General features: G+C 57.8%; 115 protein-coding genes, 1 tRNA gene and 1 riboswitch (1 of these 117 cut by a window edge). Of the genes, 74 read left to right on the plus strand and 42 right to left on the minus strand.

Annotation, left to right across the window (positions count from 1 at the left end; all coding sequences use genetic code 11):
• The first annotated feature begins 272 nt into the window (after positions 1–272).
• Complete coding sequence (locus AC2TEL_RS17820; RefSeq protein WP_480905829.1) at positions 273–737, plus strand: hypothetical protein; 465 nt, start codon at positions 273–275, stop codon at positions 735–737.
• Between the two features lie 380 nt (positions 738–1,117).
• Here AC2TEL_RS17820 and AC2TEL_RS17825 read toward each other — a convergent pair.
• Positions 1,118–1,193, minus strand: a tRNA-Lys gene (locus AC2TEL_RS17825).
• Between the two features lie 209 nt (positions 1,194–1,402).
• Here AC2TEL_RS17825 and dapF point away from each other — a divergent pair.
• Positions 1,403–2,245, plus strand: a complete 843-nt coding sequence (dapF, locus tag AC2TEL_RS17830) for a diaminopimelate epimerase (RefSeq protein ID WP_480905832.1) — start codon at positions 1,403–1,405, stop codon at positions 2,243–2,245.
• On the plus strand, positions 2,242–3,498 hold the full coding sequence (gene mtaB / locus AC2TEL_RS17835; protein ID WP_480905836.1) for a tRNA (N(6)-L-threonylcarbamoyladenosine(37)-C(2))-methylthiotransferase MtaB: 1,257 nt from the start codon (positions 2,242–2,244) through the stop codon (positions 3,496–3,498). Before dapF ends, mtaB begins: the two co-directional genes overlap by 4 nt.
• Before the next feature lie 150 nt (positions 3,499–3,648).
• Here the strand turns inward: mtaB and AC2TEL_RS17840 are convergent, their stop codons facing one another.
• The 3 genes from AC2TEL_RS17840 to petA are packed head-to-tail and all read right to left on the minus strand — an operon-like array spanning position 3,649 to position 6,376.
• Positions 3,649–4,431, minus strand: coding sequence for a cytochrome c1 (locus tag AC2TEL_RS17840; RefSeq protein WP_480838838.1), 783 nt, complete (start codon positions 4,429–4,431; stop codon positions 3,649–3,651).
• A 17-nt stretch (positions 4,432–4,448) separates the two neighbouring features.
• Positions 4,449–5,780, minus strand: a complete 1,332-nt coding sequence (petB, locus tag AC2TEL_RS17845; protein ID WP_480838840.1) for a cytochrome b — start codon at positions 5,778–5,780, stop codon at positions 4,449–4,451.
• A gap of 11 nt (positions 5,781–5,791) precedes the next feature.
• The gene (gene petA / locus AC2TEL_RS17850) at positions 5,792–6,376 is read right to left on the minus strand and encodes a ubiquinol-cytochrome c reductase iron-sulfur subunit (protein ID WP_480838842.1); all 585 of its coding nucleotides are present in this window, start codon (positions 6,374–6,376) and stop codon (positions 5,792–5,794) included.
• A 485-nt stretch (positions 6,377–6,861) separates the two neighbouring features.
• Between petA and AC2TEL_RS17855 the strand changes: the two genes are divergently transcribed.
• Positions 6,862–7,308, plus strand: coding sequence for a c-type cytochrome (locus AC2TEL_RS17855; RefSeq protein ID WP_480838844.1), 447 nt, complete (start codon positions 6,862–6,864; stop codon positions 7,306–7,308).
• A gap of 13 nt (positions 7,309–7,321) precedes the next feature.
• Here AC2TEL_RS17855 and AC2TEL_RS17860 read toward each other — a convergent pair whose 3' ends face one another.
• Positions 7,322–7,936: an FMN-binding negative transcriptional regulator gene (locus AC2TEL_RS17860; protein WP_480905838.1), complete on the minus strand. Its 615-nt coding sequence runs from the start codon at positions 7,934–7,936 to the stop codon at positions 7,322–7,324.
• A 54-nt stretch (positions 7,937–7,990) separates the two neighbouring features.
• A riboswitch (FMN riboswitch) is annotated at positions 7,991–8,137 on the plus strand.
• Between the two features lie 72 nt (positions 8,138–8,209).
• Here AC2TEL_RS17860 and AC2TEL_RS17865 point away from each other — a divergent pair.
• From AC2TEL_RS17865 to cobO, 5 genes are all read left to right on the plus strand, one after another.
• Complete coding sequence (locus tag AC2TEL_RS17865; RefSeq protein ID WP_480838848.1) at positions 8,210–8,650, plus strand: 6,7-dimethyl-8-ribityllumazine synthase; 441 nt, start codon at positions 8,210–8,212, stop codon at positions 8,648–8,650.
• Positions 8,651–8,777: 127 nt separating this feature from the next.
• A complete protein-coding gene (gene aroC, locus AC2TEL_RS17870) occupies positions 8,778–9,878 on the plus strand; it encodes a chorismate synthase (protein ID WP_480838850.1) in 1,101 nt (366 codons plus the stop codon).
• Entirely contained in the window at positions 9,862–10,524 is a 663-nt protein-coding gene (locus tag AC2TEL_RS17875) for an HD domain-containing protein (protein ID WP_480905840.1), read from the plus strand. Before aroC ends, AC2TEL_RS17875 begins: the two co-directional genes overlap by 17 nt.
• Positions 10,525–10,569: 45 nt before the next feature.
• Positions 10,570–11,505 (plus strand): DMT family transporter, encoded by a 936-nt coding sequence (locus AC2TEL_RS17880; protein ID WP_480838854.1) that lies wholly within the window; start codon positions 10,570–10,572, stop codon positions 11,503–11,505.
• A 57-nt stretch (positions 11,506–11,562) separates the two neighbouring features.
• Entirely contained in the window at positions 11,563–12,162 is a 600-nt protein-coding gene (cobO, locus tag AC2TEL_RS17885; RefSeq protein ID WP_480905843.1) for a cob(I)yrinic acid a,c-diamide adenosyltransferase, read from the plus strand.
• 35 nt (positions 12,163–12,197) lie between these two features.
• Here cobO and AC2TEL_RS17890 read toward each other — a convergent pair whose 3' ends face one another.
• The 3 genes from AC2TEL_RS17890 to AC2TEL_RS17900 form a co-directional block, all read right to left on the minus strand.
• On the minus strand, positions 12,198–12,428 hold the full coding sequence (locus AC2TEL_RS17890; RefSeq protein WP_480838858.1) for a hypothetical protein: 231 nt from the start codon (positions 12,426–12,428) through the stop codon (positions 12,198–12,200).
• 210 nt (positions 12,429–12,638) lie between these two features.
• Complete coding sequence (locus AC2TEL_RS17895) at positions 12,639–14,207, minus strand: alkaline phosphatase D family protein (RefSeq protein ID WP_480838860.1); 1,569 nt, start codon at positions 14,205–14,207, stop codon at positions 12,639–12,641.
• 147 nt (positions 14,208–14,354) lie between these two features.
• Positions 14,355–15,221 (minus strand): branched-chain amino acid aminotransferase, encoded by an 867-nt coding sequence (locus AC2TEL_RS17900; RefSeq protein WP_480838862.1) that lies wholly within the window; start codon positions 15,219–15,221, stop codon positions 14,355–14,357.
• A 158-nt stretch (positions 15,222–15,379) separates the two neighbouring features.
• On the opposite strand from AC2TEL_RS17900, the gene AC2TEL_RS17905 reads away from it, so the two are divergent.
• The 14 genes from AC2TEL_RS17905 (at position 15,380) to AC2TEL_RS17970 (ending at position 27,317) form a co-directional block, all read left to right on the plus strand.
• Positions 15,380–15,889: a MarR family winged helix-turn-helix transcriptional regulator gene (locus tag AC2TEL_RS17905; RefSeq protein ID WP_480838864.1), complete on the plus strand. Its 510-nt coding sequence runs from the start codon at positions 15,380–15,382 to the stop codon at positions 15,887–15,889.
• Positions 15,886–16,587 (plus strand): response regulator, encoded by a 702-nt coding sequence (locus AC2TEL_RS17910; RefSeq protein ID WP_480838866.1) that lies wholly within the window; start codon positions 15,886–15,888, stop codon positions 16,585–16,587. The genes AC2TEL_RS17905 and AC2TEL_RS17910 overlap by 4 nt, the downstream gene beginning before the upstream one ends.
• A 68-nt stretch (positions 16,588–16,655) precedes the next feature.
• Positions 16,656–17,582, plus strand: a complete 927-nt coding sequence (locus AC2TEL_RS17915; RefSeq protein ID WP_480905846.1) for a histone deacetylase family protein — start codon at positions 16,656–16,658, stop codon at positions 17,580–17,582.
• Positions 17,579–17,821, plus strand: coding sequence for an exodeoxyribonuclease VII small subunit (locus AC2TEL_RS17920; protein WP_480905848.1), 243 nt, complete (start codon positions 17,579–17,581; stop codon positions 17,819–17,821). Before AC2TEL_RS17915 ends, AC2TEL_RS17920 begins: the two co-directional genes overlap by 4 nt.
• Positions 17,822–18,688 (plus strand): polyprenyl synthetase family protein, encoded by an 867-nt coding sequence (locus tag AC2TEL_RS17925; protein ID WP_480905851.1) that lies wholly within the window; start codon positions 17,822–17,824, stop codon positions 18,686–18,688. It abuts the gene before it with no gap.
• 21 nt (positions 18,689–18,709) lie between these two features.
• Positions 18,710–20,641 (plus strand): 1-deoxy-D-xylulose-5-phosphate synthase, encoded by a 1,932-nt coding sequence (gene dxs, locus AC2TEL_RS17930; RefSeq protein ID WP_480905854.1) that lies wholly within the window; start codon positions 18,710–18,712, stop codon positions 20,639–20,641.
• A 177-nt stretch (positions 20,642–20,818) separates the two neighbouring features.
• Entirely contained in the window at positions 20,819–21,331 is a 513-nt protein-coding gene (gene napF, locus AC2TEL_RS17935; RefSeq protein WP_480905857.1) for a ferredoxin-type protein NapF, read from the plus strand.
• Positions 21,332–21,357: 26 nt separating this feature from the next.
• Positions 21,358–21,600 carry a chaperone NapD gene (locus AC2TEL_RS17940; RefSeq protein ID WP_480838876.1) on the plus strand — a complete coding sequence of 81 codons (243 nt, stop codon included), beginning with the start codon at positions 21,358–21,360 and terminating at the stop codon, positions 21,598–21,600.
• 17 nt (positions 21,601–21,617) lie between these two features.
• On the plus strand, positions 21,618–24,110 hold the full coding sequence (gene napA, locus AC2TEL_RS17945) for a nitrate reductase catalytic subunit NapA (protein ID WP_480838878.1): 2,493 nt from the start codon (positions 21,618–21,620) through the stop codon (positions 24,108–24,110).
• A 27-nt stretch (positions 24,111–24,137) separates the two neighbouring features.
• Positions 24,138–24,956, plus strand: coding sequence for a ferredoxin-type protein NapG (gene napG / locus AC2TEL_RS17950; protein ID WP_480838879.1), 819 nt, complete (start codon positions 24,138–24,140; stop codon positions 24,954–24,956).
• Complete coding sequence (napH, locus tag AC2TEL_RS17955; RefSeq protein WP_480905859.1) at positions 24,953–25,885, plus strand: quinol dehydrogenase ferredoxin subunit NapH; 933 nt, start codon at positions 24,953–24,955, stop codon at positions 25,883–25,885. The genes napG and napH overlap by 4 nt, the downstream gene beginning before the upstream one ends.
• The gene (locus AC2TEL_RS17960; protein ID WP_480838883.1) at positions 25,882–26,316 is read left to right on the plus strand and encodes a nitrate reductase cytochrome c-type subunit; all 435 of its coding nucleotides are present in this window, start codon (positions 25,882–25,884) and stop codon (positions 26,314–26,316) included. Before napH ends, AC2TEL_RS17960 begins: the two co-directional genes overlap by 4 nt.
• Before the next feature lie 27 nt (positions 26,317–26,343).
• The gene (locus AC2TEL_RS17965) at positions 26,344–27,045 is read left to right on the plus strand and encodes a NapC/NirT family cytochrome c (protein WP_480905862.1); all 702 of its coding nucleotides are present in this window, start codon (positions 26,344–26,346) and stop codon (positions 27,043–27,045) included.
• 14 nt (positions 27,046–27,059) lie between these two features.
• Positions 27,060–27,317: a hypothetical protein gene (locus AC2TEL_RS17970; RefSeq protein ID WP_480905865.1), complete on the plus strand. Its 258-nt coding sequence runs from the start codon at positions 27,060–27,062 to the stop codon at positions 27,315–27,317.
• Between the two features lie 360 nt (positions 27,318–27,677).
• Here the strand turns inward: AC2TEL_RS17970 and AC2TEL_RS17975 are convergent, their stop codons facing one another.
• A complete protein-coding gene (locus AC2TEL_RS17975) occupies positions 27,678–29,462 on the minus strand; it encodes an ABC transporter ATP-binding protein (protein ID WP_480905868.1) in 1,785 nt (594 codons plus the stop codon).
• Between the two features lie 474 nt (positions 29,463–29,936).
• Here AC2TEL_RS17975 and glf point away from each other — a divergent pair, with 474 nt between their 5' ends.
• The 8 genes from glf (at position 29,937) to AC2TEL_RS18015 (ending at position 38,745) form a co-directional block, all read left to right on the plus strand.
• Entirely contained in the window at positions 29,937–31,094 is a 1,158-nt protein-coding gene (gene glf, locus AC2TEL_RS17980; protein ID WP_480905871.1) for a UDP-galactopyranose mutase, read from the plus strand.
• Between the two features lie 261 nt (positions 31,095–31,355).
• Positions 31,356–32,435 (plus strand): hypothetical protein, encoded by a 1,080-nt coding sequence (locus AC2TEL_RS17985; protein WP_480905873.1) that lies wholly within the window; start codon positions 31,356–31,358, stop codon positions 32,433–32,435.
• Positions 32,436–32,752: 317 nt separating this feature from the next.
• Positions 32,753–33,877, plus strand: coding sequence for a hypothetical protein (locus AC2TEL_RS17990; RefSeq protein ID WP_480905876.1), 1,125 nt, complete (start codon positions 32,753–32,755; stop codon positions 33,875–33,877).
• 92 nt (positions 33,878–33,969) lie between these two features.
• Positions 33,970–35,901 (plus strand): AAA family ATPase, encoded by a 1,932-nt coding sequence (locus tag AC2TEL_RS17995; RefSeq protein ID WP_480905879.1) that lies wholly within the window; start codon positions 33,970–33,972, stop codon positions 35,899–35,901.
• Positions 35,898–36,485: a hypothetical protein gene (locus AC2TEL_RS18000; protein ID WP_480905882.1), complete on the plus strand. Its 588-nt coding sequence runs from the start codon at positions 35,898–35,900 to the stop codon at positions 36,483–36,485. The genes AC2TEL_RS17995 and AC2TEL_RS18000 overlap by 4 nt, the downstream gene beginning before the upstream one ends.
• Positions 36,482–37,819, plus strand: a complete 1,338-nt coding sequence (locus AC2TEL_RS18005; RefSeq protein WP_480905885.1) for a DUF6638 family protein — start codon at positions 36,482–36,484, stop codon at positions 37,817–37,819. Before AC2TEL_RS18000 ends, AC2TEL_RS18005 begins: the two co-directional genes overlap by 4 nt.
• Positions 37,820–38,086, plus strand: coding sequence for a hypothetical protein (locus tag AC2TEL_RS18010; protein ID WP_480905887.1), 267 nt, complete (start codon positions 37,820–37,822; stop codon positions 38,084–38,086). It begins immediately after the preceding gene.
• Positions 38,087–38,097: 11 nt separating this feature from the next.
• On the plus strand, positions 38,098–38,745 hold the full coding sequence (locus AC2TEL_RS18015) for a DUF1523 family protein (protein WP_480838905.1): 648 nt from the start codon (positions 38,098–38,100) through the stop codon (positions 38,743–38,745).
• A gap of 53 nt (positions 38,746–38,798) precedes the next feature.
• Here AC2TEL_RS18015 and AC2TEL_RS18020 read toward each other — a convergent pair whose 3' ends face one another.
• From AC2TEL_RS18020 to AC2TEL_RS18045, 6 genes are all read right to left on the minus strand, one after another.
• The gene (locus AC2TEL_RS18020; protein ID WP_480838907.1) at positions 38,799–39,893 is read right to left on the minus strand and encodes a flagellar basal body P-ring protein FlgI; all 1,095 of its coding nucleotides are present in this window, start codon (positions 39,891–39,893) and stop codon (positions 38,799–38,801) included.
• Positions 39,890–40,897, minus strand: a complete 1,008-nt coding sequence (locus tag AC2TEL_RS18025; protein WP_480905890.1) for a flagellin — start codon at positions 40,895–40,897, stop codon at positions 39,890–39,892. Before AC2TEL_RS18025 ends, AC2TEL_RS18020 begins: the two co-directional genes overlap by 4 nt.
• Positions 40,898–40,899: 2 nt before the next feature.
• Positions 40,900–42,351: a flagellar hook-associated protein FlgK gene (flgK, locus tag AC2TEL_RS18030; protein ID WP_480905893.1), complete on the minus strand. Its 1,452-nt coding sequence runs from the start codon at positions 42,349–42,351 to the stop codon at positions 40,900–40,902.
• A 32-nt stretch (positions 42,352–42,383) separates the two neighbouring features.
• On the minus strand, positions 42,384–43,679 hold the full coding sequence (locus AC2TEL_RS18035) for a flagellar hook protein FlgE (RefSeq protein WP_480905895.1): 1,296 nt from the start codon (positions 43,677–43,679) through the stop codon (positions 42,384–42,386).
• Between the two features lie 97 nt (positions 43,680–43,776).
• Complete coding sequence (locus AC2TEL_RS18040) at positions 43,777–44,616, minus strand: flagellar motor protein MotB (protein ID WP_480905898.1); 840 nt, start codon at positions 44,614–44,616, stop codon at positions 43,777–43,779.
• An 88-nt stretch (positions 44,617–44,704) separates the two neighbouring features.
• A complete protein-coding gene (locus AC2TEL_RS18045) occupies positions 44,705–46,024 on the minus strand; it encodes a FliI/YscN family ATPase (protein ID WP_480906053.1) in 1,320 nt (439 codons plus the stop codon).
• 106 nt (positions 46,025–46,130) lie between these two features.
• On the opposite strand from AC2TEL_RS18045, the gene AC2TEL_RS18050 reads away from it, so the two are divergent.
• Genes AC2TEL_RS18050 through AC2TEL_RS18090 form a run of 9 tightly spaced genes read left to right on the plus strand, consistent with a single transcriptional unit; the run spans position 46,131 to position 50,664 of the window.
• On the plus strand, positions 46,131–46,517 hold the full coding sequence (locus tag AC2TEL_RS18050; RefSeq protein WP_480906056.1) for a FlgB family protein: 387 nt from the start codon (positions 46,131–46,133) through the stop codon (positions 46,515–46,517).
• Between the two features lie 11 nt (positions 46,518–46,528).
• The gene (gene flgC, locus AC2TEL_RS18055) at positions 46,529–46,915 is read left to right on the plus strand and encodes a flagellar basal body rod protein FlgC (RefSeq protein ID WP_480905901.1); all 387 of its coding nucleotides are present in this window, start codon (positions 46,529–46,531) and stop codon (positions 46,913–46,915) included.
• Positions 46,916–46,927: 12 nt separating this feature from the next.
• Positions 46,928–47,218, plus strand: coding sequence for a flagellar hook-basal body complex protein FliE (gene fliE / locus AC2TEL_RS18060; RefSeq protein ID WP_480905903.1), 291 nt, complete (start codon positions 46,928–46,930; stop codon positions 47,216–47,218).
• Positions 47,219–47,221: 3 nt separating this feature from the next.
• Entirely contained in the window at positions 47,222–47,494 is a 273-nt protein-coding gene (locus AC2TEL_RS18065) for a flagellar biosynthetic protein FliQ (protein ID WP_480838923.1), read from the plus strand.
• A complete protein-coding gene (locus AC2TEL_RS18070; RefSeq protein ID WP_480838925.1) occupies positions 47,494–48,204 on the plus strand; it encodes a flagellar hook-basal body complex protein in 711 nt (236 codons plus the stop codon). The genes AC2TEL_RS18065 and AC2TEL_RS18070 overlap by 1 nt, the downstream gene beginning before the upstream one ends.
• Positions 48,205–48,224: 20 nt before the next feature.
• The gene (gene flgG / locus AC2TEL_RS18075; RefSeq protein ID WP_480838927.1) at positions 48,225–49,010 is read left to right on the plus strand and encodes a flagellar basal-body rod protein FlgG; all 786 of its coding nucleotides are present in this window, start codon (positions 48,225–48,227) and stop codon (positions 49,008–49,010) included.
• A complete protein-coding gene (gene flgA, locus AC2TEL_RS18080) occupies positions 49,010–49,423 on the plus strand; it encodes a flagellar basal body P-ring formation chaperone FlgA (RefSeq protein ID WP_480905906.1) in 414 nt (137 codons plus the stop codon). Before flgG ends, flgA begins: the two co-directional genes overlap by 1 nt.
• The gene (gene flgH / locus AC2TEL_RS18085) at positions 49,423–50,154 is read left to right on the plus strand and encodes a flagellar basal body L-ring protein FlgH (RefSeq protein WP_480838930.1); all 732 of its coding nucleotides are present in this window, start codon (positions 49,423–49,425) and stop codon (positions 50,152–50,154) included. The genes flgA and flgH overlap by 1 nt, the downstream gene beginning before the upstream one ends.
• A gap of 9 nt (positions 50,155–50,163) precedes the next feature.
• Positions 50,164–50,664 carry a flagellar basal body-associated protein FliL gene (locus AC2TEL_RS18090; protein WP_480905909.1) on the plus strand — a complete coding sequence of 167 codons (501 nt, stop codon included), beginning with the start codon at positions 50,164–50,166 and terminating at the stop codon, positions 50,662–50,664.
• Between the two features lie 37 nt (positions 50,665–50,701).
• Here AC2TEL_RS18090 and AC2TEL_RS18095 read toward each other — a convergent pair whose 3' ends face one another.
• From AC2TEL_RS18095 to AC2TEL_RS18130, 8 genes are all read right to left on the minus strand, one after another.
• Complete coding sequence (locus AC2TEL_RS18095; protein ID WP_480905911.1) at positions 50,702–51,097, minus strand: hypothetical protein; 396 nt, start codon at positions 51,095–51,097, stop codon at positions 50,702–50,704.
• A complete protein-coding gene (flhB, locus tag AC2TEL_RS18100; protein WP_480905913.1) occupies positions 51,094–52,182 on the minus strand; it encodes a flagellar type III secretion system protein FlhB in 1,089 nt (362 codons plus the stop codon). Before flhB ends, AC2TEL_RS18095 begins: the two co-directional genes overlap by 4 nt.
• Complete coding sequence (locus AC2TEL_RS18105; protein ID WP_480905915.1) at positions 52,179–52,952, minus strand: flagellar biosynthetic protein FliR; 774 nt, start codon at positions 52,950–52,952, stop codon at positions 52,179–52,181. The genes flhB and AC2TEL_RS18105 overlap by 4 nt, the downstream gene beginning before the upstream one ends.
• Entirely contained in the window at positions 52,949–54,976 is a 2,028-nt protein-coding gene (gene flhA, locus AC2TEL_RS18110; RefSeq protein WP_480906059.1) for a flagellar biosynthesis protein FlhA, read from the minus strand. Before flhA ends, AC2TEL_RS18105 begins: the two co-directional genes overlap by 4 nt.
• Positions 54,977–55,045: 69 nt before the next feature.
• Positions 55,046–55,744, minus strand: coding sequence for a lytic transglycosylase domain-containing protein (locus tag AC2TEL_RS18115; protein WP_480905918.1), 699 nt, complete (start codon positions 55,742–55,744; stop codon positions 55,046–55,048).
• Positions 55,745–55,817: 73 nt separating this feature from the next.
• Positions 55,818–56,246 carry an Lrp/AsnC family transcriptional regulator gene (locus AC2TEL_RS18120; RefSeq protein ID WP_480838942.1) on the minus strand — a complete coding sequence of 143 codons (429 nt, stop codon included), beginning with the start codon at positions 56,244–56,246 and terminating at the stop codon, positions 55,818–55,820.
• Positions 56,247–56,301: 55 nt separating this feature from the next.
• The gene (locus tag AC2TEL_RS18125) at positions 56,302–57,621 is read right to left on the minus strand and encodes an MFS transporter (RefSeq protein ID WP_480838944.1); all 1,320 of its coding nucleotides are present in this window, start codon (positions 57,619–57,621) and stop codon (positions 56,302–56,304) included.
• 3 nt (positions 57,622–57,624) lie between these two features.
• On the minus strand, positions 57,625–57,882 hold the full coding sequence (locus AC2TEL_RS18130; RefSeq protein ID WP_480838946.1) for a metal-sensing transcriptional repressor: 258 nt from the start codon (positions 57,880–57,882) through the stop codon (positions 57,625–57,627).
• A gap of 130 nt (positions 57,883–58,012) precedes the next feature.
• Between AC2TEL_RS18130 and AC2TEL_RS18135 the strand changes: the two genes are divergently transcribed.
• From AC2TEL_RS18135 to AC2TEL_RS18165, 7 genes are all read left to right on the plus strand, one after another.
• The gene (locus tag AC2TEL_RS18135; protein WP_480838948.1) at positions 58,013–58,627 is read left to right on the plus strand and encodes a ribonuclease D; all 615 of its coding nucleotides are present in this window, start codon (positions 58,013–58,015) and stop codon (positions 58,625–58,627) included.
• A complete protein-coding gene (locus AC2TEL_RS18140) occupies positions 58,624–59,592 on the plus strand; it encodes a KpsF/GutQ family sugar-phosphate isomerase (RefSeq protein ID WP_480838950.1) in 969 nt (322 codons plus the stop codon). Before AC2TEL_RS18135 ends, AC2TEL_RS18140 begins: the two co-directional genes overlap by 4 nt.
• 11 nt (positions 59,593–59,603) lie before the next feature.
• Positions 59,604–60,203, plus strand: coding sequence for an LPS export ABC transporter periplasmic protein LptC (locus tag AC2TEL_RS18145; RefSeq protein ID WP_480838952.1), 600 nt, complete (start codon positions 59,604–59,606; stop codon positions 60,201–60,203).
• A 3-nt stretch (positions 60,204–60,206) separates the two neighbouring features.
• On the plus strand, positions 60,207–60,698 hold the full coding sequence (locus AC2TEL_RS18150) for an LptA/OstA family protein (RefSeq protein ID WP_480905921.1): 492 nt from the start codon (positions 60,207–60,209) through the stop codon (positions 60,696–60,698).
• On the plus strand, positions 60,698–61,456 hold the full coding sequence (gene lptB, locus AC2TEL_RS18155) for an LPS export ABC transporter ATP-binding protein (protein WP_480838956.1): 759 nt from the start codon (positions 60,698–60,700) through the stop codon (positions 61,454–61,456). Before AC2TEL_RS18150 ends, lptB begins: the two co-directional genes overlap by 1 nt.
• Before the next feature lie 252 nt (positions 61,457–61,708).
• Entirely contained in the window at positions 61,709–62,272 is a 564-nt protein-coding gene (gene hpf / locus AC2TEL_RS18160; RefSeq protein ID WP_480862037.1) for a ribosome hibernation-promoting factor, HPF/YfiA family, read from the plus strand.
• Between the two features lie 60 nt (positions 62,273–62,332).
• On the plus strand, positions 62,333–62,797 hold the full coding sequence (locus AC2TEL_RS18165) for a PTS sugar transporter subunit IIA (protein WP_480838960.1): 465 nt from the start codon (positions 62,333–62,335) through the stop codon (positions 62,795–62,797).
• 71 nt (positions 62,798–62,868) lie between these two features.
• Here the strand turns inward: AC2TEL_RS18165 and dalA are convergent, their stop codons facing one another.
• Positions 62,869–63,384, minus strand: coding sequence for a divisome-associated lipoprotein DalA (gene dalA, locus AC2TEL_RS18170; protein WP_480838962.1), 516 nt, complete (start codon positions 63,382–63,384; stop codon positions 62,869–62,871).
• A 168-nt stretch (positions 63,385–63,552) separates the two neighbouring features.
• On the opposite strand from dalA, the gene AC2TEL_RS18175 reads away from it, so the two are divergent.
• Together AC2TEL_RS18175 and AC2TEL_RS18180 are read left to right on the plus strand one after the other, a co-directional pair.
• Positions 63,553–64,152 (plus strand): L,D-transpeptidase, encoded by a 600-nt coding sequence (locus AC2TEL_RS18175; RefSeq protein ID WP_480838964.1) that lies wholly within the window; start codon positions 63,553–63,555, stop codon positions 64,150–64,152.
• Between the two features lie 139 nt (positions 64,153–64,291).
• On the plus strand, positions 64,292–64,474 hold the full coding sequence (locus tag AC2TEL_RS18180) for a hypothetical protein (protein ID WP_480838965.1): 183 nt from the start codon (positions 64,292–64,294) through the stop codon (positions 64,472–64,474).
• 73 nt (positions 64,475–64,547) lie between these two features.
• Here the strand turns inward: AC2TEL_RS18180 and hemH are convergent, their stop codons facing one another.
• Both hemH and AC2TEL_RS18190 read right to left on the minus strand, forming a co-directional pair.
• A complete protein-coding gene (gene hemH, locus AC2TEL_RS18185; RefSeq protein ID WP_480838967.1) occupies positions 64,548–65,597 on the minus strand; it encodes a ferrochelatase in 1,050 nt (349 codons plus the stop codon).
• A 56-nt stretch (positions 65,598–65,653) separates the two neighbouring features.
• The gene (locus AC2TEL_RS18190) at positions 65,654–66,484 is read right to left on the minus strand and encodes a class I SAM-dependent methyltransferase (protein WP_480862038.1); all 831 of its coding nucleotides are present in this window, start codon (positions 66,482–66,484) and stop codon (positions 65,654–65,656) included.
• On the opposite strand from AC2TEL_RS18190, the gene AC2TEL_RS18195 reads away from it, so the two are divergent.
• The 4 genes from AC2TEL_RS18195 to AC2TEL_RS18210 are packed head-to-tail and all read left to right on the plus strand — an operon-like array spanning position 66,435 to position 68,809.
• Complete coding sequence (locus tag AC2TEL_RS18195) at positions 66,435–67,229, plus strand: double zinc ribbon domain-containing protein (protein WP_480838971.1); 795 nt, start codon at positions 66,435–66,437, stop codon at positions 67,227–67,229. The two genes, AC2TEL_RS18190 and AC2TEL_RS18195, sit on opposite strands and share 50 nt — an antisense overlap.
• A 37-nt stretch (positions 67,230–67,266) precedes the next feature.
• Complete coding sequence (grxC, locus tag AC2TEL_RS18200) at positions 67,267–67,524, plus strand: glutaredoxin 3 (RefSeq protein WP_480838973.1); 258 nt, start codon at positions 67,267–67,269, stop codon at positions 67,522–67,524.
• Positions 67,524–68,354: a carbon-nitrogen hydrolase family protein gene (locus AC2TEL_RS18205; protein WP_480905924.1), complete on the plus strand. Its 831-nt coding sequence runs from the start codon at positions 67,524–67,526 to the stop codon at positions 68,352–68,354. Before grxC ends, AC2TEL_RS18205 begins: the two co-directional genes overlap by 1 nt.
• A 14-nt stretch (positions 68,355–68,368) precedes the next feature.
• Positions 68,369–68,809, plus strand: coding sequence for a MarR family winged helix-turn-helix transcriptional regulator (locus tag AC2TEL_RS18210; protein ID WP_480838977.1), 441 nt, complete (start codon positions 68,369–68,371; stop codon positions 68,807–68,809).
• Here the strand turns inward: AC2TEL_RS18210 and ubiG are convergent.
• Complete coding sequence (ubiG, locus tag AC2TEL_RS18215; RefSeq protein WP_480838979.1) at positions 68,806–69,552, minus strand: bifunctional 2-polyprenyl-6-hydroxyphenol methylase/3-demethylubiquinol 3-O-methyltransferase UbiG; 747 nt, start codon at positions 69,550–69,552, stop codon at positions 68,806–68,808. The genes AC2TEL_RS18210 and ubiG overlap by 4 nt on opposite strands.
• 48 nt (positions 69,553–69,600) lie before the next feature.
• Here ubiG and pip point away from each other — a divergent pair, with 48 nt between their 5' ends.
• The 7 genes from pip (at position 69,601) to infB (ending at position 77,580) form a co-directional block, all read left to right on the plus strand.
• Positions 69,601–70,578 (plus strand): prolyl aminopeptidase, encoded by a 978-nt coding sequence (gene pip, locus AC2TEL_RS18220; protein ID WP_480838981.1) that lies wholly within the window; start codon positions 69,601–69,603, stop codon positions 70,576–70,578.
• Positions 70,575–71,396, plus strand: coding sequence for an ABC transporter substrate-binding protein (locus tag AC2TEL_RS18225; protein ID WP_480905927.1), 822 nt, complete (start codon positions 70,575–70,577; stop codon positions 71,394–71,396). The genes pip and AC2TEL_RS18225 overlap by 4 nt, the downstream gene beginning before the upstream one ends.
• A gap of 70 nt (positions 71,397–71,466) precedes the next feature.
• The gene (locus AC2TEL_RS18230; protein WP_480905930.1) at positions 71,467–72,093 is read left to right on the plus strand and encodes a CDGSH iron-sulfur domain-containing protein; all 627 of its coding nucleotides are present in this window, start codon (positions 71,467–71,469) and stop codon (positions 72,091–72,093) included.
• Positions 72,094–72,247: 154 nt separating this feature from the next.
• A complete protein-coding gene (gene rimP, locus AC2TEL_RS18235; RefSeq protein WP_480905933.1) occupies positions 72,248–72,838 on the plus strand; it encodes a ribosome maturation factor RimP in 591 nt (196 codons plus the stop codon).
• Positions 72,838–74,451 carry a transcription termination factor NusA gene (gene nusA / locus AC2TEL_RS18240; RefSeq protein WP_480905935.1) on the plus strand — a complete coding sequence of 538 codons (1,614 nt, stop codon included), beginning with the start codon at positions 72,838–72,840 and terminating at the stop codon, positions 74,449–74,451. The genes rimP and nusA overlap by 1 nt, the downstream gene beginning before the upstream one ends.
• Positions 74,452–74,473: 22 nt before the next feature.
• Positions 74,474–75,097, plus strand: coding sequence for an RNA-binding protein (locus tag AC2TEL_RS18245; RefSeq protein WP_480840200.1), 624 nt, complete (start codon positions 74,474–74,476; stop codon positions 75,095–75,097).
• Between the two features lie 8 nt (positions 75,098–75,105).
• Complete coding sequence (gene infB, locus AC2TEL_RS18250; protein WP_480838989.1) at positions 75,106–77,580, plus strand: translation initiation factor IF-2; 2,475 nt, start codon at positions 75,106–75,108, stop codon at positions 77,578–77,580.
• A 192-nt stretch (positions 77,581–77,772) separates the two neighbouring features.
• Here the strand turns inward: infB and AC2TEL_RS18255 are convergent, their stop codons facing one another.
• From AC2TEL_RS18255 to AC2TEL_RS18285, 7 genes are all read right to left on the minus strand, one after another.
• Entirely contained in the window at positions 77,773–78,666 is an 894-nt protein-coding gene (locus AC2TEL_RS18255) for an ankyrin repeat domain-containing protein (protein ID WP_480905938.1), read from the minus strand.
• A 205-nt stretch (positions 78,667–78,871) separates the two neighbouring features.
• Positions 78,872–79,699, minus strand: coding sequence for an alpha/beta hydrolase (locus tag AC2TEL_RS18260; protein ID WP_480905941.1), 828 nt, complete (start codon positions 79,697–79,699; stop codon positions 78,872–78,874).
• 3 nt (positions 79,700–79,702) lie between these two features.
• Positions 79,703–80,590, minus strand: coding sequence for a tryptophan 2,3-dioxygenase (locus tag AC2TEL_RS18265; protein WP_480905943.1), 888 nt, complete (start codon positions 80,588–80,590; stop codon positions 79,703–79,705).
• Positions 80,591–80,653: 63 nt separating this feature from the next.
• Positions 80,654–81,682, minus strand: coding sequence for an L-threonine 3-dehydrogenase (gene tdh, locus AC2TEL_RS18270; protein WP_480906060.1), 1,029 nt, complete (start codon positions 81,680–81,682; stop codon positions 80,654–80,656).
• A 19-nt stretch (positions 81,683–81,701) separates the two neighbouring features.
• Positions 81,702–82,652: a PLP-dependent cysteine synthase family protein gene (locus tag AC2TEL_RS18275; RefSeq protein WP_480905946.1), complete on the minus strand. Its 951-nt coding sequence runs from the start codon at positions 82,650–82,652 to the stop codon at positions 81,702–81,704.
• Positions 82,649–83,836, minus strand: a complete 1,188-nt coding sequence (locus AC2TEL_RS18280) for a glycine C-acetyltransferase (RefSeq protein ID WP_480905949.1) — start codon at positions 83,834–83,836, stop codon at positions 82,649–82,651. Before AC2TEL_RS18280 ends, AC2TEL_RS18275 begins: the two co-directional genes overlap by 4 nt.
• Before the next feature lie 108 nt (positions 83,837–83,944).
• Complete coding sequence (locus tag AC2TEL_RS18285; protein WP_480905951.1) at positions 83,945–84,511, minus strand: helix-turn-helix domain-containing protein; 567 nt, start codon at positions 84,509–84,511, stop codon at positions 83,945–83,947.
• A 117-nt stretch (positions 84,512–84,628) separates the two neighbouring features.
• On the opposite strand from AC2TEL_RS18285, the gene AC2TEL_RS18290 reads away from it, so the two are divergent.
• Positions 84,629–85,804: an acetyl-CoA C-acyltransferase family protein gene (locus AC2TEL_RS18290; protein ID WP_480905954.1), complete on the plus strand. Its 1,176-nt coding sequence runs from the start codon at positions 84,629–84,631 to the stop codon at positions 85,802–85,804.
• Positions 85,805–85,901: 97 nt separating this feature from the next.
• On the opposite strand, the gene ubiB is transcribed toward AC2TEL_RS18290, so the two are convergent.
• Both ubiB and ubiE read right to left on the minus strand, forming a co-directional pair.
• Entirely contained in the window at positions 85,902–87,431 is a 1,530-nt protein-coding gene (gene ubiB, locus AC2TEL_RS18295) for a 2-polyprenylphenol 6-hydroxylase (protein ID WP_480839005.1), read from the minus strand.
• A gap of 3 nt (positions 87,432–87,434) precedes the next feature.
• Positions 87,435–88,187 (minus strand): bifunctional demethylmenaquinone methyltransferase/2-methoxy-6-polyprenyl-1,4-benzoquinol methylase UbiE, encoded by a 753-nt coding sequence (gene ubiE / locus AC2TEL_RS18300; protein ID WP_480905957.1) that lies wholly within the window; start codon positions 88,185–88,187, stop codon positions 87,435–87,437.
• An 86-nt stretch (positions 88,188–88,273) separates the two neighbouring features.
• Here ubiE and mutM point away from each other — a divergent pair, with 86 nt between their 5' ends.
• The 6 genes from mutM to recF all read left to right on the plus strand — a co-directional run bounded on the left by mutM (position 88,274) and on the right by recF (position 94,887).
• Positions 88,274–89,125: a bifunctional DNA-formamidopyrimidine glycosylase/DNA-(apurinic or apyrimidinic site) lyase gene (mutM, locus tag AC2TEL_RS18305; RefSeq protein ID WP_480905960.1), complete on the plus strand. Its 852-nt coding sequence runs from the start codon at positions 88,274–88,276 to the stop codon at positions 89,123–89,125.
• 65 nt (positions 89,126–89,190) lie between these two features.
• Positions 89,191–89,967 (plus strand): enoyl-CoA hydratase, encoded by a 777-nt coding sequence (locus tag AC2TEL_RS18310; protein WP_480905963.1) that lies wholly within the window; start codon positions 89,191–89,193, stop codon positions 89,965–89,967.
• Positions 89,968–90,198: 231 nt separating this feature from the next.
• Positions 90,199–90,462: a 30S ribosomal protein S20 gene (rpsT, locus tag AC2TEL_RS18315; RefSeq protein ID WP_480839013.1), complete on the plus strand. Its 264-nt coding sequence runs from the start codon at positions 90,199–90,201 to the stop codon at positions 90,460–90,462.
• A gap of 534 nt (positions 90,463–90,996) precedes the next feature.
• Positions 90,997–92,382, plus strand: coding sequence for a chromosomal replication initiator protein DnaA (gene dnaA, locus AC2TEL_RS18320; RefSeq protein WP_480839015.1), 1,386 nt, complete (start codon positions 90,997–90,999; stop codon positions 92,380–92,382).
• Between the two features lie 226 nt (positions 92,383–92,608).
• On the plus strand, positions 92,609–93,730 hold the full coding sequence (gene dnaN, locus AC2TEL_RS18325) for a DNA polymerase III subunit beta (protein WP_480905966.1): 1,122 nt from the start codon (positions 92,609–92,611) through the stop codon (positions 93,728–93,730).
• Between the two features lie 59 nt (positions 93,731–93,789).
• Positions 93,790–94,887, plus strand: a complete 1,098-nt coding sequence (recF, locus tag AC2TEL_RS18330; RefSeq protein ID WP_480905969.1) for a DNA replication/repair protein RecF — start codon at positions 93,790–93,792, stop codon at positions 94,885–94,887.
• On the opposite strand, the gene AC2TEL_RS18335 is transcribed toward recF, so the two are convergent.
• Complete coding sequence (locus AC2TEL_RS18335; protein ID WP_480905971.1) at positions 94,884–95,450, minus strand: carboxymuconolactone decarboxylase family protein; 567 nt, start codon at positions 95,448–95,450, stop codon at positions 94,884–94,886. The two genes, recF and AC2TEL_RS18335, sit on opposite strands and share 4 nt — an antisense overlap.
• 98 nt (positions 95,451–95,548) lie before the next feature.
• Here AC2TEL_RS18335 and AC2TEL_RS18340 point away from each other — a divergent pair, with 98 nt between their 5' ends.
• The 4 genes from AC2TEL_RS18340 (at position 95,549) to AC2TEL_RS18355 (ending at position 101,587) form a co-directional block, all read left to right on the plus strand.
• Positions 95,549–96,121: a TetR/AcrR family transcriptional regulator gene (locus tag AC2TEL_RS18340; protein ID WP_480906063.1), complete on the plus strand. Its 573-nt coding sequence runs from the start codon at positions 95,549–95,551 to the stop codon at positions 96,119–96,121.
• A 125-nt stretch (positions 96,122–96,246) separates the two neighbouring features.
• Positions 96,247–98,664: a DNA topoisomerase (ATP-hydrolyzing) subunit B gene (gene gyrB / locus AC2TEL_RS18345; protein ID WP_480839023.1), complete on the plus strand. Its 2,418-nt coding sequence runs from the start codon at positions 96,247–96,249 to the stop codon at positions 98,662–98,664.
• Positions 98,665–99,262: 598 nt separating this feature from the next.
• Positions 99,263–100,612, plus strand: a complete 1,350-nt coding sequence (locus AC2TEL_RS18350) for a winged helix-turn-helix domain-containing tetratricopeptide repeat protein (protein WP_480905974.1) — start codon at positions 99,263–99,265, stop codon at positions 100,610–100,612.
• Positions 100,613–101,080: 468 nt separating this feature from the next.
• The gene (locus AC2TEL_RS18355; protein WP_480905976.1) at positions 101,081–101,587 is read left to right on the plus strand and encodes a DUF6647 family protein; all 507 of its coding nucleotides are present in this window, start codon (positions 101,081–101,083) and stop codon (positions 101,585–101,587) included.
• A 151-nt stretch (positions 101,588–101,738) separates the two neighbouring features.
• On the opposite strand, the gene AC2TEL_RS18360 is transcribed toward AC2TEL_RS18355, so the two are convergent.
• Positions 101,739–103,496, minus strand: a complete 1,758-nt coding sequence (locus AC2TEL_RS18360; protein ID WP_480905979.1) for an adenylate/guanylate cyclase domain-containing protein — start codon at positions 103,494–103,496, stop codon at positions 101,739–101,741.
• Between the two features lie 313 nt (positions 103,497–103,809).
• Here AC2TEL_RS18360 and AC2TEL_RS18365 point away from each other — a divergent pair, with 313 nt between their 5' ends.
• Positions 103,810–104,628 (plus strand): class I SAM-dependent methyltransferase, encoded by an 819-nt coding sequence (locus tag AC2TEL_RS18365; RefSeq protein WP_480905982.1) that lies wholly within the window; start codon positions 103,810–103,812, stop codon positions 104,626–104,628.
• A 124-nt stretch (positions 104,629–104,752) separates the two neighbouring features.
• Here AC2TEL_RS18365 and AC2TEL_RS18370 read toward each other — a convergent pair whose 3' ends face one another.
• From AC2TEL_RS18370 to AC2TEL_RS18380, 3 genes are all read right to left on the minus strand, one after another.
• On the minus strand, positions 104,753–105,208 hold the full coding sequence (locus AC2TEL_RS18370) for a hypothetical protein (RefSeq protein ID WP_480905985.1): 456 nt from the start codon (positions 105,206–105,208) through the stop codon (positions 104,753–104,755).
• A 96-nt stretch (positions 105,209–105,304) separates the two neighbouring features.
• Complete coding sequence (locus AC2TEL_RS18375; RefSeq protein ID WP_480905987.1) at positions 105,305–106,387, minus strand: class I SAM-dependent methyltransferase; 1,083 nt, start codon at positions 106,385–106,387, stop codon at positions 105,305–105,307.
• 494 nt (positions 106,388–106,881) lie between these two features.
• Complete coding sequence (locus AC2TEL_RS18380) at positions 106,882–107,730, minus strand: phosphotransferase family protein (RefSeq protein WP_480905991.1); 849 nt, start codon at positions 107,728–107,730, stop codon at positions 106,882–106,884.
• Positions 107,731–108,307: 577 nt separating this feature from the next.
• Here AC2TEL_RS18380 and AC2TEL_RS18385 point away from each other — a divergent pair.
• Both AC2TEL_RS18385 and AC2TEL_RS18390 read left to right on the plus strand, forming a co-directional pair.
• Entirely contained in the window at positions 108,308–109,153 is an 846-nt protein-coding gene (locus tag AC2TEL_RS18385; RefSeq protein ID WP_480905994.1) for an alpha/beta fold hydrolase, read from the plus strand.
• On the plus strand, positions 109,150–110,082 hold the full coding sequence (locus AC2TEL_RS18390) for a DMT family transporter (RefSeq protein WP_480844526.1): 933 nt from the start codon (positions 109,150–109,152) through the stop codon (positions 110,080–110,082). Before AC2TEL_RS18385 ends, AC2TEL_RS18390 begins: the two co-directional genes overlap by 4 nt.
• 240 nt (positions 110,083–110,322) lie before the next feature.
• Here the strand turns inward: AC2TEL_RS18390 and AC2TEL_RS18395 are convergent, their stop codons facing one another.
• Positions 110,323–111,910: the 3' portion of an adenylate/guanylate cyclase domain-containing protein gene (locus AC2TEL_RS18395; RefSeq protein WP_480844525.1), read on the minus strand. 290 nt of this gene lie beyond the right edge of the window; 1,588 of the gene's 1,878 nt are visible here — the last part of the coding sequence; its start codon lies beyond the right edge, outside the window; its stop codon occupies positions 110,323–110,325.

Below are 111,910 nucleotides of genomic sequence, written 5' to 3' on the forward strand. Positions count from 1 at the left end.
ATGCGGATCTATCCAGCGATTCCCAAACAGAATGGCGAAAGGAAAGTTGGATTAGCAGCTTTGTCCGCACTGTGGTCGTTAACGCCGCATGACCCGCCATGAAGCCCGGCCAAATGCGTCAGATGACCGGTATGAGTCCACTTTGACCGATGCTGTAGTTAACCCGATATCAATCTATGGGGTAGGGAATACGAGACTAGGATCGTGTTTTGATTTGTCTCTAAGGTGATCCCAACCTGTTCACCCACCTTTAAATTGTGCGAGTGAGAACAATGAAGTTTCTGTCGGCTGAACATTTGATTTCTGCAACGCTTTTAATCATTCTTTACGGATGGTCCTTCGCGTCGGCAGAACCCGCACCAAAGCACGAAATATGTGATGAAGTACCTCCCCCTAAAAAAAGCATCTTCAGCAAGAGAGGTCTTGAAGATTACCTAATTGATCAAATTAAAGAAAATTTCCTAACACAAGGCAGAGTAGACCGGGAGTGCCTTATTAATTGGTTTGAAGGTGAGAGGGAAAACAACACCGTTCTACAACTGGATGGATCTGCTTCCGACCTGGGGAGCATCGTTCGCTTCACAGTCGATAGGTCCGGGAATTTTCTTGCAGTTTTTTTGACGATGGGTCCAGGAAACTCGAATGGAGTTTTTACGGCTATATTTGAGTTTTCTGCGGACGAAAAGGTCGCAGTTATTAGAAGAGGGGGTGTTACAGAGTGGCTGAAATTAGAATAGAAGGTAACAGCGCAGGCAGCTTTGACCGCATAGCCGCTGTCCACGGCTCCAAATCACTGCATCTTTGATTTAAAATCCGCTTCCTGTGCCTTGCCGACGTCGCTGAGACCCAGTCTTGCACTAGCAGCGAAGGGCAGCTCAGTGGCCATATGACCTGTCCCAGATGTTGTGTCTCTGCGCCTCAAAGGTCGCGTCCGGCTCTAGCCACTGCCATTTATCGTGTCGCAGTCAGCCAATAACCGTGCCGCGCTATACCATTGTGATCCAATAGGCACACTTCAATCTTTGTCATAGTGCTTCCGTATTGCTTCCGGCAAGCCGCACGTCACCAAGCGCGCTCTACGCGAATCCGTGCAAGCATTTGTTATTATTGAAAAAAGTGGTGAGCCGTGCAGGATTCGAACCTGCGACCCACTGATTAAAAGTCAGTTGCTCTACCAACTGAGCTAACGGCCCACTCTTTGTTGGATCTGATAGATCCGTGGCGCTCTGTAAGGTATTTACCCGACCGGGTTCAAGACCTTATTTGCACCTCGTTTCGCCATCACTTGAAGTGGATCCGGCGTCCCGATAGGCGGCCTAATTAGGCAGGTGGCGCGGGGGGGTCAACCCCTTTTTTCAGGAATCTGCGCGACAGGGTGGATTCATTTCACAGCCATCGTTATATGCCCGCCATGCAACACTCACACGACACCGGATTGCCCTTCATGAAGATGCACGGGCTGGGCAATGATTTCGTCATTGTGGACGCGCGCAGGCACGATGCGGCGATCACGACCTCTTTGGCGAAGGGAATCGGACACCGGCAATTCGGTGTTGGTTTTGATCAGCTGGCGGTGATCGGGAACGGAGACGCGGACGCACATCTGGTGTTCTACAACGCTGATGGCTCGACGTCGGCGGCATGCGGAAATGCCACGCGTTGCATCGCTCGGTTTTTGATGGACGAGCAGGGTAAGGACGAACTGGTGCTGACCACGGAACGCGGCAAGCTGCTGGCGCGGGACGCGGGTGATGGCCTCACCTCGGTCAATATGGGGCAGCCGCAGTTGAAGTGGAACGAGATTCCGCTGGCCGAAGAAATGGACACGCTGGAACTGCCGATCGAAGGTGGCCCGACAGCTACCGGTATGGGTAATCCGCATTGCACGTTCTTTGTGGAAAACGCAGAAGCGATTCCTCTGGATGAGTTCGGTTCCCGTTACGAGTATCACCCGCTCTATCCCGAGCGCACCAATGTGCAGGTCGCACAGGTGATTGATCCGGGCCACATCCGAATGCGTGTCTGGGAGCGTGGCGTGGGAATCACGCTGGCCTCCGGGTCATCCTCGTGCGCGACGGCCGTGGCGGCGGCGCGGCGTGGTCTGACGGGGCGAAAGGTTCGGATTGATCTGGACGGCGGCACGATATGGATCGACTGGCGCAAGGACGGGGTATGGATGACCGGCCCGACCTGTCATGTCTTTTCGGGGACCCTGACCCCCGAATTTCTGGAGTCTCTGGGATGAACCCACCCAAGTTCGCCACCCTGGGCTGTCGCCTGAACGCCTATGAGACCGAGGCGATGAAAGAGCTGTCGCAGCAGGCCGGCCTACAGGACGCTGTAGTTGTCAACACCTGCGCCGTAACCGCCGAAGCTGTACGCAAGGCCCGGCAGGAAATTCGCAAGCTGCGTCGGGAGAACCCAGGTGCGCGCCTGATCGTCACCGGTTGTGCCGCGCAGACTGAACCCCAGACCTTTGCCGCGATGGATGAAGTCGACGCGGTCATCGGCAATACCGAGAAGATGCAGCCCGAAACCTGGAAAGGTATGGCGGCGGATTTCATCGGTGAATCCGAAGCCGTTCAGGTCGACGACATCATGTCTGTGACCGAAACCGCGGGTCACCTTATCGATGGCTTCGGCACCCGTTCTCGTGCCTATGTACAGGTCCAGAATGGCTGCGATCACCGCTGCACCTTTTGCATCATCCCGTACGGGCGCGGCAACTCACGCAGTGTCCCCGCGGGCGTTGTAGTGGATCAGATCAAACGGTTGGTGGACCGGGGCTACAACGAGGTCGTGCTGACCGGCGTTGACCTGACCTCATGGGGCGCGGATCTTCCGGCGCAACCGAAACTGGGCGATCTGGCCATGCGGATTCTCAAACTCGTGCCGGACCTTCCCCGCCTGCGCATCAGCTCGATCGACTCGATCGAAGTGGACGAAAACCTGATGCAGGCTATCGCCACCGAACCGCGCCTGATGCCGCATCTCCATCTGTCCCTGCAACATGGCGACGATCTGATCCTGAAACGCATGAAGCGCCGGCATTTGCGGGATGACGCCATTCGGTTCACCGAAGAGGCTCGCAAGCTGCGGCCCGACATGACATTTGGCGCCGATATCATCGCGGGCTTCCCAACCGAATCCGAGGCGCATTTCGAAAACTCGCTGAAGCTGGTTACCGATTGCGATCTGACCTGGCTGCACGTCTTCCCCTATTCCAAACGCGAAGGCACGCCAGCCGCACGCATCCCGCAACAGGTCAACGGCAAGGTGATCAAGAACCGCGCCGCCCGTCTGCGTACGGCCGGAGACGCCCAGATCACCAAACACCTCAACGCGCAGATCGGCAAATCCCACCGCATTCTGATGGAAAATCCCCATATGGGCCGGACCGAGCAATTCACCGAAGTGACGTTCGCTGCGCCGCAGCCTGAAGGGCGGATCGTTCCGGCTAGGATCACAGGATCAACCGCTACCCAACTTCTGGCCTGATACACCGCGCATCTTCACCTGGCTAAAAAATATCCCGGGGATGAATTGGCCGCAGGCCAAGAAGGGGCTGGCCCATTCCCGACCCGCCATAAAAAAATCCCCGGTGCCGTAGGGCGCCGGGGATTTCAATTGCAAGTAGGGGTGTAAGCCTTAGTGCTCTTTCCCTTTCACCGGTGCCCACAGGCGCTTGTTGACCAGATACAACAGCACCGACAGAACAGTCAGGAACAGAACACCGACAAAGCCAGCATTCTTGCGGTCCATCATTTTGGGTTCAGCCGCCCACATCAGGAACGCGGAAACATCTTCGGACATTGCCTCGACCGAGTTTGCGTGTCCGTCAGCGAATTCGACCTGTTCATCGAACAGCGGTGGTGCCATCGAGATCCAGCCACCGGGGAAGGCGGTGTTTTCGTACAGAACCGCGCCCGCTTCTTCCTTTTCCTCGCCAGTATAGCCATCCAGCAGAGAAGCGATGTATTCCGCACCGCCCATACCTTTGAACAACTGGTTGATACCCAGACCATAAGGTCCGTGGAAACCGGCGCGCGCCTTTGCCATCAGGCTCAGATCGGGCGCGCCTGCACTGGTGTTGGCCGGGAAATGGTCGGTCGGGATCGCCGGGCGGAAATCATCCAGTTCCGGATCGAACACTTCGAAGTTGCCAGCCGCATACGCGATGACCTCTTCTTCCGAGTACCCCAGCGCTTCGAGGTCACGCAAAGGCACGTATTGCAGGCCGTGGCAGGCCGCGCAAACCTCGGTGTAGACCTGAAGGCCACGCTGGAGCTGGTTTTGATCGTAGGTGCCGAAGGGGCCTTCGAACGAGAACGCGAAGTCCTCGATATGCTGCTCGCCGCCACCTGCTGCAAAGGATGCAGCAGGGGTCAGGGCCAGAGCAAACGCGGCGCCGATTGCAAGTTTCTTGAACATGATTCCGGTCCCTCTTCTTACTCGGCCGGCGTGGCTTCGGCGTCAGCCTTGCCATAATGCGCGTTGAAGTCTTCTTCGATGGTCTCTGGCGGAAGCTCGGGCTTTTCGATGACGCCCAGGATCGGCAGGATCACGAAGAAATAAGCGAACCAGTAGGCCGAGGCGATCAGCGAGAAGGTCGCATAGGGTTCCTCGGCGGGCATCGCCCCCAGCCACATCAGGGCGAAGAAGTCGATGATCAGCAGGTAGAACCACCATTTGAACATCGGGCGGTACTTGCCCGAACGCACGCTCGAGGTATCCAGCCAGGGCGCCAGAGCCATCGCCAGGATCGCGCCGAACATCGCCAGAACACCAAAGAACTTGGCGTCGATGATGCCGCCGGTGACGAAGCTGGCAATCTGCACAACCCAGACCTCACCGGTGAAGGCACGCAGGATCGCGTAGAACGGCAGGAAATACCATTCAGGCACGATGTGTGCAGGTGTCACCAGCGGGTTGGCTTCGATGTAGTTGTCCGGGTGGCCCAGGTAGTTCGGCATGAAGCCGACAACGGCCCAGAATACAACCAGGATCACGGCCAGCGCGAACAGGTCCTTGATCACGAAGTACGGCCAGAACGGAAGCGTGTCTTTCTCGGCTTCGGCTTTCGAACCACGGCGCACTTCAACACCTGTCGGGTTGTTGTTGCCGGTGGTGTGGAAGGCCCAGATGTGCACGATCACCAGCGCCGCAATCACGAACGGCAGCAGGTAGTGCAGCGAGAAGAAGCGGTTCAGCGTGGCGTTGTCCACCGCCGGTCCGCCCAGCAGCCAGGTCTGGATCGCGTCACCTACGAACGGGATCGCACCAAACAGGCCGGTGATCACGGTCGCACCCCAGAAGGACATCTGACCCCAGGGCAGAACATAGCCCATGAAGGCGGTGCCCATCATCATCAGATAGATCAGCATTCCGATGATCCACGTGATCTCACGCGGGGCTTTGTACGAGCCGTAGAACAGACCGCGGAAGATGTGGATGTAAACCGCGACAAAGAACAGCGATGCGCCATTCATGTGCAGGTAGCGCAGCATATAGCCGCCATTCACGTTGCGCATGATGTGTTCGATGCTGGCGAAGGCCAGATCGACATGGGGGGTGTAGTGCATCACCAGAACGATACCGGTAACGATTTGCAGCGCCAGGCAGAACGCCAGGACGATACCCCAGATCCACCACCAGTTCAGGTTCTTGGGGGTCGGGATCATGAGGGTGTCATACAGCAGGCCGACGATTGGCAGGCGGCTGTTCAGCCACTTCTCGCCGTTTGTCTTCGGCTCGTAATGATCGTGGGGAATTCCGGACATCTGGGTCTCCCTTAGCCGAGTCTGATGGTGGTGTTGTCGGTCCATTCCGCAGGCGGAACGGGCAGGTTCTCAGGCGCGGGGCCTTTACGGATGCGGCCGGCAAGGTCGTAGTGCGAGCCGTGGCAGGGGCAGAACCACCCGCCAAAATCGCCTGCATCCCCCAGAGGAACGCAACCAAGGTGGGTACACACGCCCATCTGCACGATCCATGCACCGGGCGCTTCGCCTTCCGGCGATGGCATCACGCGGTTTGCATCGGTTGCAGGGGCGTCGGCGTTCAGGTTGGCGTTGCGGGCCAGCGGATCAGGCAACGCGGCCAGACCCTCTTCGTCCTGCTGTTGTGCTTCCGCGATTTCGGCACCGGTGCGGTGACGGATAAACACGGGTTTGCCCAACCATTTGACGGTTAGCTGCGTGCCCGGCTCAACCCCGCTCACATCCACGCGGATCGAGGACAGCGCCTGAACGTCTGCCGATGGGTTCATTTGGTTGATCAGGGGCCATACGGCTGCACCCGTCGCGACGACACCTGCGCCGCCAGCGACGTAGTAGAGGAAATCTCTGCGGGTGCCTTCGTGGTCTTCTGCGTGGGACACGAGGTTTTCTCCGATTCCAGCGCCCGGGTTTCGGGCAAACATGCATCAGCACCGCATCAAAGCGGCGTCTCATCGCGGCTATCTAGCCGGGAGAAAACGGTTCGTCCAGCGGTCATAGGCGCGCACTACGCCGCATCTGGGCATTCATGTCACAACGAAAGGGCCAAAATTCAAGGTTTCACGACTTTCAGACTCATGAATTCGACATGAGTATCAGCGCCAGCACTATGTGATTCGCCCGCGCGCAGAAAGCGGTTCAACGGCTTAAGCCGGGCTTGGCATCGCGGTTGAGCGTCAAGCACTATGACCCAAATTTTGCCACAAAATCGCCGCGCCTGTTTCAACTTTAGCGTGATTTTTCTGAGGCTAAATTGTTAATATAAAATAGATATTTCCGAAACACTGCTTGCGTTTGGTTTCCTGTTGCACCCTCTGCCTGAATGCCCCAAGGCGCAATCAGGTATTTTCGAAACAGGAGCGCCCTCATGTCAAAGTTAACCGCAACCGCACTGCTGTTCACGGTCGCAACCGCTGCTCAGGGTCTCGCAGCGGGCGATCCGGCCAAAGGTGAAAAACTCTATAACCGCTGCTCTTCCTGCCACGCGATCATCAAGAACGGCGAAGTTCTGGTCAAAGGCGGTATCACCGGACCGAATCTCTACGGCGTGGTCGGACGGGTCGCCGGCTCCGAGAGCGACTATCGCTACGGAAGCGAACGGCTGCCCATCGGCATGTTCACCGACGACATGATCCGCGCTGGCGAAGAAGGCCTCGTCTGGACCGAAGACAACATCGCCGCTTATTCAAAGGACCCGATCGGGTTCATCAAGGACTATCTGGACGACGAAACCGCACGCCCGAACATGTCCGTCAAGCTCAAGAAAGGCGCGGACGATATTGCGGCCTACTTGGCGACATTTTCGGCGCAATAGCGCCAGGGGCTGGTCACGCCTTGCGCATCAGCGCGGCCAGCCATTCCGCGTCGCTGCCGAACCCTGCAGCTTCGATCTGATCTGCGGCGTCAAGGCGTGCGTCCTCGGGTTTGTTCTGGTTCAGTTTCCACGTCCCTTGAATATCTTCAACGCACAGGCGGCATGGAACAATCATCCGCATGAGCTTTTCCAAAGCTTCATCCGTCAATTTCCTCGGGTTCCATGGCAGTTTGGGACGCAGGCGATCTTCAAAGAACGCTGACTGGCGATCCAACGTTCCTCTGAGGTCTTCTTGGGGACGCAGCTCCAGCCGTCCAGTGAGATGCACCGCAATATAGTTCCACGTCGGCACCTGATCGTCCAATCCGTACCAGTCTGGCGATACATAGCCATCCGGGCCGGTCACCGCGATTCGCGCGGTTTTTGGTTCGCCCAACGCCCGGACGATCGGGTTGGAGCGCACCAGGTGCAGCTCCATGTTCCGGCTATCCTCGGACAACAGAAACGGCACATGGCTGAGCAACGGTGCCCCTACCGTGGATACAGCGAGCACGCCAAAGGCGCGGTGGCGCGCAAAGTCCACGTTGCGTGCGCGATCCTCCGCGCGAAAGGCAGGGTTTGGGTGCATGGTTGTCCTCCTTCCGATCTCTCTTGCAGACCGGCCCTTCCCTTGGCAAGTTCGGGCTGTTCTCAGGGCGGGGCGGAATTCCCCACCGGCGGTATGCGGGCTGTGACCCGTAAGCCCGCGAGCGACCCCGTTTTCGGGGTGTCAGCAGATCTGGTGAGAGGCCAGAGCCGACGGTTACAGTCCGGATGAAAGAGAACGCGCAGCGTGTCGCCAAGCGACGCGGCTGTTCGTGATCGCCTTGGGTGAAGTGTCTGTTTTGCTAAGGAGATCATGATGACACACACCCGCTATGCTTTTGTCAAAGCCAACTGGCATTCCGATATCGTCGACCGCGCCCTCGAAGGGTTTCTGGAACTCATCCCCGCTGAACAGGTCGATGTTTTCGACGTCCCCGGCGCGTTCGAGATGCCTCTGCTGGCTCGCGAATTGGCTCAGACCGGCCGCTATGCCGCCGTGGCCTGCGCCGCCTTCGTGGTGGATGGCGGCATCTACCGGCACGATTTCGTGGCGCAGGCCGTCGTCGACGGATTGATGCGTGCGGGCCTCGATGCCGGCGTGCCAGTCCTGTCGGTCTCCCTGACCCCGCACCAATATCAGGAGACCGATCACCACAACGCCATATACCGCGACCACTTCGTCCAAAAGGGGCGCGAGGCCGCACAGGCCGCACTGCAGATCACGGCAACGCACGCCGCCCTCAGGCAAGCGGCCTGATCTTCATCTTTTCAAAAATACTCAAACGCGTCGCCTGAAAGGCGGCGCGACACGTTCTGCCAGCCGCAAATCCGCTTGAGGCCACGAGCCTTGCCCGCTAATCACAACGCTCAAAGGAGCATGCCCCATGTCGATGAACAGTTTTGGCCACCTCTTCCGCGTCACCACCTGGGGCGAAAGCCACGGTCCCGCGCTTGGCGCTACCGTCGATGGTTGCCCTCCGGGTGTCGAGATCGATGAAAGCATGATCCAGCACTGGCTGGACAGGCGTAAACCGGGACAGAACAAGTTCACCACGCAGCGCCGCGAGCCCGATCAGGTGAAAATCATGTCCGGCGTGTTCGAAGGCCAGACCACCGGCACGCCTGTCCAGTTGATGATCGAAAACACCGATCAGCGCTCGAAAGATTACAGCGACATCATGGATAAGTTCCGTCCGGGCCATGCCGATATCACCTACTGGCAGAAATACGGCATTCGTGACTATCGCGGCGGCGGGCGCAGTTCGGCCCGCGAAACCGCGTCGCGTGTGGCCGCGGGCGGTTTGGCACGCGAAGCGATCAAACAGATCGCGCCCAACGTGCAGATTACTGGCTATATGGTGCAGATGGGCCCCCACAAAATCGACCGCGACAACTTCGACTGGTCGCAGATCGAGCAGAACCCGTTCTGGACCCCCGATGCGCAGTCGGCAGGCAACTGGGCAGCTTATCTGGACGATTTGCGTAAATCCGGAAACTCGGTCGGTGCAGTGGTCGAAGTGGTGGCTCGGGGCATACCCGCGGGCCTCGGCGCACCGGTTTACGCCAAGTTAGACACTGATTTGGCCGCTGCAATGATGTCGATCAATGCGGTCAAGGGCGTCGAGATCGGCGAGGGCATGGCCGCCGCCGAACTGACCGGCGAGGCCAATGCCGATGAGATTTTCATGGGTCAGGACGGACCGCAATTCAGCTCCAATCACGCAGGTGGTATTCTGGGAGGTATCTCAACCGGGCAGGACGTTGTGGTCCGATTTGCGGTCAAGCCGACCTCGTCCATCCTGACCACCCGCAAGACCATCACCAAATCGGGCGAGGAAACCGAGATCGTCACCAAAGGCCGCCACGACCCCTGCGTCGGCATCCGCGCCGTGCCGGTCGGCGAGGCGATGATGGCCTGCGTCATCCTCGACCACCTGCTGCTGCATCGCGGCCAGATCGGAGAGAACCGTGGACGGATCGGCTGACCTGCGAGGGCGGTTGCGCGGTATCGTCGCGCAGCGGATGCAGACGGACCCCGCGCACGATCTGGCCCATTTGGATCGTGTTTGGGTCAATGCTCAGGCCATTGCGGATCCTGATACAGATATGCCGGTGTTGATGGCCGCCAGCTACCTTCATGACCTGGTGAATATGTCCAAGGACGACCCTGATCGCCATTTGGCCTCACGTCGGTCGGCAGTGGAATCAGAGCCTATTCTAGCCGATTTGGGCTATGGTCGGGCTCAGATCCGCGCCATTCAGCACGCAATTGAAGCGCACAGTTTCTCGGCCAATATCGCCCCGGAAACGGACGAGGCCCGTATCCTTCGCGATGCCGACAGGTTGGATGCGCTGGGCGCAATCGGCGTTGCACGTAATTTCTCCGTTTCGGGTGCTCTCGGGCGGTCGCTGTATGACCCGGCCGATCCGTTTGCGGAAAACCGGCCGCTGGATGATCTGCATTTCTCGGTCGACCATTGGAAAGTCAAACTGCTGAACCTGCCTGACGAGATGCTGACCAAAGCGGGAAAACAGATCGCGCAGCAAAGGACCGAGCGCATGATCCGCTTCCTCGAAGAGTTTGCCGAAGAGATCGGCAACGCCTTGCCGCAATCCTGGATCACCCGCTGATTCAAGCCGTTGATCTTTCCGCCACAAAGGCGCAGGGTCGCGCCGATGGCAAAATCGTTAACATCGCATCGACCCGTTCTGGCCGTGGGTCTGAAACTGGCCGCGTTGATGCTGTTCACATCCATGTCAGCGCTGGTCAAAGCCTTGTCCGATGATTTCCCTCCGGGGGAGATGGTGTTTTTCAGGTCGCTGTTCGCCATCCCCGTGATCGTCATCTGGCTGATCGCACGCGGAGAGCTGGCCCATGGCTTTGTCGTCAAGAAACCCATGGGCCACTTTTGGCGCGGCGTTCTTGGCACCGGCGCCATGGGTCTGACATTTACCGGCCTCAGCCTGCTTCCCCTGCCCGAAGTGACCGCAATCGGCTATGCCACCCCGATCTTTACCCTGATTCTGGCGGCATTCATGCTGGGGGAACGCATCCGCATGATCCGCATCGGAGCGGTTGCAATTGGTCTGGTCGGGGTGCTGATCATGATCTGGCCACGGCTGGGCGGTGGCAACATGGAAACCGCCGCGACAATTGGCGCGCTCTGCGTACTGGGCGCAACGATTGCCCGCGCTTTTGTGCAGATCCACATCCGGCAACTAGTACAGGTCGATCATCCGGCGGCGATCGTGTTCTATTTTTCGCTGACAGCGACGCTGTTGTCCGGGCTGACGGCCTTTTTCGGCTGGACCGTGCCCACCCTTCAGCAAGCCGCAATCCTGATCGGAATGGGCCTGATCGGCGGCGTTGCTCAGATTCTCGTGACCTCGTCCTACAGGTTCGGGCAGGCTTCGATGCTGGCACCCTATGACTATACCACCATGCTGTTTGCGATATTTATTGGCTATGTGTGGTTTGATGAATTGCCGACGCTGGTCATGCTGGCCGGTGCAGCGCTGGTGATTGCGGGCAACGCGCTGGTTATCTGGCGCGAACGGCAACTGGGTCTCGAACGCGGCAAGGCTCGATCTGTATCTGACCCCAAAGCCTGATCTTTACCTTTTGCAAACTTCCCCTAGGTTGGGCCGGACAATCAATGAGGTTCCAAGATGAGCGACGCGCAGGATCACAAGGAAAAAATGCAAGAGGTGCAGGCCAAGCACCGCAAGAAAGTGTCCGAGGCGGTCGATCCCGGACGCGGGTTGGTACTGATCAATACCGGCAAAGGCAAAGGTAAGTCTTCGGCGGCGTTCGGTGTTGTCATTCGCGCCCTGGGCTGGGGCCAAAAGGTGGCTGTGGTGCAGTTCATCAAGGGCAAATGGAAAACGGGCGAGCGGCGGTTTTTCGAGGATCGTGACCTGGTGACCTGGCACACGATGGGCGAGGGTTTCACCTGGGACACGCAGGATCGCGAGCGCGACATCGCCGCCGCCACCGCTGCCTTTGGGAAGGCCTGTGATTTGATGAGTAGTGGCGAGTACGATCTGGTCCTATTGGACGAAATCAACATCGCCCTACGCTACGAATACCTTTCTGTAGACACTGTAATTGAAGGTCTGAAGGCACGATCCGACAAAACCAGCGTCTTTCTGACGGGCCGCGACGCGCCGCAAGCGTTGCGTGACTATGCCGATCTTGTGACCGAAATGACCGAGGAAAAACACCCCTTCCAGGCAGGCATCAAAGCCCAGCGCGGCGTAGATTTCTGAGGAAAACGAGCTGGCGCTGTTCCACCGGAACTGCGCTACAGCTCACCCGTACCGCCTTCGTTGGTGCGCATGGTCTCGAACACATACCTGACCGAGCCGCGCTGACTGGCGGCACTATGCGGCAATTGATCAGTGCGCGCGATGTCCGTGACCTCGGGCGCGGGCTTGCGCTGTTCGACATAGGCCGCAAAGTCATCGTCGCAGCAGCAGCCGCAACAGGTTGCTGCCTCGTGCCGAACAATGATTTCGTCAAGTGGATCGCCCATCCCGACCTCTCAAACTCCACGTCCAATCGTTTCCGAGGCGGCGGCGAGCTCTCACCAACTCATGCGCTAAACCCGCAAACCGCCCCGAAATCCTGTGCTGGATAACGAGTATCTGGCCTTGGCCTTTATCTGATCAATTCAGTCGGAAATATCAAGCCCAAATCCGCACTCCGAAATACTCCGGAGTGCGAAGGTCAAATTGCAGATACCTCAAAGCGCGCGTTTTTGCGGGTCCAGCGTAACGGACCACAATTCAGTGTCGGCCCGGTCCATCAGGCGGACAGTCATTTGTTCCGTTGCACCGTCAATATCCACCAGACCAAAGAACTGCAGCCCCGCGCTGGGAGGCAGGTTCACGCCTTGTCCTTCGGCCGGAGCTTTGACGAACTTGACCTCCGGACCAAAGGTGCCGTCCAGGGCATTCGGACCAAAAGTCCCCGCGTGCAGTGGACCAGATACAAACTCCCAAAACGGTTCGAAGTCCTGGAATTGTGCTTTGTTAGGGTCGTAGTAATGCGCGGCGGTGTAATGGACATCTGCCGTGAACCAGACTGTGTTGGTGATGTTCTCCGACTTGATGAACCGAAGCAAATCGGCAATTTCCAGTTCGCGACCCTTGGCCGGTCCGCTGTCTCCGTTGGCAATTGCCTCGGCTCCGGCCTGTTCTCTCCAGTTGTCCCACACAATCAGTCCGATCGGCATATCGGATGCGATAACTTTCCACGTGGCTTCGGAAGAGGCCAGCTCCCGTTTCAGCCAGGCCAGTTGCCCCGTCCCTAGGATGCGCGACTTTTCGGTGATTTCTTGCTCCATCGATGGACCATTCGGACCACGATAGCTGCGCAGGTCCAGGAAGAAGACGTCCAGCATCGGACCGTATGAGATCTTGCGATACACGCGGCCCGGCTCGGCAGGTGTGAAACGCAATGGAGTCATCTCGTGGAACGCTCGCGCGGCGCGCGATTGCAGCACATGCACCGATTTCTCGGTATACCGGTCATCCGAGATCAGGTCCTTGGCGTCAGACCAGTTGTTGACCACCTCGTGATCATCCCACTGGAAGAAAGTCGGGCAGAGCGCATTCATCGCACGCAAGTGCTCGTCCATCATGTTGTATTTCCACTGGGCGCGGAATTCGTCCAGCGTTTCGGCCACCTTGCGTTTCTCGTCGATCAGCGTGGTGTTTTTCCAGATCACTTGGCCGTCTTTTTCAACCTCATCCTGCATCGGACCATCGGCATAGACTGTGTCGCCGGAATGGATGAAAAAATCGGGTCTGTGCTGCGCCATAGTTGCGTATGTTCGCATTCCGTCGTCATCGATGCCCCATCCCTGTCCGGCCGTGTCGCCCGACCAGGCAAAGCGAATATCCCGCTGCGAAGTCGGCGCAGTGCGGAATTGCCCTGTAATAGGCTCTGAAACGACATTGATGTCACTCAGGTCAGCGGCGACAAAGCGGTAGAATATGTCCTGATCCGAGGGCAGACCCTCGATCAGGCGTTTCACGGCAAAATCGCTGTTGGGAATGGCATCCATCGGTGTCAGTTTGCGGGCATCGGCAAAGCTTTCGGTGGTTGAGACCTCCATCATGACCCGCGCGGGACGGTCGGTGCGGGTCCAGATCATGCCCGATGCTGTATCCACATCGCCAGACTGAACGCCATGGGTGAAGACCGGCCGCGACGAAGCCCGGCTGATCGCGGGCACTGACAGCGTTGCGGCGAAGGCCGTGCTGCCCGCCAAAAAAGTGCGGCGCGAGGGATGAATGAGTTTGGTCATTGGGGCTCTCCTGTCTGGTGATACAATAGACGATCACGGGATCGGCGAGCAAAAGAGAGCCGCGCGTTTGTAAAACGCGCGGCTCAGATTCATGAAACTATCACGATGATATCGTGACGATCGTGGATAACTCCACGTGCCGTCAAACTAGCTGCGCACCAGTTTTTCGTAGTCTTCCGCAATTTCGCGCGTCAGGTCGCCCACCTCGAAGGTATAATCACCGATCTGGCCGACCGGAGTGACTTCGGCTGCGGTTCCGGTCAGCCAGCACTGTTCGAAATCGGCCATTTCCTCGGGCTTGATGCGGCGTTCATGAACGGTGATGCCCTTGTCTTTCAGCATCTGAATGACCGTTTGGCGGGTGATTCCGTTCAGGAAGCAATCGGCAAGAGGTGTGTGCACCTCACCATCTTTGACAAAGAACACGTTGGCACCGGTCGCTTCGGCCACATATCCGCGCCAGTCCATGAACAAGGCGTCCGAGCAGCCCTTCGCCTCGGCCTTGTGCTTGGAGATGGTGCAGATCATGTACAGACCCGCCGCCTTTGCGTGAACCGGGATGGTTTCGGGGCTGGGGCGCTTCCATTCGGCGATGTCCAGCTTGGCGCCCTGCATCTTGGCGTCGCCATAGTAGGCGCCCCAAGGCCAGACCGCGATGGCCATGCGAACCGGGTTCTTGGCAGATGCGACACCCATGTCCTCGCCCGAACCACGCCAGACCAGCGCGCGGATATAGGCATCTTGCAGGCCACTGGCTTTCAGCGCCTCTTCCTTGGCGGCTTCGATTTCGTCCACGGAATAGGGGATCGGCATGTCCAGCGCCTCGGCCGAGGCGATCAGACGTTCGGAATGTTCCCTGCTTTTGAAGATCTTGCCATTATAGGCGCGCTCACCCTCGAACACCGACGAGGCATAGTGCATCGCATGGGTCAGGATGTGTACGTTCGCCTCACGCCAGGGCACCAGCTTGCCATCCAACCAGATGACACCGTCACGATCATCATACCCAGCCATGCGAACCCTCCTGAACCGCGATGATTGTTGGATTGTTGCGTGATTCCGTTCGAATTTCCCGGAAATGCCACGCAAAATTCGCGTTTCGATACTCCTCTGCCCTTGGAATGTCAACAACGCTGACTTAAACTCGGGCGAGGCAATTGATGAGGCGAGACATGTCTGAAACCCGGCCCGCTCCGGCCTTTGGCGAAAGCCTTCTGTTTCTGACCGATGAACAGCTGCGGCAAGGTATCGAGGCGATGTTCTTCGCCTATCGCGGTTTTACCGCTGATCCCGACCGCATTCTGGCGCAGATGGCGTACGGCCGGGCCCATCACCGCGCCATCCACTTCATCAATCGCGCCCCGGGGACAACGGTCAACAATCTGCTGGCCATTCTGGGGGTTACAAAACAGTCTCTAAACAGGGTTCTTCGCACCCTGATTGATGACGGAATGGTCGAAAGCCGGGTCGGAACCGTGGACAAACGCGAACGGCATCTATTTCTGACGGAAAAGGGCAGTTCCCTGGAAGCCAAACTGTCCGACGCCCAGCGCGCCCGGATGCGCGCAGCCTACAAGGAAGCCGGGCCCGAAGCCGTGGCCGGTTTTCGTAAAGTGCTTGAAGCGATGATGGATGCTGATATGCGTCATGCATATGCCAAACTGCGGGATACGACTTCATGAGCGATATGGACGCCCATCTTCTGATCGTCGACGATGACGAGCGTATTCGCGATCTTTTGAAAAAATTCCTGATGCGCAGCGGGTTTCTGGTGACCTCGGCTCGCGATGCCGGCCATGCAAGGCGCGTGCTGTCGGGGTTGGATTTCGATCTGATCGTCATGGATGTGATGATGCCGGGCGAAGATGGGGTCAGCCTGACCCGGGCCTTGCGGGAGACGCATACGACGCCCATCCTGCTGCTGACGGCAAAAGGTGAAACCGAACACAGGATTGCCGGGCTGGAAGCCGGCGCCGACGACTATCTGGCCAAGCCCTTCGAACCCAAGGAGCTGCTGCTGCGGATCAACGCGATCCTGCGGAGAATGCCCGAAACGCCGGCACAGGATGCCGCTGCCAAGATATTGAGCCTGGGTCCGATCCGATATGACATCGAGCGGGGCGAAATGTGGCAGGGCGAAGACCCTGTGCGCCTTACCGCAACCGAAAGTCAGTTGATGAAGATCTTTTCCGCTCAGCCGGGTGAACCGATCAGCCGTGCCAAACTGGTAGAAGACCTGGGCCGGGACAAAGGTCAGGCTCAGGAACGCGCGGTGGACGTGCAGATCACGCGCTTGCGTCGCAAGATTGAACAGGACCCCAAGCAGCCGCGTTATCTGCAGACCGTGCGGGGAGCCGGGTACATGTTGGCGCCAGACTGATTTGCCGCTGCGCGGCGCTTTTTTGCCTTCGGCGAGGATATTTTTGGCCAGATGAACAAGGGATCCCGATGACGACCGCGCTTTTGACCCATGCCGATTGTCTTCAGCATGTGACGCCGCAAGGGCATCCTGAGCGGGTGGCGCGTCTGGAACATGTACTGCATGCTTTGGAGACGCTGGACCTGAAACGCATAGCGGCTCCGTTGGCGGCAGATGACGATCTTCTGCGCATCCATCCCGAGAGTCATATCCGAGAGATCCGCAGCAGCCGACCCGCGGAAGGGTTCGCGCAAATCGACGGCGATACGTTCATGTCGCCGGGTTCGGTGGACGCGGCATATCGCGCTGCGGGGGCAGTGGCTCGGGCCGTGGACTTGGTGTTGGCGGGCGAAGCGACAAACGCGTTTTGCGCCATTCGCCCGCCGGGACATCATGCGGAAACAGGAACTGCAATGGGATTCTGCCTGTTTGGCAACGCGGCACTGGCAGCGAAACATGCGCTGGACCATCATGGCTTGAGCCGCGTCGCCGTTGTGGATTTCGATGTGCATCACGGCAACGGCACGCAGGACCTGCTATGGGATGAAAAGCGCGCGTTGGTGATCACCAGTCAGCAGATGCCGCTTTGGCCCGGCACCGGACGGCCCGATGAAACGGGTGCCCATGAGAATGTGCTGAACATCCCGCTGGCCCCTGGAACCGGCGGGGCCGATATGCGTGCGGCGTATGAGGCGCAGGCCTTTTCACGGTTGCGCGCCTTTGATCCGGACCTGATCATCGTTTCTGCCGGGTTTGATGCCCATCAGGACGATCCGCTGGCCAATCTGAACTGGACCACCGGCGATTTTGCATGGCTCACCGCCGAAATCTGCAAGATTGCCGATGATGTATGCGGGGGCCGTATCGTCTCGACTCTGGAAGGCGGGTATGATCTGAACGCACTGGCCGAGGCGACGCTCGCCCATGTGGAAGAACTGATGAAGGCAGGACGATGACCGATACTCCCGTTGACCAGATGACATTCGGACAGGCGATGAAGGAACTTGAGGCCGTGGTTGGCCAGCTGGAGCGCGGCGATGTTGCCTTGGATCAGTCCATTGCGCTTTACGAACGTGGTGCTGCGTTGAAAAAGCGTTGCGAGGATGAGTTGAAGCGGGCCGAGGAAAAGGTGGCCGCGATCACGCTGGACGCCGATGGGCAACCAACTGGTACGACACCCGTCGAAGGTCAGTAAATGTTTCGCGAAAAACTGGCGCAGGATGCGGCGCGGATTCAGGATCACTTCGATCGCGTTCTGGGCGCGTTGGACGATCTGGATGTGACCCGTGCGATGGCCTATGCCACCCGGGGCGGCAAGCGGTTGCGCGGGTTTCTGGTGCTGGAAAGCGCGCGATTGCACGGGGTTGACGAGGCGCAGGCGATCTGGCCCGCAACCGGGATCGAGGCTTTGCACGCCTATTCCCTGGTTCATGACGATCTGCCCTGCATGGACGACGATGACCTGCGTCGCGGGCGGCCGACCGTCCACATCAAGTGGGACGAGGGCACTGCGGTGCTTGCCGGAGATGCATTGCATACCCTGGCGTTTGAGCTGTGCGTGCGGCCCGAAACTGGTCACGCTGAGATTCGCGCCGAATTGGCTCTGACACTGGCGAAAGCAAGTGGCGCGCAGGGGATGGTGTTGGGGCAGGCGCTGGACATCGCGGCGGAATCGGCTGCATCTCCGCTGGGCCTTCAGGAGATCACCCGCCTTCAGGCGGGCAAGACCGGCGCGCTGATTGAATGGTCGGCCTGTGCCGGGGCGCGGTTGGCGCGGTCCGATCCCGAACCGTTGCGCCGATATGCCAAGGCCCTTGGCCTTGCTTTTCAGATTGCCGACGACATCTTGGATATCGAAGGCGATGCCGAAATAGCCGGGAAACGCCTGCAAAAGGACACGGAGGCCGGCAAGGCCACCTTTGTTTCGCTTCTGGGTCTGGACGCGGCCAAATCCCGGGCGGCGGAACTGGTGGATCAGGCCTGCTCGGCACTTGATGTCTATGGGGCGCGGGCTGAAACCTTGAAGGATGCCGCCCGCTTCGTTATTGCCCGGGACAGCTAAGCCGCAAGGAACGCGCCGAACATGACGTCTGAACGCCCGCATACACCATTGCTGGATCTTGTGAACCGCCCGGCGGACCTGAAACAGTTCTCGGACGCGCAATTGCATCAGATCGCCAGCGAGCTGCGGGCCGAGACCATTTCAGCCGTCTCCGTGACAGGCGGACACCTTGGCGCAGGTCTGGGTGTCGTGGAACTGACAACGGCTCTGCATGCGGTGTTCGATACGCCGCGCGACAAGATCATCTGGGACGTCGGCCACCAGTGCTATCCGCACAAGATCCTGACCGAGCGGCGTGATCGTATCCGCACCCTGCGCCAAAAAAACGGGCTGAGCGGTTTCACCAAGCGCAGCGAGAGCCCGTACGACCCGTTTGGTGCGGCGCACAGTTCGACCTCGATCAGCGCCGCATTGGGTTTTGCCGTTGCGCGCGATCTGGGAGGTGTCACGCCAGAAGGGTTGGGCGATGCGATTGCAGTGATCGGTGACGGGTCGATGTCTGCGGGCATGGCCTTTGAGGCGATGAACAACGCCGGTCATCTGAAAAAGCGGTTGATCGTCATCCTGAACGACAATGAGATGAGCATCGCCCCGCCTGTCGGAGCGCTGTCGACCTATCTCTCGCGAATCTATGCCGAGGAACCGTTCCACGATCTGAAAGCCGCCGCCAAGGGGGCGGTGTCGCTGTTGCCCGAGCCTTTCCGCGAAGGCGCCAAGCGCGCTAAGGAAATGCTGAAAGGCATGGCAGTCGGCGGAACGTTGTTCGAAGAACTGGGCTTTTCCTATATCGGGCCGATCGACGGGCACGACATGGATCAGCTGCTGCCGGTTCTGCGCACGGTCAAGGCGCGGGCGACGGGTCCGATTCTGATCCACGTATTGACGAAGAAGGGCAAGGGATACGCTCCGGCCGAACAGGCCCGCGACCGGGGCCATGCAACGGCAAAGTTCGATGTGGTGACGGGTGAGCAGAAGAAAGCCCCGTCCAACGCGCCGTCATATACCTCTGTGTTTGGGAAAACGCTGGTGGATGAAGCTGCACGCGATGACAAGATCGTGGCCGTGACCGCCGCGATGCCCGATGGAACCGGTTTGAGCCTGTTTGCGGAACGCTACCCGTCCCGTTGTTTCGATGTGGCCATAGCTGAACAGCACGGTGTTACGTTTTCCGCTGCGCTGGCGGCAGGCGGTTTGAAACCGTTCTGCGCGATGTACTCGACCTTCCTGCAGCGCGGTTACGATCAGGTTGTGCATGATGTGGCTATTCAGCGCCTGCCGGTGCGCTTTGCCATCGACCGGGCGGGTCTGGTGGGCGCCGATGGTGCGACTCATGCGGGGTCGTTCGACATTGCCTACATGGCCAACCTGCCCGGCATGGTCGTGATGGCCGCAGCGGATGAGGCCGAGTTGATGCATATGGTGGCAACTGCCGCTGCGCATAACGATGGACCCATTGCCTTCCGTTATCCGCGTGGAGAAGGGGTTGGTGTAGACCTGCCCGAGCGTGGCGAAGTGCTGGAAATCGGCAAAGGTCGGATGATTCAGAAAGGGGCTCGTGTGGCTCTGCTGTCGTTCGGCACCCGTCTTGCCGAAGTGCAAAAGGCCGCCGAAGCGCTTTCGGCCAGAGGTATCACGCCGTCGATCGCGGACGCGCGTTTTGCAAAACCACTGGACCGCGACCTGATTCTGGATCTGGCCGCCAATCACGAGGCACTTATTACGATCGAAGAGGGCGCCACCGGTGGGTTTGGCAGCCACGTCGCCCATCTTCTGGCCGAAGAGGGCGTTTTCGATCAGGGGTTGAAGTATCGCTCAATGGTGCTGCCGGACACGTTCATCGATCAGGCGAGCCCGCAGGATATGTACGCAGTGGCAGGCATGAATGCCGAGCATATCGAGGCCAAGGTGCTCTCGGTTCTTGGGGTCGCGACAATCGGAGAGAAACGTGCCTGAAACACGCGGTTTGGTAAAATTTGCATTTTTGACTCATAGAAACACGATTTTCGTGCGCTGATTAGGATTTAGATGTTTAATAAATGATCTAGGTCAAATTCAGAATCGTCGTGCTACACTATCAGCGGAGTATGGGCAGGCATCCGCTTCGCCTGAATACTCTAGGGTAGCAAGCACGTGAATCAGCTCGCCAACCGACGCGCATTTCTTCGTGGCAAAATGCTGCGACGAGACAGGTCCGCCATCCGGCCACCTGGTGTGGATGAGTGCGGCTTTTTCGACCTGTGCGAACAGTGCGACCACTGTGCCCGGGCCTGCCCGGAAAACATCATATCCTTTGATGCGCAAGGCTGGCCGGTTGTGGAACTCGACCACGGCCCCTGCACTTTCTGCGGCGCCTGTGCCCAGGCCTGTCCCACCGGCGCGTTACAGCCCGAACGGGTCGGCAACTGGCCGTGGCGCGCAACTGTCGCCGCCACCTGCCTGTCCATGAACGGCGTCACCTGCCGCGTCTGTCAGGACGCCTGCGAGGAAGACGCCATAAGGTTCAGGTTGCAGCTTGGCGGACGCTCGGAGCCCACAGTTGAAACAGACACCTGCACCGGATGTGGCGCCTGCGCGGGCGCGTGCCCGGTTGGCGCTGTCAGCCTTGCTCGCCCTTCAACACCAAACCCGGAGGTTGCCGAATGAACATTTGCGGCTGTCTTGTCCATGTCATGCCTGACGCTGCAGTGCGCGCCCAGGAATCGATCCAGAGCGTGGACGGGGCCGAAGTCCATGCAGCCTCCGAGGACGGCCGCCTGGTTGTCGTCGTAGAAGACACCCCTGATCGGCTTGCGTCCGAGACCATCATGGATCTGCACCAGATCCCGGGAGTGATCTCGCTGTCGCTGACCTATCACCATTTCGAAGACCTCGCGGAGAGCCGTCCGCACCTCAACGCTTCTCGCAAGATATAAAGCCGGAGACCCACGTCATGACCATCTCTGAATCCCGCCGGACCTTTCTGAAATCCACGGCTGCCGCTGCTACCGCGTCGGCAGCGGGCCTGCCCCTGGCCACCGGCCAGGCCAATGCGCAGGTCGGCACCCCGGACATCCGCTGGGACAAGGCGCCCTGCCGGTTCTGCGGAACCGGTTGTTCCGTCCTTGTCGGCACCAAGGAAGGCCGTGTCGTTGCCACGCAAGGCGACCCCGACGCCCCGGTGAACCGGGGCCTGAACTGCATCAAGGGCTATTTCCTGTCCAAGATCATGTACGGCCAGGACCGCCTGACCACGCCGCTGCTGCGCAAGACCAATGGCGAATACGACAAAAACGGTGAATTCGAGCCCGTCAGTTGGGACGAAGCCTTCGACGTCATGGCCGCCAAATGGAAAGAGGCGCTGGCCAAGAAAGGCCCCAGCAGCATTGGCATGTTCGGGTCCGGTCAGTGGACGGTCTGGGAAGGCTATGCCGCAGCCAAGATGATGAAGGCTGGCTTCCGGTCCAACAATATCGACCCGAATGCGCGGCATTGCATGGCCTCGGCCGTTGTTGGATTCATCCGCACCTTCGGCATCGATGAGCCGATGGGCTGCTATGACGACCTGGAGCACGCAGACACATTCGTGCTGTGGGGCTCGAACATGGCCGAGATGCACCCGATCCTGTGGTCGCGCCTGACAGATACGCGGCTGACCAAGCCGGGCTGCGAAGTGCATGTCCTGTCGACCTTCGAGCATCGCTCGTTCGAGCTGGCCGACAATGGTATCATCTTCGCGCCGCAAACCGACCTGGCGATCCTGAACTACATCGCCAACTACATCATCCAGAACAATGCGGTGAACGAATACTTCGTTCGCAACCACGTCAACATCACCAAGACCGACACCGACATCGGTTATGGCCTGCGCGAAACCAACCCGCTGCAGCAGGAAGCGGCAAACCCGAATTCCGGCAAGCTGGAAACGATCACCTTTGACGAATATGCCGAGGCTGTCGCACCCTACACGTTGGAATACACGTCCGAACTGTCCGGTGTTCCGGCAGACAAGCTGGAAAAACTGGCCAAGCAATATGCCGACCCGACCCGCAAGGTGATGAGCCTGTGGACCATGGGCTTCAACCAGCATACGCGGGGATCCTGGGTGAACTCGCTGATGTACAACGTGCACCTCCTGGTCGGAAAGATTTCAGAGCCGGGCAACTCGCCCTTCTCGCTGACCGGTCAGCCATCGGCCTGCGGTACGGCGCGTGAAGTCGGCACCTTTGCCCACCGCCTGCCCGCCGACATGGTCGTGATGAACGACAAGCACCGCGAGATTTGTGAAACAGCCTGGAACGTGCCCGCCGGAACCATTCCGCCCAAGCCGGGTTTCCACGCTGTCTTGCAACACCGCAAACTGAAGGACGGTGACCTGAACGCCTATTGGGTGCAGTGCAACAACAACATGCAGGCCGCGCCCAACATGAACGAGGAAGGGTATCCCGGCTATCGCAACCCCGAGAACTTCATCACCGTCTCGGATCCCTATCCGACAGTCACTGCGGTTTCCGCCGACCTGATCCTGCCCACTGCCATGTGGGTCGAAAAGGAAGGCGCATATGGCAACGCCGAACGCCGTACCCAGTTCTGGCGCCAGCAGGTCAAGGCTCCGGGCGAGTCGAAATCGGACCTGTGGCAGGTCATGGAATTCTCGAAACGCTTCACCGTCGAAGAGGTCTGGGGCGAAGAACTGCTGGCCACCATGCCCGAACATCGCGGCAAGACCATGTATGACGTGCTGTTCGCAAACGGCAAAGTGGACCAGTTCCCGCTGTCCGAGACCGCAGAAGGGTTCGAAAACGACGAATCCGAACATTTCGGCTACTACGTGCAGAAGGGCCTGTTCGAAGAATATGCCGAGTTCGGTCGCGGTCATGCCCACGATCTGGCGCCGTTCGATACCTACCACCAGTCACGCGGCCTGCGCTGGCCGGTCGTGGACGGCCAGGAAACGCTCTATCGCTTCCGCGAAGGGTATGATCCTTACGTGCCCGAAGGCGCGGATGTGAAATTTTACGGCAAGAAGGACGGCAAGGCGAATATCATCTTTGCCCCCTATGAACCCGCCGCGGAAGAGCCGGATGAAGAGTACGATCTGTGGCTCTGCACCGGTCGTGTGCTGGAACACTGGCACTCGGGCTCGATGACCCGCCGCGTGCCGGAGCTGCACCGCTCCTACCCGGCTGCCGTGGTCTACATGCATCCCGAAGACGCACGGGAACGTGGCGTGCGCCGGGGGCAGGAGATCGTTCTGTCGACCCGTCGCGGCGAAGTGGTCAGCCGGGTCGAAACCCGAGGCCGTAACAAGGTGCCGCGCGGTCTGGTCTTCATGCCATGGTTCGACGAAGGCCAGCTGACCAACAAGCTGACGCTGGACGCGACCTGCCCGCTGTCGAAAGAGACCGACTTCAAGAAATGCGCCTGTAAGGTCGAGCGCGCGTAAAAGGCTGGCAAGGCAAAGGTAAGACCCATGTCTCGCGTTGGTACACCCCTTTCGCCGCAGCGGCGCCGGTTCCTGCAGGACTCGGCGCGCGCAGCGGGCGGCTGCGTGGCAGCCGGGTCCTTGCTGGCATGGCTGGCGCGGGACGCAAGGGCATTGCCGGCCGAGGCCCTGCGTCCACCCGGCGCCTTGCCGGAAAAAGACTTCCTGTCCGCCTGTATCCGTTGCGGTCTGTGTGTGCGGGAATGCCCCTATGACACGCTGAAACTGGCCGAGCTTGGGGTAGACGCGGCGGCCACGGGCACGCCGTATTTCACCGCGCGCGACATTCCCTGCGAGATGTGTGATGACATTCCTTGCGTCGCAGCCTGCCCGACGGGGGCGCTGGACCCTGCGCTGGACAATATCGATGACGCCAAGATGGGCGTGGCCGTTCTGGTCGATCAGGAGAACTGCCTGAACTTCCTCGGCCTGCGTTGCGATGTCTGCTACCGTGTTTGCCCTGTCATTGACGAGGCGATCACGCTTGAGACTTCGCATAACACAAGGTCGGGGCATCACGCGATCTTTGCACCCACGGTACATGCCGACCACTGCACCGGTTGCGGCGTGTGCGAGAAAAGCTGTGTTCTGCCCGAAGCCGCGATCAAAGTTCTGCCCATCCGTCTGGCGCGTGGCAGCGCCGCGGATCACTACCGCAAAGGATGGGAAGAAAAGGAAGCCAAGGGGGGGCCGGTGGTCGAAGGCCTCATTGATCTGCCCGACCGGTTGCCCGGACCGGGAACCGACAACCTTGCCGCGCCCGGTGGGTTCGAGCCCTCTTTCAAACTGCCGGAGGTCACCCAATGACGGCCCGGACGCAAATGCCAGTTGGACACGAGGCGGTGGCGGCCAAGGGATGGATCGGCGCCCATAAATACCTGCTGCTGCGCCGCGCCAGCCAGTTGTTCTTTTTGATCCTGTTTCTACTGGGCCCCTGGTTCGGCATCTGGATCGTGCAGGGCACGCTGGCCGGATCGCTGACCCTTGGCGTTTTGCCCCTGACAGATCCATTCGTGTTCCTGCAAAGCCTGATTGCCGGGCACTGGCCCGAACTGACCGCCGCCATCGGAGCCGCGATCGTTCTGGTGGCCTATGCCCTGATCGGAGGGCGGGTCTATTGTTCGTGGGTTTGCCCGATCAATCCGGTGACCGACGCGGCACACTGGCTGCATAACAGGCTGGGGTTGCAAAAAGGTTGGCAACCCAAGCGCAACACTCGGTTGTGGATACTTGCCACCGTCCTGATCGTGTCCGGCGTAACCGGTGTCATCGCATGGGAACTGGTGAACCCGATCACAATGCTGCACCGTGGTTTGATCTTCGGCATGGGCTTTGTCTGGTCCATGGTCGGCGCGATCTTCCTGTTCGATGTGTTTGTCTCGCGTCATGGCTGGTGCGGCCACTTGTGCCCGGTCGGTGCATTTTATGGGCTGGTCGGAAGCAAGAGCCTGCTGCGTGTCAGTGCCGCCAGCAGGTCGGCCTGCGACGACTGCATGGACTGCTATGCCGTCTGCCCGGAAAACCAGGTGATCTCGCCCGCGCTCAAGGGCAAGCCGGACAGTACCCCGGTGATCCTGTCGCCCGACTGCACCAATTGCGGCAGCTGCATCGACGTCTGCGCCGTGGATGTTTTCAAATTCACCCATCGGTTCGACACCCTGACTGTCGCACCTACCGAACCAACTGCTGCGCCCGAGGTGGCGCCTCGAGACCTTTTTGAAGGAGTGAGAAGATGAACAAGTCGATCCTGATGGGCCTTGCCCTGATCCCGCCGCTGCTCCTCGGTGGCCTGGCCCTTGCGCAATCCACCGGCGTTTCCACATTGCGCGGTGCCGAAGTTGACGAACCCGTCATCCTCGACAGCATTCCGCGTACTGTCGAAGGCCGCATGCAGCGCAATTACCGCCAGCAACCGCCGCTGATCCCGCATTCGGTCGAGCAATATCAGATCGATACGCGCACCAACCAGTGCCTGTCCTGCCACGACTGGACCAAAGCAGGCGAGCGCAACGCGCCGACGCTTTCGATGACCCATTACCTGGATCGGGACGGGGTGGAGCTGGATCACATCGCCGGTACGCGGTACTTCTGCAACCAGTGCCACGTTCCGCAGGCCGACGCGCCGCCGTTGGTGGAAAACGTCTTTGAACCTTCCTCCGGAAACTGAACTCAGATCTGAAAAGGAGCACGCGACATGGCCGACTCCCAAGAAAAACGTGGACCGATCCGTCGCCTCTGGGACTGGTTCTGGAGCCCACTCGCCGCCCTCAGCGTCGGTTTCACTCTGCTTGCCGGTTTTCTGGCAGGTATCCTGTTCTGGGGCGGATTCCACTGGACCCTGGAACTGACGAATACCGAAGAATTCTGTGTCTCGTGTCACACGATGGAAACCAACCTGGGTGAGTATCGCGAGACCATCCACTACAACAACCATTCCGGTGTGCGTGCGATCTGTTCCGATTGCCACGTGCCGCATGAATGGAACCACAAGATCAAAGCCAAGATCATGGCGGTCAAGGACGTCTACCACGAGCTGGTCGGTACAATCAGCACGCCGGAAAAATACGAAGCGCACCGTCTGAGCATGGCATCGGCCGTTTGGAAGAAGATGAAGGAATCCGATAGCCGCGAATGCCGCAACTGCCACAACTTCGACTATATGGATTTCACCATTCAGGAAGCCCGTGCCGCCGCGGAACACCAACGCGCGATTGACGAGAACATGACTTGTATCGACTGCCACCAGGGCATCGCCCACAGATTGCCGCCCGGATATCTGGAAGAATACCAGAGCATTACCGAAGCCCTGAATGCCGAGTCCGGCGAACCGCTTGAGAAACACGCGGCAGCCTCCGGTGACGATATCCGCTCGTTCCTGAGCGGTAGTAAAGATTAAGGTTGGGGGTTGAGATGCTGGATTTACTCGGAACCATCGGCGGCAACATCCTGAGCCTGCCCGGAATCCTTGGCCTTGCGCTGGGCATGATGACCCGTCAGTTGTGGCTGGGCGCCGTAATGGGTGGTCTTGTCGGCGTTCTGGAGACACTGGTGTTTGCAGGCTGGCAGTTCGCCAATGTTGAAGGCATGGAACTGATCATCGCCATCGTCGTCGGCGTCTGCGCGGGCAGCCTTGGTACTGCCATCCGGCGCAAGGGAACGACGGCCTGAAACCCGTTCGACCGCACGGAAAAACTTACTATCTCGGTGAGCGCGACCAACACTGTGTTTCAGTGGGGTCGCGCCGCTGTTTTGTGGTGAACGAACCGGATCTCATTCGGAATGCTGGCAACCCGATCCTGAGCAGAGCTTTCTTGACTGAAATCCGATGAAACCCTTCTTCAAAAATTGAAATTCAAAGGTCAGGGGCGTCAGTTCCGTCGAGCCCCTGATGAAGACAGAGCTGTAAGGCACTGGTGAGCAGCTTTTGTGGCAGCACAAAAGCAGCCCTCTCCGCGCTCAAAGATTCCGCTGCCAATGTTTCTCCGGGTTTACCGAAGGGCGACAGTGCTGGCGGATTTGAAAATCTCGTTAGTCCGCGACCTCGACGCCCGGTTCGTGCTTTCTGAACTGCTGATCGAACAGTTGACGGAAGCTGCCGTTTTTCTTCATCAGCTCGTCCAGATTGCCTTGTTCGACAACGGCTCCGTCCTGCACAACTATAATTCTATCCGCTTCCAGGACGGTGGAAAGGCGGTGCGCAATTACGATCACTGTCATGTCCTTTGTAAGTGCATCCAAGGCGTTCTTGACCAGAGATTCCGATTCAGCATCAAGCGCGCTGGTTGCCTCATCCAACAACAGGATCTCGGCGTTGCGTAAAATCGCGCGGGCAATCGCAATACGTTGTTTTTGCCCACCAGACAGAAACGTACCGTTTTCACCAACTTGCGTTTCGTACCCGTCAGGCAGGGCACAGATGAAATCATGCGCATGCGCAGCGCGTGCCGCTTCCATCACTTCCTCGTCCGTGGCATCGGGCGCGGAACAGCGCAGGTTTTCCATCACAGAGGTCGAAAACAGGAATGTGTCCTGACTGACATACGAGATCTTTCGGCGCAGCGAGGCGAAACTGGCTTCACGCAAGTCCTGTCCGTCGATCTCTACAATTCCTTCGTCAGGATCATAAAACCGCATGATCAGACCGAATATAGTCGACTTGCCCCCACCCGATTGCCCGACCAAGGCGGTGGTTTTTCGCGCTTCAAAAGTCACATTCATGTTTTCGATTACCGGCATTGCACCTTGATATCCGAATGTGACATTTCGCAAAGTGATCTCGCCCGGGCCCTGTAACAGCTCGCGCGCATCCGGGCTTTCCTGCATCGTGTCTTCCTGGTCGAGCAAGCCGAACAACATGCCGACACCGACCATGCAGGTTTCTATCTGGACGCGCATCCTCGACAACCGTTTGGCGGGCTCGTACGCCATCAGCAGCGCAGTAATAAAGGACATCAACTGACCCGCCGTGGGCTGCTCGCTCCCAGCGATTCCCATTGTGCTGACCAAAAGGACGCCAGCGACCGCCAGCCCGGCCAAAAACTCCATCAGCGGGCTGGCGATGGATTGCAATCTCGCAATGTCGTTCGAACGTTCCTCGACCTTGCGAATGGCAGTGTCCATGCGTGTGACCATGCGATCTTCCAGCGAGAAGACCTTGATCACTTTGATCCCAGCCGACGTCTCTTGCAAAACGCGGATGATTTCAGCCAGTGATTTGAACTCTGCCTGCATGATTGAGCGCACGCTTTTCAGAAGGTAGCGCACACCCAGCAATGCCACCGGCCCCACGACAAAGAACATTATCGAAAGAACGGGTTGCTGATAGACCATGACAATGACGAGACCCACCAGTGTCAGCGCATCACGAACGAACCCGGTGACAATTACATCAATGAGTTGTCGCGCCGCTTGTGCGCCGTGAGTGGTTCTCATCAAAAGGTCAGAAGACTCGTTTGCTGTGAAAAAAGAAATGCCATGCCTGAGAAGCTTGCGATAAACCCGATCCTGCTGCGCCGCAACGATCCGGTTTCCGGCCCGAGCGAGAAATACGGCTTGAATGTAGGTCGCGATCGCTTTGGCAAGGAAAAGTCCCACAACCCCCAACGCAATCATAGGAACCCAGCCGCGCATATCGGGGCTGGTCATGGCATCGACAATATACTCCATCATGTAGGCAGAGCCGGCCGTGGTCGCCGCAACGGCGATCATTGCAATAATCGCGATCCCGTAAAGCCCACCTTGCGCATAGAAGCTCTCACCGATGAGGCGGCCCATATAGCCTGACCGCCATTCATTCCAGGCGCGCTTTATCATTGCAAACTCCATATCATGAAACCCTGCGCCCGCTCAGATATCCCATAATTGTTTCCGCCAAAAGTGCCGATGAACATTTAATGGGGTTTCACCCAAGCCGGCTGCCCGGTGTTGCTGGCAAGTAATACCGGATTTCCAGGCCGCAAGGTTTTACTTACAGAAGCCTTCACGAAAAACACATGCCAAAATTCGCACTGGCGCATGGTGTTGCGGCAGCCCTGGCAACGGGTGGCAATAAGGCTGGCCTGCCCAGGACACTTGGCGCGACCCCCGACTTGTTTGGAAAGCTCTTTCTTTCGTTTCGGTTTTTGTTGAAACCGGGGTGTCCAGGCACATCACAATTTACATCGACGCTCTATGCCAACCTGGTGGACATCCGTGTCCAGTTGAGATGAATATTGAAACTCGAGCGTTTTAGTGGAAATCGAATGCGGAACATCCCGACAAAGATTGCCATATCCAAAAGGTGTCCGAGTGGAAACATGTCGATTTCTGATAGTTGGTGCAGGGCTATCCGGGGCGGTAATCGGACGGGAACTGGCCGAGCAGGGTCATGAAATCTCGGTAATAGACAGCCGCGACCATATCGGGGGCAATTGTCATACGGAACGCGATGACGAAACCGGCGTCATGGTCCACGTGTACGGTCCGCACATCTTTCACACGGATGATGAGGAGGTTTGGCAGTACGTAAACCGGTACGCCAGTTTTCTGCCGTACAAGAACCGGGTGAAGGCCACGTCACGGGGTCAGGTTTTTTCGCTGCCCGTGAATCTGCACACGATCAACCAGTTTTTCGGCAAAGTATTGCGGCCGGATGAAGCGCGCGCCTTTATCGCTCAGGAGCAAGCGGATACGTCGATATCCGATCCGCAGAGTTTCGAAGAGCAGGCAATGCGTTTCGTCGGTCGTGAATTGTACGAAGCGTTCTTCAAAGGGTATACAATCAAGCAATGGGGCTGCCACCCGTCTGAATTACCTGCCTCGATCCTCAAGCGTCTTCCGGTACGGTTCAACTACGACGACAACTACTTTTTTCACAGATTCCAGGGCATGCCTGAAAACGGTTATACCGAAATGGTCGCCGCAATCCTGGATCATCCGTCAATTTCGGTGCATCTGAACACCACCTTTGACCGCACGACCGTCGACACATTCGACCACGTCTTCTATTCCGGGCCGCTGGACGGCTATTTTGATTTTGAGCTGGGCCGCCTGGGTTATCGAACCTTGGACTTTGAATCCTTCACGTACAAAGGGGATTATCAGGGATGCGCGGTGATGAATTACAGCGATGAGGATGTGCCCTACACGCGCATCACCGAGCACAAGCACTTTGCACCCTGGGAAACGCACGAAATGTCAGTGTGTTACCGTGAATACTCTCGGGCGGCGGATCCTGGCGATATCCCCTATTACCCGATCCGACAAGTGAAGGAAAAAGCGCTGCTTGCTGAATATGTTGAAATGGCGAACAGGACGCAGAACGTAACGTTCGTCGGTCGCTTGGGAACTTATCGTTATCTGGATATGGACGTGACGATCAAGGAGGCGCTGCATACAGCAGAAGCAACCCTTACAGCCCTGTCCGAGGGAGGTCCAATCAAACCGTTTTTTGTTTCGGTCTTGTAAGACAGGCGGCACGACATCCCGCATTCGAAAAGGTCACATCTTTCGTTCGACCGTCAGATACGCACCAAGACTGGCGGTGGCGGTTCCTCGTCGCACTATCTGTCGCCGTGGTGAAAATGACTGATAAGGACAGGTCTCTGCACCTATCTTTTTCCGCGCGAGTTTGCCAATCTTTGCAGGATTTCAGCACCCAATGGGGATGTAAATGATTGTAACATCTCCTATCTTATTGGGTACATAAGGAAAACAGGGATAGCACAGATGTCGAACCAGCAATTCGAAGCATTGATCGAAGAGACTCAGGCGAAGGTCCGCGAAAGCCAGTCACAGATCGAAGGGCTGACCTCGCGAATCGAGGCCGCCCGCGCCAAGATCGGCACCGCCGAGGCGGATATCGACATCGAAAATGCCACGCTCGAGGACGTACACGCCCATACCGAGGTGATGAACGCCAACATCGCCGAGCTGATCATGGGTCTGGATGACGTCACCAGTGCCTTTTCCAAGGATTTCGACGAGATGCGTTCGAAAACCGGGTGGGAATCGTTTGTCGGCATCTTTTCCAAGGGTAAGTCAGAGTCGATGCGGCAGGAGCGGATGCGCACCGCCAACATCGACGACAAGCTACAGGACCTGATCGCCAAATCCGACGTGATCGTGAAACTGCTGGAAGGGCAACTGGCCGTTCTGGAAGAACAGCGCGTGAAGGTCGAGAACAACCTGAGCGGTACGCTGGACGATCGTGAGGCGACCGTGGCCGAGTTGGAAGCGTTGCGCGCCGAGATTCAGGGGATGGACCCGACGATCATCACTCTGGAAAACAAGATCAGCGTCGAACAGGACGCCGCCGCGCGGACCCAGCTTGAAACCGAGCTGGCTGAGCTGAACAAGCAATACAACGCCAAGGTTCAGGAGGAGCAGGTCAAGCTGGCCAAGTCCCAGACGCTGGAGCGCTATATCGAAAAGGGCAAAACCTGGGTCGATTCACTGCAAAATCAGGCGGCGACGCAGATGGTGCTGATCAACAAGCTGCAGACAGACACCCAGCAGCGCGTGGTGCTGTATGACGCCCTGACCAAGTCGCTGAAGACCGCGCAGCAGCAGGACGTGGCCCACCGCATCAACGAGATCGGCGTGCAGACCGACCAAGAGGCGCAAACCGCCATGGCGGCCATCGGCACCGCGACCAACCAGAAGATGGCTGACATGCTTGAGGCGCACGAGGACCATATGGTCTTTGCCCGTGACGTGCTGGAGAAAAAGGCCAAGGCAGATGAGCGGTTCGCGCGCCGGTTTGCCTCGATTGTCGAGAAGCATGATAAGAATTTGTATGGTGGTTAAGTGCGTTTCGCTCACCAGCAATTCATATTGATAGTCGTGAGTCTTGGTCCGCTTATGGTGCCAGACTTCTTGGAAAAGTTGGGCTTAATTGAGCAGAAACCGACCTATCCAGCGGTGTTCCAGATACTGCTTTCGATGGCAATTGGCGCTTGGTTTATCCGTTTTCTGTGTTGGCTTAGTTGGGGTAGCGAGAGAGGGGTTCGTTTTCAACGACTAGTCGGGATTAGTCCTGAAGTGGTGCTGAATAGTATTGGTTCGCCGCTATACAGGTGGTGGTTCCACATCGACAAAAATGGGAAAGACTTGGACGCCCCGAGATGAATGATACTAACCCCACCCAAGACCATGTCGGCCTGACCGACACCTTCGCCTCACGCCGCTATTTCCGCAAATTCGAGGTGATCACCGTCCGCCTCCTGCGCGTGGCCGCAACGATGGAGGCCGAGGGCGCGATCAGCAAGCAAGAGGTGCGGATCGTGTCGCGCTACCTCTCGGGACTGCTCTACACCTTCCGCGCGCTCAGCATGAAATACCTGCTGGTCGGGCGCGATACGGGGCGGTTCTTTGGCAGCCTCGCCCTGGACAAACGCGACAGCGGGTTTCCGGTGGCGGCCGAGCTGCTGACCATGGCCAATGACGCGCAGCAGGCGCAGGTGCATCTGGCGAACATGCCCTCGGAAGACGACCTGAAAACCGACATGGTGCGGACCATCATTGGCGATCAGGAAATTCCCACTAAACTGCAATTCGCACTGTCACAAAGGCTCTATTACGAGGAATTATTGAAAGGTCAGTTGTTCTGGGCCCGCAACGACCCCGAATGCCATTGGATCGGCAATGAAGGAGACCGGCGTAAGTTTCTGATCCACTGGGCGGTCTATGACAGCCAGATCAACCTGCCGGTCATCTACCTGATGCAGCTTGAGGACAGCGGTAAGACGGCTCTACCCAAGGACCAGCGCCGATGGCCCGAAGTGCAGGCGCATCTGATGGCGCAGGCGCTGGGCGGGCTGAAACTGGTGACCATCGCCAAAGGCTTCGATCAGGATTTCGACGATCTGCACCCCAAACACCTGCGCCGCATCCATGTGGGCCCGATGTATTCCTCGGCTTATACCGAGCAGTCCGGTCCGCTGCGGCAGGTGCTGGAGGACGCGCAATCTCCGCAAGGTCAGGACTGGGCGCTGGCCTGGACCACCGAAGAGCTGGAAAGCGAAGAGGTCATCGAAGAACGCGCTGGGTGGTTCTCGACCGTTGAACGCGAGGTGTTCGCTTTGGACCCGTTCGGCGGGCAGGGGGCCGAGACCGGGGCCACGCGCACGCAGCGGTCGATCATCCTGCCCCAGCGCCCGTTTCAGGTGCTGGCCGAGCGCAACCCGCCGGGCTTTGCCGATGTGCGCAAGTTTGTGGTCAGCAAGTCCGGACAGGTGTTGAGATATTGAGATTTTCGCCTTCCCTTACAGACCCTTTCAGGATCCTGTCGGGCAGTGGGACGAGAGTATTTTTGAAAAGATGAAGCAAGGGCGGTTTTGAGATGAGTTTGACGTCAGATCAGATGGAATTGCGCGAAGGCGACATTCGCAAGCATTATCCGGCGGCGACAGCCTTGCTGAATGGGTTCGAACATGCGCCACGGATTGCGAAACCTGTTGAGGCCGCTGTTGAACGGTCACCGGGTGTATCGACCGGACGGCGGTTTCGGTCGACGACACCGGGGTTGGTGACGCGGCGCACGGTGCGCGCTGACGGAGTGCATCTGGTTGAACGGATCGAGGCCTCGGATGATGGGGATGCATTGGTCTCGCCGCCTCAGGCGACAACGCAGCAGGCAATCCGCCGTGCCATAGCCATCGCTCTGGCCGTAGCCGAGGCATATGCGGAACAGACCCCGCTGGCCGATCTCAAACGTGCGAATTTGGCCGGAGATCTGCCTGCCGCCCGCAAGGCTGAGTTCTCGGAACTGCTGACGGCAGAGGCCCTGATCACCTCGCACGCTTTCGGCAATGCGCTGGCCTATCTGATGTCCTCGCATCTGGGCGAAACCACGGTGGATATCGGAGAGATCGAAGAGGTTCTGACCGACAATGGTCAGCTCGCTCTGCACGGCGCGTTGTGGGAACTGGATCAGATGCTGGCCAAACATGCCCCCGACGATGCGCATCTGATCGCGGCCACCAGCGCCTATGCCGAGCAGCTGATGGAGAAGGCTGCCTTGCGCGCGCAGACGACTGGACATCTGGCCCCGTTCCAGAATGCTGCCTGGCATATCGAGGCCGACGATCTGACGATCCGGGGGTTTGAGCCGGCGTCTAAGGCCAAATCCACCACGCTGACCATGACGTTCAAGAGCCCGAACGAGGTGGTGGGCAACCATATCGCCAAATATCAGGCGATGAAGCTGGCCAAGATGCTGATGGCCTATGATTTCGACCGTCGCCTGAACCCGTTTGCCGAGCTCGGCGGGTTCATTTTCACCTTCATGGGCGATGGGAAACCGGGCACCGGTAAGACCACTCTGATCCAGATGATGGCCGGGCTGATCAATGACTATTGCCAGAACGCGGGCTACCCGTTCCGCTATCAGAACCTGAGCACCGACAATATCGACAGCTATCAGGGCAAATCCGGCCAGAACGCCAAGGCGTTTATCAATACGATCATCGACCCCTCGGTCATCGGCTTTGGCACCATTGACGATATTGATCAGCTGGCAGGTAAACGCGGCGACCGGCAGTCCAGTGCCGGGCAGCTGGAAATCACCGCCGTGCTGATGGAGAGCTTTGCCGGGGCCAACACCGTTGTGCGTGGCAATTGCACCTTTGGCATGTTCTCAAACTACCCCGAGAATGTGGATGACGCCCTGCGCCAGCGGGCCGGTGCGCGGTTTCTGGTAGACGGGCCGCAGACGCGCGAGGATTACATCGACATCCTGCACCTGCTGATGGGCCGCAACCACGACATCCCGCTGGGCGAGCACGAGGCTTATGCCGCGCAGGAGATCAAAAAGGCCGTCGCCGCCAGTTTCGAAAGCCATTCCCGCCCGCATGAGGAAGCGCTGCTGCAGGTCTATGACCGGGTGTCCGGCGATATCGGCCAGATGGACACGATCGCCAAGCTGGGCACCTACCTCAAGGCGATCCAACAGGCGGATGAGCGTTTTACCGGCCGCGCGATCAAGAACATTACCGACGCGGTCAAAGTCCGTGCGATGGATTTCGAACTGCCCGATGAATGGATGGAGAACCCCGACCTGTTCCTGTTCCGCGACTACGACACCAAGAAGGCGATGATCGAGGACCTGCGCCAGCCGATCACGGTGGACATGGTGATGCAAGAGATCAACCGCTACGCCGACAGCGAATTCCGCTATGCCGACAAGAGCGACGAGGTCGCCATTGAAAACGCGGTGCGTGAGATGGGCCGGATGGAAGAGGCCAAGCGGCGGTATTTGGAGGGGAAGGGGTGAAGGAATTGGCCATCGTCTTTTTCCTGCTAGCGCTGATTGCACTCGCACCGCCACTTTTTCTGATCTTGGAATCCTATCCGGGTTCGTTTTGGCAAAGGTTGGAGGGTGCTATCTCGGAATACGATGGGACCATCATTTCTCTGGGAACACTATTTCTTGTATCTGGCCTGGCTTTACTTACGACTCATCTGTCCAACAGGTCGTCAGAGAAGAGAGAAGCAGCAAATCGTATGATCTCTACGGAGATGAAAATTGCTGAAATGAGAAAAAAATGGATTGATGAACTGAGAGATGATTTTGCACTGTTTTCTTCGCTTGTGAGCACTGAAACCAGTTTGGAAAGTATGCGCGAAGAAATTGAAGTCGCGTCTCGTATACTGCTTCGTATGAATCCAAATGACGCGAACTACGATGGTCTTGTTGCTTGCCTAAAGAACGCATCAATACAGTTCCGCTCGGAGAATCCTGACATCAGTGAGCTGGTTACACTTAGGGAGTTGTCGCAGGACATTTTGAAGCTCGAATGGGAACGACTAAAGCGAGACCTAAAATCAGCTCGACTACTTGAGGCCAGAGTCGAATGATCCGCCTCATCAAAAAAGGCCTAATGTTCGGCAACCTCGTCCACATCTCCAGTCCGGCTCTGGTCGAGCGGTATAACCGCGCGCTGCAGCATCTGGCGGGCAAGACCACGGCGCTGACGGATTTTCATGTCGATATCTCGGGCTATTCACCTGAGGTGGGGATTGAGTTGGAGGATGAGCTCTACCTCAACCCCAACGGGGTCAACCGGCAGTTCATCCTGCTGACGACCGAGCAGAAACGCGCGCCTTTGCTGAACGTCAAATTCTCGACCTCGCGCGATATTCTGCGCGAATTCATCGAGATGAACGAGGCGCAGCTGTTCGCCCTGACCGCCACCGATGCGGTGGCCGGAGAGCTGGTGAACTCGGTCTTCAAACTCACCACCCCGCGCGATCTGCTGAACCTGAGCAAGATCGAGATCGAGGCGGATACCGCTGGCGGCACCCTGCGCAAGGCGCAGCAACTCGCAGGCATGGTCGAGCGGTTCAAGACAAAAGAGGACGCCTGGTTTGACGATGTATTGATCGCGAAGATGATCGAAACCGCCAAGGAAACCGGAGACGTCACCCGCAATCCCGTCCGTCTTCGCCACACGGCGTTCGAACAGCGCAATTTCTGGACGGCCCATTTCGGCGGGCTCTACCTGTTCCCGGATCTGGATCACCCGGCAGCGATCTGCATGGGCGACAAGCCCGACGACTTGCCAATCAAGTATGTTTTTGCCCCGTCGCAGCGGAACCAGATCGCCAAATTCCTGACCTACAACGATCTGGTCGAACCGATTGTGAAAGCTCGTGGTGTGGATGCAGCCGCAATCTTGCAGCAGAAGATGGACTTTCTGACCGTTGACGCGGCCGCGGATGCCGATCTCGATCTGACGGAACTGGATCGCAGCGATATGCGGCGCCTGGCCCGCAACCACTCTGACCGTTTGCCCGAGGCCTATCACGGCCTCGCGCAATTGCTGCGCTGGGCCACCGATGGTGGGCCGTGGCCGCGCATCACGTCAGATCATCCGGCGTATTTCTATACGCTCCGCGCGGCAGACACGCCGAACCGCGATCTGGTGAACATGCTGCTGGCCGAGCTGGCACCTCTGGACCCGCGCCAGATGTTCATCTGCCATAAGGAACTGTTCTACAACACCTACAAAACGTGGCCCGAGACCAAGAAAGCCTATGTTGCCGACATCCTCGCGCGCGAGTATCAGGTGGACAAGGCAGGCGCCCGCGCCGCTTTGTTCGGTCACGAGCCGGACATGAGCGGCAACGACAGAGTCAGCGATGAGATCATCGCCCGCGTCGGACCCTGGGGCGCTGTAGGGAGAAACTAAATGTTCGTCGCACTCCGCTTTCTGATCCCGCTGCTGATCATTTTAACGGTGATCTATTTCAGCTTATCGGTTTATTCCCGCTTGGTGCGGCGGCGTAAATTGATCGCGCATTGGGAAAAAAAAGGGATGACAGGCGATCGTGACGCCTTTGTCGCGCGCGGGTTGAGGAAGTATGAAAACTCCTTTCGCAAAAAGCTGTTGCTGGGTGTTTACGTTGTCCCGCTTGGGGCAATTGCCCTGCTGATCTACATTACCAATTTCAAATGAGGGCCGGATAGATGGTCTATGTTAAGTGGGCGTTCATCATAATTTTCTGGGGCTTGGTCGCCTCAGTGCTGGAATACACGCTGCCGCAGCAGGATGTGGTGCGGATCGTTAAGACCGAGGTGCGGAGGGTTGATTTCGGTGAGAATTCGATCTTCTGGGCGCAGCAGGACACGGGGCAGGAAACCGCCCAGGCAGTCAACCGTGATGTACGCTTTGTCGAAACCTTCCGCCCCAACGGAAAGCCGCGCGTCTATCGGAACGAGGATACCGGTTGGGGTTGGCCGCCCTATTTCAAGCTCGACAGCTCGAATCTGCAGGCGGAACTAACCAATCTTGTGTCGACCGCAGACAGCCCGCAATGGGTAGTTTTGCGCCACTATGGCTGGCGCAATCAGCTTATGTCGATCTTTCCCAACGTGGTGTCTGTGCGACCAGTGGACAGCCCTGACGTGCGGCTGATCCCGTGGTTCAACATCATCTTCCTGACGGTGTTCTTTGCCATCGTCTGGGCGCTTTGGGTGCGGTGGCGCCGGTTCCGGCAGCGCCGCATTGACCCGATGTTGGAAAGCGTCGAAGACGGTCTGTACGCCGCCGGTGACGCGATCGAAGAGCGTGGCAGTAGGGTCCGGCGGTGGCTGGACAGCTGGAAATCAAAGTGATGACGGAGCGGGGGTATTTTTCCCGCCATCGCGTTAATTCGATGCCGGATTTGTCACCGCACCACGAACTCGGCATGTAATGCACCCGCGGCTTTGATCGTTTTCAATATGTCGATCATGTCGCGGGGTGACACCCCAAGTGCGTTTAACCCGGCCACGACCTCGGACAGGGTGGTGGCCTCGGGTATCTCGGCCAGCCCGGTGCCCTCATCTTCTTCGATGCCGGCGATCGTGCGCGGAACGACAACTGTTTCGCCGCGAGCGAAGGGATTGGGCTGAACAGCAATCGGCGCTTCTTCGACCGTCAGGGTCAGGTTACCCTGCGATACAGCCACACGCGAGATCCGCACGTCTTGCCCCATGACAATAGTGCCGGACCTTTGGTCAACCACCACCCGGGCTTTGCTTTCAGGTTGTACCAGAATATTCTCAATGCGGCCGATGGCATGCGCGGTTGAAATGGACTGGGTCGCAGAGATGTTCAGTTCGACCGTGCCGGAATCCCGCATTATTGCGACGGCGCGATTGAATTCTGTGTTGATTGCCACCTCAATGCGGCCTGCCGTTGTGAAATCCGGCTCCCGCAGCGCCAGCCTGAGCTGGGTGAGTGCGGACAGTTCGAAGTCTATTTCCCGCTCGACCCGCGCGCCGGAGGGGACGACACCCGATGTCGGAACACCGCGCGTGACCGAGGCCGCTTCGCCTTCGGCTACGGCGCCACCGGCCAGAACCGTGCCTTGTGCCACCGCGTAGATCTGCCCGTCGGCGGCGTTCAGCGGTGTCATCACCAGTGTACCGCCCAGCAGGCTTTTGCTGTCTCCGATGGCGGAAACCGTTATGTCGATCTGGCTGCCGACCCGGGAAAAAGGCGGCAGAGTCGCGGTGACGAGCACTGCAGCAACGTTTTTTGGCCGGAAGTCCTCTCCTGTCACGTTTACGCCCAGCCGTTCCAGAATATTGGACATGATTTCTTCGGTGAAAGGTGAATTGCGCAACCCATCCCCGGTCCCGTTCAGCCCGACAACCAGTCCGTAACCGACGAGATCGTTACCGCGCACTCCGTCGAAATCCACCAGATCTTTCAATCGGATCGCGCCGGCGTTGGCCAGGCAGGGCAACAGCATCAATAGGAATAGAAGAACTCTCATCTCAGGAAATTCACCAGCGAAAGACTGGCGTTGCGAACCGTTACGGAATAGAGGCTTTCCAACTGAAACTGTACGGTTTGCAATCGCGCGGCAGTTTCATATGGATCCGCCTCGATCAATGCACTACGGGCGTGTTTCGCACTGGTTTGTTCCGCTGCGTTTCGCGTGGCCGCCTGTTCGACACGGGCCTCTGCCACGCCAACTTGTGCACGCAGTTTGACAGTTTCGTCCTGGGTGTTCGCGAGGCCTACACCCAACTGAGTGAACAACGCGGTCCTTTGGCCTGGCGCCAGGTTGAGCGCGCTGTCAGACACAAGCGCGGCGACAGCGACATCGCGCAGAGCTGCCTTGAAGGCGGGATCGATCGCCGTGATCGGAAGGTCTATCCTTTCTTTGTCCGAGATCTGCATGGGTGTCAGCGATGTCGCGGACCCTTGATAGATGACGGCGTTGAACCCGGCTGGATTGTTGAACCAGTTCTCAGCAGCCTGACGGATGCCCGCTGCGGTAGTAATACCTGTCAATTCGGTTTGCAGGGCGTTCAGTAGCGTTTCGGCCGGCGGCAAGGGTGACACATCGGTCGCTGTGCCAGAATACAGGCTGCGCCCGCCGACCCGCGTGTTGAGAGCCGAGACCAGTGTGTCGAGCTCATTGCGAGCCTGAACCGAGGCTTGCTCATGGGTTACCGTCTGGTTTGCGGTCCCAAACGCCAGCAGCGAGGCGGACAGCTCACCGATGGAATCGCTGAACGTCGTCATGCTGAGTTGCATCGCATCGGTGAACAGGTGCGCCTCGGCGGTTGCAACGCCAAAGGCGTGCAGCCGCGCCAGCTTGTGATCCAGATCGAGCAAGTGTGAAAAATCGCCACCCAATCTGCCCGAGACGTCCTGCACCTGTCCGGTGGACATTTCATATGACAGGGTTTCGATCTGGGATTTGATTTCGGTGCTGCGCGCTCTCAGGGTCAATCCCCGCGCCAGATCGCCAATAGAATTCAGTGTCATGATCAAAGCCTCAGCAGAGTTTCCATCAGTTCATCGACCACCGCGATGATCCTCGCATTTGCCGCGTATGTCTGTTCGATCTGCATCATGCGCTGGAGCTCCTGATCGCTGTCCACGCCCTGCTCGGCCACGACTTTTTCCATCTCAAGCTGGGCGCTGGCGGCAAAAGTTTTGCGTTGGTTGGCAACATGCGCATCTGTCCCCGCTTTAGACAACAACGCTTCAGAGACTTCTGCCGCACGCATATTACCGGTTCCAAAGCTGGCACCTGTCACCGCGCGGCCGGTGTCAAGAATCGCTCTGAACGCTTGCAGTAGAGAGGCATTGCCCGGATCACCTGGAGTTATGGCGCCAAGTCCGTCACGCAGTTTCCAACTTGCGCCGCCCGTGTCCGGATCAACGGCCGCATTGAGTTCGATCCGTGATGCCAGACCAATTTGAGCTGCCGCGTTAAACCTGTTACCGCCGTCGGTGAACAGGCCTGCATCCGCTGCTGTAACCGTTGGATCCAGACCCGGTGCCTCAAACCGCTCGATCAGATCACGGGCAACGGCGTCCAGATTTGCCTGCGCTTCAACGGCCAACTCATCACGAATCTCAAACTGTGCCACAAGGGCACCGCCCCGAATCTGGGCATAATCTCCACTGACCCGAACAGGCTGGCCGTTGACCTCGAGGCCGGACAACAGCCCGTTGCCGACTGTCATGTGAGGCATCGTCTCACCGGTTGTGGAGAACGAAAACTCGGCTGCCTTTCCTTCCAACAGGATGAGGCCACCATCCGAATACAGTGAAACCCTGTCGTTTTCGCGGGCGATGACGTTGACGGGTATGAGTTCGTTCACTTTGTCGATCAACACCTGCCGCTGATCCAGCAATCCGCCGACTTCGCCTCCGGAATTTCGCACAGAGGGAATTTTTGCATTCAGCGCTTCAATATCCTTGAGTGTCTGGTTCAGCGTTTTGACCTGATCGCCAATGGTTCTGTCGGCGTCAGAGCGCATTTGCCTTAATCCCTCCGAGGATGCGTTCAGCGCTTTCGACAATTCACTGCCCGCGCGCGCAACCTGATCCAAACGCTCGGCAGAACCTGGCAGGCTGGCAGCCGTGATCAGGCTACCTTCAAAACCCGCAAGGCGGGCGGTGATCGAGGTTGGTTCCGTCGCGCTGCCAACCAGTTTTTCGAACCCCGACTGGAACCCTGATATGGCTGACCTGTTGGCCATGTCAGCATCCGTCGCGCGGCGGTTGGCCAAAAGCACGGGGTCCTGGTGGCGCGTGATTCCGACCACGCGAACCCCGTTGCCGGAAACAGGGCTGGTCGCCAATTCAAGGGTCCGGCGTGCATAGCCCGGCGTCAGGGCGTTGGCGATGTTGCCGGAAACAACCGCCGCGCCGCGGCTGGCAGCGCTTAACCCGCCAATTGCGTTGTTCAGTGCTGTCGACATGTTCATGGATCAGTTCCTTTCCGCCGGTCAGCCCTGGATCAGCGTTTGATATTGGTGGTTTCCTGCAGCATCTCATCCACTGTCTGGATTACCTTGGCGCTGGAGGAATACGCCCGCTGTGTCTGGATCATCGAAGTGAGTTCCGTCGCGACATCCGTGGTTGATTCCTCACGCGCGAAGGCAACCAGATCACCCGTTGGGCCTTCACCGGCATTCCAAAGAAAAAACGTCCCACTTTCCCGCGATGGGGCATAGGTCTGGCTGTCCAACGCCGTCAGGCCGTTGGGGTTTGGCACATCGGCCAGTGGGATCTGGAACATGCGGCGGCTGACGCCAGTGTCGTAGAAGGCGTAAACATAGCCCTTCTCATCAACCTGAACGCTGGTCATCGTCCCGACGGCCGAGCCGTCGCGGGTGATCGAAACCGGGGCGAACGTATCCGACAACTGCGTGATGCCGTCCGTATCACCGATCTGGCCGATATTGACCTCCATCGGCCCGCCCGCCACGTTCACGACGAAACTGCCGGTTGCCGGATCATATGCACCCCCGGAAACGGCCGTGACGCTGGCAAGCGTTCCGCCTGCTGTCCGGCTGTCGGTAAAAGTCAGAGTGTATTCGCCAATTACCGCGCCGCTCGAGGCTGAATCCCGCATGGTCAGGGTCCATTCATTGCTGGACCCGGTTGCCGGAACTGTGGGAGTCAACTCTATGTTGACGCTCTCGGATTTGCCCAGATTGTCGAAATACTCCACCGACAATGGCTGAACGTCGCCTGGGGCGCCGGCTTCGGTTGCAGTGGCGGGCAAGTTCATCCGCAAGTTCATACCGGTCGTGGGGGAACCCGAAAGCTGATTGACGCTCAATTGAATTGGCACCAGTGCAGCAGGCGTATCGCGGGGCACGCTGGGGATCGATCCGTCTGCTGCTGAGGGCCAACCCAACAGCACAAGACCGGATTCTGTCACAAGATACCCTTCTTCATTCGTGCGAAAAGACCCGGTGGTGGTCAGCTGCATTTCACTTGACCCGGTCCCGATTTGGGAGCTGGGCCGCACCGGCAGCATACCGCGCCCGCGGACGGCCAAATCGGTAGAGTTGTTTGTGGTCACCAGGGATCCGCGCTGATCGATCATGCGCTGGCTCGTGGTTCTGACACCCCCGGCGGAATAGCTGCCGCCCTGGCCCGAAGTGACCATGGAGTGAAAGTCGGTCTCGACCCGCTTGTACCCGAATGTCGACGAATTGGCGATGTTGTCTGAAATGGTGGCCAGCCTGTTGGCATTGGCCTTCAACGCCGCCACACCGGCATTCAGCGAAGAGGAAATGGTCATCGGCACGCCCTTCTGTTGCGTCAATCGTTGCTGCAACAGGTAACGCGCTGGGCCTTAACAGCGCGCTAACAGGTAAAATGCGCAATATAGTTTTGGATCACGGGTTTCTCAGGAAGATGATTTCAATCCGGTTGTTGCGTGGTGCCATCGGGTTTTCCGCCACCAGTTCCCGGTCCGCATGACCGGCTACGCGATCAAACCGCTGTGCCGTCATTCCCTTGTTCTGCAACATCTGACGCACCACCCGAGCGCGCGATGTCGACAGATCCCAGGACGGGTTTTTTGCAAGCACCAGCGGTTCAGACCGCACATGCCCCTCCACTGCGACAGCGTTCGTCACAAGGTCCGACGATCGAGTGATCAACAACGCCAATGCCCGCAGCATGTCCGTCGGCTTGTCTGAGCCTGAGGCGAACAATGGCTGATCTTCGGTATCGAAGATCTCGACCACCAACCCCTCATCCGTGACGCGCGTAATGATGTGTTTCAGCAATTTGTCAGAAACCACGCTCTCTCCCGTGCGACCCAGCAGGTGCGCCTCGAGCGACGAAAAATCCTCGGACACGTGCTGGCCCCCGCCCTTGTCGTCAACGCCGGTCGAACCTCGGGCCTCCCTGGCTCTGGTCGGGTTGCGCTTGGTGGCACCCGATCCGTCCATGACCAGAGTTTTTTCGGAAAACATGTTGTTGCCGCCAAAGGCGCCGTCACCGCCGCCCGAAACCGGATTGACCGGAATCGTCGGCGAAAAGTAGTCGGCCAGCCCCTTTCGTTGCTTTTCCGTTGTTGCGTTCAGCAGCCACATCAACATGAAGAAAGCCATCATGGCCGTGACAAAGTCAGCATACGCGACTTTCCACGCACCTCCGTGATGGCCTTCGCCACCCGATACACGCTTCTTCTTGATGATGATTGGCGCCGCATTGGATTGCGCACCCATCTCCACCACCTTCATATCACCCGTCTACCGGGGTAACAGGGCAGGTCTTAAGGTGGACTTAACACTTAAAACTGTCTCGTTTTTCGCATTATCTGGCCAGCCCTGCATGTGCCCGACGCAGGATCAGTGACAGCCTGTTGAAACTGTTTTCGATCCCGTCCGATTCAGGTCTGCCGAAAAACGCATCCAATTCCTCATGCACCCGAACCGCCTGATCCAGCAACGGGTCGGCGCCCTCGGCGTAAAGACCGGCTTTGATCATCACTTCGGATTGTTCGTAACTGCCGACCAGTTTGCGGGTTTCCGAGATCATGCGGTTTTCCTCGTCGGTTGCTGCTTCCGGCAGGCTGCGCGAAACCGATCGGCTGAGGTCAATCGCCGGAAACCGCCCGCGTTCGGCAATGTCGCGGCTCAGGACGATATGACCGTCCAGAACCCCTCGCAGGATATCTGCGACGGGCTCATCCATGTCTGAGCCTGCAACCAGAACGCTGAATACCGCCGTAATGTCACCTTGATCCGCTGTGCCCGGTCCCGCGCGTTCGCACAGGTTGGCAATCATCGGTGTCACGGATGGAGGATAGCCACGCAGCGAAGGTGCCTCGCCCATGGCCGCAGCGATTTCTCTGTGCGCTTCGGCAAACCGAGTCACCGAATCGGCCAGGAACAGGACATTCAGACCCTGATCGCGCAGATACTCGGCCACGGACATCGCCGACCAGGCACAACGGCGACGCGCCAGCGCCGACTGATCCGAAGTCGCGGCCACGACCACCGACCGCTTCATCCCTTCAGTCCCCAAAGCGCGCTGGACAAACTCATTCACTTCGCGCCCGCGTTCACCAACCAATGCGACAACCACAGCATCTGCCTGCATCTCGCGCGCCAGCGTGGCCAGCAGAGTGGACTTGCCAACGCCAGAGCCAGCGAACAGGCCGATGCGCTGTCCGCGTACGATGGGCAGCATGGTATTTAGAACCGCCAACCCGGTTTCCATCCGCTCACCCAAAGGTCTGCGCGCGACAGCAGGCGGCGGCGCACGCAACAGTTCACCCTCCTGCGGGCCACCTAACAGCGGTTTACCGTCGAGCGGTTGACCAAATGGATCAACGACTCGCCCGAGCCAATGCATCCCCGGAGCAAATGCCGCAACAGGTTGCAACACCACCGGATCACCCAGAGATACCCCGTCCGGCGCAGAACCGGGCAGCATATGCACCCTGTCCGATTCGACGTGCAACACCTCGCCCGCGAGGTCCCGCCCTTTGCGACGACGCAGAATCAGGTGATCCCCGATCCGCGCTGTGTCGGACAGACCGTCGATTTCGATCACCCCATGCGCCACGCCCGCCACGCATCCCATATGGCGCAGTGCAGAAATCCTGTCGAATTCGCATTTCAGAATCATCGGATCGAGATCGGACATCGCGGGTTCTCCAACTGGTTTGTCGAAAACGGTTTCTAAAGGAATCGGGGTTAAGCCTTGATTGAAATCGATCGAGGGAGAAGCCCCGATGTTCAATGACCTGAACGTCTTTAAGACAGCGTACGCAATGGCAACCCATGCCGGACAACGGCAAGCTGTCATTGCGCGCAACATGGCCAATGCAGATACTCCGGGTTACCGCCCGCAGGATATCGAGGCCTTTCAGACGGCTTTCGAAGATACTAAGCGCGGGGCCGAAATGGTCGCCACGCGGCAGGGTCACCTGCACGGCGCCTCCGCTGCTCAGCCCTGGGCAGAATATGTCGCTGCCCCGCAGAGTGATCCCAACGGCAACGGTGTTTCGCTGGAAGTGGAAATGCTGAAAGCGGTCGAGGTGAAACGCCAGCATGACCGCGCTCTGGCAATCTACAAATCTTCGATCGGCATGCTGCGCACCAGTTTGGGTCGCGGGTAAGGGAGGGTGAGATGAGCGATTTTTCCCATTCCCTGTCTGCTTCCGCCAGCGCGTTGCGGGCGCAGGCGACGCGGCTGCGCCATGTCTCCGAAAACATCTCGAACGCCGACACGCCGGGCTACCGGCGCAAGACCGTCCCCTTCGAAGCGGTCGAGCGGGACGGTCGCATGACTGTGCAGGCCGGGCAGGTCAGATTGGATCGGCGCGACCCGACGCGCATCTACGACCCGAGTCATCCGATGGCGGATGCAAGCGGCCATTTCCGCGGTTCGAATGTCGATCTGATGATTGAGATCGCCGACGCGCGTGAGGCGCAACGCAGCTACGAAGCCAACCTCAAGATGTTCGACCAGACCCGGCAGATGTCGTCGAGTCTGATGGACCTACTTCGCAAATAAAGGACAGCCAGAATGGATATCCGATCGCTGACCGCGGCACAGAATTATGCCGTCGCGCGCCCCGCAACGCAGGCCAATCCCGATCACGAAGGGATGGCGCAAGGGTTGCGCTCCACTTTCCAGAACTTTGCCGCCACGCTGAAACACAGTGAACAGGCGGCGCAAAGCTCGATGGTCGGACAGGCCGATCCGCACGCGCTGGTGCAGGCGCTGGCCCAGGCCGAACTGGCCGTGGAAACCGCCGTGATCGTCCGCAACAAAGTGGTCGAGGCCTATCAGGAAATCCTGCGGATGCCGGTCTGAGCCATGCTGAGCGAAGGTCTGTTCTATGACATTGTGCGACAGGCGCTTTGGGTCGCGGTGATCACCTCGGTCCCGATCCTGGCGGTCGCGCTGATATCCGGCCTCGCCGTGGGTCTGTTTCAAGCCCTGACCTCGGTGCAGGAAATGACACTGACCTTCGTTCCGAAACTGATCGCCATTGTCATCGTGTTCTGGATCTCGATGGGATTCATGACCCAGACGCTGGTGACCTTTTTCACCACGACCCTCATCCCCTTGATCGCAGGAGGTCGCTGATGGACACCACCTATGTCACCCTCTCTCGCCAATCCGGCCTGTTAAACGAAATGAGGTTGGTCGCGAACAATATCGCCAATGCCAACACCACCGGATACCGGCAGCAGGGGCTGGTCTTCTCGGAATTCGTCCGGGACATGCCGGGTAACCCGTCCCTGTCCATGAGCCGTGCTGAGGCACGCAATACATCGCTGCATCAGGGGGTGCTGACAGAAACCGGCGGCCAGTTCGACTTTGCTGTCGAGGGCAACGGGTTCTTCATGGTCGAAACGCCAGCCGGCAATCGTCTGACCCGTGCCGGCAGCTTCTCGCCGAATGCCGAAGGCGATCTGGTCGCGATGGATGGCGCGCGCGTGCTGGACACCAACGGTGCGCCGGTTTTCGTTCCCCCGGATGCGGCCACGATAGACGTCGGCAGCGATGGCACGCTGAGCGTTGATGGACAGCTACTGGGCCAGATCGGCGTTTACCGCGTGGTTGATCCCAAAGACCTGGTGCGCGAAGGCAATACGCGCTTCCGCACGACGGGCGATGTGGAACCGGTCGAAGAACCGGTCGTCCTGCACCGCTTTCTGGAAGGGTCGAACGTCAACGCTATCGAGCAGGTCACCCGGTTGGTTGAAATCCAACGCGCGTATGAACTGGGCCAAAGCTTTCTGGAAACCGAAGATGAACGGGTTCGTGGGGCGCTCAAGGCCCTGATGCGCTGATTAGAAAAGGAGATTAGGTTATGCGTGCATTGAAGATCGCGGCCACCGGCATGACCGCGCAGCAGATGCGGGTCGAGACGATTTCGAACAACCTCGCGAACATGAACACGACGGGTTACAACGCCCGGCGTGCAGAGTTTGCCGATCTGCATTATCAGCAAATGGCCCGTGCCGGGACAGTGAACGCCTCGGATGGGACGGTACTGCCGACTGGCGTTCAGCTGGGGCTGGGCGTTCGCCCCGCAGCGGTGACAGTTCAGCTGTCACAGGGCGCTCTGTCCGCAACGGGCAGCGATCTGGATATCGCCATCGAGGGGCGCGGATACCTGGAAGTGACCCTGCCAAACGGTCAGTCCGGTTTTACCCGCGACGGAAGTTTGAAACGGTCAGCCGAAGGGTTGATCGTGACTTCGGACGGATTTGCGGTGGCACCCGAGATCACCATTCCCGACGACGCCCGATCCATATCGATCAATGCGGCGGGAGAGGTCTATGCCTATTTCGACGACACTGCCGAGGGCCAGTTGCTGGGTGAGTTCACGTTGGCCAGTTTTTCGAACGCCAAGGGTCTCGAGGCTATCGGTAGCAACCTGTTCAAGGAAACTGAGGCTTCGGGCGCACCTGTGGTGAGCACCCCCGGTGAAGACGGGCTGGGCACGCTGCGGCAAGGGTATCTGGAGGACAGCTCGGTCGATGCCGTGCGCGAGGTCACCGAACTGATCGAAGCGCAGCGGGGTTATGAAATGAATGCCAAGGTCATCTCTGCCGTTGATCAGATGATGGGCGCAACGACGCAGGTGCGCTGATGCGGGGACTGGTTCTGTTTCTGGCAATGGTTCCCATAAACGCGCTGGCCGAGATTGTCGTTCCAACCCGAACCATCCGCGCCAAGGAAGTGATTCAGGCAGAGGATCTGGAAACCAAAGCCCTGGATGCGGTGGGAGCCATCACAACGCCGTCCGATCTGATCGGGCAGGAGGCGCGCGTGGCACTCTATCCGGGTCGTCCCATTCGCCCCGCGGATTTCGGCCCACCTGCAATCGTCAACCGCAACGATCTGGTGATACTGGTCTTTGATCACGCCTTGTTGTCCATCTCGACAGAGGGACGGGCCCTTGGGCGTGGCGCGGTCGGCGAACGGATCCGCGTGATGAATCTGTCATCGCGTACCACAGTAACGGGCCTTATCCGGGCCGACGGTCAAATCGAGGTTCAGTAATGCCCTATTTTCCCGCTTTCCTTCTATTGTCTTTGGTTGTCGTTTCCGCCTGCGGGCGCATGGATCACTTGGGTAAGCCGCCGAGCCTGACACCCAATACCGAATCCCCCGAACATGTTGCGATGCTTTGGCCAGGGCTGCCGCTGCACACGCAATCCCAACGGACGGTCGATCAATCCTCGTTGTGGAGCGGCGGGCAGCACTCGCTGCTTGGTGATCAACGCGCGATAAAAAAAGGGGACATTCTGACCGTCGTGATCGAGCTGGATGAGAAGGCAGAGATATCAAATGACACAAACCGGTCACGGGTCGGGTCGGAAAGCCTCGCCGTGCCCAGCCTTTTTGGCCTGCCGCAACGCGCCGCGGACCGATTGCCGACCGGCGCGTCCCTGGACGAGGCCGTTTCGATCGACTCGGAATCGTCCAGCAAGGGAAAAGGTTCGGTCAAACGCAAAGAGAAGCTGACGCTCCGGGTTGCAGCAACGGTCATTGACGTCTTGCCAAACGGTGTTCTGTCGATCTCGGGCACGCAGGAGCTGCGTGTGAATTTCGAACTGCGAGAGCTTCTTGTGTCCGGATATGTTCGGCCCGAGGACATCTCGCGCCAGAATGAGATCACTTATGACAAGATCGCGTCGGCGCGGGTGTCCTATGGCGGTCGTGGGCAGATCACAGATGTGCAGCAACCGCGATACGGTCAGCAGATTCTTGACTCATTGCTCCCGTTCTGAGGTGCCGACGTGCTGAAAAAGCTTGTACCTATTGTCTTTCTGACCGCAGGCCTCGCCGTTGGCGTCGGTGCAGGGAATGTGCTGAAGCCAGCAAACAAGGCGCTGGACGCGGTCGGTAAAGACACTGCCGAAGTCAAGCCGGGAAAAGGTAGCTCTGTAAAGTTCAAGGAAAACGAAAAATCCGCCCAGTTCGAATACCTGAAGCTAACAAAGCAATTCGTGGTTCCTGTCGTAGCAGATGACGAGATCTCCGCGTTGGTCACGATGTCCCTCAGCCTCGAAGTGAGCCCAGGTCTTGCGGAATCCTTCTACGAGATAGAGCCCAAACTGCGGGACGGGTTTCTACAAGTGCTTTTCGACCACGCCAATATCGGCGGTTTTGACGGTGCGTTCACGCAGTCCGACAATCTGACCACACTGCGCAATGCATTGCTGGAGGTTGCCCGCAAAGACCTGGGCGAGGACGTTTCCCGCGTTCTGATCATGAGCGTTGCCAGACAGGATACGTAGATCACCTTGCACTGATTGCACCCTTAGTTCCGTCGATCTATTCGATGATTTGCGATATCCACGTGCCCTGTTGTGACAGCCGTCTCTTGACGAACTCCTGCTGCAACAGATCATCGACAGCCCGTTTCCGGCCAAATGCCTTACGCAAGTTCTCGATCGCGGCCAGTTTTTGCGCGCGCAGCCTGGCAAGTTCGATATTCAGCTGGCGGCGGGTTGCCGATTCCCATCCATGCCAGAGCATGTCGCTGCCCGTGACCCGATAACCTTCCGTCTGATCACCTTCTGATCGCACCTGAGAAAGCTGAGCGCTCAGGCGCGCCAATTCCCGCTGCACGCTCGCCTCTTTTTGAAGTAGCGGGCGAAGCTGTTGAAATTCTTTCTGAAAGGCGGCTTCGGTCACCGCGGCGAGGTCGGAGATCCGGGCGCGGGTCATGCGATCTGCTCCTTTGTCCGTTTTCGCATTGCTTCGGCAAACCGGATTGCAGCGGCTACGGGGCGATAGTGTTCTTCGGCGATCTCCTGCCCAATTTCGACAGTGGCATGCAGCGCTCGTGCGGTTGGCGGGTCGGAATGAATGGGCACACCTGCCTCGCCGGCAGATGATCTTATGGCGGCCGCAACTTCATCCAACCCCTTGGCAACACAAACTGGCGCAGTGCCGGCGGCACGCGACCATTTCAGCGCGACTGCGTAGTGCGTCGGATTGACAATAACGACGTCAGCCTTCGGAACATCGGCCATCATCTGATTGGATGCGATGTCCTGCGCCCGCTGACGGCGGTGTTGCTTGACGTGAGGATCGCCTTCGGCATCCTTGGTTTCGTCCTGAATCTCCTTTCGTGACATCCGATTCTTGCGCATGTGTTCGGCGTGCTGCCAAAGATAGTCGACAGCACCGATTCCCAATGCAATGGCGATCACGATGAACAGGAAGCGAAACAGAAGGTTCATCATCAGCAGGATCGAAGAGCGAGCAGGCGCAGCGCTGGCTGACAGGATCTCGGAAAGGTTCGCGTGCAAAAAAAATGTCAGGCAAGCGCCATAGATCAGCAGTTTGACAAAACTCTTTGCGAATTCGAACAGACCGCCCCGACCAAACTTGTTTTTGGCATTCGATGGGATCGAAATTCGTGATGTGCGCGGCTTGAGCTTGTCGGGCGCAAAGACAAGCGCGCGCTGGGCGATCAGGCTTAGCAGGACAGCCACAGCCGGGATCGCAAACAACAGGGACACCGGGACAAGCGTCGCCTTCAACAAGCCACCAACCGGGCCGAAGGAAGGCCCAGTGGTGAGCAGGTTGGAAAACTGCTCGGGCTGGTCAACCAGAGCCACGAATACTGATCCAAGGCGTTCTACCGAATAATGTCCTGCTGCCAGCAACGCGATCAACAATCCGGAATAGGCGGCAACCACAGAAAGGTCGTTGGACTTGGCCACCTCTCCCTTCTTCCGAGCCTTTTGCAGCTTTTGTGGCGTCGGCTCAAATGACTTGTCACTGTCATCGTCCTGTCCGCTCATCGTGGTCGTCCCAACGGATTCTGGAGAAACACAATCAGCGCTTCGGACCAGACGGACAGGATAAGAGGTGTTCCGGCAAAGAGAAGAAATAGGCCCGCAAAGGTAATGGCCGGGGCGCCGACGAAGGCCACCATGAGCTGTGGCATGGCCCGGTTAATGACCCCCAGCGCAAGGTTGTAAATCAGCGAGGCGATGACAAACGGGGTCGCCAGGGAGAAGGCCAGGCCAAAACTGCGTGAGATTTGCTGAACGCCCCAATGCGACAGATCCGGGGCTGCGGGTGTGGCTCCGACCGGAAACAAGGTGTAGCTGAACACCATGAATTGTGCCGCACGGATATGCAGACCCATCAAAACGGCCAAAGTCAGGCCAGCCAAAGTCAGCAAATATCCCATCGCCGGTACCGGATCGGCCGCCGCCCCGCCCAGAATCTGGGACAGCGATGTGGCTTGCGCCGCGATCGAACCTGCAGTCTGAAGGGCCAGCACAAACAAGCGCAATCCGATGCCCAACGCCAAACCGATCAGTATCTCGGTGCCGATCAAGCCGACCGTCGAAATCAAATTCTGTTGGCTGACAGGTAATGGAATTGCCGGTGTCACGATCAGTGTGAAAGCCGCCGCAATTCCCAGTTTCACCTGCCGCGGGATACTGCGTTCACCAAAGGCCGGCAGTACCGAAACCAGTGCAGAGATCCGCAGAAACACGGTAAAGACATGCAAGAGGCCATCCCCCAACTGAGCCGGCAACTCTGTCGGCAAGGCAATCATGCAGGCACCGTTCCGACCAGCGCGGGCCGCGCTTCGAGGCCTATTTCCTCGAATGACAGGACGGGGTTTGACACCCCACGCGCATGCATGATCGTGCGCAGTAACCGGCGCCGCCGGGTTGACGTTACAATCGCCGGGAACAGCCCGTGATCAGCAGATTGCGCAACACTGGCGACAACGCCATCGGCCAGTTTGTTGAACAGGTTGGGCGGCAGGGCAACATCAAGACCGGCATTGGGCGCGTCGATCTGATAAGTGGTGAACGTATCCTCCCATTCTGGGGCCAGCTGGATCAGCGGGATCGACCCGTCCTCACGTTTCATATCGGCAACGAGTTGAAAACCCAGCCGCTGGCGCACGAGTTCGCAAATGCCCTCGGGCTGTGTGGTGGTCAGGCGCGCCTCGGCCACGCTTTCCAGGATCAGGGCCATATTGCGGATCGAGACCCTCTCATCCAGCAGCAGGCGCAGCACCGCGTGCAGCGTATCGATTGGCACCTTGTCGGGGATCAGCTCGTCCAGCAGCTTGCGGTTGGCTTCAGCCCGGACCGGATCGCTGAGGCGGGTCATCTCGGACAGCAGGCGTCGCAGTGACTTGAGCGTCAGCAGCCGCGAGAAATTCTGTTTGATGATTTCCAGCAGATGGGTCGCCAGAATCTCGGGCGGTGTGACGATGGTGGCACCGTTCAGGGCGGCGGCCTCCTGATCCTTGGGCAGAATCCAACGGGCTGGGGCACCATAGACCGGTTCGGTTACATCGGTTCCGTCTGGTAGCAGCTCATGGCCATCCTGCACCAAGGCCAGAACCAGATCGGAATTCAGAACACCGCGCGCCTGTTCCACACCCTGAACCTTGATCACGTAGGTGCCAGTGGGCAGTTCGGCGCGATCTGTCAGGCGAATCTCGGGCAGGATCAGCCCATAGCTGGATGCAACGTAGGTCCGCATATTGGCGATCCGCGCGTCCAGCCCCGTTCCCGGATCCAGCACCATGCTGACCAGATCTGGCGCAAATTCCAGATGCACATCGTCCAGATCCAGAATATCGCCGATCGCTTGCGAGACAGATGTGTCCGCTTCCGCCTCGGGCGATTGATTGGCCAGCTCCTGCTCTTTTTGAGCGCGATGTACAGAATAGGCGGCGTAACCCAGCACGCCCGCCCCCAGAATGAAAGGCAAAAAGGGCAGCCCGGGGACCAGTGCAAACAGCACCATAAGAACGGCAACCGTGCCCAACGCCGCCGGGTGCCGTCCAAGCTGCGAGAAAATGGCATTGTCAGTTGCCCCTTTTGTTCCCCCACGGGCCAGCAGGAGAGCCGAAGCAATTGAGATGATCACGGCCGGGATTTGCGACACCAACCCGTCACCGACCGTCAGGATCGCGTAGGTTTCAAAGGCCGACGCGACCGGCATGCCGTGCACGATCACCCCCATTACCAGACCCATTACGAGGTTCAGCAAGGTGATCAACAGCCCCGCGACTGCATCGCCCTTGACGAATTTCGACGCCCCGTCGAGCGAGCCGAAGAAGGTCGTCTCCTGTTGCTCGCGCTCGCGCCGTTCCTTGGCCTGCTGGTGATCGATCGCTCCGGCGGACATGTCGCTGTCGATGGCCAACTGTTTGCCGGGCATCCCGTCCAGTGCAAAGCGGGCCCCGACCTCGGCCATGCGGGCGGCACCTTTGGTGATCACCATGAAATTCACGATAAGCAGCACGCCGAACACCACGAGACCGAGGAATATGCTGCCGCCCATGACGAACTGGGCAAAGCCTTCGATGACGTCGCCTGCCGCATTGGTGCCTGTGTGACCCTGACCGATGATCAGCTTGGTCGAGGACACGTTCAGCGACAGGCGCAGCATCAGAGAGGCCAGCAGTATTGTCGGGAAGGACGAAAAATCCAGCGGTCGTTCGATAAACAGGGTCAGGGTGAAGATCAGGATCGCCAGCGCGAACGAGGCCGCCAGCCCGACGTCCAGAACCCAGGCCGGCATTGGGAGGATCATCATCACGATGACTGTCATCAGGGCTATGGCCAGAAGGACTGTTGGCGAGAACAGGGTGCGGATGTCGATCCGGGGCACGTGCGGCTCCTAATTGAAGGCGATGAAGGCGGCAACAGAACCAGATGCGGGTACCAGAGAGCCGAGCGTGCTCTGTCGGGTTTCGGCGCCCCACTCGGGTATCAACGGCGTGGCTGGCTGTGTGAACGGGTCGCGCGAAGCCTGAGTGGAATGCTCCGTAGGTGCGCCGTCCAGCTGCGTCAGAACCGTTTGAAACCGGCCGGAATACGCGGCGGCCAGATTTGGTGTGCGGGAATGATAGGCCCCGGCCGCAGCAGCCCACGATCCCAGCTCGGTATGCAGCTGCTTGAGAAAGCGGGCAGCGTAGCCTGCGTTTTCCGCCGGATCAAACATGGCGTCGATCGATTGAAACGCCTTGCCGTGCCAGCGGTAGTTGATCTGAAAACAGCCGACATCGAAGCTGCGTGTGCCGGATCTGAAAATGTCGAAGACGTAGGCTTTGGCTTCAGCCTCGGACCCGAACCAATACCCTTGCCCTTCGACATTGACGGCCCAGGGCCAGGGCTCCAGCCGTCCGCCTTGCACGCGCCCGGTTTCAACGCGGGTAATTGCCCTCAGCACATCCAGAGGCACCCCTTCGGATTGTGCCGCGCGTCTCGCGGCCTGATCGCAGATACCGACCGAATCAGAAATAGGAGCAGCCAACGCACAAAGCGGCGCAAATACCTGCGCCAGCATGAGAAATATCAAGGTCTTTGCGTGGGGCATTCTGCCGGTCCGGGGTTTTGATCAATCCGGGACAAGCTAGCCAGTTTTCGGTTTACAGAGGGTTAGCGCGGCCTCAGTTTCGGTCGATCCGGCGACCAAAGACCACGCTTGTATTGGTGCGCAGAACGCCGGGTATCCGGGCGAGGTCATCCACCAGAATGTCGAGATCTTCGATACGGGGGGCTTCCGCTGACAGAAGAAGGTCGAACTCGCCATTGATCGACAGGCATAGTTTGACCTCCGGGTAAGCCTCGAGCCGCTTTATGATGCGGTTGGTTTCCTTTTGCTGCACCTCCAGCAGGACAACGACCTGAACCCGTGGCGTATCTTCGGTCTCGCCCAAAATCACTGAATAGCCGGCAATCACGCCACGTTCTTCCATCCGGCTGATACGTTCGTGAACGGTCGTGCGCGCGACACCCAACGTCGCGGCAATATGCGTCGTCGAAGCGCGAGCGTTGTTTTGCAGTGCGGCAATGATACGGCGGTCAAGCGAGTCCATGCGTGCTCCGTTTCGGGCGGGGTTTTCGCTGTTTAGAACAGGTCGCGATCCGGGCTCAAGGTTTGTGCGGAAACCGCGGGTGCAAATCGTCGATGATGATTGGATGAGAGTGCGGTCTGTCGCCGGCGATATGCGGATGATCCCGCGGCAGGTCGGGGTGTTCGTGCTCGACAGGCGCATCATCACGGCGTGGCCAAATGATCAGAGCTGCGACCAATCCCAGGATAGAAAAGGTCGTCATCCACGCCAGCGCCGCAGTGGCGCCGAGCCCGGTCATCAGCCCACCGGCCAGTGGATACAACGCCAGCCAGCATCCGTGAGAAAGAGTGAACTGGGCGGCAAAAACGGCCGGCCGGTCTTCGGGCTGGGCCGAACGTGTCAGCAACCGCCCGGAAGGGGTCAGTGTGGCCGAATAGCCAAACCCGGTGCAAGCCCAGAGAATTGTCAAAAGACCAAGCGACAAGGGTACTGCCGCCGCCAATATGGCCGCCGCAGCCATGGCCGCAATGCCAAAGGCGGCACCAGTCATCATGACTTTGCGATCCTCGAACCGCTCCAAAAGGTTTGGCAGTGCAAAGGCAGCGAGCATCGAGCCGCCCCCAAACCCGGCCAGTGCGATGGCAACGGCGCTTTCGGACAGGCCCAGATCGCTTCGTACAATGACCACAGTGTTTACGATCACCATCGAACTGAGTGCCGCCGCGCTCCAGCTCAGGGCCAGAAGCCCTCGCAAACGGGGCGTATTCAGGTAGATGCGAATTCCTCGGGTGGTGCGGTCATAGATACCGCGCGGTTTGCCCGGCTTGGGAGAGGGCAGCGCGACCGAAACCACAAGAAGCGCCGAGGCGACAAACCCAATGCCTGTTCCCCAGAACAAACTGTCAAAACTGACAATCAGCAGCACAGCCGCCGCCAGCATCGGGCTGAGCAGGCTTTCAAGGTCATAGGCCAGTCGCGAGAGGGACAGAGCCTTGGTGTAGTCCCTCTCGTCCGTCAGGACGTCGGGGATGGTGGCCTGAAAGGTCGGTGTGAATCCTGCCGATGCCGATTGCAGCATGAAAATCAGCACATAGACCTGCCAGACCTCGGTGACAAAGGGCAAACACAACGCCACTGCAGCACGCACCAGATCCAACACAACCAGCATCCTGCGCCGGTCCAGTCGTTCGGCAAAGGCAGCAGCAACCGGAGCAACGGTGACATAGGCGACCATCTTTATGGTCAGCGCCGTACCCAGCACCAGACCCGCGGCGTCGCCGGCCAGATCAAATGCCAGCAGACCCAGCGCGACAGTCGCCAGCCCTGTTCCGGTCAACGCAACAACCTGCGCGGCCAGAAGGTGACGGTACACTCGGTTGCTGAGAATGCTGAGCATCGTTCAGAGATACTTTGTGATGGTCTTGAAGTCTTCGATCCCACCGCTTTCGGTATCGGACGTCAGACAGTTTTCAATGTGGTCGTGAATCAGGACGCGTTTTGCGTTGGTTATGGCTTTTTCCACGGCAAAGAGCTGCTGCGCGATGTCCGCACAGGGCGCGTGATTGTCCAGCATCGCAAGGACCTTGGCCAAATGCCCGTGCGCGCGCTTCAGCCGTGCGGCCACCCTGGGATGGGATTGATGGGTGCGTTTAGTCATGATTATCCCTATCCCCCCCTAGAGGATCGAGTCAAGATCACATCACCTGCCCCCCTTCAATGGTCGGATGGCGTTGAGTTTGATCTCCAAACCCCCTATTTCGGGGCGAAAGTGTTTGAAGGATATTTCCGTGGCGAACCATCTGTACAAAAACGACCTGCCGGACGGGCTGGACCTGGGTCCTGTTGTGGCCATCGATTGCGAAACCATGGGTCTGAACCCTCACCGGGATCGGCTATGCGTTATCCAGATGTCCGGTGGTGACGGCGACAGCCATATCATTCAGGTGGAAATGGGACAGACCAAAGCGCCCAACCTGTGCGCCATGCTTGAAAATCCGGACGTGTTGAAGCTGTTCCATTTTGGCCGCTTTGACATCGCCGCCATGTACCATACGTTCGGTGCGCTGGCAGCTCCGGTCTATTGCACCAAGATTGCCAGCCGTCTCGTGCGCACCTACACCGACCGGCACGGGCTGAAGAACCTGTGCCAGGAATTGCTGGGCGTCGATATCTCGAAACAGCAGCAGATGAGCGATTGGGGCGCCGAAACTCTGTCCGAGGCGCAACTGGAATATGCCGCGTCCGACGTGCTTTACCTGCACCAGCTGCGCGACGGTCTGAATGCGCGTCTTGAACGCGAAGGCCGGACCGAGATGGCTCAGGCCTGTTTTGACTTCCTGCCGATGCGTGCGAAACTCGACCTCGCCGGTTGGCCCGAAACGGATATCTTTGCGCACTCATGACCGATACCGAAGCATTCCTGCGAACTGCCCGTCAGGTCGTCACCGATGAAGCCCGCGCGCTGGACGTGCTGGCCGACAGCCTGGACGAGCACTTTGCCAAGGCCGTGCAGCTGATCCTGCAAGCAACCGGGCGCATCATCATCAGCGGTATCGGAAAATCAGGCCATATCGGCCACAAGATTGCCGCCACGCTGGCCAGCACCGGTACGCCGGCCTATTTCGTGCATCCGGCCGAGGCCAGCCATGGTGATCTGGGAATGGTGTCCAAGGGCGATGTGGTTCTGGCCATTTCGAACTCGGGCGAAGCGCCAGAGCTGGCAAACTTGCTGGCTTTCACCCGCCGCTTTGGCATTCCGTTGATTGGCCTGTCCAGCAAGCCTGAAAGCACGTTGATGAAACAGGCCGACGTACATCTGCTGATTCCTGCTATGGGGGAAGCCTGTGGGTTTGGCATGGTGCCGTCGATCTCGACAACGCTGACATTGGCGATGGGGGATGCATTGGCGATTGCGCTGATGAAATACCGCGATTTTAAACCTGAAGATTTCCGCGCCTTCCACCCTGGCGGCAAGCTTGGAGCGCGGTTGAGCACTGTGCGCGACCTGATGCATTCCGGAGCAGCGTTGCCACTGGTACAAGCCCATACCGCTATGAGTGATGCCCTGATCGAGATCAGCCAAAAAGGATTTGGTGTAGCCGGGGTGACAGACGCGCAAGGGCATTTGGTGGGGATCATCACCGACGGCGACCTGCGGCGCCATATGGACGGTCTGCTGGAAAAAACCACAGAACAGGTCATGACCGAGAAACCGACCACCATTGCCCCGGGTGCGCTGGCCGAAGAGGCCGTGGCAATCATGAATGACCGGAAAATCACTTCGCTCTTTGTTGTCGATGCTGACATGCCGGGGCAGGCGCAGGGCCTGCTGCACATCCACGACTGCCTGCGCGTCGGGTTGGGCTGAGGGAGGTCGCCGTGGATCGCCATTCCAGATGGGTGCAGTTCCTCAAAGTGGTGCTGCCACTGACGGCGATCATCTTGCTGTCCACGGTCTTCCTGCTGTCGCGCAGTATCGAGACCAACGTCTCGGTACCGTTTTCGCGCGAAGCGATTGATGATCGACTGGCCAATCAGGCAGTCACGAACCCGAACTACAAGGGTGTGACCAGCAAAGGCGAAGAAATCCAGGTTGTGGCCGAGCGTGCCACGCAGGGCAACGAAAACTCCGTCCCGACGGCGTCAGAGCTTCACGGACGTTATGGGCTGAACAACGGTGGCGCCATAGTGCTGGAATCCAATTCGGGATCGATCCGCCCGGACAAGGGCACCGCGACTTTTGTCGGGGAAGTCGTGATCACCACGGCGGATGGTATCCGGGTCACGACGGACTTGCTCAACACGTCGCTGGACGAAGTTCGCGGCGACACGCCCGGACAGATCGATGGAACCGGCCCGATCGGAGACTTTACCGCCGGACGCATGACTTTTGGGACGGAAAAAGAAGGCGGGCCGGTCCATATTCTTTTTACAGACGGCGTGAAGCTGATATACGAGCCACAGAAAGCTGAAAGATAACCTGTGTTTGATTTACGTGTAGCTGCAATTTGTATCGCTTTGGCAAGTGGCGCAGTCCCGGCATCGGCGCAAGAGGCGCAGGTGGCCTTCGGGGCGGTCAAGGCCGACCCCACTTTGCCGGTCGAGGTTACGTCCGAAACGCTGAACGTGAATCAAGCGGACGGATCAGCCGAGTTTCAGGGTAATGTCATTGTCGTTCAGGGGGAAATGCGTCTGACGGCCGAACGTGTGCTGGTTATTTACAACAACGACCGCTCGGCCATCGATCGGCTGGAGGCGACCGAGAACGTGGTTCTTGTCAGCCCCCCCGACGCGGCCGAAGGTGACTGGGCAGAATACACCATCGATTCCGGCGTGATCAGGATGAACGGCAACGTTCTTTTGACCCAGGGACCAAGTGTTATCAGCGGCGATCAGATGATCGCGAACCTGACCACGGGGACTGCGACAATGTCAGGCCGGGTCAAAACCATTCTGCAACCGGGTGGCAATTGATGAACCGCCCGAACCTGTCCATTGCCGAGGGCACTTCCGGTCTGAAGATCGAGAAGCTGCGAAAGTCCTACCGCAAGAAAACCGTCATCCGCGATGTGTCCATGACGCTGGGCCGTTCGGAAGTTGTGGCATTGCTGGGGCCGAACGGGTCCGGGAAGACAACAACGTTCTATTCGGTCGCGGGTTTGGTTTTTCCCGAGGCCGGGACCGTCACCATTGACGGTCAGAACGTCACGACTTTGCCGATGTACCGCCGTGCGCGCATGGGAATAGGATACCTGCCACAGGAAATGTCGATCTTTCGCGGCATGAGCGTCGAAGACAACATTGCGGCCGTACTGGACATCACCGTCAAACACACACACCGCCGCAAGGAACGGCTGGAAGAGCTGTTGTCGGACTTCTCGATCGAGCATCTGAGGCGAGCACCGGCGCTTGCGCTGTCGGGGGGTGAACGTCGGCGGGTCGAAATCGCCCGTTGCCTGGCGGCCGATCCGAAATATCTGCTTCTGGACGAACCGTTTGCGGGTGTTGATCCGATCAGCGTGGGTGACATCCGCCATCTGGTCGCCGATCTGAAAAAACGCGGTATCGGTGTGCTGATCACCGACCATAACGTCCGGGAAACGCTCGAAATTGTGGATCGCGCCTATATCCTTCACGACGGTCAGGTATTGATGTCCGGCACCCCGGACGAAGTGGTCGAAAACGAAAACGTACGCCGGGTTTATCTGGGCGAAAACTTCCGTATTTCATGATGTTACGCAGAAATGCGCCCAGCGCATGCCGGAAATCGCGTATATACACACCTGTTTTGATTGACTCTTCCCCCGGCTCTTGTCTCAATTGGTCCATGGCATTTCTTCGGTTCCAGTCTGGATCTCGATGTCCCTTCTTTGAAGGGCCAGTTCGGAGACAACCGCAAAAAATGTCGTTACCCCCCACCCGATAAAAACAAGTCAGTCGCGCATCGCGGCGTCAGAATGGGTGTGAATTGTGAAGGAGATCACATGCGTTACCAAATCAGCGGAAAACAGATCGACATCGGCACAGCCCTGCAGACTCATGTGCAGACCGAGCTGAACGAGGCTGTTGGCAAATATGCCCAGCGCCCGACGGACGCCAACGTCGTCTTTTCCCGTTCAGCGCATGAATATGTATGCGAAACCACCGTACATCTGTCGACCGGCCTGACCGCTCAGGCCAAGGCCCACGCAACCGAAATTTACGCGGCGTTTGAGGCATGCTGCGATAAAATGGAAACACAGTTGCGCCGCTACAAGCGTCGCCTGAAGGATCACCACAAGGACCGGTCCGAGCCGGTTGAACTCTTTGGCGCGTCCTCTTATATCCTCGCCTCTGACGAGTCGGAGACGGCTGACGAGCCCGATTCTCTGCAGCCTATGATTGTGGCTGAGATGGAAACCAAGATCCCATCGCTGAGTGTTGGTGAGGCCGTGATGCAAATGGAACTTGCGGGTGCCCCGGTGCTGGTGTTCCGGAACGAGAACAAGGATGGGTTGAATGTCGTGTACCGTCGGGATGACGGCAATATCGGCTGGATCGATCCGTAATAGGCAAGGAAGAACGGCACGCTCTCGCGTACAGCGGGGGCATAGCCGAGGAGCGTAATCATGGAGCTTTCGAGCATACTGAAGCCCGAAGCAGTGCGTGTATTGTCTGCGGCTTCCAGCAAGAAACGGCTGTTTCAGGAAATTGGCGATGTCGGCGCGGCAACCCTTGGATTGGATGCGCAGATAATCGTCGATAGTCTGCTTGAACGTGAAAGCCTTGGGCCGACGGGTGTCGGGCATGGGGTGGCCCTGCCGCATGCGCGCCTGACCGAGTTGGACGCGGTTTCCGGTGTTTTCGTTCTTCTCGAAAAGCCGCTGGATTTCGGTTCGGTTGACCGGCAGCCTGTGGATCTGGCGTTTTCTCTGTTTGCGCCTGAGGAGGCCGGGGTTGACCATCTAAAGGCGCTGGCATTGGTGTCCCGAACGTTGCGCGATCAGACGGTCTGCGCCAAATTGCGGGCCAACCCTGATCCGGTCAAACTGTACGCGATCCTGACTGAGGCGCAGTCCATGCAAGCGGCCTGATCAGCCAGAAAACCTTCCAACGAAAAAGCCCCCGTTTTTCGGGGGCTTTGTCATTTTGAAGTGCTCTGGGCTTAACCGCCCGCACCCATTTCCAGGGTCCACCAAATCTTGCCGCCACCTTCCTGATGCCAGGCAAACCCCATCTGAGTTGCCTTCGGGTCCAGAATGACGGCCCGGGGACCTGGTTCCTGCATCCACGCGGCCAGTGTTTCGGTTTCGGTCTCATAGGTCTCCGAAATTGCTTCGCCCAGGAATGTTCCGAAGTATCCGACCCGGACCGCCCGATCCAACGGCGACGATCCGTCCGATCCGAAATGCCAAGGGCGGTTTTGCCGGGCCATGTCCTTGGAATGCGTCGCCGCGGCTGCGTTCAGTTGCGCATTCAGTTGCACTGGCTGCAAACCCTGCGCCTGACGCAACGCGTTAACCGAATCGAGCATTCGGAACTGCAGCTTTTCAGGGTTGCCGCGGATCTTGTAAACGGTGGGCAAGGGTTGTCCATCGACGCCCAGAGTTGGCGCACGCGAATCAGTACAGGCGGCCAGAGTGGCGAAACACAGCAGGAGAATGGATAAAATACGCGTCATGTTTGGCTCAATATTAGTGTCGATACCGGAAATAGCTTGCCTGACCGCCCGGGGCAAATGTGCATTGGCGCAACCTTGCATAATTCTGCCGGTTTGATTTGCGACTGAAGCATTCTGGCCATAAAATGACCCGGATTTCGCACCGGAACATACAAAGGACCGTCCGACATGGTCAAAAAGCGCATTATTTCACCGACACGCCGCGGTTTTATCGCAGGCGCGGCGGCGGGCCTGGCGTCCCCGGCCTTGGCCCAATACATCCCGGGTGATCCATTGCGGCCCGCTCCAGAGCCGGAGCCGCAAGTGCGCCGCAATATCTCGGGTTTCCGCGCGCTGAGCTGGGAGCCTTATTTCTCGAACACCAAGAATGGCGCAATTCTGGTCGATACGGTGTCACGGGCGCTGCATTATTGGTCAGATGATCAAACTGTGTACAAACTCTATCCCTCGTCGGTGCCGCTGACCGAGGAATTGACGCGTCGTGGACGCACCAGCGTCATTCGCAAAGTGGAGGGGCCAAGCTGGTCACCGACACCTTCGATGAAAAAGCGCAACCCCGAATGGCCGGACTATATTCCGCCGGGTCCGGATAACCCATTGGGAACGCACGCTTTATATCTGAGTTGGAAGTACTACCGCATCCATGGCACCCATGACACGCGCAAAATCGGTCGCCGTTCGTCGAATGGCTGTATCGGTCTGTTCAACGAAGACATCGCCGAGCTGTTCGGAATGGCGAAAGTAGGCACGCAAGTGTTGCTTATTTGACGACACTTTCGCGCGCGAACCTGCTTACATTGCAAGTTATATTTGCAATCCATGGGCATAGCTGATTAGTAAAACTCACGAGGTAAGTCTTAGATGTGCGGTTTCGATTTACGGAATCGTGCAAATTCTGGAGGTTAATATGAAGAAACTCGTTCTCGCTGCTGCTCTGACTGCTGCTGCTTCGACCGCATATGCAGGCAACCTGGAAGAGCCGGTTGTTGAAGCACCTGTTGTTGTCGAAGAGACCCAGGGCACGTCGCAGGGTATTCTCCTGCCGCTGATCCTGCTGGTTGTTGTTGCCGCAGCCGTTGCAGCTGGCTAAGTCGACGAGACTCATCAACTAAAAAGGCGGTGGAGAAATCCACCGCCTTTTTTCTTGCCCGATCGGGGCGGGTTCAGTCCAACCAGCCCCGCAGGTTATTCTCGATCACCTTGCCCAGTGCCGCGATATGCGTGTCTTCGTCGTTCAGGCACGGGATATATGTGAAGGTTTCACCACCCGCATCCTCGAAGCTTTCTTTGATCTCTTCATTGATCTCTTCCAATGTTTCGATGCAATCCGCGGAAAAGGCCGGGGCGATCACGGCGATGTTCTTCTTACCTTGACGCGCCAGTTCGGCCACATGATCGACCGTGTACGGTTTCAGCCACTCCTCAGGGCCAAACCGCGATTGAAAGGTCGAGACAAGCTGATCGTCAGACCACCCGAGGCGCTCCTTCAGCAACCTTGACGTCTTGACGCACTGGCAGTGATAGGGATCACCTTGCTGCAGATAGCGTTCGGGCATGCCATGATACGAGCAAACCAGAATATCCGGCTGCGTCTTCATGGTTGCATAGGCCCGTTCGACAGACTGCGCCAGCGCATCAATATAGGCGGGTTCGTCGAAATAGGCTGGTACCGTTCGGCTGGCGGGTTGCCAGGCTTCCTCCATTAGCGCGCGAAAGAACTGATCGTTTGCGGTGGCTGTCGTGGCACCGGCGTATTGCGGGTAAAGCGGGAAAAACAGGATACGATCACAGCCTTCGGCCACCATTTCCCGGACCTTGGATTTGGTCGACGGATTGCCGTAGCGCATGCAGAAATCCACCAGGACCCTGTCGCCGTACCGCGATTGCATCGCATCACGCAGCTTGGCTGTCTGGTCTTTGGTGATGGTCATCAACGGGCTTTCGCCCTTGTCGTGATTCCAGATCGATTTGTATGCCTCGCCCGAACTGAATGGGCGTTTGGTCAGGATTATACCCTGAAGGATCGGTTGCCACTTCCACGCCGGGTAGTCGATCACGCGCTTATCCGACAGAAACTCGTTCAGATACCGCCGCATCGGCCAATACGAAAAGCCATCCGGTGTCCCCAGATTGGCCAACAGGATACCGACACGGCCCATTTTGACCTTGGCGTGATCGGCTGGCGCGTGCGTTGGGCGTGTGGCGTCAAACATGTCGGGCTTCCTGACTTATCCTGTTCCGGCCTCAGATAACGGGAATTGGCGGGTCGTCAATCGGACAGTTTGCCTTCTTTTGTGCCAAGCGCGTCGGCCAGACGCATCTGGGCCGATCCTGGTCGCAGCGGCTTGGGTTGGTTGTCGTCAGGCGACCATCCCGTCAGGCAGATCAGCTCGAACGTTGCCGTCAGGCGGCCTGAGGGTGCCGTGAAGTGAGAGGCGTAGACCTGCTGCGCCATTTCGAAAACGGATCGCCTTGTAGCCCGTTTGAGGCGTGTGGAGAGGGTGTTGGTTTCCCCCATCGCGCGCAGATCGTGCATCAGATGCCAGATATCGCGGTATTCGGCTTTCAGAGGTATGGAATCGGCCACCGGTAAAGCCAGTCCGGCCCTTTGCAGCAGCGACCCCAGATCGCGCAGTTCTGCCATGGGGGCGATTCGGGGGCTGAGACCGCCGGAAACCTCGATCTCGGCCTGCCCCAGTGCCGCACGCAATTCGTTAAGGGTTTCACCTCCCAGACAAACAACCAGAAGCAACCCGTCCGGACGCAGTGCACGATGGCATTGAATGAGCTGACCGACGGGATCATTGGCGCAGTGCAATGCCATCGCATGGACCACCAGATCATGCGCGCCGGGCGTCAGCGCCAGCGTGTCTTCGTCCGCAACAAACTGTGCGTCAGGCAGGACATTGGCCCAAACCTGTGGAAAGGGGCTGACAATCGCAGGCGCCGTAAAGGTTCTGTTAACCATGGAGAGTCGATCCTGAACCTCGTCCACGGCGGCGCGATGAAGGAACAGGGCCTCGTCCCGAACGCGGGCGCGGCGTTGCAGGATGACAGATCGGTCAAACAATGAGGGTGCATTGGACGCAGGCAATTTCATAAGCCGCAAGTATCGCATCCGGCGCGGGATTCAAACCATTGTAGAGCTGGTTTATCCGCCGCGTTGTCTAAGTTGCGGTGGGCTGACCGACTCCGACTTCGGCCTCTGCGGACTTTGTTGGCGCGATACGCCATTTATCGGCGGAACGGTGTGTGAAAGCTGCGGTATTCCCGTTGTTGGCGATCGGGATGATTTTCGGATCGAGTGTGATGACTGCCTGCGGACGCCACGACCATGGCAGGAGGGGCGCGCGGCGCTGCTGTATCAGGGGCGTGCGCGGACTTTGGTATTGGCGCTGAAACATGGTGATCGCCCGGAATTGGCGCGTCCGGCCGCCCGCTGGATGGCACGGGTCGGGCGTGAGATCTTCCGGCCGGACATATTGATTGCGCCGGTACCACTACATTGGTCGCGCCTGATCGAGCGTCGGTACAACCAGTCGGCGCTGCTGGCGCAACATCTGGGGCGGGAGACTGGTCAGGAGTGTGTTCCGGATCTGTTGGTGCGCAAGGTCCGCACACCGGTACTGGACGGCAAATCGGCGCTGGAACGAGACGCAATACTGCAAAATGCCATTGCCACGCATCCAAAACGGAAGGACCGGATCAGGGGGCGGGACATCCTGCTGGTTGACGATGTCATGACATCGGGTGCAACACTGGCGGCCTGCACCCGTGTCTGTCAGGCAGCGGGGGCAAATCATATTTTCGTGTTGGCACTGGCGCGCGTTGCCAAGGATGCCTAATTCGCGGAAGATTGCGCGAAACCCAAAGGGACGGAATATGAAGCCGGTTGAAATCTACACCTCGCCGCTTTGCGGCTATTGCCACGCTGCCAAGCGCTTGCTGAAACAGAAGGGCATCGAATATCTGGAAGTCGATGTGTTGATGCATCCAAAACGCAAGCCCGAGATGATTCAGCGCGCAGGAGGCAAACGCACCGTGCCGCAGATCTTCATCGGCACCACACATGTCGGCGGTTGCGACGATCTTTATGAGCTGGAGCGTCAGGGCAAGCTGGACCGCCTGCTGGCCGCCTGATGAAAACCGCGCTGCTGCAGATCACATCGTCGGACGATCCGGCCAGGAATCTGGTTATGGTCTGCGCGATGATGGCCGAGGCGGCTGACAAGGGTGCGCGTTTCATCCTGACGCCCGAAGTGACCAATTGCGTGTCGACCAGCACCACACGACAGCGGCAGGTCCTGCAGCACGAAGAGGATGACGCAACGCTGGCAGGTCTGCGCAATCAGGCCGCAGCGCTCGGCGTCTGGCTGCTGATCGGCTCGCTTGGGATCAAGACCCACGATGCGGATGGGCGCTTTGCAAACAGGTCTTTTATGATCAACCCGCAGGGTCAGGTCGTGGCGCGATACGACAAGATCCACATGTTCGATGTGCAGGTTTCCGAATCCGAGACCTTTCGCGAATCGAAGAATTACCGCCCCGGTGACAAAGCGGTGATAGCTGAAACCGACTTCGGCAAGGTGGGCTTGACCGTCTGTTACGACATCCGGTTTCCGCACCTCTATGCCGCTTTGGCGCAGGCAGGTGCGCGCATCCTGACCGTCCCGGCGGCCTTTTCCCCGGTTACGGGCGCGGCGCATTGGGAATCGTTGTTGCGCGCCCGGGCTATTGAAAACGGCTGTTGGGTGATTGCCCCGGCCCAGACAGGGGAACACCCCAAAACGCGGGGAAAGACGCGATATACCTACGGCCGTAGCATGGTCGTGGCCCCCTGGGGGGAGGTGCTGATCGACGCAGGCACCGATCCGGGCATTCACTTTTTCGATTTGGATGATAGTTCTGTGACAGAGGCACGCCGTCGTGTGCCATCACTGACTCACGTGCGGCCTTTCGACGGGCCCTGATCCAGAACCGGACCATGACTGACGACACCAATGCCCTTGCGGTCACGCTGTTCAGCGAGATCCTGACCGCCGATCAGCTATTGCGAAACCGGCTGAGCCGAGTGCTGCCCAAGGGCATGGAGATTTCTCATTTCTCGGTGCTGAATCATCTGGCCTTTGTCGGGGATGAACGCAGCCCGGCGCAACTGGCGAGCACCTTCCACGTCACGCGCGGGGCGATGACCAACACTTTGGCCAAGCTGGAATGGGCCGGATACATCCACATCCGCCCCGACTGGGACGACGCCCGCCGCAAGATGGTCGCGATCAGCCCCGCCGGTCGCCGCGCGCGGGATCAGGCGATTTCGTCGATTGCGCCGCTGATCAACCGCGTGGTCGGAAAGCTCGGGATCGAGCGCGTCCGCAGCACCTTGCCGGTGCTGCGCGACCTTCGGTTGCAGCTCGAGGACGACTAGGCCGGCTTCACGCTGGCGGTTACATAATTCACGCTTAAATCTCGATCTGAAATCGACCAGCTCCAGAGGAGCGGATTGAACACGAACCCCTTGCGGTCGACGGGCTCCAGGCCGGCCTGTCTCAGCAGGTCGAACAGCTCATCCGGTGTGATGAATTTGTCCCATTCATGCGTGCCACGTGGAAGCCAGCGCATCACCACCTCGGCCCCGAATATAGCCATCGCATAGGATTTCGGGTTGCGGTTGATGGTCGAGCAGATCAGCAATCCGCCCGGTTTCAGCAAGTTCTGCGATGCGGTCAGAAAGCCAAGGGGGTTGGCCACATGCTCGACCACTTCCATGTTCAGAACCACGTCGAATTGTTCGCTTGCGGCGGCCATGTCCTCGGCGGTGGTGTGGCGATAGTCGATCTCAAGCCCCGATTGCTCGGCATGGATACGGGCGACGGGCAGGTTACCTTCGGCCGCGTCAGCTCCTACCACCGTCGCGCCCAGGCGCGCCATCGGTTCGCTCAGCAACCCGCCGCCGCAGCCGATATCCAGCAGGCGCAGGCCCTCGAACGGTTTGGGAGCCTTTAAATCCCGGTCAAATTCGCCCGCGATCTGCTGTGTGATATAGTCCAGGCGACAGGGATTCAGCATATGCAGGGGCTTGAATTTTCCGTGCGGATCCCACCATTCCGCGGCCATCGCTTCGAATTTTGCGATCTCGGACGGGTCCACCGTGTTCGGATGCGCTTGCATTCCTGTCTCCGTGTGCTCTTTTACGCTTAAGGACTATATAGGGCCATAATGGACAAGTACCCGGACCAAAAGCGCGCAGTTCAATATCTTTACCCGCCGACCGACCCGTTCGATCAGCGCATGGTCGATATGGGCGATGGGCATCGTATCTATGTGGAACAGTGCGGAAACCCAGACGGCATTCCCGTTGTCATTCTGCATGGCGGTCCCGGCGGTGGATGCAGCCCGGCGATGCGGCGGTATTTTGATCCGCAGGTCTATCGGGTGATTCTGTTCGATCAGCGCGGATGCGGGCGTTCACGACCGACGGCTTCGGTTCAGGACAACACGACCTGGCATCTGGTCGCGGATATCGAACGGCTTCGCAAACTGTTCAAGATCGAGAAATGGATTGCCTTTGGCGGCAGCTGGGGTGCGACGCTGGCGCTGATCTATGCGCAGACGCATCCGGACCGGGTGAGCCGTCTGGTGCTGCGCGGCGTGTTTCTGATGACGCAAGCCGAGCTGAAATGGTTCTACGGCGGCGGCGCCGGCAGGTTCTGGCCCGAACAGTGGGCAAAGTTCACTTCGCTGCTGCCAGAAACCGAACTGTCCGACACGATAGCCGCCTATAACAAACGCTTGTTTTCCGGAGATCGCGCGACCGAGATTCTCTACGCCCGTGCATGGTCACATTGGGAAAACTCGCTGGCGTCGATCCATACCAACGGTGCCATTGGCGAAAGTCCGGGCGAATATGCGCGCACCTTTGCGCGACTCGAAAACCATTATTTCATCAATGGCGGATTTCTCGAAAAGGACGGGCAGATTCTGGACCAAATGGACCGAATCGCGCATATCCCGGGACATATTGTTCAGGGACGCTATGATATGATCTGCCCGCCCCAGGCCGCATGGGATTTGTCTGATCGCTGGCCGTATGCCGAGTTGAAGATGGTGCGCCATGCCGGGCACGCTTTGTCCGAACCGGGCATCAGTGCCGAACTGGTGCGTATCATGGATCGTGTGGCGGAGGGTGTGATATGACCCGGATCGACCGTCGTGCCTTGTTTGCATCGGGTGCTGCCGCAGCACTGCTGGCGGCGACCGGTGCCTCTTTGGCCGACACGCCAAAGACCGGAGGTACCTTGCGCCTGGCCGTGCCGCGAGACGACAGTCTGGATCAGGTCGCGCGCGGCGCTGTGTTCGATACATTGACCGAGATTGCACCCGACGGAACACTGCGCGGGGAATTGGCGACAGGTTGGCAAACAGATTCTGAGGCACGGGTCTGGAGTTTTGATCTGCGCGAAGGACCCGTGTTTCATGATGGCGCGCCGTTGGAGATCGCCGATGTCATGGCCGTTCTGACCGAAGTCGGACAGGCCGAGCCGCTGGCGCCAAATCGTTTGCGTCTGGAACTGGCCGACGGCAATCCGGGTCTGCCCTTCCAGTTGGCCGACAGCCGGTTTGTCATCACCCGCGCGGGTCAGGATGTGTCTCCGCTGCATGCGGCCAATGGCACTGGCTGCTATCGCGTAGAGCGTGCCGAAGACGACCGCCATTTCCTGGGGCGCAGGGTCGAAGGACATTACAAGGATGGTCAGGCTGGCTGGGCCGATACATTTGAGGTGATCGTTATCCCCGATGCGCGTGTTCGCGCTGAAGCATTGCGTGACGGTTATGTGGACGTCGCGGCCTTTCCTGACCAGACAGGTCTGGTTGGCACACGCGGATTGCGATTTCACCCTTCCGAGGTCGAGATGGCCATCGCGGTTTCTTCCAACGTCGGGATGCCGCGCCAGTTGGGACAAGGTCGCGCGCTGGACGATGGGCGACTGGCCGAAAGATGGTGGCTCGTCTAAAACCTCTGCATACAAATTTGACAAGCATGTGCACTTCACTACCCTCAGCCTGTAAGGGGAGGATATGCACATGTCCGAGACAACCACGATCGAAGAACGTGAAAACGGCCCACTGATTGTCAAACACCTTCATTCGATGCGCGATGCCGCCGGAGCGGAGGTCGAAATCAAGCAGGTCATGGCTTTGTGTCGCTGCGGGCATTCGGGGAACAAACCGTTTTGCGACGGGACGCATGCCAAGGTTGGATTTGAAAGCCACGGAGGAACACCGGCCGGACCTGACAAGATTATCGGATATCGCGGTGAAGCCGTTACAGTCAGTTTCAATCCTCGGTTATGCTCCCATGCGGCGGAGTGTGGCCGTCTGGCGTCGAACATTTTCAGCCCTTCGCAAAAACCATGGGTTCAACCCGACCGAGGTACAATTGGCGAGGTGCGCGAGGTCGTTTCGGCCTGCCCGTCGGGTGCGCTGGCGATAGGGGATGGCGAAACCCGGGAACATCTGTACGCGGATCGTGCGCAGATCGAGGTACAGAAGGATGGTCCATATTGGGTACTGGGTGTCGAACCCCCTGAGGAGCTGAAAGCGAAAGGCGCGTGTCAGAGCAAGTTTGTACTGTGCCGATGCGGCAAGTCAGGCAACAAGCCGTTCTGCGATGGAACGCATCGTGACGAAGGGTGGTCTGACGCGGAATAAAACAATATCGGACATTCGCCTTGCAGACTCGGATCATCCTGCGTATATGCAGTTTCAACAGCGGCGTGTCGGGCTAAGGTTCGGGGCTCCACCGGAAAAGATCGACGGGCCGCGCGCCCGTTTTTTTGTGCCCGGATGAAGGGTGAAGAACCTGATGACAAACGACCTGATAGCCAAAGCGGCGATTGACCGGCGACTGGCCGAGATCATCACCCCCGTGATCGAGGATCTGGGGTATGAACTCGTCCGCATCCGTTTGATGAGCGGCAAGCAAACCACGCTGCAGATCATGGCTGACAAGCCCGATGGCGGTATCGAAGTGGATGACTGCGCCGAGATTTCAAACGCCGTCAGCGCCACGCTGGATGTCGAGGACCCGATTTTGGACGCCTATACGCTGGAGGTATCCAGCCCCGGTATCGACCGCCCTCTGACCCGTCTCAAGGATTTTGAGATGTTCGAGGGGTATGAGGCCAAGATCGAAACCGCCGAGCTGATCGATGGCCGCCGCCGGTTCAAGGGTGAACTTGCCGGGATCGAAGGGGATGAGGTTCTGATCAACATCCCCGAAGGGTCCGAGACGATCACCATCGGTCTGCATTTCGACTGGCTGAGCGATGCCAAGCTGGTCCTGACCGATGATCTGATCAAGGAAATGCTGCGCCAGCGCAAAGACGCCGGTGCCCTGAACGAAAACGCTTTCGACGAGATTGAGACCGAAGGGTCCGAAGAGGAGACGAACTGATGGCAATCACCTCAGCCAACCAGCTGGAGCTGCTGCAGACCGCCGAGGCCGTGGCCCGCGAAAAGATGATCGACCCCGGTCTGGTTGTCGAAGCGATGGAGGAATCGCTCGCCCGTGCCGCCAAGAGCCGTTACGGCGCGGAAATGGACATCCGCGTGTCGATCGACCGCAAGACCGGCAAGGCGACTTTTACGCGCGTCCGCACCGTGGTCGAGGATGAAGAGCTTGAGAACTATCAGGCCGAGATGACCGTCGAGCAGGCGCGTCAGTACATGGAATCGCCCGAGGTTGGCGACGTCTTCGTGGAAGAAGTTCCTCCGGTTGAAATGGGCCGTATTGCTGCGCAATCCGCCAAGCAGGTGATCCTGCAGAAGGTCCGCGAAGCCGAGCGTGATCGTCAGTACGAAGAATTCAAGGATCGTGCAGGCACCATCATCAACGGTGCGGTCAAGCGCGAAGAATTCGGCAATGTCATCGTCGATCTGGGCGGGGCCGAGGCCGTTCTGCGCCGCAATGACAAGATCGGTCGCGAAAGCTATCGCCCGAATGACCGCGTCCGTGCCTACATCAAGGAAGTCCGCCGCGAAGTGCGTGGCCACCAGATCTTCCTGTCGCGCACCGCGCCGGAATTCATGGCCGAACTGTTCAAGATGGAAGTGCCGGAGATTTATGACGGCATCATCGAGGTCAAGGCCGTGGCCCGCGACCCCGGTTCGCGCGCCAAGATTGCTGTGATCTCGTATGACGGTTCGATCGACCCCGTCGGTGCCTGCGTTGGTATGCGCGGCAGCCGCGTGCAGGCCGTTGTGAACGAGCTGCAGGGTGAAAAGATCGACATCATCCCGTGGAACGAAGATCAGCCGACCTTCCTGGTGAACGCGCTGCAGCCCGCCGAGGTCTCCAAGGTGGTTCTGGACGAAGAAGCCGGCAAGATCGAAGTTGTGGTGCCCGAGGAACAGCTGTCGCTGGCCATCGGCCGCCGCGGTCAGAACGTGCGTCTGGCCAGCCAGCTGACCGGTCTGGACATCGACATCATGACCGAGGCCGAGGAATCGGCGCGTCGTCAGAAGGAGTTCGAAGCCCGCACCCAGCTGTTCATGGAAAGTCTGGACCTGGACGAGTTCTTTGCTCAACTGCTGGTTTCGGAAGGGTTCACCAACCTTGAAGAGGTGGCCTATGTGGAAATCGAAGAACTTCTGGTCATTGACGGCGTCGACGAAGGCACTGCACAGGAGCTTCAGACTCGCGCACGCGAATTCCTCGAGGCGCAGGCCAAGGCCGCACTGGACGCCGCGCGGGCGCTGGGCGCCGAGGATAGCCTTATTGAATTCGAAGGCCTGACACCCCAGATGGTTGAGGCGCTGGCCAAGGACGATGTGAAAACGCTGGAAGACTTCGCAACCTGCGCCGACTGGGAACTGGCAGGCGGCTGGACCACGGTCGATGGCGAGCGTATCAAGGATGACGGTGTACTGGAGCCTTTCGGCGTAACGCTGGAAGAAGCGCAGGATCTGGTTATGACAGCTCGGATCATGCTGGGCTGGGTCGATCCGGCCGAGCTTGAGCCAGCCGAAGAAGACGGCGAAATCGCTGAAGAGGAGGCCGAGGCCTGATCTCAGGTCTCGGGTGGCTGACATGGGTCGCGGTGGCGTCCATAAGGATCGGTCCGAGGGACCTGAACGCAAGTGCATCGCCACGGGCGAAGTTCAGCCTAAATATGGGTTGATACGCTTTGTGACGGGGCCGGACGGTCAGGTATATCCCGACGTCGCAGCGAAACTGCCTGGACGTGGGGTTTATGTGGCGGCGGATCGTGCTGCGCTGGACAAGGCCGTGGGCAAGAAGCTGTTCGCACGTGGCTTCAAGGCGCAGGTGACGGTGCCGCAGGATCTGGCAAGTGAGGTCGAAAAGCAGGTCTCGCGCCGCGTGATCGAACTGCTCAGCCTGGCGCGCAAATCCGGTGACGCGGTTGCGGGCTACGAAAAGGTCAAGACGTGGCTGGACCGGGAAGAGGCGCAAGTGCTTCTTCAGGCCACTGACGGGTCAGGGCGCGGTAAGTCGAAACTCAGTACGCCGCACTTTGGCAAATACATCGGTTGGCTGACCGCGGACGAGTTAGGACAGGCATTTGGGCGCCAAACCGTGATTCATGCGGCGCTGGCCTCTGGCGGACTCGCCAAACGTGTTGTAGAGGAAGCGCAGCGCCTGCGTGGCTTGCGCGAAACGGATGACGGCGGCAAGGGCCGCACGGAAGGGTAAGTAGCTTTATGAGCGATAATGACGGCAAAAAGACATTGGGTCTTCGTGGCGGGGCACGCCCCGGAAATGTGAAACAGAGTTTCAGCCACGGACGCACCAAGAATGTCGTGGTGGAAACCAAACGCAAACGCGTGGTGGTCCCCAAGCCGGGTGCGACCAAACCGAGCGGCGGAGCTGCGCCGTCGGGTGATCCTTCGCGTCGTCCAGCTGGTATCTCTGATGCCGAAATGGCCCGCCGGATGAAGGCATTGCAGGCCGCCAAAGCGCGCGAGGCCGAAGAGGCCGCAGCCCGTGAGGCACAGGAAAAGGCGCGTGAAGAAGAACGCGCCCGCCGCCGTGCCGAGCAAGAGGCCAAGGAACGCGAACAGCGTGAAGCCGAAGAGCGGGCGCGCCAGAAGGCGGAAGAAGAAGAGCGTAAGCGCAAGGAAGCAGAAGAAGCTGCCAAGCGTGCCGCTGCAGCGCCCGCGCCGGAAGAGCCCAAAGCGGCCCGTAGTCCGGCCAGCAAGCCTGCGCCCGCAGCGGCGCCGCGCAAGCAGGAGCGCGAACGCGAACAGCGTGGTCGTGGCAAAGGTCGTGACGACAACCGCCGTTCGGGCAAGCTGACACTGGGTCAGGCGACCGGCGGCGAAGGCAACCGCCAACGCTCGATGGCGTCGATGAAGCGCAAGCAGGAGCGTGCGCGTCAGAAGGCCATGGGTGGCCCGGTCGAGCGGGAAAAGGTAATCCGCGACGTTCAGTTGCCCGAGGCGATCATGGTCTCGGAACTGGCCAACCGTATGGCCGAGCGTGTGGCAGACGTTGTCAAATCGCTGATGCAAATGGGCATGATGGTTACGCAAAACCAGACCATCGACGCCGACACTGCCGAGCTGATCATCGAAGAATTTGGCCACAAGGTGACCCGCGTCTCTGATTCGGACGTTGAAGACGTCATCAAAGAGGTCGAGGACGACGAAGGCGATCTGCAGCCGCGTCCGCCGGTTATCACCATCATGGGTCACGTCGACCATGGTAAAACCTCTCTGCTGGATGCGATCCGCGATGCGCGGGTTGTGGCTGGCGAGGCCGGTGGCATCACCCAGCATATCGGCGCCTATCAGGTGAAAACCGATGGCGGCACCACGCTGACCTTCCTGGATACACCGGGCCACGCGGCCTTTACGTCGATGCGGTCGCGCGGGGCTCAGGTCACGGATATAGTGGTTCTGGTTGTTGCTGCGGATGACGCGGTGATGCCGCAGACGATCGAGGCGATCAACCACGCGAAAGCGGCCGAAGTGCCGATGATCGTGGCGATCAACAAGGTCGACAAGCCGGATGCAAACCCGGACAAGGTCCGCACCGATCTGCTGCAGCACGAAGTCATCGTCGAGAAAATGTCGGGTGAGGTTCAGGACGTGGAAGTGTCCGCCATCACCGGTCAGGGTCTGGACGACCTGCTGGAAGCGATCGCACTGCAGGCCGAGATTCTGGAACTGAAGGCTAACCCGAACCGGGCTGCCCAAGGTGCCGTGATCGAAGCACAGCTGGATGTGGGTCGCGGTCCCGTAGCCACCGTTCTGGTTCAGAACGGAACGCTGCATCAGGGCGACATCTTCGTTGTGGGTGAGCAGTACGGTAAGGTCCGTGCGCTGATCAACGACAAGGGCGAACGCGTACAGGAAGCCGGCCCATCGGTTCCGGTCGAGGTTCTGGGTCTCAACGGCACGCCCGAGGCTGGTGACGTTCTGAACGTGACCGAGACCGAAGCGCAGGCCCGTGAGATCGCCGCCTATCGTGAGCAAGCCGCCAAGGACAAACGCGCCGCCGCCGGTGCCGCGACCACCCTTGAGCAGCTGATGCAGAAGGCCAAGGAAGACGAGAATGTGGCCGAGTTGCCGATCCTCGTCAAAGCCGACGTGCAGGGCTCGGCCGAAGCCATCGTTCAGGCGATGGAGAAAATCGGTAACGATGAAGTACGTGTACGCGTGCTGCATTCGGGCGTGGGTGCGATTACCGAGACGGATATTGGCCTGGCCGAAGCCTCGGGAGCGCCGGTTTTCGGCTTCAACGTGCGTGCCAATGCCTCGGCCCGGAATACCGCGAACCAGAAGGGTGTCGAGATCCGCTACTACTCGGTGATCTACGATCTGGTGGATGACGTTAAAGCCGCCGCATCGGGCCTGCTGAGTGCCGAGATTCGCGAGAAGTTCATCGGTTACGCCGAGATCAAGGAAGTCTTCAAGGTCTCGGGTGTCGGCAAGGTTGCCGGCTGTCTGGTTACCGAAGGCGTTGCGCGCCGTTCCGCAGGTGTGCGTCTGCTGCGCGACAACGTGGTGATCCACGAAGGCACGCTGAAAACACTGAAACGCTTCAAGGACGAAGTGGCCGAGGTTCAGTCGGGTCAGGAATGTGGTATGGCGTTCGAGAACTACGATGACATCCGCGCTGGCGACGTGATCGAAATCTTCGAACGCGAAGAGGTTACTCGGACACTGGATTGATACGGACCAGAACAGAAATAGAAAAAAAGCGGTCCCTTCGGGCCGCTTTTTTTTTGAACGTTGTGAACCTTCAATGCCCTTTTCGAGAATATCGGCGTCTAATTCATCCTTCGCATCATGCATCCTGGCCTGAAGACGAGGTGAATCGGACTGGACGTCGGCTGTGTGGACAAAGTTGCCGTTCGCCCGTCGCTAGGGTGTAAGTTGGGTGAGATAGGCGATAATGGCAACCCGCGCTGTTCGATCAGGTTGACTGCCACGGGTCATGTCGGTGCCGGGAACGATATTGAATGGATCGGCAAGAAAAAGGTTCAATTCTTCAGGCGTCCAGTATCCTGTCTGTGTTCGCATCTCATCAGAATATGGAAAGCCTTCGACTGATGCTTTGGCCCTCCCGACAACGCCGACAAGGTTGGGACCAGGATGCTGACCTGCGCCGATTTCACCTGGCGTCATGCCATGACATCCGCCGCACTCGAACGCCAATAGTCGGCCTTCCTCAAGGTCGGCTGCTTCAAGTTCCCCCTGCTTCAGAGCGTCTACCGCTGCGGCACCAGCGCCCATCTCCCGCAAGAACGCAACCATCTCGGTTCGACCCTTAGTCCCCGCAAACTGAATTGGAGGCCACCCAAAACGATCCTGCGCGTTAATGTCTGCGCCGTTTTCGAGCAGCAAGCGAGCAGCTTCGATTGACCCACGTTCCGCCGCTTGGTGGAGCGCCATAAACTTATACTCACCGCCGCGAAGGTTTGGATCAGCTCCGGCAGCTAGCAGTGTTGCCACTATTTCGGTGTGGTTATTTCGAGCGGCGATCCCCAACGCAGTGCCCAAATCCGTCTCAGAATCAGGTTCAGCGCCCACTGACAAAAGGTGAATCACTACCTCGGCTTGCCCACGCTGGGACGCAAAGTAGAGAGGTCTCACTAACGTTTCCGGGTCTTGTTGCGAGCCTTCGGGAAGGGCTTGTTTCAGGGCGGGAATGTCGCCCGAGATAGCTATGGAAACCAAATCCTTCGCGATAGCAGCGCCGGGTAAGAATACAACCAAAAAAAACAAACGAAATCGCCAGAAGAAGCGCAATTGCATCGTGGCCTCCTCGTTTCAGAGTTTCTGTTTGGGGAAGTGTAGCACTTAGTGCGTACTGCGCAAAAACTAGGTTGGGTTAGCACCGGATTGCGTCCGCGTCGGGCTCGAAGTGGACATCCCCGGTTCCGTCACAAACGTGCGGTTCATAATGGTGGGTTGGATTGCAAAGCACAGGCCAAATCAGTCTGAGGTCCAACTCTTGTGACTACCGAATTGCGGGCAGGAACGTTTCGGGATGCATGATAATGTCGAAATGCTGCATTCCCTTCTTCAGCCCGAAACTGACCGAATGCCCGCCCTTGCGTAACAACTCGGCATAGTCACGGCTTTGGCGGATGAATTCAGGCGTGTCCCGCTCGGCTACCGTGACGTGGTAACGGGGGCCGGGGGCGGGCAAGTGCAGGATCGGCGACAGGTCGTGTATCTCGACCGGGGTCAGTTGCAGCGGGTCGTTGACCGGGGTCAGGCTGATCGGTTCAAGATCGTAGATTCCGCTGATCAGGATTACGTCCCGCACCCGCAGCCCGGCGCGGGCCAGCGCATCGGCCGAGGTCGCCATGACCATACTCGCCAGTTGCGCCCCGGCGCTATGACCGGACAGGGTGATCCGCGACGGGTCGAACCCAAGTGACGGGGCTTCGGCGGCCAGCCAGAGCAGCGCATCGCGGCATTCCTCGATCATCTGATCCAGCCGCGCATCCGGGGCGAGCGTGTAATTCAGGGTTGCAAAGGACTGCTCGGCTTCGACGAGCGCCGGGGCCGTCATCGCCGACTCGCGCTGGCTGAGGGCCTGCCAATAGCCACCGTGAATAAAGACATGCAATGGTGCGCCGGCCCCTTTCGCGGGAAAGAAATCCAGAACCTGCGTCGGGCTGTGGCCGTAGGCGAGGTTCTCGTTCACTTCCATCCGTGCCCGGTTTTGCGCACTGAGCGCTGCGTAGCTGTCGATATAGGGCGTCAGATCGCCGCCGATCATCGATCGGGGCGAGTATTCCTGATCCAGCTCTTCCTGAGAAAACCCCCGGTACAGCATCGCTTACTCCTGCTCGGCATACATCAATTCGGTGCGCATGTCGTAGAGATCATGGAAGAACCGCAATTCCAAGGCTTTGCGCAGAAAGGCCACGCCGCTGGACCCTCCGGTGCCGGGTTGATTGCCGATCACCCGTTCCACCGCCGTGACATGATCGAACCGCCAGCGTTGAAACAGGGATTCCACATCCATCAGTTTTTCCGCCAACGCGTAAAGGTCCCAATACCTGTCTGTATCGCGGAACACCTCGACCCATATCTTCACGATGCGCGGGTCGCCGGAATAGGGCTGCGCATAATCCCGCTCCAGCAGATCTTGCGGTACGTCAAATCCTTGACGCGACAGCATGTGCAGAACCTCATCATAAAGCGAGGGCTTGGTCAGTGCCGCATTCAACATCTCCATGACTTCCGGATCGTGTTCATGCACTTTCAGGGTCGAGGCATCCTTGTTACCCAGAATGAACTCGATCTGACGGTAGCCGTAGCTTTGAAAGCCGGAAGAACTGCCCAAGGCGTGACGGAATGTCATGTAATCTGCGGGTGTCATGGTTAGAAGGGTTTCCCAGGCGGCGATCAATTGACGCTGGATCGCTTTGATCCGGTCGAGGTTCTTCATCGCCGGGCCGAAATCGTCCTGTTGCAGGAACTTGCGAACCTCGACCAATTGGTGATGCATCAGCTTCAGCCACAGTTCGCTGACCTGATGGATGATGATGAACAGCATCTCATCGGGCTGTGCCGGGTCCTGAAAGGTTTTCTGCAGGTTCAGCAGGGTCTTGAGCTGCAAAAAGTCGCCATAGCTTTTGCGATGCGTCTTGGCGAAGTCGGTGACCAGAGTATCCTCGATCCCCCGTTCCAGAAAACGGTTTTCCTTGTTCTTGTCGCCCATATCACCCCTCCCGAGTGCCGTTTTGCACCTGTGTAGGGGCTAATTTTGCAACTTTCCAGCGCCTTAGGTCCAGTCCAGGACAACCTTGCCGGAAAGCCCCGATTTCATGGCCGCAAAACCCTTGGCAAAGTCATCGACCGCAAAGCGGTGGGTGATGACCCGGCTGACATCCAGACCGTTCTGCAACATGGCGATCATCTTGTACCAGGTTTCGAACATCTCGCGCCCATAGACGCCTTTGATGGTGATGGCCTTGAACACGATTCGGCTCCAGTCGACCGGAGATTTACCGGGCGGAATCCCCAGCAGGGCGATCTTACCGCCCATGACCAGGGCCTCGACCATCTGATCCAGTGCCGCTTGCGAGCCCGACATTTCAAGCCCTACGTCAAAGCCTTCTTTCATGCCCAATTCGGTGATGACGTCCTGCAGATCTTCGCGGCTGACATCAACCGGGCGGATGGTTGGCACCACGTGTTCTGCCAGCTGCAGGCGATCCGGGTTGATATCCGTGATCACAACGTGCCGCGCGCCCGCATGGCGGGCAACCGCTGCGGCCATGATGCCAATGGGGCCTGCACCGGTGATCAACACATCCTCGCCCAACAGATCAAAGCTGAGCGCAGTGTGAACGGCATTGCCCAGCGGATCGAGGATGGCACCGATTTCATCCGGGATGTCGTCGGGCAGGGGCACGACGTTGAATGCAGGCAGTTTCAGGTATTCGGCAAAGGCGCCTTGTTCATTCACTCCGATGCCACGCGTGCCGGGATCGAGGTGAAACTTTCCCGCCCGGCTCTGGCGACTGTCTGTTCCGATCAGATGCCCCTCACCTGAACAACGTTGACCGATTTCCAGCCCGGCGACATTGCGACCGACCTCGACAATTTCACCGGCAAACTCGTGCCCGGTGATCATCGGGACCGGAACCGTCGCCGTAGCCCAGTCGTCCCAATTCCAGATATGGATATCCGTACCGCAGATGCCGGTCTTGTTTATGCGGATCAAAACCTCATCCGGACCGATCTCGGGAACGGGGGCCTGCACCATCCACAACCCTTCTTCGGGTTTCGATTTTTCAAGCGCCTTCATCGTGTTTGCACGCATCGGATCACTCCCACAAATCGGTTGAAAGGTATTTCAAACCGCTGTCGCACATAACTATGGCGATACAGCCGCCGCGTTCCGGCCCTTGAAGCAGCTTGGCGGCCGCCGCCAGATTTGCCCCGGCCGAATACCCGGCAAATATTCCTTCGGTCCGGGCCAGAAGCCGCGCATGTTCACGCGCGCCGCTGCCCGAGATCGACAGGTAGCCCTCAAGCGGTGCGTCGTGCAGGTGAACCAGATCGCTCATCGCATATCCTCCGCCCTGAATAGGGTGATCAGGCTGACGGACAACCTCACCGGCCAGAGCCTGCGCCCCTTCGGGTTCGACAGCATAGCATCGCACACCGCGCGGGGTCAGAAAACGCGCTGTACCGGCAAGCGTTCCTCCGGATCCAGCGAAGTCGCAGAAGGCGGTTACCGCACCATCCGACTGCGCCCAGATTTCCGGGCCGGTGCCTGTCTCATGCGCATTTGGATTGCCGGGATGTCCAAACTGATCAGCCCGGAACGCCCCGCGTTCGGTTGTGATGCGCTGGGCCTCATCATCCACCAGTGCAAGGTCGGTGCCAGAAACCTCGCCCGGATTGCTGCCCGGAGCTTGCGGAACAATGACGACTTCGGCTCCGAGTGCACGCATCATGCGCGCCCGTTCGACCGAGTTGCCGGCACTCATCACGGCGACAAAAGGATGCCCGAGGATACCGCAGACAATCGCCAGACCGGTCCCCATATTGCCCGAGGTCAATTCGACCACTGTTTGTCCGGGTGAGAGTGTTCCGTCCGCTCTGGCCATTTCGATGATGGATCTTGCCGCCCGGTCTTTTTTGGAAAAACCGGGAAGGAGGTAATCCAGCTTGGCCAGAATGCGCCCCTCAAGCTCCAGCCTCCGAGTCAGGCGTGACAGCTCCACCAGAGGTGTGTTTCCAATCGCGTCAATGACCGAAGGCAGAATCAAGAGACTATCCCCAGTTCCCTGCCAACTTTGCCAAAGGCTACCAGTGCACGGTCAAGCTCGTCCTTTGTCAGAGCCGCATTCATCTGTGTTCTGATCCGCGCCTGCCCACGTGGAACGACCGGGAAGAAGAAGCCCGAGACATAGACGCCTTCGTCGAACAACCGCGAGGTCATGTCTTGTGCCAATGTCGCCTCGCCCAGCATCACCGGTATTATCGGATGTTCGCCGGGCAGCAGGTCAAAGCCCAGCTTTTCCAATCCGGCGCGCCAGTATTTGGCGTTTCCGAACAGTTGGGCGCGCAGCATGTCGCCTTCTTCGACGAGGCGAATTGCTTCGATCCCCGCGGCGACGATCGAAGGCGGCAGCGAGTTAGAGAACAGATAGGGCCGCGCCCGCTGCCGCAGCAGGTCGATCACTGGCTGCGGCCCGGCGATGTAACCGCCGATTGCCCCCCCAAGTGCCTTGCCCAAAGTTCCCGTCAGGATGTCCACGTCAACGCCGAAATGATCCGGCGTTCCTGCACCGTTCGGCCCCATGAAGCCGGTCGCATGGCAGTCATCAACCATGACGATGGCATCGTATTTATCGGCCAACTCGCGGGTTTTCGGCAGGTTGGCCAGATAGCCGTCCATCGAGAACACGCCGTCGGTGGCAATCATGATATGCCGTGCGCCATCCTCGCGCGCCTGTTTCAGCCAGGCTTCGAGGTCGTTCATGTCGTTGTTCATGTAGCGATAACGCTTGGCCTTGCACAGCCGCACCCCGTCGATGATAGAGGCATGGTTCAGACTGTCTGAGATAATGGCGTCTTCAGGCCCTAACAAAGGCTCAAACAGCCCACCATTGGCGTCGAAACAGGCGGCAAACAGGATTGCGTCGTCCTTGTTCAGGAACTTGGCCAGCGTCTGTTCCAACTCGCGGTGGACGTCCTGCGTCCCGCAGATAAAGCGGACCGAGGCCATTCCGAACCCTTTTGGTTCCATCGCGCCTTTTGCGGCGTTGATCAGGGCAGGGTGGTCTGCAAGGCCCAGATAGTTGTTGGCGCAGAGGTTGATCACCTGCCTGTCGCCCACCGTGATCTCACCGCCCTGAGGCGAGGTGATCATTCGCTCGCGCTTGTAAAGACCTTCTGCTTCGATCTGCGCGAGGGTGTCCGTGATATGGGACAGGAATGCATCTGCCATGGCGATCTCCTTGCTTTGAGTCGCATATCTAACATAACGGAATAAATTCCCAAATAGGGGAATGCAATATGAAGGAAAATTTTCCGTGAAGGCGGAATTCTGCCGATATCAGGCGTTTTTGACGATCAAAAACACGCGAGCGGCACCCCGCATCGCGGCAATAGAATGTAATACGTCGGCTGCGTACCGTGCCGTGTCACCCTGGTTTAGATCTGTTGAGGCCGTACCGGATGTGACCCGGACCGCACCTTCCAATACCGTCAGTTGCTCTTGCGCGCCGCGTGTATGAGGCTGGCTGTTCAACGCGCCATCCTGGTCAAAACGGATGTCGTAGACCTCGTGCCCGCCCGCTTCTTCCGGAGGGGACAGGATACGGATACGACAGTTCTGCCCCATATTGTCGATGCTGGGCACTTCGGAAGTCCGCAGGACTTCGATCCGGTCGGTGCCGCTGCTTTCTTCCAATAGACCCGCGAAATCCACCTGCAATGCGCGCGTCAGGTTCCACAGGGTCGAAATCGTCGGGCTGCTTTCACCCCGTTCGATCTGGCTGACCATGGACCGGGACACGCCGCTGAGATTGGCCACGGCTTCAAGCGACAGCCCCTTGGCGCGACGTGCCTCTTTCAGGCGGGCCGGCAGGAGCGTCAGGATATCGTCTGTGCTTTCCGTCATGACGGAATTTCATGCGCCCTCGGCGCTGTTTTGTCAATTCCGGCCGTGACGGAACGTCCTGTGGGACAGGCGGATGCTGCGGGTGCATACTGTCGCCAAATCCAGGAGGAGAGAGACATGACCGACATCGTGATACTTGACGGAGCCCGCACGGCGATTGGCACATTTGGCGGCGCGCTTGCATCGACGGCGCCGATTGATCTGGCAACCGTTGTTACCGAAGCGGCACTGGAGCGTTCGGGCGTCGAAGGTGGTCAGATCGGTCACGTGGTGTTTGGAAACGTGATCAGCACCGAGCCGCGGGACATGTACCTTTCGCGGGTCGCAGCAATGCAGGCGGGCATACCAAACGGGACCCCGGCGATGAATGTCAACCGGTTGTGCGGTTCTGGCGCGCAGGCCGTTGTGTCGGCGGTTCAGTCTCTGATGCTGGGAGATGCAGAGTTTGCCGTCGCCGGTGGGGCCGAAAGCATGTCGCGCAGCCCCTATATCGTGCCGCAGGCCCGCTGGGGTGCCAAGATGGGCGATGTGGCTTCGCTGGATATGATGCTGGGTGCGCTGAACTGCCCGTTCGGCACCGGGCATATGGGTGTGACCGCGGAAAACGTGGCTGATGAACACCAGATCACGCGTGAGCAGATGGACGAGTTTGCACTGACCAGTCAGACCCGAGCGGCAGGGGCCATCGAGGCCGGGCATTTCGACAGCCAGATCACACCGGTTCAGGTCAAAATCAAGCGGGACATGGTCGACTTCAAAGTCGACGAACATCCCAAGGCCACGACCACCGAGGCGTTGTCGGGGCTGCGGCCCGTGTTCAAGAAGGACGGCCGGGTCACGGCGGGCAATGCTTCGGGCATCAATGACGGAGCCGCTGCGATGGTGTTGGCGACGGCTGACTCGGCCGAGAAGGCAGGTCTGAAACCGAAGGCACGCATTCTGGGATACGCCCTTGCCGGTGTTCGCCCAGAGGTGATGGGGATCGGTCCGGTGCCAGCGGTTCAGAATCTGTTGAAGAAGACCGGGCTGTCGGTCGAAGAGTTTGACGTCATCGAAAGTAACGAAGCCTTTGCGGCGCAAGCGCTGGCCGTCAATCAGGAGCTGGGCCTGGATGCCGCCCGTGTGAACCCCAATGGTGGCGCGATTGCCCTGGGCCACCCGGTTGGGGCGACGGGGGCAATCATCACATTGAAGGCGCTGTATGAATTGGAGCGCACGGGCGGGTCCAAAGGTTTGGTCACCATGTGCATCGGCGGCGGTCAGGGGATCGCCATCGCGATCGAACGACTTTGAGTAGACGCCGGGAAAGGGGGGCTGTCTGCCCCCCATCGCGCTGTCACGCGATTCCCCCTGAGGATATTTTTGGCCTGATGAAGCTGCGGGATCGAAGTTAGCTGAATGCCATTATTATGACCGCGATTGCGGCACCCGCGATTGCGCCGATGGCAGCAGGCAGGATCGAGGACGGGAGACCGGAGTTTGGGGTCTCGTCCTTATGGGTCTGTGCGATCAGGGCATTCTCGACGAGAACGGGCAGGCGAGGACCGAAACGGGCAAGGACCAATGCGGTTTTGCCAAAATCCCGCAGCGCTGCACGAGGACCAATGGATTGCTTGATGTAATCCTCGACCACAGGGCGCGCCACTTCCCAGATATTGATGTGGTCATCTAATGAACGCGCGACGCCTTCGACAACGACCATTGTCCGCTGAAGCAGAATCAACTCGGTACGGGTTTCCATGCCAAAGCGTTCCGTGACTTCGAACAGGTAGTTCAGCAGCCGCCCCATCGAAATATGTGAAGCATCCATTCCAAAGATCGGTTCACCCACGGCACGCAGGGCGCGCGCGAATTCATCGACGTCCTGGTTGGCGGGGACGTAACCGGCTTCGAAATGTACTTCGGCCACGCGTTTGTAGTCACGGCGGATGAAGCCAAACAGGATCTCGGCATAAACCCTGCGGGTGTATTCGTCGATATGACCCATGATGCCGTAATCGTAGGCAATGATATCGCCGTTGGCCGCGACCTTCAGGTTGCCCTGGTGCATGTCGGCGTGGAAATAGCCGTCCCGCAGGGCGTGTAGCAGGAACATCCTCAGAACGCGCTCGGCCAGATCGCGGCGGTCGTGATTTGCCGCATCCAGCGCATCATTGTCCCCCAGTGGGATACCGTCCGCCCAGCTGAGCGTCATCACGCGGCGCGCGGACAGGGACCACACAACGGGCGGCAGCCAGAACCCGGCGTCGTCCTTGGTGTTGGCGGCGTATTCCGATGCCGCAGAGCTTTCCAGCCGCAGATCCAGTTCGCCGCGCACGACGCCGTCGAAATGCTCGATGACCTCCATTGGGCGCAGACGGCGCGCACCGGGAGCGAACAGCTGGACGATACGGGCGGCGAAATAGAACGCGTCCACGTCCTTGCGGAAAGCGCGTTCGATATTGGGGCGCAGAACCTTCACGGCCACTTCTTCACCGGTGCTTGTCAACTTGGCCTTGTGGACCTGGGCGATGGATGCGGCGGCGATCGGTTCGCTGAACTCACTGAATATTTCGGCTACGGGCTGGCCCAGTTCCTTTTCCACCTCGGCCATGGCCTCGGTTCGGGAGAACGGAGGGAGTTTGTCCTGCAACACGCGCAGCTGTTCCGCCAGTTCCTCACCGACGACGTCCGGGCGGGTCGACAGGACCTGGCCGAATTTGATGTACGCCGGACCCAATGCGGTCAGCGCGCGGGTGGCCGGTGGCATTTCGGGGTCACCCTTGTAGCCCAGCCATCGGAACGGCTTACCCAGGGTATGAGCAAGGATGCGGACAGCGCGCGGGGCTTCGAACGCGTCCAGCACGACGTTCATGGCGCCCGTACGCTCAAGCGTGGCGCCTGTGCGGATCAGGCGAATGATGTTGTGGGGACCACGCATATGTCAGATTTTCCACCCGGAATGCAGCGCGGCGATACCCATGCTGAGATTGCGGTACTTGGCGTTTTCGAACCCGGCAGTGCGGACCATGTTCAGGAATGTCTCCTGATCGGGGAATTTGCGGATCGATTCGACCAGATACTGATAGCTGTCGTGGTCATTCGCGATCAGCTGGCCCATCCGCGGTATGACGTTGAAACTGTAGAGGTCATAGAGCTTTTGCAGACCGTCATTCGGCAACTGGCTGAATTCCAGCACCATCAGGCGGCCACCGGGTTTCAGGACGCGGTAAGCTTCGTTCAGAGCCTCTTGCGGGCGAGTCACGTTCCGGATGCCGAACGAGATAGTATAGACGTCAAAAGTGTTGTCCTCGAATGGCAGGGCCATCGCGTCGCCCACCACCCAGTTCAGGCTGTCGGCCATCTGATCAGCCTCGGCGCGCTGGCGGCCTTCGATCAGCATCGGCTCGGTCAGGTCAAGAACGGTTGCGTGGCTGTGGCCTGCGCGCTGGAGAAAGCGGAACGAGATGTCACCCGTACCACCCGCGACGTCCAGCAGGCGCTGACCGGGGCGCGGGGCCAGCCAATCCATCATCGCGTTTTTCCAGACGCGGTGGATGCCCATCGACATGACATCGTTCATCACGTCATATTTCGAGGCGACCGAGTTGAACACGCCCTGTACACGCCCGGCCTTGTCGGCCTCGCGGACGGTTTCGAATCCGAAATGAGTGGTCTTGTCGCTGTTGTCGGACATTTGCCTTGCCGTTTGTCGAATTTCGCCTCTGTTATAGGGCTCTGGTAGCAGGGCACAATGCGGCCCTTTGGAATAGGAGCCCTCTAATGCCGGAATTGCCCGAGGTCGAGACAGTAAGACGCGGCCTGAGCCCAGCCATGGAAGGGGTGGTGATCACACAGGCAGAGGTAAACCGGCCCGATCTGCGCTGGCCGTTCCCGGACCGGATGGCCGAACGACTGACCGGGCAGCGGGTGGATCGTTTGCGGCGCCGGTCGAAATACTTACTGGCCGATCTCAGCAGTGGTGAGACGTTGCTGATCCATCTGGGCATGTCCGGGCGGATGACGGTTTCGGGCGATCCTCTGGGCCAATTCGCCCATAACCATCCCGCACTGGAAAAGCACGACCATGTGGTCTTTCACATGGCCAACGGCGCGCGGGTGACGTTCAACGATCCACGCCGGTTCGGAGCCATGGATCTGCTGCCGACGGCGACCGCCGAGGATCACAAACTGTTGTCGGTGCTGGGACCGGAACCCTTGGGCAACGATTTTCACGAACAACACTTGATCGATGCGTTCCGCGGAAAGAACACGCCGGTCAAATCCGCCCTTCTGGATCAGGGAATCGTTGCCGGATTGGGCAATATCTACGTTTGCGAGGCGCTTTATCGCGCAGGTGTGTCGCCTAGTCGCAAAGCCGGTCACATTTCCGTGGCCCGCATTGCAGCGTTGGTTCCGATCATCCGACAGGTGTTGCAGGACGCCATTGATGCGGGTGGTTCATCGCTGCGGGATTTCCGCCAAGCCGATGGAGAGCTTGGATATTTTCAGCACAGCTTTGACGTTTATGGCCGCGAGGGAGAACCCTGTCGGACGGAAGGATGTGGCGCTTCGATCAAGAGAATCACTCAATCCGGTCGCTCATCCTTCTATTGCGCGCAATGCCAAAGATAACTTGATCCAGCCAACTCGCGTGATAAGGAATCGTACCTGAACGGAACAACCGGAACTTTGACCTCATGGCATTTGAGACGATCATCGTCGAAATCGAAGACCACGTCGCCCTAATCAAGCTCAACCGACCGGATGCGATGAACGCGCTGAACACCCAGTTGCTGGGTGAACTGTGTGACGCGCTGGAAGACGCAGACAGCAACGACAAAGTGCGCTGTATCGTCATTACCGGCTCGGACAAGGCGTTTGCCGCCGGCGCGGACATCAAGGAGATGTCCGAGATGAGTTTTGTTGATGTGTTCAACATCAACCTGTTTGCCGACGCCAACGATCGTGTGTCGGCCATTCGCAAGCCAATTATTGCGGCTGTGGCCGGGTATGCGCTGGGCGGTGGATGCGAATTGGCGATGCTGTGCGATTTCATCATCGCCGCGGATACGGCCAAATTCGGACAGCCCGAAATCAACCTGGGCGTTATTGCCGGTCTGGGTGGCAGCCAGCGCCTGACGCGGTTCGTGGGCAAATCCAAGTCGATGGACATGAACCTGACCGGTCGTTTCATGGATGCCGAAGAGGCCGAGCGCGCCGGGCTCGTCAGCCGGGTGGTTGCCGCCAAAAAGCTGATCGAGGAAGCGATGGGCGCGGCTCAGAAGATCGCCGAGAAATCGCAGCTGACCACAATGGCCGCCAAAGAAGCCGTGAACCGCAGCTACGAAGTTCCGCTGAGCGAGGGGATGCTGTTCGAACGCAGGGTGTTCCATTCGATGTTCGCGACAGAAGACCAAAAAGAAGGCATGGCGGCTTTCCTCGAAAAGCGCGCGGCACAGTTCCGCGACAAGTAGGCCGGCTATTGCGACTGAATGACAGGCGGGTCTTGCCCGCCTTTTTCGTTCCCGAAGACCGAAACACAAGATTCGGCTTGGCAAACCCTGCAAACTTGGATAGAGAGCGCCGCTATACATGCGCGTGCGGCCCGCTTGGCCCGACTCACACTCGTGATTTCTGATCCGGTGCGGATTGTTCCGTGGCGCGCAAGCTTAGAAAACCGTACCGAACAAAGGTCAGAGATACACATGGCAAACTCGCCCCAGGCAAAGAAGCGCGCTCGTCAGAACGAAAAGCGTTTCGCAATCAACAAAGCACGCCGTTCGCGCATCCGCACGTATCTGCGCAAGGTCGAAGAAGCAATCGCAACCGGTGACAAGGACGCGGCCACCGCAGCCCTGCGCGCGGCTCAGCCCGAGCTGATGCGCGGCGTCACCAAAGGCGTCTTCCACAAGAACACCGCCGCCCGCAAAATGTCGCGCCTGTCGGCGCGTGTGAAGGCGCTGGGTTGATTCTCGAAAAACGCGTCAAGTGTAAATCCTTGGAAAAGGCGCTGCACCCCGCGGCGCCTTTTTCATTGTTGCCGGAATGCCGCGTCTTCGCGAAGCCGAGAGATTCTTTCGCTCTCAGACCCGAGTCAATATCAGAGTTTCGTTGCCGCAACCCGTGCCCTCTTGTTACCACTGTTACAGCGATTCACTCGCTTGGGGGGACAGGCTGTTCCAAGGATCGAACTGACGGGCATCAGATGGATCCAGGGACGAATGTTCGAACGCCGGCAAATGCCGGGTGGACGATCTGCTCAGGGTCTCGGGATTCCGACGATTCTAGCCCTGTCGAAAAACTGGATTGTGACGCGCGCCGCGAATGGCCGGTATGTCCCGCTTTTGGGATGGGTGTTGGTTGCGCTGACTTTCAAAAAATACCCGGCGGATCGGGCGATCCGGCGAAAGGGTATCCTTGTGTGTGAACGCATAATTTTGGGGAACCGGGCCATATTCATAAGGCTGTCAGGTCAAAAAATAATGGGATGCGTGAGGCGCTGAATGACACAAGAGAAATGGGGACAACTGCGTAGCAAGTTGCTGAAGGCCGTCGGTAGGAACAACTTCACCACCTGGATTGAACCTCTGGAATTCAAGGAGTTGCAGGACGGTGTGGCGGTGTTTTCCGTTCCGACCAATTTCATGGGCAACTATGTCAGCCAGAACTTCGCGGACCTCATTCTCTATGAGCTGAACACTGCCGGTGAGACGGTGCAGCGTCTGGCATTCCGCACGGCCGCCAATTCACCGGCGCGCCCTGCCCCCTCCGCCGACGAACCACAGACGTTCGAGCAGGCGGAAGAACCAGCCCCTGCGACAGAATCCGCAAACGGCGCGCTTGAGGCGTTGCAGGCTGCGCCGCTGGATGCCCGGTTCACATTTGACAGTTTTGTGGTTGGCAAGCCCAACGAACTTGCCCATGCCGCGGCGCGTCGGGTCTCCGAAGGTGGACCCGTCACGTTCAATCCGCTGGTTCTTTACGGTGGCGTAGGACTGGGTAAAACGCACCTGATGCATGCCATCGCGTGGGAGCTGAAAACCAAGCATCCAGAGTTGAATGTGCTCTACCTGTCCGCCGAACAGTTCATGTACCGCTTTGTGCAAGCCCTGCGCGAGCGTCGGATGATGGATTTCAAACATCTGTTCCGGTCGGTCGATGTGCTGATGGTCGATGACGTGCAGTTCATTGCCGGCAAGGATTCCACGCAGGAGGAGTTCTTTCACACTTTCAACGCGCTGGTGGATCAGAACAAACAGATCATCATTTCGGCCGACCGCGCACCGGGCGAAATCAAGGACCTTGAGGAGCGCGTGAAGTCACGCCTGCAATGCGGTCTGGTCGTGGACCTGCACCCGACTGATTACGAACTGCGCCTGGGTATCCTGCAGAACAAGGTGCAGCAATACAGCAGCACCTATCCCGATCTGACCATCGCTGACGGTGTGCTGGAATTTCTCGCTCACCGCATCTCGACCAATGTCCGCGTTCTCGAAGGCGCTCTGACGCGTCTGTTTGCCTTTGCTTCGCTGGTGGGTCGCGAGATCGATATGGAACTGACGCAGGATTGTCTGGCCGATGTGCTGCGCGCGTCCGAACGCAAGATTACCGTGGAAGAGATTCAGCGGAAGGTTTCGGACTATTACAACATCCGCCTCAGCGACATTATCGGGCCAAAGCGCCTGCGGTCCTATGCGCGTCCGCGCCAGGTCGCGATGTACCTGTGCAAGCAACTGACCAGCCGCTCGCTGCCTGAAATCGGCCGCCGTTTTGGCGGGCGCGACCACACTACGGTCATGCACGGCGTCAAACGCATTGAAGAGCTGAAGCTGACCGACGGTCAGATTGCCGAGGATGTGGAAATGCTGCGTCGCTCGCTGGAGGCGTGATTTAAGACACCTCCACTCACGAAATGCCCCGGATCTTGAGTCCGGGGTATTTTCTTGTGCGCTAATGTCCACGGTCTGCACTGAACTGTGCCCGCACGGCCACGCGCCTCTTGACGCTTGGGGTATTCCGACCCAGAAATCCATAAAAAATCCTTGTGCCTCAGAGTGGAACCGCTAACGTGCCAGTCCCGCCCATTTCGGCACGCAAGTCAGAGGAATTGAGGGTATGAAGATCAGCATCGAACGCGGCACCCTTCTCAAGGCCGTCTCGCAGGCCCAATCCGTTGTGGAACGCCGCAACACAATTCCGATCCTGGCCAACGTGCTGATTGAGGCCGAAGGCAATCAGGTTCAGTTCCGGGCGACCGATCTGGATATCGAAGTGGTCGACAAAGCCCCCGCGCAGGTCGAGAAAGCCGGCGCGACGACGGTTGCCGCGACAACGTTGCATGAAATTGTGCGCAAATTGCCTGACGGGGCCTTGGTGACGCTGACTGCCGACAGCGCCGCAGGTCGTTTGACCGTCGAGGCGGGGCGGTCGAATTTTTCGCTGGCGACGCTGCCGAAGGAGGATTTCCCGGTGATGGCGTCGTCGGAGTATCAGTCGAACTTCACGACCTCGGCAGCATTGCTGCGCCGGCTCTTCGACAAATCGAAATTTGCGATTTCGACCGAAGAAACACGGTATTATCTGAATGGCGTCTACATGCATGTGACCGATGGGCCCGAAGGCGGCAAGGTGTTGCGCTGCGTGGCGACAGACGGCCACCGCCTTGCCCGGATCGACGCGGATTGCCCCGATGGCGCGGCGGATATGCCGGGTGTGATTGTTCCGCGGAAGACCGTAGGCGAATTGCGCAAGTTGCTGGACGATGACGAGATGGACATCGCGGTCTCGGTCAGCGAAACCAAGGTACGCTTTGCTACACCGGATATCACACTGACGTCGAAGGTGATCGACGGCACATTCCCCGACTACACCCGCGTCATTCCGCAGGGCAACACCCGTAAGCTGGAAGTGGACGCCGCCGAATTCGCACAGGCCGTGGATCGCGTCGCCACGGTGTCGTCCGAGCGGTCCCGCGCTGTAAAACTGCAGCTGGATGGCGACAAACTGGTTCTGTCGGTGAATGCGCCTGACAGCGGCGCTGCCGAGGAAGAACTGGCGGTGGCGTATGGCGACGAGCGGCTGGAGATTGGCTTCAACGCTAAATACCTGCTGGAAATTGCGTCACAGGTGGATCGCGAGAATGCAGTGTTCCTGTTCAATTCAGCCGGTGACCCGACTCTGATGCGTGAGGGCAGTGACCAGAGCGCGGTTTACGTCGTCATGCCGATGCGCGTCTGATCGCGCTGGCGCGCGATGCCTCCGGCGGGAGTATTTTTGAAAAGATGAAGGGAGGGGTCATGGCTTTGGCCCTGACCGAGCTTACGGTCTCGCATTTTCGGTCTCATAAACTGGTGCGTTTGTCTCTGGATGGACGGCCGGTGGCGATTCATGGGCCGAACGGAGCCGGTAAGACCAACATTCTCGAGGCGGTGTCTTTGTTTTCGCCAGGGCGCGGGATGCGGCGGGCCAGCGCGGCAGAGATGACGCGGCGGCCCGAGGCGCTGGGCTGGAAATTGACGGGGCTGTTGCAGGCGCAGGGTCGGCAATTCGAGATCGAGACCTGGTCCGAAGGTGGCGCGCCGCGTCAGGTGCGGGTTGATGACAAGTCCTCTAGCCAGATCGAACTGGGAAAGCTGGCGCGGGTGGTCTGGTTGATCCCGTCGATGGACCGGTTGTGGATCGAAGGGGCAGAAGGGCGGCGGCGGTTTCTGGATCGCATTGCTCTGAGCTTTGATCCAACCCATGCCGAAGCGTCGCTGACCTATGAAAAGGCGATGCGGGAACGCAATCGTCTGCTGAAAGAGCAGGTTCGCGATGCCCATTGGTATGCCGCGCTGGAAGGGCAGATGGCCGAGATGGGGCATCGGATACATGTGGCCCGGCTGGCGGCTCTGGATCACCTGCGTGACGCGCAGGATCAGGCAGAAACGGCATTTCCTTCTGCCGAACTGGAATTGGTGCAGACCGAAGGCGCAATGCCTGAAACGGCGGAAGATTTGTGTGAGGCGCTGAATGAAAGCCGGTTTCGTGATCTGGCAGCGGGTCGGACTTTGGTCGGCCCGCATCGATCGGATCTCTTTGGCGTATTCGCCGCCAAGGGAGTTCCCGCCAAGGATTGTTCGACCGGAGAACAAAAGGCACTGCTGGTCTCGCTGATCCTTTCGAATGCACGGGCACTGGCGGGAAAGATTGGGGCGCCCCCTATTGTATTGCTGGATGAAGTTGCGGCGCATCTGGATGCAGGGCGCCGGGCAGCGCTTTATGATGAGATCTGTGCGCTGGGTGCTCAGGCCTGGATGACCGGTACCGGACCTGAGCTGTTTGCGGAACTGAGTGATCGCGCCCAGACATTGACGGTGACCGAAGGTGACGAAGGCTCGGTCGTGACGTCTTAGGCGGGTTCGCCGACCTTGCGTTCCCAGAGGAAGCCGCGCATGACTTCGTCAACGGGCGTCTGGGCCATGTGGTTGACATAGTTCGACATGGTTTTTTGCGCGAGGCCCAGAACCACATCCAATACGGCGCGGTGCGAGTATCCGGCATCGAAGAACGCCTGCATCTGTTCTTCGGTGACGTTGCCGCGCTGGTTCATCAGTTGCAGGGTAAAGGTGCGGAGCGCTTCGAGCCTGACGTTGGGCAGCGGGGTTTCGTTGCGCAGCGCGTCTGTGATCTCGTCCGATACTTTCATCATCTTGGCGATGCCGGTATGGGCGGGCACGCAGTAATGGCACTCGTTTTCGACATTGATGGTCTGCCAGACAACGGTTTTCTCGTCGTTGTCAAAATCGGTCTGCAGAAACAGATGATGCAGCACCTGATAGCCTTCCAGATGCTGCGGGCTTTCAGCCATTACTTTGTGCAGCCCGGGCAGGCGGCCGAATGCAGCCTGGGATTTTGCAAGCAGCGGCCTGGACCCGTCCGGGGCGGTTTCGAGGTCGTGAGAGGGGAAGTCAGTCATATTGAGCTCCTTTTTTGGCGCGGTAATTCGAAAATAGGGTTTATTGAGTGATCGCTCAAGTATATATTTGAATGAATGTTCAAGAATTGGTGATGCAGATGCCCCGTAAGCCGTCATACGACCGAGACGAATTGATTGACCGGGCCAGAGATATCTTCTGGCGTCAGGGCTGGGCCGGGACGTCGTTGAAAGATCTGGAAAACGAGCTGAAACTGAAACCGGGCAGCTTTTACGCCGCATTCGGATCGAAAGATGCGCTTTATGCGCTGGCGTTGGAACGTTATGCACGCACCGGTGTGGCCCGCCTGACCGCATTGGCGGAGCAACTAGGCCCCAAGGGGGCCCTGCAGGCGCAACCTCAGCTGGTTGTCGATTCTACCGATTTGCCCGCAAAGGCTTGCATGCTTGCCAAAACCTATGCCGAGTTGCAGGCAAAGGACCATGAACTGGCCGAAAAAGCGGGCATCCACATGGCCGAGATGAAAGCATGTTTCGCCAATCTCTTTCGCCGCGCGCAGGAGGCGGGTGAAATCGGGTCCGGGCACGATCCTGAGAGACTGGCGACGCGTTATCAATCCGACCTGTTGGGGCTACGTTTGTCGGCGGACCGCAGCGACGTTGACGCTAGTGCAATTGCTGCGGATATCGCGGCGGATATCGATCGCCTCTGAGCAAGCGGCGGCAGATTGCCGAATTCGTACAAGTCGCCCGAATCCACCACAAAATCTTGGGGGATCGCGTGACAATCCCCACCAGAGAACGTATAAGTTACCAAAATAATATAGGTACTCACGGAATGTCCGAAGACGCACAGGCACCTCAGGAATACGGCGCTGATTCCATTAAAGTTCTCAAAGGGTTAGAGGCCGTCCGGAAACGTCCCGGTATGTATATCGGGGATACCGATGATGGTTCGGGTTTGCACCATATGGTGTACGAGGTTGTCGACAACGGAATTGACGAGGCATTGGCCGGTCATGCCGACCATGTGACCGTAAAAATCCATGCCGATTCCAGCGTTTCGGTGAGCGATAACGGTCGCGGAATTCCGGTGGATATCCACCCCGAGGAAGGCGTTTCGGCGGCTGAAGTCATCATGACCCAGCTGCACGCCGGCGGTAAGTTTGACAGCAATTCGTACAAGGTGTCGGGCGGTCTGCACGGCGTGGGCGTTTCGGTGGTGAACGCGCTGTCGGATTGGCTGGAACTGCGCATCTGGCGGAACGGCAACGAGCACGTTGCCCGTTTCGAAGGCGGAGAGACGGCGGAACACCTTAAGGTCGTGGGTGAGTGCGGTGATCGCACCGGAACCGAGGTGCGGTTTCTGGCCTCGACCAACACGTTCTCCAACCTCGAATACTCGTTTGAGACGCTGGAGAAGCGCCTGCGTGAACTGGCCTTTCTGAATTCAGGCGTGCGGATCATCCTGATCGACGAACGCCCGGCGGAGCGGCTTGAGACCGAGCTGTTCTATGAAGGCGGTGTCAAGGAATTCGTCAAGTATCTGGACCGGTCCAAAACGCCCGCTATGCCCGAGCCAATCTATATCAAGGGAGAACGCGACGACATCGGTGTGGAAATCGCGATGTGGTGGAATGACAGCTATCACGAGACGGTTCTGCCCTTCACCAACAACATTCCGCAGCGTGACGGCGGCACCCACGTGGCCGGTTTCCGCGGCGCTCTGACCCGAACGATCAACAACTATGCGCAATCCAGCGGGATCGCCAAGAAAGAAAAGGTCAGCTTTACGGGCGACGACGCGCGCGAAGGTCTGACCTGTGTGCTGTCGGTCAAGGTGCCTGACCCGAAATTCTCATCTCAGACCAAGGACAAGCTGGTCAGCTCCGAAGTGCGCCCGGCGGTCGAAGGGTTGATGAACGAAAAACTGGCTGAGTGGTTCGAAGAGAACCCCAACGAGGCCAAGACTATCGTCGGCAAGATCATCGAGGCTGCGCTGGCCCGCGAAGCCGCCCGCAAGGCCCGAGAACTGACCCGCCGCAAGACGGCGATGGATGTGAACTATCTGGCAGGCAAGCTGAAGGACTGTTCCGAAAAAGACCCCTCCAAGACGGAAGTCTTCCTTGTCGAGGGCGACTCGGCCGGTGGTTCGGCCCAGACTGGCCGGGATCGCCTGACCCAGGCCGTTCTGCCGCTGCGCGGTAAAATCCTGAACGTCGAACGCGCGCGGTTTGACCGGATGTTGTCGAGCCAAGAGATCGGCAATCTTGTCATGGCGCTCGGCACCGGTATTGGCCGCGATGAGTTCAACATCGAAAAGCTGCGCTACCACAAGATCGTCATCATGACCGATGCCGACGTGGATGGTGCGCATATCCGGACGCTGTTGCTGACCTTCTTTTACCGGCAGATGCCGGAACTGATTGAGGGCGGGTATCTCTACATCGCGCAGCCACCGCTTTATAAGGTGTCGCGCGGCAAGTCCGAGGTCTATTTGAAAGATCAGGCGGCACTGGACGATTACCTGATCAATCAGGGCGTTGAGGGTGCGGTTCTGAAACTCGGCTCGGGTGAGGAAATCATCGGTCAGGATCTGACCCGCGTAGTCGATGAAGCACGTCAGCTGAAGCGCGTTCTTGATGCCTTCCCGACCCACTATCCACGTCACATACTGGAGCAGGCTGCTGTTGCCGGAGCTTTTGTTCCCGGCGCGGTCGATGCCGACCTGCAAGGTGTGGCCGACAAGGTGGCTGCCCGTTTGGACCTGATCGCTTTGGAATACGAGCGCGGCTGGCAGGGCAGAATCACGCAAGACCACGGCATCCGTCTGGCCCGTATCCTGCGCGGCGTGGAAGAGGTTCGCACGCTGGACGGCCCGATGCTCCGTTCCGGCGAGGCCCGAAAGACAGGCTCGTTTACTCAAAGCCTGCAAGAAGTTTACAACACGCCCGCCACCTTGGTTCGACGCGACCGGTCCCAGGTGATCCATGGACCCCTGGACTTGCTGCGTGCCATCCTCGAAGAGGGTGAAAAGGGCCTGTCGCTGCAACGCTACAAAGGTCTGGGTGAGATGAACCCTGATCAGTTGTGGGAAACCACACTTGACCCGGATGCGCGAACTCTTCTCCAAGTACGCGTGGACGACATGGTCGAAGCAGATGACCTGTTCACCAAACTGATGGGCGACGTGGTTGAGCCGCGCCGGGAATTCATCCAGCAAAATGCGTTGAGTGTGGAGAACCTGGATTTTTAGGTGCGTGTAGGTGTGCGCATAGTATTGAATTTTGCGCATAACATTGCATGATTTGCCCAAAGTTTTGCGCATTCCTCAACCAAAAGCGGAACTACGACGCCAAATAGATCGCGAAAAGGTAGTCTGGTTATGGCGCAGACAGTTTTGGGGAGTCGGCCAATAAAACGCGTAAGCCTACAATCTTTCGATGGGATCGGTCATAGCCGGTCTCAATTCTGGTAGTTGGTTAAAAGGCAGTCGTTTCCCGCACATGCCACAGCAACCGTCCTGTTAGTGTAGGCGCTCATTCACGAAAAAGAGGACAAGGTCTCTCTTACCGCAGCCCGCACAAGCGTCGGCTATGTGCAGAAAGCTGACTTTGCAAATTCGCTTAACGTCGTGCTCAAACGTCCTTGGGCAATTGCATTCGCGCAGCTCCTGGCCTATCGAGCCGAGCCCAAAAAACACTTACATCGAACCCAAAGCACGTAGTTTATCGCACTCGCGATGCGTCAACACTGGCCAACATATTCATAATTTTTTGCATCGCGGGCGCTGTGGCCTGCCGAATGCAGTATAATTTGGTTATAAGAAACTAAGATGCTTGCCGGTGGTTCACATGACCGAGAATGATATCGCGGTTAACTCCTCCACAGTTCGAATTGGTGACCTTCGTTTCGATGTGCAGTCTCACGATCTATTGGACGCGTCTGGTAATCGGGTCAAATTACGGAACAAGAGCTCAGAGGTTCTTGCTTGTCTTGCCAAGAGCCGCGGCCAAGTCCTGACCAAGTCGGAAATTATTGAATCCGTGTGGTCGGATGTGACTGTGTCGGACGAGAGCCTGACCCAGTGTATTGCAGAAATCCGGCGCACCATTCGGGACAGAGAACAGACTCTACTGACAACACATATTGGAAGGGGATACTGCCTTGAAGCGGACCAGCCAACCTTTCAAAAGAAACACTATCGGAAACAGATCGCAACGGTGGGCACGGTGATTGCAGCAGTTGTCGCCGTTGTAGTTTGGCTAATGTGGCCAACATCTCAGGTTGATGGGCCTCCGAGGATCGCAGTGTTGGCATTTGATGATTTGAGCGCCAGTGCAGACAGCGGATATCTTGGAGGTGGTGTTGCAGAAGGTCTCTTGACAGAGTTGTCTCGATACCGCGAGCTCGCGATCATTGCCAGAAACTCCAGTTTCAGTTTCCGTGACAGTGGGCTTAGCATTTCGGAAATTGCTGACAAGCTTCGCGCTGACTACGTGATCGAAGGCAGCAAGCAGAAGGCAGGTAACCGGTTTAAGATCACAGTCCAGCTCATAAACGGGCACGATGGGACGCATGTCTGGGCTGAAGACTACGATTCAGACATTGGTGAACTGTTCGATGTGCAGAATCGGATCGTGCGTGAAGTCACCAACAAAATTGGGCGTGAGGTAACTCGTAAACCCCCTCTGAGGGGTGGACGCGAGGCAGTCGGGGCACTTCACAGTTACATCAAGGGTATGCAGCACTTTCAAAAGGACACGATTGCCGGAACACTGGCAGCGCGTGATTTGTTCAACGAGGCCGTCAAAAATGACCCGACAGCGCCCTTTGGCTACATTGGCCTAACGTGGGTGCACTGGCGCGACCTCTGGTCAAATGAGGTTGAACCAGATCTACCGAGGAACGAAAAACTAGCGCAGGCCGAAACTCTTGCCGACAAGGCTCTGACGCTCGACCCAGAATACCATTTGGCCCACGTTGCGCGGGCAGATGTGCACGTCGCCGCAGGAGAACTAGAAGAAGCCGTAATACGATATTCGGTCGCGGGTGAGTTGAATCCAAACGACATTCTGGTCATGGTTGGCGTGACGGATCCATTGGTGTTTCTAGGGCGGGCCGAAGAGGCCATCGCGCTTCTTGAGAAGGCAATTGACCTCGACCCGGTTACGCCCAGTTGGTATTTCCATCAGCTCGGCTGAGCACAGTGGAGTACCGAGCAGTGTGATGATGGTCTCGAAACGATGACGCGGATGTCAAACATACCCAACAATGCCCTCAGGGTTCTGGCAGCGCTTCAGGTTTGCAGTGGCGATATCGATGCTGCGAAGAAGACGATGCAACGTTTCAGGAAAGAAAACCCCGAGCGGACGGTTGCAGAGGAGATTGAATTATTTGGTGAGAGCTGGCGGGACCCGGCCATGATGGAACGGTGGGCTGATGCAATGCGCTTGGCTGGCATGCCCTCCGGCTCTTGTATAGTTTACCGAAACCAACTTGAAAGCGGTAAGTCCACCGTTTCTAACGTAAATTTTAGACTAGTTTCACACTGATCTCACGACACTCTTGATCGCCGAACCTATTGGTTGCGGGTGTCCGCGGCCGTGTGCTCCACCATGCTTTAGCTTGTTCGCAGGTCTCGGAAACAGTTGATCTGCGGGGTGACATTCATGGGTAGGTTTAGACAGAATTTCCCATTCTTGGCGACTGTTTTTGTCATATTTTCGCTTGTACCTCATGATGCAATAGGTCAGTCAAAATCGCTGTCCGATGTTGTTGAAACACTGGAGGCGTGGATTGACCGTGAAACAGATTTGCCAAGGCGCAAAAACGCTCCGACCATAATATTTGCTGACAGCCTGTCTGCTGTAGACGCTAATGAACCAGCAATGGCTATAGGGCGCAAAACTCGTGGGCTCTATGAACCCGACACGGCAACGATCACTCTGGTATATCCATGGAACGCCGAAAACCTGAACGACCAGTCTGTTCTTCTGCATGAGTTGGTACACCACCGGCAAGCAGCGGCGCACTGGACGTGCCTTGGTGCGATGGAACATCCGGCGTACAAACTACAGGAAAGATGGCTGAACCAATTCAATCTAGAGCTGGATGTGAATTGGATCGCTATCGTGCTTGCAGCCAACTGTTCACCACGCGATATCCACCCCGACTGAATTCGCTGCATAGGCCTGCTTTGGGCTGACAACTATTTTAGTCGATACTGTGCCTGATCCGAATTTTCGATTTACGTATTAAAGCGCTAAGCAAATTCGTGGCAACCAAAACAATCTTCTGATCTCTACAACCCAATACAATACTGCGGCGCTACTCTGGTAGACCGGCCTTTAGCATAGCATCCGCCCAGAATTTGCGCAGGGCTTCAGTTTTGTAGACCATGTGCCCGGAATAGGTTTGCACTGAAAATTGAGGATCGATTGAAAGAACTGCGTCTACTGCTTTCGTAGCATTTTCGGTGTCATCAAGATCAGCGTGGATCGCTGCCAAACGGATTTGGCACAACAAGGTGCCAGGCAAGCGGGTTTCCAAGTGCCGGTAAACTGTTCTTGCTTGCTCCAGCTGACCTAACCCGCGATAGGCATCCCCCAAATGGCTGAAATACCAGTCCGGGCTGTAGGGCGACAGCCGAATGGCCTTTCGCATGCTATTCAGGCTTTCCTCAAATTCACCACAACTATTGTATGCAATTGCCAGCATGGCATGAGAAAGCGAAACACTGGGTTGCCGTTCGATAGCTTCATTGCAGAAGGCTTTGGCTTCATCAAAGCGAGATTCGTTTGTGAAAATATACCCTTGCAGCGCATAGACATCAGCCGGGACATTTTTCATCGCTAACAATGCGTCGCAGATAGACTGGGCCTCGTCAGTGGACGCCTTCGGGTCTTGATGAAACCCAAGGCGGGCACCGGCTTGCAACGCCCAGCCGAGGCCCGTTCTGAATGATGAGTTCTCAGGGTCAAGCTCAACTGCTTTCCGGTAGAGCTGAATCGCGGAAAGATTCCCTTCTTTTGTAAATTTGTATTGTTCACTGATGCCACGCATCATCAAGTCCCACGCCTCAAAGTCAGGCGCTTGATCAGCCCAAAGCCTGAGCTCTTGTCCGTGTGTAAGGTTGACCGCCAATGAGACGGAAATTTCGCGTGTGATTTCATCTTGAACGGTAAAAATGTCTTCAATCTGACGGTCATACCGGTCGGCCCACAAATGCGACCCGCTTTGGCATTCAATAAGCTGCCCGGTGATGCGAACCCGCTGCCCCGCCTTTCGGACACTCCCTTCAAGGACGAAACGAACACCTAATTCCCGTCCGACCTGTCTTACATCGACAGACCTACCTTTGTAGGCAAAGGTCGAATTGCGTGCCATCACGATGAGGCCATTTATATGCGACAAGGCGGTTATGATGTCTTCGGTAATTCCGTCCGCGAAGTATTCCTGCTCTGGGTCGCCTGACATGTTTTGAAAGGGCAGGACAGCGATAGACGGTTGGTCCGGCAACTCCAACGGCTCACCCGTTAGAACTTCGTAGAACTCAGGTGACAGGCGCGCCGGGTCGAGATCGATGCTGTAGGCGCCAATCCTATGCTCGATGTTTTTTAGATCTTGCTCACCCAGATCCTTGAAGCTGCCGGAGACCTTGCCTTTGATTTGACGGTATACATCCTCGGAAATGCAGACGCTTCCGGGTTCTGCAATTGCTTCCAATCTTGCGGCTACGTTGACGCCTTCGCCAAAAACATCTGAACCTTCAGAAATCACATCTCCCAGATGAATACCGATCCGCAATTGAATGCGTTGCCCGCGGGGCACGTCAGGTTCTCGGTCCTGCATTGCTCGTTGAATGGCAATAGCGCAGTCTGCCGCGTCGACCACACTGGTGAATTCGGCCAACAAACCATCGCCCGTCAACTTGACAATTCGCCCTCTAGACTCGCGTATTTGGGGTTGAACCAATTCAGATAATAAAAGGTATAGGCGTAGTAGCGTGTTTTCTTCATCACGCCCCATGAGGCGTGAGAAGCCAGCAACATCGGCTGCCAAAATCGCTACAAGTTTCCGCTTCACTCTCGCCCTCCGCGAAAGTTACGTTAGAGGCAACGACCCGCAAGGTCTACGTTCGTGCCCCCTTGAACGTTTGCTGTTCCATCGCGGAGATACTTGTTGAAGCTAATAATATGGCCCCCAAGGCTTCGCACCGCTAAATTCAGCTTTGGCGATTTAAATCCAACGACCGCTTCGGGCTGCACTCGTCACTTGTGCGAACAGCAGAGAACGCGACTTTGAGCCCAACGCGGTCAAACGTACTGGAAACCCGAGTCACTCGATTTTGTCCCGATTTCTTACTATCATGCAGATGGGGTTGTGATGGATTGCGCCTATGCAATACGATGATTTCGCCGCAGCGGAGAAAAGCGGTTGGTCAGAAGACGCGCGGGCAAAGTCATATGTGGACCTTTTCGCGCCAATATCCGATCAATTGATCCCTTGGCTGGTGGAAGCAACCCGTGCTAAACCCGATAAGACGGTGTTGGATCTTTGTTGCGGGCATGGGAACGCTGCGGAGTCGCTTGTCGAAACAGGCGCAATCGTTACGGGGCTGGATTTCTCTCCTGCCATGCTGGCTCTTGCGCGCAGTCGAGTGCCAAAGGCTTCGTTTGTTGAAGGTGACGCGGTCAGTCTACCATTTGCAGACAACAAATTTGATGCCGTTGTGTGCAATGTGGGCTTTGGCCATCTGCCGGAACCGGATGTCGTTCTATCTGAGGTTTCCAGAGTTCTGCGGCCTGGGGGTGTTGCGGCTATGACGTCGTGGCGTGAACCTGAATTGTCACCAAGCTTTCAGATCGTTTTTGGTGCAGTTAGAGAACACGGCGATCCTTCTCTGGCGCCGCCGGCCCCAGAATTTCACCTGTTCTCAAAACGTCAGGACGCAAAGAACGCGCTCGAAGCAGCCGGGTTTTCAAACCCCAAGTTCACGGACATCGATTCCGCCTTCCGCTTTACGGACCCCTGCGGGTTTGCGGACGTTTTCGAGCACGCCACTGTACGGGCTGCGATGTTGATCAGTGCGCAATCACCTGCGGCCCGTGCCGCCATTCGCGCCGCAATGACTGAACGGGTAAAAAAAGAATTCGGCACGGGCGGCGGTGTTTGGCGGGTTCCATTCCCAGCAACGATGGTTACCGCCAACGTATAGGACTTAGTGCAATGGGAAAACGTGAGTAGATGTCCGCTCCGTCAGCTTCTGAAGATTTGCAAAGCTCGCTGATGAAGGTCTGCTTTGGGCTGGTACTGCCTGCCCTAAGCGCCAGAAAACTAGGTTAACTGGTGCACTTGACATCAAACGCGGCAGCGCGTTTGTCGTCTTTTTTGAAGAATTTCACCTGGCCACTTGCGCCTTGGAAAACTCCAGTACCACCGACAACTGCCAATTGAGTTTCGAAGTGGGGCACAGTGTCAGGACTGCTCGGGGCTGGGTAGGAGCCAGAGTAGATCAGTTGGTTGCTGTCGATTGATAGGTAAGCGTTAACAATAAGCTGGGTTTTGCCCTTACTTGCGCCAGGCGCTATCAGCGTCGTGACATTCTGCATACCCAATACCTGACCATCTTCACTGAAAACCGTGACGTGCCCAACCGCAACATCCCCGATTTTGTCGCCACCAGACGTGATCTTTAGGTCTTCTAAGTAGACAGTAAATTGGCCGCATTCCGGAGCGCTGTCCGCTGAAGCAGGAAGGGCGAGGGTGAGAAGAAGCATGGCGGCGAGAAAACGCATTTTGACACTCCTATGTAGAACAAAAAAGGGCTGGCGAACTATTTCGACATGCCTTGCGAAAGAGTAAGATCGAAACAAGCCGGAATAGATGTTCGCTCATTGTTTTCTAAGCTCAATCGTCAACAACCAGATTTCAAAGGCGTATTTGCCCCCTCCTTCTTTGATGGTCGCTTCAAAACGATCATAAAACTGATCCAGAAGAGTCTCGGTCTTCTGCTCAGATTCACTGCGTAACAAGGATTGCCTGAACGTGGACTCGGTGAAGGAGCGAACAAAGCCCTTATAGCTTGCTGCGTACTGTTGGGGCGCATTGATCTGGTCTGCAAAGATATCCTCAGGGTTTTGCTGAGCCGGAGCTACCTCTGCTCTTTCGATCAAAAAGCCATCTGCCAATTCCTTGTTGCGTTGAAAGGGTTCAAGAGCTTCCTCCCGGGACATAAACCAGATTGGCATAATGAAGTCGCGAAGAGCGGGTTCAGATACCAATCCGTCACTCACCATAGTTTCGGCAACGTTGTACATCGCGCGGTAGGTATGTCGGCCAGAACTGCAAATTCCATTGACCTCGCCCGCATCAGGAATAGCCCCCAGCGTCGAGACCATAAGCCTGCCGCCACTTCGCAATTCACGATTTCGCAAAGTCAGGAAGCTTTCCCAGTCTCGTTGCGCTTGCCTTTTGAGCTCCAGGCGAGCTTCTCCCTGCAAATCTGCGAACCACAGCGTGCCCTTTGAAGAGACAAAGGGCTGTGTGCTGAGCCAATGGCTCGCCCCAAACGAAGTCCCGACGACAATGGAAGATGCGGGTGCGGCCATTGAGAAAAAGCTACCCACACTTGCGACTGGGCGAATACTGGAAGAGAGGTTGGCGTAACCGTCTTGGCCAGCAGCACATTCGAATAGGGTATTCCAATCGTTTTCCGCCTGATCGACGTGGTGAACATATATGGAGCGACCTGGGTAGCGGTCAGCAAAAGACTTTACGGCAGGCTTGACTGACAAAATCGCGTTTGATCCCGTGCCACAGCCATAGTCAGCAATGTGTATTTCGTCTGATGAGGCCAGAACCTTGTCGGCCATTTCCCGAACATCGTCTGCGCGAGATTGAATAGAGTGCTTCTGCGGGAGGGAATTCCCAACATAGTCAATCATTCCCTCAGTTGGGCTGCTCCTATCGTCCATTGGATCCTCCCACGTGCAGTTGGGTTGGCAGCTAGAGCTACAGTTTACACAAAGCGTTGCCTAAAATCGAAGAATTACTGGGCAAAGAACGGTGCTATGTGGTTGTTGGCTGCGCATCAGAAACATGGAGATTGGGCTCATAGTCAGCATCGGAGCTTGCTTAAAATCTAGTTGTAGATCCATCTCGCTCAGTTCCGACACCAAAAGGCTACGGGCAGCCCACGTCAGTTCCTTTTCTCATCTATTTCAATTCCGTTGAACCCGCCATTGGTGGCTCACATCTCGGACGCGAAGCGTAGAAAAGCAGCCCCCGTACGTGCGGCGAATGGTAAGATTCTACAGTCTAAAAGAAACTGCAAAACTTGATTTTGGATGTCCGCATTGGGCTGCCACCGGTCACGGGTGAAGATATCAGCGAACGCAAACACTGGGCCCGGTGCGATCATTTGATCCGTACTGCGACTATGCGCCCTCTGACATTTACCCTCAAATTACTAGGTCAAATTGGCCAAGGCTTCTTCGCCGAGATCCAGGAAATGGCAGTGGATTTCAGAGAGATTCTCGATGAATCTATCAACGGTCATTCCTGTGATCCCCTCGACAATGAGCTTCGAACTGGGATCACGCAGCAATGGCGCCCACGGTCCCAAGGCGCCTAGTCCGAAAGTCATAGCAGTCGTTGCGCAGAATCCTAATCGAACGTCTGCGGCCGCCCCACGCCAACCGGAATTTTCTAGACCTCGCAGGTAACTCGAAAAGATAGTTTCTACTAAATCTTTTGCCTCGGTTTGGTCGATTTCCTGAAATGTAAGAGAAGCACCGACCATTGCCGCCAACTCTTCGCCGAGAACTCCGTGGCCAGCAAAAGCCCAGTCTATTGCTACAATCTGCTGACCTTGCTCCACTGGTCCGTTGAAAAGCAAATTTCGCGTGAAAGCATCGTGGTGACAGAAACACTTCGGTAGGTCAGCAAGGGCCGCGCGCAAATGACCTAGGTTTTGCCAAAGGTCCGTCGTTCTTCTGAAGTTGGAGCCTGCGAGCCAGCGCGATATCACAGGATCCTGCAGGTTGCCTTCAAGTGAGCTAAGTTCTTCTTCTGCGGCTGCTGTCCAGCTATGTGCACGTCCGACGGCCATCCAGTCGTGCCGATCCGTATCCGGCATTCCGAGATGCGCGCCGCTGAAAGCACCAAGCGCTTCAGAAGCATTAGCAAATGTTTTGGCGTCCCACTGCGGTTGCGGCTCATCAACAGCTCCGATGAATATTCTCGCCAAAGGTTCAGCGGTGTATACGACCCCAAAGCATTCCGGCGCACGCAGCATTGGACACTTCGCGTTGAGCATACCTGACTCGTAAGCCAGTGCCTCGCGCTTCCAATAAAGCCACGAGTGCGGCGGATTCCAGTAGGCAACAGACGGCAGATTTTCTCCACCATCTTGAAAGCGCGTTCACCTGCGCTTGTACGAGCGATACCATTGTGAAGAATGAGTCCTTCGCCGCCAGCCATGGCGTCAGCAAAGCCAGCACCGAACATTTTGCGAGTGTGACCTATTATGTTCGCTTGAGGAGCAACGAGCAGGCGGCGCGCAGTATTTAGTAGTTCAGGGTCGGCGGAAGTCACAATTATATGATAAAAAAAATCGCCCGCCCGGCATCAGTTGTTCGCTCGTCGTTCCAATACCTAGTCATCCGCTTGACGGTCTTGGAAAAGTTGTTCTGGTGCCTCCCTGATGCGAATGACGGCACTGGTTACACATTTCAGAAATTGCAAAATCTAGTTGTAAATGTCGGGTATGGCCTGCTGGCAACCACGGAAGGTAGTTGCAAGGTGCGGGAGCTCCGAGCCAGATATCAATCATCTGCGCCAGTAACACGCACTGCTCACAGACGGACAAGTTGGTCGAAACTGCTTCTTGCTATATGCTGTCGTATGGCTTGGGGGAGCGACGCATGGCGGATCTCCACATTGATGCAAACAACTCAGTTTTCTATCTCCACTCGGCGCCAACTCGAACCGGAGCGCCAACATTTGTATTCGTTAATGCGCTTACAGGATCGATCGATCACTGGGAGGCCGTAGTCGCACCTGACCTTCGGAAGCGCGGCTTTGGGACGCTCAGCTATAATTTTCGGGGTCAGGACAAATCGCGCTTCAGCCAGGAACTAGAGCTTACTAACGAATTGATTGTTGGTGACCTGGTTCACCTTCTCAGAGAGGTTGCGCCAGAAACATCAATTCTGACCGGTCTGTCCATAGGCGGGCTGTACGCGTCTCAGGCCTATGCCACGGGCGCGCCGGCCAGCGGGATTATTTTGCTGAATACGTTGCGCGAGATTAACCCTCGCATTGCATGGATCAACGATGCGCTTCCGCACTATGTCGAGAAAGGCGGAGCTTCTTTATTCATGGGGCTGATGATGCCACTCCTGACCAACCCTGACTTCGCCTCCACCGTTAGACCAAATTTCCTCAGGGGCCCATATGAGCCGCTGGACCAGTTACATGGGCACGCCAATTTGATGCGGAACTCGGTCGATACAGCTTGGGATTTCCGGTGGTCGTCGCTGGATCTTCCGGTGCTCTCGATCACTGGCATGCACGACCGGGTCTTCCGGGACGCCGAAGTTATAAATCGATTGTTTTCTGAATTGCCTGAGGCTCGCAGGGAGGATTGGGAAAACGCCGGCCACCTATTGCCACTTGAACGACCCGAACGCCTTGTTGAAAGCTTGGCAATCTTTGGAACGGAGATCGAACGGCAATGAACATCCCCGCCAAATGGGCCTATCTAGCAGTATTTGTGGGCGTATGCGGTCACGCAAGTTCAGAGTTCTTTGCCAAATTGACCGGAGTTGCGGGCCCTGAGGTTTCTGTATGGCGTTATTTGATCGGCGCTGTCGGGCTAATTAGTTGGTCAATGATGCGCAGCGACACGCGCGACCTTTTGACTCCGTTGCGTGAGGATTGGCGGATTTTGGTGCCATTGTCGCTGCTTGGAGTTTCTCTCGCCTATCTTTTCTTTCACTGGTCGCTGGACTTCGCCAGCGTGATACAGGTGGCAACACTAGTAACAACGATCCCGATCTTCGTCGGGCTGTTAAATCTGTTGGTAAATCGCACCCCGATCTCTGCGGTCAAAATAATCACCGGCATTCTTGCTGTGGCTGGTGTCGCTGCGCTTCTCACTGATGGATACCTAGATGTGCTGACCGCAGGAGGTAAATCTCTATGGGGTGTTCTAATGGCAATTTTCTGCGCAGCTCTCGTAGCGGGTTACTCCGTAATGGCCAAACCGCTTATGGTGCGCCACGGCGGAATGCGGATCACCACGCTGGCAATTGCAATCGGCGCAATTGGGTTGTGGATCGGCGTTGGCATCTTTTGGGGTAATTGGGTTAATCCATTGATGCTTGCCGAAATGCCCACGGTTGCATTCTGGTCGCTGATTGTACTGGGGCTTTGGAACACAACTATCACGCAACTTCTATGGTTCGGGGGGCTGGCGGCGGCCACCGACATGACGCGCGCCTCTTACATTTTTTTTCTTAAGCCGGTGATTGCAGCTGCTTTGGCGATAGTTTTCTTGGGCAACAGCCCAACATGGCTTCAGCTTGCGGCAATTGTTGTTGTGTCCGGATCAGTTTTTGTCGAAGTTTTTTGGCCGAATTCGCGAGAAGCCGAAGCACAGAGGTGAGATTAGAGAAGCAGGCTTCGGTGGTTTCAGATTGTTTCAAGAGCAATCGTTTGCAAAAGAGCGGCGAACCGCCTCTTTGTTGCGGTTCTCAGGATTTGCAAAGTCTAGTTGTGATTGTCCGGTTTGGGCTGAAAATACTACAAAGCCACAGCCGCAAATCGCAGGATTAAAGTTTGTCGCGATAGTTGTGGGTGTCTGAGTCTGGTGGCGACACCCGCAAAGCGAAACTCGAAAAATCGTTCATTCTTTGGTATCAGGCACACCCAGTTTTCGCAGATCCTCTACCCACCGATTGAGATACGCCTCACTCTCGAATGGCGCATTCATCGCCTCTTGGACAGTGAATTCGGGATTGGCCGCTAGAAACTCATCGATAACGGTCTGCGCATCACTGGGAAGACCAAGGCGTAAAAGAATTGGCGCGTAGGTGCGTTTCAAGCCGTCGGGTATTTCGTTCATTTGTTCAACTGAAGCCTTTGCATCTTCATACTCCTCGGCGAAGTACTGAGCCCAACCCAGATTCCAAAGATACCAGTCTTGGTGATGTGGGTTCAGCCGGATCGCTAGTTTCATGCGCTCAACGGCTTCAGGCGCCTTGCCGCCATAGACGAGCGGGTCGATGGAATCTGCCAGAACGGATGCCGAATTTGGATTCAGAGAAATTGCTTTGTCGTAAAGCGAAGCAGCCCGCTCAAGGTTACCGCTCTGAGTAGTTGCATTGGCTAAGACCCAATGACCTTTGAAATTGAAGGGTTCCAGTTCAATGGCTTTCCGCGCCATCTCAAATGCGCGCTCCAGTGATTCCTCGCGCGTTAAAGAGTTCGTCCACCCCCAACGATACCCGTTTATGTGTGCCCAAGCGTTTTCGACATACGCCCCAGCATAGTTCGGATCGAGAGCAATGGCTTTTGCGCTAAGCACTTCTGCTTTGATGTTTCCTTCTTTCGTGAAGGTAAACCATTCCTCCTGCGCGCGTTTGCGCAATTCGTAAGCGCCAAGACTATCAGTAGGCTGATGCTTAAGACGGCTGTACTCTGCCAGATCGATATTCGTGGAGAGAAGCGAAGCTATGGTTAGCGTTATCTCATCCTGTACTGAAAATATGTCCTGTAGGTCTCGGTCATAGCTGTCTGCCCAGATGTTCTGGCCCGTCGTCGCATCAATGAGTTGGGACGTCACGCGCAAGCGCTCATCGGCAATTTGAACGCTCCCCTCAACGATGTAGCGAACACCCAATTCCTCTGACACTTTCTGTATATCTGCCGGAGCGTCCTTGTATGAAAACGTTGAGTTTCGGGCGACCACGAAAAAATCTGCAAAACGGGACAAGGCGGTCAGGATGTTCTCACTCAGTCCGTCGCTGAGGTAATCTTGGCTCGGGTCGTTGTTGAGATTGTCGAACGCCATGACCGCGATGGAGGGTTTGCCAGACAGGGCCGCGGCTTGTTCATCCGTGTCCGGGGATCGCACCACGGACCAAGGTTGTAGCCATGCGGCGGCTACTAACGCCAGGACAATTGCGGTGCAACTTACCATAATCAGACGATTTTTCGTTGGCTTGTTCGTAAGTGGCACGATAGGAGAAACGATGGCTTTTGCCTTTTCATCCATTGTAAGGCGGTAGATGTGAACGGGTTCGGAGATGTTCTTGACCTCTCGCCTCCCCAAATCTTCTATGGTGAGATCGAGCTTGGTATGGACCTGTTCGAAAACGCTAGCCGACATGTAAATGCCATCCGGGACAGCCAGGCTTTCAATGCGTGCGGAAACATTTACACCATCCCCGTGAATGTCATCCTGATCTACGACGATGTCGCCAACATTAAGG

This window comes from Ruegeria sp. HKCCD9138, from assembly GCF_057220975.1.

What these genes read in the sequence shown, in the direction of transcription:
- rimP (WP_480905933.1), top strand. Translation starts at nt 72,248, where the DNA reads ATGACAAACGACCTGATAGCCAAAGCGGCGATTGACCGGCGACTGGCC.
- AC2TEL_RS17960 (WP_480838883.1), top strand. Translation starts at nt 25,882, where the DNA reads ATGAACAAGTCGATCCTGATGGGCCTTGCCCTGATCCCGCCGCTGCTC.
- ubiB (WP_480839005.1), bottom strand. Translation starts at nt 87,431, where the DNA reads ATGCGTGGTCCCCACAACATCATTCGCCTGATCCGCACAGGCGCCACG.
- AC2TEL_RS18045 (WP_480906053.1), bottom strand. Translation starts at nt 46,024, where the DNA reads ATGATTCTGAAATGCGAATTCGACAGGATTTCTGCACTGCGCCATATG.
- AC2TEL_RS17940 (WP_480838876.1), top strand. Translation starts at nt 21,358, where the DNA reads ATGCCTGACGCTGCAGTGCGCGCCCAGGAATCGATCCAGAGCGTGGAC.
- AC2TEL_RS17860 (WP_480905838.1), bottom strand. Translation starts at nt 7,936, where the DNA reads ATGCACCCAAACCCTGCCTTTCGCGCGGAGGATCGCGCACGCAACGTG.
- AC2TEL_RS18025 (WP_480905890.1), bottom strand. Translation starts at nt 40,897, where the DNA reads ATGACACTGAATTCTATTGGCGATCTGGCGCGGGGATTGACCCTGAGA.
- AC2TEL_RS17820 (WP_480905829.1), top strand. Translation starts at nt 273, where the DNA reads ATGAAGTTTCTGTCGGCTGAACATTTGATTTCTGCAACGCTTTTAATC.
- AC2TEL_RS18210 (WP_480838977.1), top strand. Translation starts at nt 68,369, where the DNA reads ATGACTGACGACACCAATGCCCTTGCGGTCACGCTGTTCAGCGAGATC.
- dapF (WP_480905832.1), top strand. Translation starts at nt 1,403, where the DNA reads ATGCCCGCCATGCAACACTCACACGACACCGGATTGCCCTTCATGAAG.
- AC2TEL_RS17975 (WP_480905868.1), bottom strand. Translation starts at nt 29,462, where the DNA reads ATGATAAAGCGCGCCTGGAATGAATGGCGGTCAGGCTATATGGGCCGC.
- AC2TEL_RS18380 (WP_480905991.1), bottom strand. Translation starts at nt 107,730, where the DNA reads ATGCTCAACGCGAAGTGTCCAATGCTGCGTGCGCCGGAATGCTTTGGG.
- AC2TEL_RS18280 (WP_480905949.1), bottom strand. Translation starts at nt 83,836, where the DNA reads ATGGCAGATGCATTCCTGTCCCATATCACGGACACCCTCGCGCAGATC.
- AC2TEL_RS18265 (WP_480905943.1), bottom strand. Translation starts at nt 80,590, where the DNA reads ATGGGCGACAAGAACAAGGAAAACCGTTTTCTGGAACGGGGGATCGAG.
- AC2TEL_RS17905 (WP_480838864.1), top strand. Translation starts at nt 15,380, where the DNA reads ATGTCTGAAACCCGGCCCGCTCCGGCCTTTGGCGAAAGCCTTCTGTTT.
- flgG (WP_480838927.1), top strand. Translation starts at nt 48,225, where the DNA reads ATGCGTGCATTGAAGATCGCGGCCACCGGCATGACCGCGCAGCAGATG.
- dxs (WP_480905854.1), top strand. Translation starts at nt 18,710, where the DNA reads ATGACGTCTGAACGCCCGCATACACCATTGCTGGATCTTGTGAACCGC.
- dnaA (WP_480839015.1), top strand. Translation starts at nt 90,997, where the DNA reads ATGACACAAGAGAAATGGGGACAACTGCGTAGCAAGTTGCTGAAGGCC.
- mtaB (WP_480905836.1), top strand. Translation starts at nt 2,242, where the DNA reads ATGAACCCACCCAAGTTCGCCACCCTGGGCTGTCGCCTGAACGCCTAT.
- flgC (WP_480905901.1), top strand. Translation starts at nt 46,529, where the DNA reads ATGAGCGATTTTTCCCATTCCCTGTCTGCTTCCGCCAGCGCGTTGCGG.
- AC2TEL_RS17920 (WP_480905848.1), top strand. Translation starts at nt 17,579, where the DNA reads ATGACCGATACTCCCGTTGACCAGATGACATTCGGACAGGCGATGAAG.
- AC2TEL_RS17865 (WP_480838848.1), top strand. Translation starts at nt 8,210, where the DNA reads ATGACACACACCCGCTATGCTTTTGTCAAAGCCAACTGGCATTCCGAT.
- AC2TEL_RS17895 (WP_480838860.1), bottom strand. Translation starts at nt 14,207, where the DNA reads ATGACCAAACTCATTCATCCCTCGCGCCGCACTTTTTTGGCGGGCAGC.
- AC2TEL_RS17925 (WP_480905851.1), top strand. Translation starts at nt 17,822, where the DNA reads ATGTTTCGCGAAAAACTGGCGCAGGATGCGGCGCGGATTCAGGATCAC.
- napA (WP_480838878.1), top strand. Translation starts at nt 21,618, where the DNA reads ATGACCATCTCTGAATCCCGCCGGACCTTTCTGAAATCCACGGCTGCC.
- AC2TEL_RS18205 (WP_480905924.1), top strand. Translation starts at nt 67,524, where the DNA reads ATGAAAACCGCGCTGCTGCAGATCACATCGTCGGACGATCCGGCCAGG.
- AC2TEL_RS18010 (WP_480905887.1), top strand. Translation starts at nt 37,820, where the DNA reads ATGTTCGTCGCACTCCGCTTTCTGATCCCGCTGCTGATCATTTTAACG.
- AC2TEL_RS18190 (WP_480862038.1), bottom strand. Translation starts at nt 66,484, where the DNA reads ATGAAATTGCCTGCGTCCAATGCACCCTCATTGTTTGACCGATCTGTC.
- AC2TEL_RS17990 (WP_480905876.1), top strand. Translation starts at nt 32,753, where the DNA reads ATGAATGATACTAACCCCACCCAAGACCATGTCGGCCTGACCGACACC.
- AC2TEL_RS18020 (WP_480838907.1), bottom strand. Translation starts at nt 39,893, where the DNA reads ATGAGAGTTCTTCTATTCCTATTGATGCTGTTGCCCTGCCTGGCCAAC.
- AC2TEL_RS18350 (WP_480905974.1), top strand. Translation starts at nt 99,263, where the DNA reads ATGACCGAGAATGATATCGCGGTTAACTCCTCCACAGTTCGAATTGGT.
- petB (WP_480838840.1), bottom strand. Translation starts at nt 5,780, where the DNA reads ATGTCCGGAATTCCCCACGATCATTACGAGCCGAAGACAAACGGCGAG.
- AC2TEL_RS18120 (WP_480838942.1), bottom strand. Translation starts at nt 56,246, where the DNA reads ATGGACTCGCTTGACCGCCGTATCATTGCCGCACTGCAAAACAACGCT.
- AC2TEL_RS17880 (WP_480838854.1), top strand. Translation starts at nt 10,570, where the DNA reads ATGGCAAAATCGTTAACATCGCATCGACCCGTTCTGGCCGTGGGTCTG.
- AC2TEL_RS18015 (WP_480838905.1), top strand. Translation starts at nt 38,098, where the DNA reads ATGGTCTATGTTAAGTGGGCGTTCATCATAATTTTCTGGGGCTTGGTC.
- AC2TEL_RS18195 (WP_480838971.1), top strand. Translation starts at nt 66,435, where the DNA reads ATGACAGATCGGTCAAACAATGAGGGTGCATTGGACGCAGGCAATTTC.
- AC2TEL_RS18040 (WP_480905898.1), bottom strand. Translation starts at nt 44,616, where the DNA reads ATGGGTGCGCAATCCAATGCGGCGCCAATCATCATCAAGAAGAAGCGT.
- AC2TEL_RS18340 (WP_480906063.1), top strand. Translation starts at nt 95,549, where the DNA reads ATGCCCCGTAAGCCGTCATACGACCGAGACGAATTGATTGACCGGGCC.
- AC2TEL_RS18035 (WP_480905895.1), bottom strand. Translation starts at nt 43,679, where the DNA reads ATGACCATTTCCTCTTCGCTGAATGCCGGTGTGGCGGCGTTGAAGGCC.
- AC2TEL_RS18260 (WP_480905941.1), bottom strand. Translation starts at nt 79,699, where the DNA reads ATGCTGTACCGGGGGTTTTCTCAGGAAGAGCTGGATCAGGAATACTCG.
- grxC (WP_480838973.1), top strand. Translation starts at nt 67,267, where the DNA reads ATGAAGCCGGTTGAAATCTACACCTCGCCGCTTTGCGGCTATTGCCAC.
- flgA (WP_480905906.1), top strand. Translation starts at nt 49,010, where the DNA reads ATGCGGGGACTGGTTCTGTTTCTGGCAATGGTTCCCATAAACGCGCTG.
- AC2TEL_RS18375 (WP_480905987.1), bottom strand. Translation starts at nt 106,387, where the DNA reads ATGGACGATAGGAGCAGCCCAACTGAGGGAATGATTGACTATGTTGGG.
- AC2TEL_RS17915 (WP_480905846.1), top strand. Translation starts at nt 16,656, where the DNA reads ATGACGACCGCGCTTTTGACCCATGCCGATTGTCTTCAGCATGTGACG.
- AC2TEL_RS18050 (WP_480906056.1), top strand. Translation starts at nt 46,131, where the DNA reads ATGTTCAATGACCTGAACGTCTTTAAGACAGCGTACGCAATGGCAACC.
- AC2TEL_RS18225 (WP_480905927.1), top strand. Translation starts at nt 70,575, where the DNA reads ATGACCCGGATCGACCGTCGTGCCTTGTTTGCATCGGGTGCTGCCGCA.
- AC2TEL_RS18065 (WP_480838923.1), top strand. Translation starts at nt 47,222, where the DNA reads ATGCTGAGCGAAGGTCTGTTCTATGACATTGTGCGACAGGCGCTTTGG.
- AC2TEL_RS18245 (WP_480840200.1), top strand. Translation starts at nt 74,474, where the DNA reads ATGGGTCGCGGTGGCGTCCATAAGGATCGGTCCGAGGGACCTGAACGC.
- AC2TEL_RS18355 (WP_480905976.1), top strand. Translation starts at nt 101,081, where the DNA reads ATGGGTAGGTTTAGACAGAATTTCCCATTCTTGGCGACTGTTTTTGTC.
- rpsT (WP_480839013.1), top strand. Translation starts at nt 90,199, where the DNA reads ATGGCAAACTCGCCCCAGGCAAAGAAGCGCGCTCGTCAGAACGAAAAG.
- AC2TEL_RS18390 (WP_480844526.1), top strand. Translation starts at nt 109,150, where the DNA reads ATGAACATCCCCGCCAAATGGGCCTATCTAGCAGTATTTGTGGGCGTA.
- gyrB (WP_480839023.1), top strand. Translation starts at nt 96,247, where the DNA reads ATGTCCGAAGACGCACAGGCACCTCAGGAATACGGCGCTGATTCCATT.
- AC2TEL_RS18370 (WP_480905985.1), bottom strand. Translation starts at nt 105,208, where the DNA reads ATGCGTTTTCTCGCCGCCATGCTTCTTCTCACCCTCGCCCTTCCTGCT.
- AC2TEL_RS18335 (WP_480905971.1), bottom strand. Translation starts at nt 95,450, where the DNA reads ATGACTGACTTCCCCTCTCACGACCTCGAAACCGCCCCGGACGGGTCC.
- AC2TEL_RS18255 (WP_480905938.1), bottom strand. Translation starts at nt 78,666, where the DNA reads ATGCAATTGCGCTTCTTCTGGCGATTTCGTTTGTTTTTTTTGGTTGTA.
- fliE (WP_480905903.1), top strand. Translation starts at nt 46,928, where the DNA reads ATGGATATCCGATCGCTGACCGCGGCACAGAATTATGCCGTCGCGCGC.
- mutM (WP_480905960.1), top strand. Translation starts at nt 88,274, where the DNA reads ATGCCGGAATTGCCCGAGGTCGAGACAGTAAGACGCGGCCTGAGCCCA.
- ubiG (WP_480838979.1), bottom strand. Translation starts at nt 69,552, where the DNA reads ATGCAAGCGCATCCGAACACGGTGGACCCGTCCGAGATCGCAAAATTC.
- dnaN (WP_480905966.1), top strand. Translation starts at nt 92,609, where the DNA reads ATGAAGATCAGCATCGAACGCGGCACCCTTCTCAAGGCCGTCTCGCAG.
- dalA (WP_480838962.1), bottom strand. Translation starts at nt 63,384, where the DNA reads ATGACGCGTATTTTATCCATTCTCCTGCTGTGTTTCGCCACTCTGGCC.
- AC2TEL_RS18165 (WP_480838960.1), top strand. Translation starts at nt 62,333, where the DNA reads ATGGAGCTTTCGAGCATACTGAAGCCCGAAGCAGTGCGTGTATTGTCT.
- infB (WP_480838989.1), top strand. Translation starts at nt 75,106, where the DNA reads ATGAGCGATAATGACGGCAAAAAGACATTGGGTCTTCGTGGCGGGGCA.
- AC2TEL_RS17910 (WP_480838866.1), top strand. Translation starts at nt 15,886, where the DNA reads ATGAGCGATATGGACGCCCATCTTCTGATCGTCGACGATGACGAGCGT.
- flgH (WP_480838930.1), top strand. Translation starts at nt 49,423, where the DNA reads ATGCCCTATTTTCCCGCTTTCCTTCTATTGTCTTTGGTTGTCGTTTCC.
- tdh (WP_480906060.1), bottom strand. Translation starts at nt 81,682, where the DNA reads ATGAAGGCGCTTGAAAAATCGAAACCCGAAGAAGGGTTGTGGATGGTG.
- hemH (WP_480838967.1), bottom strand. Translation starts at nt 65,597, where the DNA reads ATGTTTGACGCCACACGCCCAACGCACGCGCCAGCCGATCACGCCAAG.
- AC2TEL_RS18105 (WP_480905915.1), bottom strand. Translation starts at nt 52,952, where the DNA reads ATGATTGCCTTGCCGACAGAGTTGCCGGCTCAGTTGGGGGATGGCCTC.
- AC2TEL_RS18290 (WP_480905954.1), top strand. Translation starts at nt 84,629, where the DNA reads ATGACCGACATCGTGATACTTGACGGAGCCCGCACGGCGATTGGCACA.
- AC2TEL_RS18070 (WP_480838925.1), top strand. Translation starts at nt 47,494, where the DNA reads ATGGACACCACCTATGTCACCCTCTCTCGCCAATCCGGCCTGTTAAAC.
- hpf (WP_480862037.1), top strand. Translation starts at nt 61,709, where the DNA reads ATGCGTTACCAAATCAGCGGAAAACAGATCGACATCGGCACAGCCCTG.
- flhB (WP_480905913.1), bottom strand. Translation starts at nt 52,182, where the DNA reads ATGAGCGGACAGGACGATGACAGTGACAAGTCATTTGAGCCGACGCCA.
- pip (WP_480838981.1), top strand. Translation starts at nt 69,601, where the DNA reads ATGGACAAGTACCCGGACCAAAAGCGCGCAGTTCAATATCTTTACCCG.
- recF (WP_480905969.1), top strand. Translation starts at nt 93,790, where the DNA reads ATGGCTTTGGCCCTGACCGAGCTTACGGTCTCGCATTTTCGGTCTCAT.
- AC2TEL_RS18310 (WP_480905963.1), top strand. Translation starts at nt 89,191, where the DNA reads ATGGCATTTGAGACGATCATCGTCGAAATCGAAGACCACGTCGCCCTA.
- AC2TEL_RS18115 (WP_480905918.1), bottom strand. Translation starts at nt 55,744, where the DNA reads ATGCCCCACGCAAAGACCTTGATATTTCTCATGCTGGCGCAGGTATTT.
- AC2TEL_RS18230 (WP_480905930.1), top strand. Translation starts at nt 71,467, where the DNA reads ATGTCCGAGACAACCACGATCGAAGAACGTGAAAACGGCCCACTGATT.
- AC2TEL_RS17840 (WP_480838838.1), bottom strand. Translation starts at nt 4,431, where the DNA reads ATGTTCAAGAAACTTGCAATCGGCGCCGCGTTTGCTCTGGCCCTGACC.
- AC2TEL_RS17900 (WP_480838862.1), bottom strand. Translation starts at nt 15,221, where the DNA reads ATGGCTGGGTATGATGATCGTGACGGTGTCATCTGGTTGGATGGCAAG.
- AC2TEL_RS17970 (WP_480905865.1), top strand. Translation starts at nt 27,060, where the DNA reads ATGCTGGATTTACTCGGAACCATCGGCGGCAACATCCTGAGCCTGCCC.
- napG (WP_480838879.1), top strand. Translation starts at nt 24,138, where the DNA reads ATGTCTCGCGTTGGTACACCCCTTTCGCCGCAGCGGCGCCGGTTCCTG.
- ubiE (WP_480905957.1), bottom strand. Translation starts at nt 88,187, where the DNA reads ATGTCCGACAACAGCGACAAGACCACTCATTTCGGATTCGAAACCGTC.
- AC2TEL_RS18175 (WP_480838964.1), top strand. Translation starts at nt 63,553, where the DNA reads ATGGTCAAAAAGCGCATTATTTCACCGACACGCCGCGGTTTTATCGCA.
- AC2TEL_RS18180 (WP_480838965.1), top strand. Translation starts at nt 64,292, where the DNA reads ATGAAGAAACTCGTTCTCGCTGCTGCTCTGACTGCTGCTGCTTCGACC.
- AC2TEL_RS18005 (WP_480905885.1), top strand. Translation starts at nt 36,482, where the DNA reads ATGATCCGCCTCATCAAAAAAGGCCTAATGTTCGGCAACCTCGTCCAC.
- lptB (WP_480838956.1), top strand. Translation starts at nt 60,698, where the DNA reads ATGAACCGCCCGAACCTGTCCATTGCCGAGGGCACTTCCGGTCTGAAG.
- AC2TEL_RS17995 (WP_480905879.1), top strand. Translation starts at nt 33,970, where the DNA reads ATGAGTTTGACGTCAGATCAGATGGAATTGCGCGAAGGCGACATTCGC.
- aroC (WP_480838850.1), top strand. Translation starts at nt 8,778, where the DNA reads ATGTCGATGAACAGTTTTGGCCACCTCTTCCGCGTCACCACCTGGGGC.
- AC2TEL_RS18285 (WP_480905951.1), bottom strand. Translation starts at nt 84,511, where the DNA reads ATGACGGAAAGCACAGACGATATCCTGACGCTCCTGCCGGCCCGCCTG.
- nusA (WP_480905935.1), top strand. Translation starts at nt 72,838, where the DNA reads ATGGCAATCACCTCAGCCAACCAGCTGGAGCTGCTGCAGACCGCCGAG.
- AC2TEL_RS18095 (WP_480905911.1), bottom strand. Translation starts at nt 51,097, where the DNA reads ATGACCCGCGCCCGGATCTCCGACCTCGCCGCGGTGACCGAAGCCGCC.
- AC2TEL_RS17855 (WP_480838844.1), top strand. Translation starts at nt 6,862, where the DNA reads ATGTCAAAGTTAACCGCAACCGCACTGCTGTTCACGGTCGCAACCGCT.
- flgK (WP_480905893.1), bottom strand. Translation starts at nt 42,351, where the DNA reads ATGAACATGTCGACAGCACTGAACAACGCAATTGGCGGGTTAAGCGCT.
- flhA (WP_480906059.1), bottom strand. Translation starts at nt 54,976, where the DNA reads ATGACAGTCATCGTGATGATGATCCTCCCAATGCCGGCCTGGGTTCTG.
- napH (WP_480905859.1), top strand. Translation starts at nt 24,953, where the DNA reads ATGACGGCCCGGACGCAAATGCCAGTTGGACACGAGGCGGTGGCGGCC.
- AC2TEL_RS17985 (WP_480905873.1), top strand. Translation starts at nt 31,356, where the DNA reads ATGTCGAACCAGCAATTCGAAGCATTGATCGAAGAGACTCAGGCGAAG.
- AC2TEL_RS17965 (WP_480905862.1), top strand. Translation starts at nt 26,344, where the DNA reads ATGGCCGACTCCCAAGAAAAACGTGGACCGATCCGTCGCCTCTGGGAC.
- AC2TEL_RS18130 (WP_480838946.1), bottom strand. Translation starts at nt 57,882, where the DNA reads ATGACTAAACGCACCCATCAATCCCATCCCAGGGTGGCCGCACGGCTG.
- cobO (WP_480905843.1), top strand. Translation starts at nt 11,563, where the DNA reads ATGAGCGACGCGCAGGATCACAAGGAAAAAATGCAAGAGGTGCAGGCC.
- AC2TEL_RS18140 (WP_480838950.1), top strand. Translation starts at nt 58,624, where the DNA reads ATGACCGATACCGAAGCATTCCTGCGAACTGCCCGTCAGGTCGTCACC.
- AC2TEL_RS18365 (WP_480905982.1), top strand. Translation starts at nt 103,810, where the DNA reads ATGCAATACGATGATTTCGCCGCAGCGGAGAAAAGCGGTTGGTCAGAA.
- AC2TEL_RS17890 (WP_480838858.1), bottom strand. Translation starts at nt 12,428, where the DNA reads ATGGGCGATCCACTTGACGAAATCATTGTTCGGCACGAGGCAGCAACC.
- AC2TEL_RS18125 (WP_480838944.1), bottom strand. Translation starts at nt 57,621, where the DNA reads ATGCTCAGCATTCTCAGCAACCGAGTGTACCGTCACCTTCTGGCCGCG.
- AC2TEL_RS18385 (WP_480905994.1), top strand. Translation starts at nt 108,308, where the DNA reads ATGCTGTCGTATGGCTTGGGGGAGCGACGCATGGCGGATCTCCACATT.